Annotated in this window: 106 protein-coding genes, 3 tRNA genes and 4 pseudogenes (1 of these 113 only partly in view); 35 read left to right on the forward strand and 78 right to left on the reverse strand. The window is 73.0% G+C overall.

Annotation, left to right across the window (positions count from 1 at the left end; translation table 11 throughout):
- Positions 1 to 184 precede the first annotated feature (184 nt).
- Positions 185 to 1024, reverse strand: coding sequence for a GNAT family N-acetyltransferase (locus ACWD5O_RS12050; protein ID WP_450085298.1), 840 nt, complete (start codon positions 1022 to 1024; stop codon positions 185 to 187).
- Between the two features lie 56 nt (positions 1025 to 1080).
- The gene (locus ACWD5O_RS12055) at positions 1081 to 2304 is read right to left on the reverse strand and encodes an MFS transporter (RefSeq protein ID WP_354963270.1); all 1224 of its coding nucleotides are present in this window, start codon (positions 2302 to 2304) and stop codon (positions 1081 to 1083) included.
- A gap of 112 nt (positions 2305 to 2416) precedes the next feature.
- On the opposite strand from ACWD5O_RS12055, the gene ACWD5O_RS12060 reads away from it, so the two are divergent.
- Positions 2417 to 3004, forward strand: coding sequence for a PadR family transcriptional regulator (locus ACWD5O_RS12060; RefSeq protein ID WP_354963271.1), 588 nt, complete (start codon positions 2417 to 2419; stop codon positions 3002 to 3004).
- A gap of 160 nt (positions 3005 to 3164) precedes the next feature.
- On the opposite strand, the gene ispG is transcribed toward ACWD5O_RS12060, so the two are convergent.
- The 6 genes from ispG to ACWD5O_RS12090 all read right to left on the reverse strand — a co-directional run bounded on the left by ispG (position 3165) and on the right by ACWD5O_RS12090 (position 9355).
- The gene (ispG, locus tag ACWD5O_RS12065) at positions 3165 to 4337 is read right to left on the reverse strand and encodes a flavodoxin-dependent (E)-4-hydroxy-3-methylbut-2-enyl-diphosphate synthase (protein WP_450085299.1); all 1173 of its coding nucleotides are present in this window, start codon (positions 4335 to 4337) and stop codon (positions 3165 to 3167) included.
- A gap of 8 nt (positions 4338 to 4345) precedes the next feature.
- The gene (locus ACWD5O_RS12070; RefSeq protein ID WP_450085300.1) at positions 4346 to 5596 is read right to left on the reverse strand and encodes a M50 family metallopeptidase; all 1251 of its coding nucleotides are present in this window, start codon (positions 5594 to 5596) and stop codon (positions 4346 to 4348) included.
- Positions 5596 to 6807, reverse strand: coding sequence for a 1-deoxy-D-xylulose-5-phosphate reductoisomerase (gene dxr, locus ACWD5O_RS12075; RefSeq protein ID WP_450085301.1), 1212 nt, complete (start codon positions 6805 to 6807; stop codon positions 5596 to 5598). Before dxr ends, ACWD5O_RS12070 begins: the two co-directional genes overlap by 1 nt.
- 80 nt (positions 6808 to 6887) lie before the next feature.
- On the reverse strand, positions 6888 to 7340 hold the full coding sequence (locus tag ACWD5O_RS12080; RefSeq protein ID WP_450085302.1) for an LppU/SCO3897 family protein: 453 nt from the start codon (positions 7338 to 7340) through the stop codon (positions 6888 to 6890).
- A 376-nt stretch (positions 7341 to 7716) separates the two neighbouring features.
- On the reverse strand, positions 7717 to 8415 hold the full coding sequence (locus ACWD5O_RS12085) for a right-handed parallel beta-helix repeat-containing protein (RefSeq protein ID WP_450085303.1): 699 nt from the start codon (positions 8413 to 8415) through the stop codon (positions 7717 to 7719).
- A gap of 388 nt (positions 8416 to 8803) precedes the next feature.
- The gene (locus ACWD5O_RS12090) at positions 8804 to 9355 is read right to left on the reverse strand and encodes a GNAT family N-acetyltransferase (RefSeq protein WP_354963277.1); all 552 of its coding nucleotides are present in this window, start codon (positions 9353 to 9355) and stop codon (positions 8804 to 8806) included.
- Between the two features lie 51 nt (positions 9356 to 9406).
- Here ACWD5O_RS12090 and ACWD5O_RS12095 point away from each other — a divergent pair, with 51 nt between their 5' ends.
- A complete protein-coding gene (locus ACWD5O_RS12095) occupies positions 9407 to 10309 on the forward strand; it encodes a YhjD/YihY/BrkB family envelope integrity protein (RefSeq protein ID WP_450085304.1) in 903 nt (300 codons plus the stop codon).
- Between the two features lie 54 nt (positions 10310 to 10363).
- A complete protein-coding gene (locus ACWD5O_RS12100) occupies positions 10364 to 11959 on the forward strand; it encodes a phytoene desaturase family protein (protein ID WP_450085305.1) in 1596 nt (531 codons plus the stop codon).
- Here the strand turns inward: ACWD5O_RS12100 and ACWD5O_RS12105 are convergent.
- Positions 11940 to 12592 (reverse strand): annotated as a pseudogene (locus ACWD5O_RS12105) (TMEM175 family protein). The gene ACWD5O_RS12100 and the pseudogene ACWD5O_RS12105 sit on opposite strands and share 20 nt — an antisense overlap.
- 197 nt (positions 12593 to 12789) lie before the next feature.
- The gene (locus ACWD5O_RS12110; protein WP_354963280.1) at positions 12790 to 14370 is read right to left on the reverse strand and encodes a Rieske 2Fe-2S domain-containing protein; all 1581 of its coding nucleotides are present in this window, start codon (positions 14368 to 14370) and stop codon (positions 12790 to 12792) included.
- Between the two features lie 200 nt (positions 14371 to 14570).
- Here ACWD5O_RS12110 and ACWD5O_RS12115 point away from each other — a divergent pair, with 200 nt between their 5' ends.
- The gene (locus tag ACWD5O_RS12115; protein WP_354963281.1) at positions 14571 to 14792 is read left to right on the forward strand and encodes a DUF2631 domain-containing protein; all 222 of its coding nucleotides are present in this window, start codon (positions 14571 to 14573) and stop codon (positions 14790 to 14792) included.
- A gap of 83 nt (positions 14793 to 14875) precedes the next feature.
- Here ACWD5O_RS12115 and ACWD5O_RS12120 read toward each other — a convergent pair whose 3' ends face one another.
- From ACWD5O_RS12120 to ACWD5O_RS12130, 3 genes are all read right to left on the reverse strand, one after another.
- Positions 14876 to 16036 carry a DivIVA domain-containing protein gene (locus ACWD5O_RS12120; protein ID WP_354963282.1) on the reverse strand — a complete coding sequence of 387 codons (1161 nt, stop codon included), beginning with the start codon at positions 16034 to 16036 and terminating at the stop codon, positions 14876 to 14878.
- A 31-nt stretch (positions 16037 to 16067) separates the two neighbouring features.
- Positions 16068 to 17225, reverse strand: a complete 1158-nt coding sequence (rlmN, locus tag ACWD5O_RS12125; RefSeq protein ID WP_450085306.1) for a 23S rRNA (adenine(2503)-C(2))-methyltransferase RlmN — start codon at positions 17223 to 17225, stop codon at positions 16068 to 16070.
- 104 nt (positions 17226 to 17329) lie between these two features.
- Complete coding sequence (locus ACWD5O_RS12130; RefSeq protein WP_450085307.1) at positions 17330 to 18730, reverse strand: phosphatidate cytidylyltransferase; 1401 nt, start codon at positions 18728 to 18730, stop codon at positions 17330 to 17332.
- Between the two features lie 111 nt (positions 18731 to 18841).
- Between ACWD5O_RS12130 and ACWD5O_RS12135 the strand changes: the two genes are divergently transcribed.
- Positions 18842 to 19213, forward strand: coding sequence for a hypothetical protein (locus ACWD5O_RS12135; RefSeq protein ID WP_450085308.1), 372 nt, complete (start codon positions 18842 to 18844; stop codon positions 19211 to 19213).
- Positions 19214 to 19286: 73 nt separating this feature from the next.
- On the opposite strand, the gene frr is transcribed toward ACWD5O_RS12135, so the two are convergent.
- From frr to ACWD5O_RS12160, 5 genes and pseudogenes are all read right to left on the reverse strand, one after another.
- Positions 19287 to 19844, reverse strand: coding sequence for a ribosome recycling factor (gene frr / locus ACWD5O_RS12140; RefSeq protein ID WP_354963286.1), 558 nt, complete (start codon positions 19842 to 19844; stop codon positions 19287 to 19289).
- A gap of 88 nt (positions 19845 to 19932) precedes the next feature.
- Complete coding sequence (gene pyrH / locus ACWD5O_RS12145; RefSeq protein ID WP_354963287.1) at positions 19933 to 20700, reverse strand: UMP kinase; 768 nt, start codon at positions 20698 to 20700, stop codon at positions 19933 to 19935.
- Positions 20701 to 20861: 161 nt separating this feature from the next.
- The gene (tsf, locus tag ACWD5O_RS12150; RefSeq protein WP_354963288.1) at positions 20862 to 21689 is read right to left on the reverse strand and encodes a translation elongation factor Ts; all 828 of its coding nucleotides are present in this window, start codon (positions 21687 to 21689) and stop codon (positions 20862 to 20864) included.
- Positions 21690 to 21827: 138 nt separating this feature from the next.
- Complete coding sequence (rpsB, locus tag ACWD5O_RS12155; protein WP_354963289.1) at positions 21828 to 22742, reverse strand: 30S ribosomal protein S2; 915 nt, start codon at positions 22740 to 22742, stop codon at positions 21828 to 21830.
- 212 nt (positions 22743 to 22954) lie between these two features.
- Positions 22955 to 23975 (reverse strand): annotated as a pseudogene (locus ACWD5O_RS12160) (hypothetical protein).
- A 265-nt stretch (positions 23976 to 24240) separates the two neighbouring features.
- Between ACWD5O_RS12160 and ACWD5O_RS12165 the strand changes: the two are divergent.
- The 5 genes and pseudogenes from ACWD5O_RS12165 (at position 24241) to ACWD5O_RS12185 (ending at position 29740) form a co-directional block, all read left to right on the forward strand.
- A complete protein-coding gene (locus tag ACWD5O_RS12165) occupies positions 24241 to 24600 on the forward strand; it encodes a YraN family protein (protein WP_354963290.1) in 360 nt (119 codons plus the stop codon).
- A 30-nt stretch (positions 24601 to 24630) separates the two neighbouring features.
- Positions 24631 to 26140: pseudogene (locus ACWD5O_RS12170) on the forward strand (YifB family Mg chelatase-like AAA ATPase).
- On the forward strand, positions 26050 to 27402 hold the full coding sequence (locus ACWD5O_RS12175; RefSeq protein ID WP_450085309.1) for a DNA-processing protein DprA: 1353 nt from the start codon (positions 26050 to 26052) through the stop codon (positions 27400 to 27402). The pseudogene ACWD5O_RS12170 and the gene ACWD5O_RS12175 overlap by 91 nt, the downstream one beginning before the upstream one ends.
- A gap of 81 nt (positions 27403 to 27483) precedes the next feature.
- Positions 27484 to 28506 (forward strand): tyrosine recombinase XerC, encoded by a 1023-nt coding sequence (locus tag ACWD5O_RS12180; protein WP_450085310.1) that lies wholly within the window; start codon positions 27484 to 27486, stop codon positions 28504 to 28506.
- A 52-nt stretch (positions 28507 to 28558) separates the two neighbouring features.
- The gene (locus ACWD5O_RS12185) at positions 28559 to 29740 is read left to right on the forward strand and encodes an aminotransferase class V-fold PLP-dependent enzyme (RefSeq protein WP_450085311.1); all 1182 of its coding nucleotides are present in this window, start codon (positions 28559 to 28561) and stop codon (positions 29738 to 29740) included.
- On the opposite strand, the gene ACWD5O_RS12190 is transcribed toward ACWD5O_RS12185, so the two are convergent.
- Positions 29661 to 30341 (reverse strand): murein hydrolase activator EnvC family protein, encoded by a 681-nt coding sequence (locus tag ACWD5O_RS12190; protein WP_450085312.1) that lies wholly within the window; start codon positions 30339 to 30341, stop codon positions 29661 to 29663. The genes ACWD5O_RS12185 and ACWD5O_RS12190 overlap by 80 nt on opposite strands.
- A gap of 143 nt (positions 30342 to 30484) precedes the next feature.
- On the opposite strand from ACWD5O_RS12190, the gene ACWD5O_RS12195 reads away from it, so the two are divergent.
- The gene (locus ACWD5O_RS12195) at positions 30485 to 31117 is read left to right on the forward strand and encodes an SAM-dependent methyltransferase (protein WP_450085313.1); all 633 of its coding nucleotides are present in this window, start codon (positions 30485 to 30487) and stop codon (positions 31115 to 31117) included.
- 117 nt (positions 31118 to 31234) lie between these two features.
- The gene (locus ACWD5O_RS12200) at positions 31235 to 32413 is read left to right on the forward strand and encodes a sulfite oxidase (protein WP_450085314.1); all 1179 of its coding nucleotides are present in this window, start codon (positions 31235 to 31237) and stop codon (positions 32411 to 32413) included.
- A gap of 63 nt (positions 32414 to 32476) precedes the next feature.
- Here the strand turns inward: ACWD5O_RS12200 and ACWD5O_RS12205 are convergent, their stop codons facing one another.
- The 12 genes from ACWD5O_RS12205 to proS all read right to left on the reverse strand — a co-directional run bounded on the left by ACWD5O_RS12205 (position 32477) and on the right by proS (position 40857).
- Positions 32477 to 32800, reverse strand: coding sequence for a DUF2469 domain-containing protein (locus ACWD5O_RS12205; RefSeq protein ID WP_007075222.1), 324 nt, complete (start codon positions 32798 to 32800; stop codon positions 32477 to 32479).
- Entirely contained in the window at positions 32797 to 33609 is an 813-nt protein-coding gene (locus tag ACWD5O_RS12210; RefSeq protein WP_354966916.1) for a ribonuclease HII, read from the reverse strand. The genes ACWD5O_RS12205 and ACWD5O_RS12210 overlap by 4 nt, the downstream gene beginning before the upstream one ends.
- Positions 33603 to 34091, reverse strand: a complete 489-nt coding sequence (locus tag ACWD5O_RS12215) for an NUDIX hydrolase (protein ID WP_450085315.1) — start codon at positions 34089 to 34091, stop codon at positions 33603 to 33605. Before ACWD5O_RS12215 ends, ACWD5O_RS12210 begins: the two co-directional genes overlap by 7 nt.
- 49 nt (positions 34092 to 34140) lie before the next feature.
- Positions 34141 to 34776, reverse strand: coding sequence for a signal peptidase I (gene lepB / locus ACWD5O_RS12220; protein ID WP_354966918.1), 636 nt, complete (start codon positions 34774 to 34776; stop codon positions 34141 to 34143).
- Positions 34777 to 34786: 10 nt separating this feature from the next.
- A complete protein-coding gene (lepB, locus tag ACWD5O_RS12225) occupies positions 34787 to 35656 on the reverse strand; it encodes a signal peptidase I (RefSeq protein WP_450085316.1) in 870 nt (289 codons plus the stop codon).
- A gap of 181 nt (positions 35657 to 35837) precedes the next feature.
- Positions 35838 to 36194, reverse strand: a complete 357-nt coding sequence (gene rplS, locus ACWD5O_RS12230; RefSeq protein WP_354966920.1) for a 50S ribosomal protein L19 — start codon at positions 36192 to 36194, stop codon at positions 35838 to 35840.
- A 143-nt stretch (positions 36195 to 36337) separates the two neighbouring features.
- Positions 36338 to 37111: a tRNA (guanosine(37)-N1)-methyltransferase TrmD gene (gene trmD / locus ACWD5O_RS12235; RefSeq protein WP_074319223.1), complete on the reverse strand. Its 774-nt coding sequence runs from the start codon at positions 37109 to 37111 to the stop codon at positions 36338 to 36340.
- 10 nt (positions 37112 to 37121) lie between these two features.
- A complete protein-coding gene (gene rimM / locus ACWD5O_RS12240; RefSeq protein ID WP_354966921.1) occupies positions 37122 to 37736 on the reverse strand; it encodes a ribosome maturation factor RimM in 615 nt (204 codons plus the stop codon).
- On the reverse strand, positions 37736 to 37996 hold the full coding sequence (locus tag ACWD5O_RS12245; protein ID WP_172862164.1) for an RNA-binding protein: 261 nt from the start codon (positions 37994 to 37996) through the stop codon (positions 37736 to 37738). The genes rimM and ACWD5O_RS12245 overlap by 1 nt, the downstream gene beginning before the upstream one ends.
- Entirely contained in the window at positions 37971 to 38486 is a 516-nt protein-coding gene (gene rpsP, locus ACWD5O_RS12250) for a 30S ribosomal protein S16 (RefSeq protein ID WP_450085317.1), read from the reverse strand. Before rpsP ends, ACWD5O_RS12245 begins: the two co-directional genes overlap by 26 nt.
- 241 nt (positions 38487 to 38727) lie before the next feature.
- Positions 38728 to 39375: a DUF402 domain-containing protein gene (locus ACWD5O_RS12255; RefSeq protein ID WP_387327023.1), complete on the reverse strand. Its 648-nt coding sequence runs from the start codon at positions 39373 to 39375 to the stop codon at positions 38728 to 38730.
- Positions 39376 to 39450: 75 nt separating this feature from the next.
- Positions 39451 to 40857: a proline--tRNA ligase gene (gene proS / locus ACWD5O_RS12260; protein ID WP_450085318.1), complete on the reverse strand. Its 1407-nt coding sequence runs from the start codon at positions 40855 to 40857 to the stop codon at positions 39451 to 39453.
- A 152-nt stretch (positions 40858 to 41009) separates the two neighbouring features.
- Here proS and ACWD5O_RS12265 point away from each other — a divergent pair, with 152 nt between their 5' ends.
- Positions 41010 to 41612 carry a TetR family transcriptional regulator gene (locus ACWD5O_RS12265; protein WP_450085319.1) on the forward strand — a complete coding sequence of 201 codons (603 nt, stop codon included), beginning with the start codon at positions 41010 to 41012 and terminating at the stop codon, positions 41610 to 41612.
- A gap of 23 nt (positions 41613 to 41635) precedes the next feature.
- On the opposite strand, the gene ACWD5O_RS12270 is transcribed toward ACWD5O_RS12265, so the two are convergent.
- The 9 genes from ACWD5O_RS12270 to ftsY form a co-directional block, all read right to left on the reverse strand.
- On the reverse strand, positions 41636 to 42715 hold the full coding sequence (locus ACWD5O_RS12270; protein ID WP_450085320.1) for an amidohydrolase family protein: 1080 nt from the start codon (positions 42713 to 42715) through the stop codon (positions 41636 to 41638).
- Positions 42716 to 42753: 38 nt separating this feature from the next.
- A complete protein-coding gene (gene ffh, locus ACWD5O_RS12275; protein ID WP_354966927.1) occupies positions 42754 to 44313 on the reverse strand; it encodes a signal recognition particle protein in 1560 nt (519 codons plus the stop codon).
- Positions 44314 to 44454: 141 nt separating this feature from the next.
- Positions 44455 to 45111, reverse strand: a complete 657-nt coding sequence (locus ACWD5O_RS12280) for a response regulator transcription factor (protein WP_450085321.1) — start codon at positions 45109 to 45111, stop codon at positions 44455 to 44457.
- Entirely contained in the window at positions 45108 to 46268 is a 1161-nt protein-coding gene (locus tag ACWD5O_RS12285; protein WP_450085322.1) for a sensor histidine kinase, read from the reverse strand. The genes ACWD5O_RS12280 and ACWD5O_RS12285 overlap by 4 nt, the downstream gene beginning before the upstream one ends.
- An 807-nt stretch (positions 46269 to 47075) precedes the next feature.
- On the reverse strand, positions 47076 to 49406 hold the full coding sequence (locus ACWD5O_RS12290; protein WP_450085323.1) for a [protein-PII] uridylyltransferase: 2331 nt from the start codon (positions 49404 to 49406) through the stop codon (positions 47076 to 47078).
- Between the two features lie 16 nt (positions 49407 to 49422).
- Entirely contained in the window at positions 49423 to 49761 is a 339-nt protein-coding gene (locus ACWD5O_RS12295; RefSeq protein ID WP_007456507.1) for a P-II family nitrogen regulator, read from the reverse strand.
- Positions 49762 to 49786: 25 nt separating this feature from the next.
- Positions 49787 to 51199, reverse strand: a complete 1413-nt coding sequence (locus tag ACWD5O_RS12300; protein WP_450085324.1) for an ammonium transporter — start codon at positions 51197 to 51199, stop codon at positions 49787 to 49789.
- A 178-nt stretch (positions 51200 to 51377) separates the two neighbouring features.
- On the reverse strand, positions 51378 to 52241 hold the full coding sequence (locus ACWD5O_RS12305; protein ID WP_172898993.1) for an aminoglycoside phosphotransferase family protein: 864 nt from the start codon (positions 52239 to 52241) through the stop codon (positions 51378 to 51380).
- Positions 52242 to 52247: 6 nt separating this feature from the next.
- Positions 52248 to 53438 (reverse strand): signal recognition particle-docking protein FtsY, encoded by a 1191-nt coding sequence (ftsY, locus tag ACWD5O_RS12310; protein ID WP_449940714.1) that lies wholly within the window; start codon positions 53436 to 53438, stop codon positions 52248 to 52250.
- An 82-nt stretch (positions 53439 to 53520) separates the two neighbouring features.
- On the opposite strand from ftsY, the gene ACWD5O_RS12315 reads away from it, so the two are divergent.
- The 5 genes from ACWD5O_RS12315 (at position 53521) to ACWD5O_RS12335 (ending at position 58540) form a co-directional block, all read left to right on the forward strand.
- Entirely contained in the window at positions 53521 to 55233 is a 1713-nt protein-coding gene (locus tag ACWD5O_RS12315) for an alkaline phosphatase D family protein (protein ID WP_449940712.1), read from the forward strand.
- 26 nt (positions 55234 to 55259) lie between these two features.
- On the forward strand, positions 55260 to 55703 hold the full coding sequence (locus tag ACWD5O_RS12320) for a MarR family winged helix-turn-helix transcriptional regulator (RefSeq protein ID WP_449940710.1): 444 nt from the start codon (positions 55260 to 55262) through the stop codon (positions 55701 to 55703).
- A gap of 145 nt (positions 55704 to 55848) precedes the next feature.
- Positions 55849 to 57468, forward strand: coding sequence for an MDR family MFS transporter (locus tag ACWD5O_RS12325; RefSeq protein ID WP_449940707.1), 1620 nt, complete (start codon positions 55849 to 55851; stop codon positions 57466 to 57468).
- 11 nt (positions 57469 to 57479) lie between these two features.
- Positions 57480 to 57974: a universal stress protein gene (locus ACWD5O_RS12330; protein WP_449940704.1), complete on the forward strand. Its 495-nt coding sequence runs from the start codon at positions 57480 to 57482 to the stop codon at positions 57972 to 57974.
- 44 nt (positions 57975 to 58018) lie between these two features.
- On the forward strand, positions 58019 to 58540 hold the full coding sequence (locus tag ACWD5O_RS12335) for a DinB family protein (RefSeq protein WP_449940702.1): 522 nt from the start codon (positions 58019 to 58021) through the stop codon (positions 58538 to 58540).
- A gap of 7 nt (positions 58541 to 58547) precedes the next feature.
- Here the strand turns inward: ACWD5O_RS12335 and ACWD5O_RS12340 are convergent, their stop codons facing one another.
- The 3 genes from ACWD5O_RS12340 to ACWD5O_RS12350 all read right to left on the reverse strand — a co-directional run bounded on the left by ACWD5O_RS12340 (position 58548) and on the right by ACWD5O_RS12350 (position 63345).
- Positions 58548 to 59168: an HAD family hydrolase gene (locus ACWD5O_RS12340; RefSeq protein WP_449940699.1), complete on the reverse strand. Its 621-nt coding sequence runs from the start codon at positions 59166 to 59168 to the stop codon at positions 58548 to 58550.
- Entirely contained in the window at positions 59168 to 62782 is a 3615-nt protein-coding gene (gene smc, locus ACWD5O_RS12345) for a chromosome segregation protein SMC (protein ID WP_450085325.1), read from the reverse strand. The genes ACWD5O_RS12340 and smc overlap by 1 nt, the downstream gene beginning before the upstream one ends.
- Positions 62783 to 63150: 368 nt before the next feature.
- Positions 63151 to 63345 carry a hypothetical protein gene (locus ACWD5O_RS12350; RefSeq protein ID WP_007456482.1) on the reverse strand — a complete coding sequence of 65 codons (195 nt, stop codon included), beginning with the start codon at positions 63343 to 63345 and terminating at the stop codon, positions 63151 to 63153.
- 391 nt (positions 63346 to 63736) lie between these two features.
- On the opposite strand from ACWD5O_RS12350, the gene ACWD5O_RS12355 reads away from it, so the two are divergent.
- Positions 63737 to 64837: a CAP domain-containing protein gene (locus tag ACWD5O_RS12355; RefSeq protein WP_354967062.1), complete on the forward strand. Its 1101-nt coding sequence runs from the start codon at positions 63737 to 63739 to the stop codon at positions 64835 to 64837.
- A 117-nt stretch (positions 64838 to 64954) separates the two neighbouring features.
- Positions 64955 to 65797, forward strand: coding sequence for an endo alpha-1,4 polygalactosaminidase (locus ACWD5O_RS12360; protein ID WP_449940010.1), 843 nt, complete (start codon positions 64955 to 64957; stop codon positions 65795 to 65797).
- A 71-nt stretch (positions 65798 to 65868) separates the two neighbouring features.
- Here ACWD5O_RS12360 and ACWD5O_RS12365 read toward each other — a convergent pair whose 3' ends face one another.
- The 9 genes from ACWD5O_RS12365 to rsmD all read right to left on the reverse strand — a co-directional run bounded on the left by ACWD5O_RS12365 (position 65869) and on the right by rsmD (position 73817).
- Entirely contained in the window at positions 65869 to 68088 is a 2220-nt protein-coding gene (locus tag ACWD5O_RS12365) for an MMPL family transporter (RefSeq protein WP_354966941.1), read from the reverse strand.
- A 231-nt stretch (positions 68089 to 68319) separates the two neighbouring features.
- Positions 68320 to 69177 (reverse strand): bifunctional DNA-formamidopyrimidine glycosylase/DNA-(apurinic or apyrimidinic site) lyase, encoded by an 858-nt coding sequence (gene mutM / locus ACWD5O_RS12370; RefSeq protein ID WP_354966942.1) that lies wholly within the window; start codon positions 69175 to 69177, stop codon positions 68320 to 68322.
- On the reverse strand, positions 69170 to 70090 hold the full coding sequence (gene rnc / locus ACWD5O_RS12375; protein ID WP_354966943.1) for a ribonuclease III: 921 nt from the start codon (positions 70088 to 70090) through the stop codon (positions 69170 to 69172). The genes mutM and rnc overlap by 8 nt, the downstream gene beginning before the upstream one ends.
- Positions 70087 to 71073, reverse strand: coding sequence for a phosphate acyltransferase PlsX (locus ACWD5O_RS12380; protein ID WP_450085326.1), 987 nt, complete (start codon positions 71071 to 71073; stop codon positions 70087 to 70089). Before ACWD5O_RS12380 ends, rnc begins: the two co-directional genes overlap by 4 nt.
- Positions 71074 to 71187: 114 nt before the next feature.
- On the reverse strand, positions 71188 to 71361 hold the full coding sequence (gene rpmF / locus ACWD5O_RS12385) for a 50S ribosomal protein L32 (protein ID WP_074317731.1): 174 nt from the start codon (positions 71359 to 71361) through the stop codon (positions 71188 to 71190).
- 5 nt (positions 71362 to 71366) lie between these two features.
- On the reverse strand, positions 71367 to 71930 hold the full coding sequence (locus tag ACWD5O_RS12390) for a YceD family protein (RefSeq protein ID WP_354966945.1): 564 nt from the start codon (positions 71928 to 71930) through the stop codon (positions 71367 to 71369).
- A 110-nt stretch (positions 71931 to 72040) separates the two neighbouring features.
- The gene (locus ACWD5O_RS12395) at positions 72041 to 72538 is read right to left on the reverse strand and encodes a hypothetical protein (protein ID WP_449939999.1); all 498 of its coding nucleotides are present in this window, start codon (positions 72536 to 72538) and stop codon (positions 72041 to 72043) included.
- A gap of 236 nt (positions 72539 to 72774) precedes the next feature.
- The gene (gene coaD, locus ACWD5O_RS12400; protein WP_354966947.1) at positions 72775 to 73257 is read right to left on the reverse strand and encodes a pantetheine-phosphate adenylyltransferase; all 483 of its coding nucleotides are present in this window, start codon (positions 73255 to 73257) and stop codon (positions 72775 to 72777) included.
- The gene (gene rsmD, locus ACWD5O_RS12405; RefSeq protein ID WP_450085327.1) at positions 73254 to 73817 is read right to left on the reverse strand and encodes a 16S rRNA (guanine(966)-N(2))-methyltransferase RsmD; all 564 of its coding nucleotides are present in this window, start codon (positions 73815 to 73817) and stop codon (positions 73254 to 73256) included. Before rsmD ends, coaD begins: the two co-directional genes overlap by 4 nt.
- Before the next feature lie 305 nt (positions 73818 to 74122).
- On the opposite strand from rsmD, the gene ACWD5O_RS12410 reads away from it, so the two are divergent.
- Positions 74123 to 75070 carry an LPXTG cell wall anchor domain-containing protein gene (locus ACWD5O_RS12410; RefSeq protein ID WP_354966949.1) on the forward strand — a complete coding sequence of 316 codons (948 nt, stop codon included), beginning with the start codon at positions 74123 to 74125 and terminating at the stop codon, positions 75068 to 75070.
- 99 nt (positions 75071 to 75169) lie between these two features.
- On the opposite strand, the gene recG is transcribed toward ACWD5O_RS12410, so the two are convergent.
- Together recG and ACWD5O_RS12420 are read right to left on the reverse strand one after the other, a co-directional pair.
- Positions 75170 to 77368, reverse strand: a complete 2199-nt coding sequence (recG, locus tag ACWD5O_RS12415) for an ATP-dependent DNA helicase RecG (protein ID WP_354966950.1) — start codon at positions 77366 to 77368, stop codon at positions 75170 to 75172.
- Positions 77365 to 78978: a DAK2 domain-containing protein gene (locus tag ACWD5O_RS12420; RefSeq protein ID WP_354966951.1), complete on the reverse strand. Its 1614-nt coding sequence runs from the start codon at positions 78976 to 78978 to the stop codon at positions 77365 to 77367. Before ACWD5O_RS12420 ends, recG begins: the two co-directional genes overlap by 4 nt.
- Positions 78979 to 79274: 296 nt before the next feature.
- On the opposite strand from ACWD5O_RS12420, the gene rpmB reads away from it, so the two are divergent.
- Both rpmB and ACWD5O_RS12430 read left to right on the forward strand, forming a co-directional pair.
- Positions 79275 to 79466, forward strand: a complete 192-nt coding sequence (gene rpmB / locus ACWD5O_RS12425; RefSeq protein ID WP_007456456.1) for a 50S ribosomal protein L28 — start codon at positions 79275 to 79277, stop codon at positions 79464 to 79466.
- A 180-nt stretch (positions 79467 to 79646) separates the two neighbouring features.
- Complete coding sequence (locus ACWD5O_RS12430; RefSeq protein WP_354966952.1) at positions 79647 to 80903, forward strand: ATP-grasp domain-containing protein; 1257 nt, start codon at positions 79647 to 79649, stop codon at positions 80901 to 80903.
- 38 nt (positions 80904 to 80941) lie between these two features.
- On the opposite strand, the gene ACWD5O_RS12435 is transcribed toward ACWD5O_RS12430, so the two are convergent.
- Positions 80942 to 81403: a GNAT family N-acetyltransferase gene (locus ACWD5O_RS12435; protein ID WP_354966953.1), complete on the reverse strand. Its 462-nt coding sequence runs from the start codon at positions 81401 to 81403 to the stop codon at positions 80942 to 80944.
- 29 nt (positions 81404 to 81432) lie between these two features.
- The gene (locus ACWD5O_RS12440; RefSeq protein ID WP_354967063.1) at positions 81433 to 82365 is read right to left on the reverse strand and encodes a thiamine-phosphate kinase; all 933 of its coding nucleotides are present in this window, start codon (positions 82363 to 82365) and stop codon (positions 81433 to 81435) included.
- 153 nt (positions 82366 to 82518) lie between these two features.
- On the opposite strand from ACWD5O_RS12440, the gene ACWD5O_RS12445 reads away from it, so the two are divergent.
- Together ACWD5O_RS12445 and ACWD5O_RS12450 are read left to right on the forward strand one after the other, a co-directional pair.
- Complete coding sequence (locus ACWD5O_RS12445; RefSeq protein ID WP_013284547.1) at positions 82519 to 82752, forward strand: Lrp/AsnC ligand binding domain-containing protein; 234 nt, start codon at positions 82519 to 82521, stop codon at positions 82750 to 82752.
- Positions 82753 to 82761: 9 nt separating this feature from the next.
- Positions 82762 to 83439 (forward strand): DUF3515 family protein, encoded by a 678-nt coding sequence (locus tag ACWD5O_RS12450; protein ID WP_450085328.1) that lies wholly within the window; start codon positions 82762 to 82764, stop codon positions 83437 to 83439.
- 53 nt (positions 83440 to 83492) lie between these two features.
- Here ACWD5O_RS12450 and ACWD5O_RS12455 read toward each other — a convergent pair whose 3' ends face one another.
- Positions 83493 to 84593 (reverse strand): D-alanine--D-alanine ligase family protein, encoded by a 1101-nt coding sequence (locus ACWD5O_RS12455; protein ID WP_354966955.1) that lies wholly within the window; start codon positions 84591 to 84593, stop codon positions 83493 to 83495.
- A gap of 197 nt (positions 84594 to 84790) precedes the next feature.
- The gene (locus ACWD5O_RS12460) at positions 84791 to 85009 is read right to left on the reverse strand and encodes a hypothetical protein (RefSeq protein WP_354966956.1); all 219 of its coding nucleotides are present in this window, start codon (positions 85007 to 85009) and stop codon (positions 84791 to 84793) included.
- 211 nt (positions 85010 to 85220) lie between these two features.
- Between ACWD5O_RS12460 and ACWD5O_RS12465 the strand changes: the two are divergent.
- Positions 85221 to 86015: pseudogene (locus tag ACWD5O_RS12465) on the forward strand (helix-turn-helix domain-containing protein); the annotation flags it as partial.
- Between the two features lie 3 nt (positions 86016 to 86018).
- Positions 86019 to 86219 carry a DUF397 domain-containing protein gene (locus tag ACWD5O_RS12470; protein ID WP_354966957.1) on the forward strand — a complete coding sequence of 67 codons (201 nt, stop codon included), beginning with the start codon at positions 86019 to 86021 and terminating at the stop codon, positions 86217 to 86219.
- Positions 86220 to 86227: 8 nt separating this feature from the next.
- Here ACWD5O_RS12470 and ACWD5O_RS12475 read toward each other — a convergent pair whose 3' ends face one another.
- The 5 genes from ACWD5O_RS12475 to ACWD5O_RS12495 all read right to left on the reverse strand — a co-directional run bounded on the left by ACWD5O_RS12475 (position 86228) and on the right by ACWD5O_RS12495 (position 91562).
- Positions 86228 to 87277, reverse strand: coding sequence for an ROK family protein (locus ACWD5O_RS12475; protein ID WP_387326997.1), 1050 nt, complete (start codon positions 87275 to 87277; stop codon positions 86228 to 86230).
- A gap of 473 nt (positions 87278 to 87750) precedes the next feature.
- Entirely contained in the window at positions 87751 to 88539 is a 789-nt protein-coding gene (locus ACWD5O_RS12480) for a putative protein N(5)-glutamine methyltransferase (RefSeq protein WP_387326995.1), read from the reverse strand.
- Between the two features lie 146 nt (positions 88540 to 88685).
- Positions 88686 to 89804: a cystathionine gamma-lyase gene (locus tag ACWD5O_RS12485; RefSeq protein ID WP_354966960.1), complete on the reverse strand. Its 1119-nt coding sequence runs from the start codon at positions 89802 to 89804 to the stop codon at positions 88686 to 88688.
- A 7-nt stretch (positions 89805 to 89811) separates the two neighbouring features.
- The gene (locus tag ACWD5O_RS12490; RefSeq protein WP_354966961.1) at positions 89812 to 90831 is read right to left on the reverse strand and encodes an NAD(P)H-dependent glycerol-3-phosphate dehydrogenase; all 1020 of its coding nucleotides are present in this window, start codon (positions 90829 to 90831) and stop codon (positions 89812 to 89814) included.
- A complete protein-coding gene (locus ACWD5O_RS12495) occupies positions 90828 to 91562 on the reverse strand; it encodes a lysophospholipid acyltransferase family protein (RefSeq protein WP_354966962.1) in 735 nt (244 codons plus the stop codon). The genes ACWD5O_RS12490 and ACWD5O_RS12495 overlap by 4 nt, the downstream gene beginning before the upstream one ends.
- A gap of 126 nt (positions 91563 to 91688) precedes the next feature.
- Between ACWD5O_RS12495 and cofC the strand changes: the two genes are divergently transcribed.
- The 5 genes from cofC to ACWD5O_RS12520 are packed head-to-tail and all read left to right on the forward strand — an operon-like array spanning position 91689 to position 97387.
- Positions 91689 to 92336 (forward strand): 2-phospho-L-lactate guanylyltransferase, encoded by a 648-nt coding sequence (gene cofC / locus ACWD5O_RS12500; protein WP_449938742.1) that lies wholly within the window; start codon positions 91689 to 91691, stop codon positions 92334 to 92336.
- A gap of 23 nt (positions 92337 to 92359) precedes the next feature.
- Positions 92360 to 92557 (forward strand): cold-shock protein, encoded by a 198-nt coding sequence (locus ACWD5O_RS12505; protein WP_354966964.1) that lies wholly within the window; start codon positions 92360 to 92362, stop codon positions 92555 to 92557.
- 54 nt (positions 92558 to 92611) lie between these two features.
- Positions 92612 to 94978 (forward strand): RNA degradosome polyphosphate kinase, encoded by a 2367-nt coding sequence (locus ACWD5O_RS12510; protein ID WP_450085329.1) that lies wholly within the window; start codon positions 92612 to 92614, stop codon positions 94976 to 94978.
- Between the two features lie 25 nt (positions 94979 to 95003).
- Positions 95004 to 96524 (forward strand): CYTH and CHAD domain-containing protein, encoded by a 1521-nt coding sequence (locus tag ACWD5O_RS12515; protein WP_354966966.1) that lies wholly within the window; start codon positions 95004 to 95006, stop codon positions 96522 to 96524.
- The gene (locus ACWD5O_RS12520; protein ID WP_354966967.1) at positions 96512 to 97387 is read left to right on the forward strand and encodes an NUDIX hydrolase; all 876 of its coding nucleotides are present in this window, start codon (positions 96512 to 96514) and stop codon (positions 97385 to 97387) included. The genes ACWD5O_RS12515 and ACWD5O_RS12520 overlap by 13 nt, the downstream gene beginning before the upstream one ends.
- A gap of 19 nt (positions 97388 to 97406) precedes the next feature.
- Here ACWD5O_RS12520 and ACWD5O_RS12525 read toward each other — a convergent pair whose 3' ends face one another.
- The 4 genes from ACWD5O_RS12525 to leuC all read right to left on the reverse strand — a co-directional run bounded on the left by ACWD5O_RS12525 (position 97407) and on the right by leuC (position 102395).
- On the reverse strand, positions 97407 to 99323 hold the full coding sequence (locus ACWD5O_RS12525) for an endonuclease/exonuclease/phosphatase family protein (protein WP_450085330.1): 1917 nt from the start codon (positions 99321 to 99323) through the stop codon (positions 97407 to 97409).
- 141 nt (positions 99324 to 99464) lie between these two features.
- Positions 99465 to 100175 (reverse strand): HU family DNA-binding protein, encoded by a 711-nt coding sequence (locus ACWD5O_RS12530; protein ID WP_387326989.1) that lies wholly within the window; start codon positions 100173 to 100175, stop codon positions 99465 to 99467.
- A gap of 172 nt (positions 100176 to 100347) precedes the next feature.
- Positions 100348 to 100935, reverse strand: coding sequence for a 3-isopropylmalate dehydratase small subunit (gene leuD, locus ACWD5O_RS12535; protein ID WP_450085331.1), 588 nt, complete (start codon positions 100933 to 100935; stop codon positions 100348 to 100350).
- A 14-nt stretch (positions 100936 to 100949) separates the two neighbouring features.
- On the reverse strand, positions 100950 to 102395 hold the full coding sequence (gene leuC, locus ACWD5O_RS12540) for a 3-isopropylmalate dehydratase large subunit (protein ID WP_450085332.1): 1446 nt from the start codon (positions 102393 to 102395) through the stop codon (positions 100950 to 100952).
- A gap of 49 nt (positions 102396 to 102444) precedes the next feature.
- Between leuC and ACWD5O_RS12545 the strand changes: the two genes are divergently transcribed.
- On the forward strand, positions 102445 to 103131 hold the full coding sequence (locus ACWD5O_RS12545; protein ID WP_036374687.1) for an IclR family transcriptional regulator: 687 nt from the start codon (positions 102445 to 102447) through the stop codon (positions 103129 to 103131).
- A 210-nt stretch (positions 103132 to 103341) separates the two neighbouring features.
- Here ACWD5O_RS12545 and ACWD5O_RS12550 read toward each other — a convergent pair.
- From ACWD5O_RS12550 to ACWD5O_RS12565, 4 genes are all read right to left on the reverse strand, one after another.
- Positions 103342 to 103414: transfer RNA gene (locus tag ACWD5O_RS12550), tRNA-Glu, on the reverse strand.
- Positions 103415 to 103568: 154 nt separating this feature from the next.
- Positions 103569 to 103641 (reverse strand) — tRNA-Glu (locus ACWD5O_RS12555).
- Between the two features lie 134 nt (positions 103642 to 103775).
- Positions 103776 to 103847: transfer RNA gene (locus tag ACWD5O_RS12560), tRNA-Gln, on the reverse strand.
- Positions 103848 to 103955: 108 nt separating this feature from the next.
- Positions 103956 to 104759, reverse strand: a complete 804-nt coding sequence (locus ACWD5O_RS12565) for a fumarylacetoacetate hydrolase family protein (RefSeq protein ID WP_354966972.1) — start codon at positions 104757 to 104759, stop codon at positions 103956 to 103958.
- 174 nt (positions 104760 to 104933) lie between these two features.
- Between ACWD5O_RS12565 and ACWD5O_RS12570 the strand changes: the two genes are divergently transcribed.
- Positions 104934 to 106379: a hypothetical protein gene (locus tag ACWD5O_RS12570; protein ID WP_387326984.1), complete on the forward strand. Its 1446-nt coding sequence runs from the start codon at positions 104934 to 104936 to the stop codon at positions 106377 to 106379.
- 34 nt (positions 106380 to 106413) lie between these two features.
- The gene (locus ACWD5O_RS12575) at positions 106414 to 107280 is read left to right on the forward strand and encodes a 3-methyladenine DNA glycosylase (RefSeq protein ID WP_387326982.1); all 867 of its coding nucleotides are present in this window, start codon (positions 106414 to 106416) and stop codon (positions 107278 to 107280) included.
- A gap of 26 nt (positions 107281 to 107306) precedes the next feature.
- Here the strand turns inward: ACWD5O_RS12575 and ACWD5O_RS12580 are convergent, their stop codons facing one another.
- The 7 genes from ACWD5O_RS12580 to ACWD5O_RS12610 form a co-directional block, all read right to left on the reverse strand.
- Positions 107307 to 107903 carry a TetR family transcriptional regulator gene (locus tag ACWD5O_RS12580; protein WP_354966975.1) on the reverse strand — a complete coding sequence of 199 codons (597 nt, stop codon included), beginning with the start codon at positions 107901 to 107903 and terminating at the stop codon, positions 107307 to 107309.
- A gap of 73 nt (positions 107904 to 107976) precedes the next feature.
- A complete protein-coding gene (locus tag ACWD5O_RS12585) occupies positions 107977 to 108975 on the reverse strand; it encodes an aldo/keto reductase (RefSeq protein WP_387326979.1) in 999 nt (332 codons plus the stop codon).
- Between the two features lie 114 nt (positions 108976 to 109089).
- Entirely contained in the window at positions 109090 to 109515 is a 426-nt protein-coding gene (arfB, locus tag ACWD5O_RS12590; protein ID WP_121654221.1) for an alternative ribosome rescue aminoacyl-tRNA hydrolase ArfB, read from the reverse strand.
- Positions 109516 to 109549: 34 nt separating this feature from the next.
- Complete coding sequence (locus ACWD5O_RS12595; protein ID WP_387326975.1) at positions 109550 to 109846, reverse strand: hypothetical protein; 297 nt, start codon at positions 109844 to 109846, stop codon at positions 109550 to 109552.
- A 110-nt stretch (positions 109847 to 109956) separates the two neighbouring features.
- Positions 109957 to 110817 carry a S1C family serine protease gene (locus ACWD5O_RS12600; RefSeq protein WP_450085333.1) on the reverse strand — a complete coding sequence of 287 codons (861 nt, stop codon included), beginning with the start codon at positions 110815 to 110817 and terminating at the stop codon, positions 109957 to 109959.
- Between the two features lie 39 nt (positions 110818 to 110856).
- Positions 110857 to 111816, reverse strand: a complete 960-nt coding sequence (locus ACWD5O_RS12605) for a VWA domain-containing protein (protein WP_354966979.1) — start codon at positions 111814 to 111816, stop codon at positions 110857 to 110859.
- On the reverse strand, positions 111813 to 112476 hold the 3' portion of the coding sequence (locus ACWD5O_RS12610; RefSeq protein WP_450085334.1) for a DUF58 domain-containing protein. 356 nt of this gene lie beyond the right edge of the window; the window shows 664 of its 1020 coding nt (coding positions 357-1020); the start codon falls outside the window, past its right edge; its stop codon occupies positions 111813 to 111815. Before ACWD5O_RS12610 ends, ACWD5O_RS12605 begins: the two co-directional genes overlap by 4 nt.

Here is a 112476-nt window from a genome sequence, read left to right on the forward strand (position 1 = left end):
CGCAGACCGTGCAGGTCTCGGCCTACCCCGACGCCTACGCCCAGTGGGAGCAGCAGGCCACCGACCTGGTCGCCCAGCACTGGAACAGCTGACCCCACCGCACCACCGCACCACACTGACCGCTGGCCGGCACCCCACCCGGGGTGCCGGCCAGCGGCATATCCGAAGGACCGCCGGCGGGCGGTCAGAAGAGGACCGTGGCGAGGGTGCCGACCGGCTGGAAACCGCAGCGCTCGTAGACCCGGCGAGCCGGCAGGTTGAAGTCGTTGACGTACAGGCTGACCGTCGGGGCGACCCGCAGCAGCGCGTCGCGCACCACGGTCGCCATCGCGGCGGTGGCGATCCCGCGGCCCCGCCACTCCGGCGCCACCCAGACGCCCTGGACCTGCGCGGTCCGCTTGGTCACCACGGCCAACTCGGCCTTGAACACGACCTTGCCATCGACGAAGCGGGCGTACGCCCGGCCGGCGCGCACCAGGTCGTTGACCCGCCGGCGGTAACTGCGCCCGGCGTCCTCGGCCAGCGGGGAGACGCCGACCTCCTCGGTGTACATGGCAACCGCCGCTGGAAAGAGTCGGTCGACCTCACCGGAGCGGACCTGGCGTACCTCCGGGTCGACCGGTACGGCCGGTAGCGCGTCGGTGGCCAGCAGCGGCTGGTTGGGGCGGACGTCCCGGGCCGGACCCCAGGTGTCGGAGAGACGGTCCCACAGCCCGAGGACGGCGTCAGCGCGGCCGACGATGGAGGAGCAGAGCCGCTCCTCCCCCGCGAGCAGGTCGGCGAAGGCGGCCACCGCGGCGTCGTTGGCGAGCACCGGTGTGAGGTTGCCGCCGAGCCAGCAGAGCGATTCCAGGTTGCGCCGCGCGCCGTACCCCAGGATCCTGCCCTCGGCCCGCCACCAGGAGAGCCCGCGCGCGGCGATGCGTTCGGCGACCTGCGCGCCCGCGAACGGGTCGAGGTCGAGCAGTCGCTCGACCGCGCGGCGCTCCGATTCCCCCAGTTGCCGTACCGGCACCGTCAGCACGTGTCCAGCCTGCCAGATCCCACCCCCACCCCGCCGGCCGAGTGGCGAGGCCGGTCTCAGACGGTCACCGGCTCGTCCGCGGGGCTGGTCGACCTGGTCCGGCCGGCCCACCGGACGACCGGGGGCACCAGGGCACCGAGCAGGAGGAACAGCCCACCGAGCACCAGCCAGCCGGGCACACCCCAGCCGAGCGCGAGGGTGGTCACCACCACCGGTGCGAGCATCTTGCCCAGCTCGTAACCCATGCCGTACGCCCCCTGGTACTGCCCCTGCGCGTCGGGCGGCGCCAGCCCGAAGGAGATCCCCCACCCGGCGGCGGAGTGCCACAGTTCCCCGATCACGTGCACCAGCGCCCCGCAGCCGAGCAGGCCGACGGCGCCGGCGGTGGGGAGCGCGCCGCTCGCGGCGAAGAGTACGCAGGCCAGCGCGATGGCCACCCCCGCCCGGCGGGCGGCGCGGGCGGCTCCCGGCAGGGTGACGGCGCTGCGCGCGGCGCGTACCTGAAGGAGCACCACCAGCACGGTGTTGACCAGCGTCAACGCGGAGATCATCCAGGCGGGTGCGGCGGTGTGCCCGGCGATCCACAGCGGCAGGGCGATGGTGAGCAGGCTGAAATGCATGGACATCAGCCCGTCGAGCAGGGTGAAGGCGAGGAACGGGCGGTCCCGCAGGGCGATGAGCCGGGGGCCGTGCGTCGGGGCGGCGACCGGTGCGACGGTGGGCAGACGGACGAAGACGGCCGCGGCGGCCAGCGACGCCACCGCCGCGGTCAGGATCAGCGCCACATACCCGGCGCGGGTGTCGGCGGCGATGGCGAAGCCGCCGAGGACTGCGCCGACGGAGATCCCGACGTTGGTGGTGGCCCGCAGGTAGGCGCGGGTGTGCACCCGTTGGTCGGCCGGGATCGCGCCGGCGATCAGCGCGCCACGGGCACCGCGCTCGACCGCGTCGGCGAGCGCCGTGGCGGCGCCCACCACCAGGAAGGCGGGGAACGACCGGACCGCGATCAGGCCCGCGGTCAGGGTGCCGGCGGCGATCAGCCCGCCGACCTGTGCGCCGCGCGGGCCGAGGCGGTCGGCCAGGTATCCGCTCGGCGCGCTGGCCAGGACGCCGACCAGCGCCGAGATGGTCAGCCCGACGCCCACCTGGGTCGCCGACAGGCCGACCGATCGGGTGAGGAAGAGCGCGCTGGACACCAGCCAGAGGCCCCGACCGACGGTCTTGACCAGGGTGCCGAGGGTGAGGACCCGGGCGGGACCGGGCGGGGGAAGCAGGCGCATGCCGGACAGACTAGCAAGACGTATGTACGGTTTATTTAACTGGCCTTGTCGGCGATGCATTGCCGATATATCGTTGATGCATCAGCGACAGTACGCAGAGAGGAAGAACCCCATGAGGTTCCATCGACAGCAGCACCACCTGCACGAGGCGAGGATGCGGGGCTTCGGCTTCCCGCCGATCCCGCCCGGTCCGCACGGACACGGACACGAGCACGGCGGTCCCTGGGGCGGCCGTGGTCGCGGTCGGGGCCGGGGCCGACGCCCCAACGTCCGGGGCGCCGTGCTGGCCCTGCTCACCGAACGGCCGATGCACGGCTACGAGATGATCCAGGAGATCGACTCCCGCACCGGCGGTGCCTGGCGTCCGAGCCCGGGCTCGATCTACCCCACCCTCCAACTGCTGGAGGACGAGGGTGTGATCGTCGCCAGCACGGAGGAGTCCAGCGGCGGGCGGAAGCGTTTCACGGTCACCGAGGCCGGTCAGGCCGAGGCCACCCAGGCCGCGCAGACGCCACCGTGGGCGGACGTCGCCCAGGGCACGGTGAGCAGTTGGCACGACATCCGCGACTCCGGCGCCCAGGCGATGAACGCACTGCGCCAGGTGATGATGAACGGCACCGACGATCAGCGGGAGCGGGCCGCCCAGGTGCTCGACGAGACCCGGCGCAAGCTGTACGCCATCCTCGCCGAATCGGAGTGACACAAGAGCAGTGCCACCCGCCCCGCACGGGCGGATCCGGCACCCGCCACACACACACACACACACACACACACACACACACACACACACACACAGCGGCCGTTCCCCGGAGGGAACGGCCGCTCTGTGTGAACAGGTCGCCGGCGCGCCGACGAACGGATCAGTGCACGGTGACGGTCGGGCCGGTGACCAGCCCGCGCAGCTCCTCGGGAAGCTCGGCGCCCATCTCGTCGGCGATCCGCAGCGCCTCCTCGATCAGCGTCTCCACGATCTGCGCCTCGGGCACCGTCTTGACGACCTTGCCCTTGACGAAGATCTGGCCCTTGCCGTTGCCGGAGGCGACGCCGAGGTCGGCCTCGCGAGCCTCGCCCGGGCCGTTGACGACGCAGCCCATGACGGCCACCCGCAGCGGCACCGGCAGCCCTTCCAGACCGGCGGTGACCTCCTCGGCGAGCTTGTAGACGTCCACCTGGGCCCGGCCGCAGGACGGGCAGGAGACGATCTCCAGGCCGCGCTCACGCAGCCCCAGCGACTCCAGGATCTGGTTGCCGACCTTGATCTCCTCCACCGGCGGGGCGGACAGCGACACCCGGATGGTGTCACCGATCCCCTCGGCGAGCAGGGCGCCGAAGGCGACCGCCGACTTGATCGTGCCCTGGAAGGCCGGGCCGGCCTCGGTGACGCCCAGGTGCAGCGGGTAGTCGCACTGCTCGGCCAGCTGCCGGTACGCCCGGATCATCACCACCGGGTCGTTGTGCTTGACCGAGATCTTGATGTCCCGGAAGCCGTGCTCCTCGAACAGCGAGCACTCCCAGAGCGCCGACTCGACCAACGCCTCGGCGGTGGCCTTGCCGTACTTGGCGAGCAGCCGCTTGTCCAGCGAGCCGGCGTTGACGCCGATCCGGATCGGCGTGCCGGCGGCGGAGGCCGCCGCGGCGATCTCCTTGACCTTGTCGTCGAACTGGCGGATGTTGCCCGGGTTGACCCGGACCGCCGCGCAGCCCGCGTCGATCGCGGCGAAGACGTACTTGGGCTGGAAGTGGATGTCGGCGATCACCGGGATCTGCGACTTCTTGGCGATCGCTGGCAGCGCCTCGACGTCGTCCTGGGACGGCACGGCCACCCGGACGATCTGGCAACCCGACGCGGTCAGCTCGGCGATCTGCTGGAGGGTGGCGTTGACGTCGGAGGTGAGGGTGGTGGTCATCGACTGCACGGACACCGGCGCGCCGCCGCCGACCGGCACCGAGCCGACCATGATCTGGCGGCTGGCCCGGCGGGGAGCGAGCGACGGGGGCGGTACGGCGGGCATACCGAGACGGACAGCGGTCACTTCAGCACTCACCTTGGGAAGAGCGTGATCGGGTTGACGACGTCCGCGGTGATGGTCAGCAGCGTGAACACGCCACCGATCAGGATCACCACGTACGTGAAGGGCATCAGCTTGAGGTAGTCGACCCGTCCGGGGTCGGCACGGCCGATCTTCGCGTACAGCCAGGACCTGGCCCGTTCGAACCAGGCGATAGCGATGTGGCCGCCGTCCAGCGGGAGCAGCGGCAGCAGGTTGAACACGCCGATGAAGAAGTTCAACGAGATGAACAGCGTCACGAACAGCAGCCAGGCCTTGTTGGCGAACGCCTCGCCGCCGAGCCGGCTGGCGCCGACCACGCTGATCGGGGTGTCCACGTCACGTTCGCCGCCGGTGATGGCGGTCCACAGGGCGGGGACCTTCTGCGGCAGCCGCTGCAACGCCTGGACGGTGCCGACGGCCAACTCGCGGGTGAAGTCGCCGGTGGCGCCGAACGCCGCGACCGGCCCGTACGTCACCCGGGTCGGCGTGGTGGGTACGAGGCCGACGCCGAGTGCGGCGACCGGGGCGACGGTGCCCTTCGGGTCGTCGAGCGGCGGCCGCTGGGTCTGCGCGAGCACGGTGCTGGTCTTCGCCGGCTGCCCGTCGCGCACGTAGTCGATCTGGGCGGGGTCGCCGGGCTTCAGCCCACGCAGGGCGACCAGCAGCTCGCCGTAGTTGTTGATCGGCGTGCCGTTGATCGAGGTGATCCGGTCGCCGTCGCGCAGTTGGGCCTGGGCGGCGGGGCTGGCGACGTCGCCGGGGGCGCAGGCCCGGGGGGCGTTCTCCGGGACCACGCAGTCGGACAGCGCGATGACCGCCGGTTCCTGGCGGATCTGCGCCTCGGTGGTGGGGAAGTCGCGGTTGGGCAGGCCCAGCGAGACGGCGGCGATCCAGATCGCGATCAGTGCCAGCGCGAAGTGGGTGATCGAGCCCGCGGACATGACGATCGTCCGCTTCCAGACCGGGTAGCGCCACATCGCCCGCGGCTCGTCGGCCGGGTCGACGTCGTCGTCCTGCGCGGTCATCCCGACGATCTTGCAGAAGCCGCCGAGCGGAATGCCCTTGACGCCGTACTCCGTCTCACCCCGCTTGAACGACCAGAGGGTGGGGCCGAAACCGACGAAGTACTTGGTGACCTTCATCCCGAACGCCTTGGCGGTCAGCATGTGACCGGCCTCGTGCAGGCTGACCGAGACGAGGATGGCCAGGGCGAAGAGCGCCACCCCGAGCAGGTTTGCCATCAAGCTCCTTCCACCGAACCCGCGATGATCTCCTGCGCGTGAGCGCGCGCCCACGACTCCGCCGCGAGCACGTCCTCGACGGTACCTGGTTCGGTGAAGTCCGGAGCCTCGTCCAACACCCGTTCGAGCGTGTCGACGATGCCCAGGAACGGCAGCCGACCGGCCACGAATGCCTCCACGCACTCCTCGTTCGCCGCGTTGTAGATCGCCGGGCGGCACCGGCCGGCCTCCCCGGCGGCCTTGGCCAGCGCGACGGCCGGGAACGCGGCGTCGTCCAGCGGCGCGAACTCCCAGGTGTGCGAGGCGGTCCAGTCGACCGCCGTGGCGGCCCCCGGGACCCGGTCCGGCCAGCCGATGCCCAGCGCGATCGGCAGCCGCATGTCCGGTGGGCTGGCCTGCGCGATGGTCGAGCCGTCGGTGAACTCGACCATGGAGTGGATCACCGACTGCGGGTGCACCATCACTGTGATGTCGGCGTAGGGCACGTCGAACAGTTCGTGCGCCTCGATCACCTCGAGTGCCTTGTTGACCATCGTGGCCGAGTTGATCGTGACGACCGGCCCCATGTTCCAGGTCGGGTGGGCGAGCGCCTGATCGGGTGTGACCTCGGTCAACTCGTCGCGCCGCCGACCCCGGAACGGGCCGCCGCTGGCGGTGACGATCAGCCGGCGCACCTCACCGCGCGACCCGGAGCGCAGGCACTGGGCCAACGCCGAGTGCTCCGAGTCGACCGGCACGATCTGCCCCGGCCGCGTCACCGCGGCCTTGACGAGTGGTCCGCCGGCGACGAGCGACTCCTTGTTGGCCAACGCGAGAGTACGACCACCGCGCAGCGCGGCCAGCGTAGGCGCGAGCCCGAGCGAGCCGACCACCCCGTTGAGCACGATGTCGCACGGCCACTGGGCCAGCTCGGTCATCGCGTCCGGGCCGGCCACGATCTTGGGAAGCTTGAAGTCGCCGGTGGCCCAGCCGCGCCGGCTCGCCTCGGCGTAGAACGCCAGCTGGAGGTCCTGCGCGGCGGAGGCCTTGGCCACCCCGACCGCGTCGACGCCCAGTTCGAGAGCCTGTGCGGCGAGCAGTTGGACGTTGCCACCGCCCGCGCCCAGGGCGACCACCCGGAACCGGTCCGGGTTGCGCCGGACGATGTCGATGGCCTGTGTGCCGATCGAGCCGGTGGACCCGAGCAGGACGAGGTCGCGGGGGGAAGTCACCCGGCCATTCTTCCCCACCGCCGCTGTACGCCCGCTGGGAGCCTCAGCCTCGCCGCCCACCTACGGGGTTCCGGCGGCGATCAGGCAGGGCTGACGCAGAAGACGACGTCGAGGAAGCCGGAGCGCTTCGCCCAGTTCGAGTAGTGGTAGTCGGCGAAGCCGGGTGCCTGGGCCTCGCACAGCGCGTCGGCCTGCGCCTCGTTGGCGACGGCCTGCTCGATGCGGGCCAGGACCCGCCACGTCCCGGAACCGCACGGGGTGATCTCGTACACCACGCTGGCTGCGTCACCGACGTTGTGCACACACTGCCCAACCTGCACGAACTGCTCATCGCCATTGGCCCTGGCGGTGGGCGGAGCCGCCGAGGTCGGGCTGGCCTCGACGCTGGCCTCTGCCGACGGCGTGTCACGGGAACCGACCCACTCGATCACCTGGAACACCACGCCCACGATGCCTGCGAGTGCGGCGGCCGCCCCAAGCCAACGCAGCACGGCACGCAGCCGGCCTGAGGTGGAACCGGTTTCGTCATCCATGCTTACCTCCGACCTGTCGCTGCCCGTTCCAACCCGAGCCGGTCCGACGCCGATTCGATGTCCACGATGGCACGGGTTCGGTGGCGGTTCTGCACGCCGTTGAGGAGCGGGGCGCACGCACGGACCCCGACTCCCGCCCTGTTGACGCAGGTCAGTAACCACGCGGCGGTCGTGACCCGTCTAGCCTCACCGACGCCGACGGGCGGCCGCTGTCTGATGTCCGACCGCTTGCTGCAACACACGTGAGCGATGATCGACTCTGGATCACGGAAGTCGGGGTATCCCCGACACCCGGATACCCCGACATCGCCGGAACCGTGTTGATCAAGGAGTCGGCGGAACGACCGGGGGCCGCCGGAGCGGCCCCCGGTCGGGCCTAGCCTCCGTTGATCACGAACTGTGACCCCGGCTGGATGACGATGTTGCCGTCGGCCGAGTTGGTGATGGTCACGTTGGTCAGGTTGGCGTTGCCGCGGGCACCGCTCATCGCGAGGATGCCGGCCCCGTTGTTGGACTTGTCGATCCGCACGTTGGTGATCGCGACGTTCGGCATGTTGCCGCCGCCGTTCTTGAACTGGATGCCGTCGTACGTGGAGTCGTAGATGTCGGTGTCCCGGATCGTGACCCCCGTGATGTCTCGCGTGGCGGGGAAGAGGGTGATGGCGCCGAACTCCTGGTCCTCGTTCCAGAAGACGCCACCGGCCCGGTAGAGCCCGTTGCTGGCGATCAGCGTCGTCCCAGAGAAGGGCAGCGGGTCGTGGTCGGTCGCCAGCATGATGCCCGGGTAGTTCATGGTGTCGTAGATCAGGTTGTTCTCGATCGAGTTGTCGTAGCCGCCGTAGATGGCGATGCCGTTCGCCCGCCAGGGCAACTGGATGGTGTTGTTGACGAAGTGGTTGTCGTGGGCGATGTCCACGTTCCGGTCCTTGACGTACGGGTTGGCCCAGACCGCCAGTGCGTCGTCGCCGGTGGTGCGGAAGGACGACAGGTGCGCGACGGCCGCCGACCCGACGGTGGCGATCACCGTGGCCGCGGCTGTCGCCGCCACCATCCTGAACAGATTCGTTCGTCTCATCACTGTCCTGTCGTTGGGGGACGGCGCCGCGGCGGGCTGACCGCGGCGTGGGGCGTGACTCGGCGCGTCATCGGCCGGGCGCGCGGGGGCGCGTCGGCTGGTGTGGGGAGGTGGCGGCGGGTTCGGGGGAGAAATAGCCGCCTAGACGGCCCGCCAGATTTTTCGACCTCATGCAAAGAATCAGGCACGTCTTTGTCGAGATTTTGCATGACGTTGACCAGATGTTACTGACGTGCTACGAGGGCGTCAACACTTCGACCACGGTGACTATCGACGACCGTCGGTTCCCTCGCTCGGACGAAGCCGCGGCCCCCGTGCGCGTCGCGTCCGTGAAAGGAAGGGCCCCTTATTAACGCCAGGCGTTAATAAGGGGCCCTTCCTTTCACCCTCAGCCGGTCGGGGCGGTCAGGACGAACGTCTCCAGCTCCTCACCGCCGTACCAGTCGGTGCTCCGGCCCACGTGGGCCATCCCGAGTCGCCGGCAGACCGCCATCGACGGATCGTTGCCCGGCGAGACCACCGCGTGGATCTTCGGCGTCCCGGCCGCGAACTCCCGCGACATGACCGCACGGGCCGCCTCCGTGGCGTAGCCGTGGCCCACCGAGTCCGGGTGCAGATGCCAGCCCACCTCGATGTCCCCGGTAAGCATTTCCTCGTCCTGTCCTGGCAGGGGCTTTAGCACCACCGTCCCCGCCACCAGCCCGGTGTCCCGCACCTCGATCGCCCAGGTGCCGTACCGGCCGTGGTCGTCCGCGTGCCGATCCCGCCAGATCTGCAGCCGTTCAGCGGCCTGCCCCGGGTCGGTCATCGGCAACCCCGGAGACACCGCCAGCCAACGAGTGATCTCGGAGCGGGAGTAGATGTCGTAGATGCGGGCCAGGTCGGCCGGGTCCGCGGTCCAGTCACGCAGGATCAGGCGTTCGGTGGTGAGAACGGTCATGGCGGGCGATCTTAATGAGTGGCCGGGCCGACGACGGGGAAAGAGATCGCGGTGGGCAGCGGATGGCAGCGGACGAAGCGGATCGTCAACGCCGCGTTCCGCCCTGTGCGCGGACGGGACCTGTCACTGCACGCCGCCGCGATCACGTTCTACGGCGCGATCGCCGTGGTGCCGGTGGCGCTGCTGGCGATCTGGCTCACCACGCTCGTCGCCGGGGCCGACCGTGTACGCCGGCTCACCTCGTACGCCGTGGAGGCGCTTCCCACCGCGATCGGGGCGCCCCGGGCGGTGGCCGCGCTGGTCAATGCCGGGGCGGAGTTGACCCCGGTGCTCGCACTGGCCTCGCTGCTGCCCGCGTCGCTGTACGGCGAGGGCCTGCGCCGGGCGTTCGTGTCGGTGGCCGCGCCCCGCACCGACGAGCACCTGGTCGGCTGGCGCGGCCGGCTGCTGCTGCTGCCACTGCTCGCGCCGGCCCCCGCGCTGCTGCTGTCGATCCTGCTGGCGCTGCCGCCCACCACCGGGCTGGTCCGGCGGGGCGGCTGGATCGGGGCGCTGGGCGTGGTGCTGTCGTTCCTGGCGGTCTGGCTGGTGCTCACCCCGGTGCTGATGTGGGTGTTCCGGGTGGTCGGGCCGGCGTCGCCGGACTGGCTCTCCACGCTCGGAATGGGATCGTTCACCGCGGCGAACCTCTCCGGCTTCATGCACGGCTTCGTGCTTTTCGCCTCGCTGCCGCTGGACCTGGGCGTGCCGTTCGGCGGCTTCGACGAGATCGGCGCGGGCGTCGCCGTCCTCCTCTGGCTCTACCTGTTCCACGTGATCGTCCTGGCCGGCTACTCGGCCACCCTGGCCCTCTCCCACTGGCGTGCCCCAGCGCGCCCCCACCGACCCGACCACCCCGGGTTGATCAAGAGGTTTGCGTCACCAGACGCCGTCCCGATGACGCAAACCTCTTGATCAACCCTCGGAAGGGGTGGAGGGGGGTGGGGGTGAGGGCTAGGCTGCCGCGGCATGAGCAGCGAACTTCCCGGCCGCGCCGACGTCGTGATCGTCGGCGCGGGGCACAACGGTCTGGTCTCCGCCATCCTGCTGGCCCGCGCCGGCCTGGACGTCCTGGTGCTGGAGGCCGCCGACGTGATAGGCGGCGCGACCCGCACCGAGAACCCGTTCCCGAAGGTGCCGGGGCTGCGCCACTCCACCGGTTCGTACCTGCTCGGGCTGATGCCGCCGGAGCTGCTCGCCACGCTCGACGTGCGGATCCCGGTGCTGCGCCGCGACCCGCACTACTTCCTGCCCACGCCGGGCGGTCTCGGCTCGCCGTACCTGCTCTTCGGCAGTGACACCGCGGCCACCCGGGCACAGTTCGCCGAGTTCTTCTCCCCCGCCGACGTGGCCGCCGACGACGCCATGCAGGCCGAGCTGGCCGCGCTGCGCGAGGACCTCGCCCCGGCCTGGCTCGCCGAGCCGCTGACCGCCGAGGAGACCGCCGACCGGCACGTCCGCCCGGCGCTGCGACAGGCGTTCGTCGACCTGGTCCGGGGCTCGGTCGCGGACTACCTCGCCCGGTTCGAGTTCCGCTCCGAGCTGCTGGTCAGCATGTACGCGGTCACCGACGGGCTCTCCGGGCTCAACGCCGGCCCGGACGACCCGGGGACGGGCCACAACTTCCTGGTGCACAACATGTGCAGACTTCCCGGCTCGGGCGGCACCTGGATGATCGCGGAGGGCGGGATGGGCACCGTGTCGCGCACCTTCGCCGACGCCGCCCGCGCCGCCGGCGCGACCATCCTGTCGGGTACGCCGGTGACCGCGGTGACCCTGGACGGCGGCGCGGCGAGTGGTGTCGTGCTCGCCGACGGCCGGCAGGTCGCCGCCCGGGTGGTGCTCGGCGCGTGTGACCCGTACCGGCTGATGGACCTGTTGCCCGACGGCGCGCTGCCGGCGCCGCTCGGCGAGCGGATGGCGGCGGTCCGCCGCCCCGGCACCACCCTCAAGCTCAACCTGGCGCTCACCGGGCTGCCGCACTTCTCCTGCCTGCCGGCGGGCACGCCGAGCCCGTTCGGTTCGACCATCCACCTGCTGCCCGGCTCGGCGTCGCTGGTCGGTGGCGACGCCACCTCGCCGATGGCCGCGCTGCGCGCGATGTGGGCGGACGTGCAGGCCGGGCGGCTGCCGGCGGAGCCGACCATCGAGTGGTACCTGCACACCACCGTCGACCCGTCGCTCTCCGACGCCGCGGGGCACCACTCCTCGGCGCTCTTCGTCCAGTCGGTCCCCTACGAGCTGACCGGCACCACCTGGGACGCGGAGCTGCCCGGCTACGTCGACCGGCTGATCGGGATCGTCGAGCGGTACGCCCCCGGCACCGCCGACCTGATCGCCGACGCGGTGCCGCTACCCCCGCCGGGCATCGAGGCCCACTTCGGCATCACCGGCGGGCACATCCACCACGTCGACAACACCGTCTCGTTCGCCGACCGGATGCCCTACGCCACCGGGATCGACGGCGTGTACGCCGGCAGCGCCGGCTGCCACCCGGCCGGCAGCGTGATCGGCGCCGCAGGTCACAACGCCGCCCAGCGGATCCTCAGCGACCTCGGCCGCTGACCCCGTCGCCGACCTCGGCGGCGAAGCGGGGCAGGTCGCCGGGGCGGCGAATGAGGGAGAGGCCGACGAGCAGCAGGTAGAGGACCAGGCTGAGGATCGGGTCGACGAAGACGAAGGCGAAGGCGGTCAGGTAGAGCAGCGGACGCACCAGCAGTCGCCGGGAAACCGCCCGGGCCAGCTCGGGGTCCAGGCCGGGGTGCAGCAGTTCGCGCCGGCGGGCCCACCACCAGCTCAGGTTGAAGAAGAGCGACTCGCCGAGCACGGTGCCGAGGTAGAGAGCGCCGGTCAGTCGCTGCTCGGTCGCGCTCCCGCGCAGGTTGTCCGACAGCAGGTCGGCGGTGAACGGGATCGCGGCCACGAAGAGCAGCACGAGCAGGTTGAACACCACCAGCGGCTGGTCGACCCGGACCACGTACCGCCACATGTTGTGATGGCCGAGCCAGATCTGGCCGGCGATCCCGAAGGTGATCACGTAGGCCAGGTAGGACGGCCAGGCGTGGGCGAGCGCGTCCGGAAGCTCCCGCCCGCTCTCCCGGGCGGGGCCGTTCTGAAGCAGCTCGACGGCCATCACCGTCAGCACGACCCCGAAGACCCGTCGCTGAACGTCTCCACCCGCGCCGCGTCCCGGGCCATCTCCCGGCCGCGCCCGTACCGGTACGCACCCTTCTGCGCGTCCGCCCCCGCCACGCCCCGCCCCGCTCTCGATGGGTCCGGTTGGTTCCGGACCGCGGCTTTCGCCGCTCTCCACTGCATCGTGGCGCATCGAGAGGCCGCGCGGACGCGGATCGGGCGTGCGGCCGGGCACCCACCTCGGGTGCCCGGCCGGCTCGTCAGCTCAGCGCCTCGCCCGCCGGGGCCGGGGTCTCCGCGTCGACGCGGTGGGCGCGGACCTTGTGGCCGACGCTCGTCAGGCAACGGCCGCTGGGCAGGTCGAACCGCCAGCCGTGCAGCTGGCAGGTGAGCTGGTCGCCCTCGACGATGCCGAACCGGGTCAGGTCGGCCTTCAGGTGCGGGCAGCGCCGCTGCACCACCCAGTCGCCCAGGGTGATGTCCTCCGCGTCGGTGGTCCGCTCATGCTCGTCGTACCAGCCCTCGGCGTACTGGAGCCGCTCCTCGGAGAGGCACTTGAAGAACGCGTATACGAACTCGTTGTACTGGCCGATCCGGGCCGCCGAGAACCGGCAGGAGAGGAAGAGCGAGTTGACCCAGTCCACCTCGTCAATGAAGAGCAGGTGCTCGATCAGCGCCCGCTCGGTACGGAACCGGTAGCGGACCTTCTCGTCGGCGTACGGCCGGACCTCCTTGCCCGGGAAGTCCACGACGATCGACTCGACGCTCTCACCGTCGTAGCCCACCAGGTCGAAGCGGACCGGCCCGCCGACGCCCTTGGCCAGGTAGATCGACTCGTCGAGCAGCGGCTCGATGCGGCTCTTCATCCCCGCCAGCACGTCCACCTCGGGGTGCCGCCAGGACGCCTTCTCCGCCTCGATGACGGGCCGCTTGCGCTCCCGCATCTCCTCCAGGTGGGCGACCTTGTTCGCGAAGAACTCGTCGACCGGCACCGGGTGGGTGGTCGTGGCGCCCTCGGTGGTGACCTCGGCGACGCTGCCCGGCAGCAGCACGATCCCGTTGGTGCCGCCGACCTTGGCGTACTCCGCCATGAAGACGGACTGGTCGGGGAAGATGTTGCCCTCGTCGCCGTGGATGTCGTTGAACTGCCACAGCGCGTCGTCGAGGAAGCACGGCGGGCCGGCGATCGGGAAGACGTGCGACGCCTTCAGATCATCGATGTAGCGCCACGTACGGTCGAACTGCCGGTCGCGCTTCTGCTTGCCGAACGCGGTCTTCGCCGCCTGCGGCAACTCGTAGACCATCGGGTACCAGATCGCGCCGGAGAACTGGAGCAGGTGCGCGTGCACGTGCCCCAGCTCGGCGAAAATGCTCAGGTCGGTGGGGCGGGCGTCGTTCTGGTTGAGCAACCGCACCCCGTCGTACTCCACCCAGAGCGAGGAGTCGCCAATCGGGCCGTCGGTGGGGCTGGTCAACGCCTGAATCATGATCTTCAGCCCGCCGTCCAGCTCGACGACCTGCTCGTTCGGCGCCTTGAGGAACTTCGTGAAGCCCAGCGCCCGCAGCTCGTCCTCCATCTCGGAGGTGGGGAACTCGGGCAGCAGCACGGTCGCCTGCTTCGACACGTACCGCTTCAGGTGCGCCGCGTCGAAGTGGTCCCGGTGCAGGTGGGAGACGTACAGGTAGTCGACCTGGCCCAGGGTCTCCCAGTCGAGCAGGGAATTGTCCGGAAATGGAAACCAGGACGCGAAGTAGGCCGGGTTGACCCACGGGTCGCACAGGATGCTGCCCGCGGCCGTGTCGATCCGCATGCTGGCGTGCCCGGTTCCGGTCACTCGCACCGCACAGTCCCCCTCAAACAGACAATCAGGTGTACGCCAAACGCTACCGGAGGGAGTCTGACCGCCGCCTCGCGACGCCGGTAGTGCCGTCCGGCCCGGACGGGGAGGGGGCCCGATGACCGGGAAACCCCCACCGCGCCGCCCCGGGCAGGAGGCGTGCCAGACTAACCGGAGATCCGATCGCGAGGGAAGGACCGACAGTGGCAGGAAGCGAGCCGGTAACGTCGCCAGACCAGCACAAGCCCGGGCACCGGAAGGCCGGGCGGATCGGCGCGGTCCTCACCGCGCTGGCGCTGCTGGCGATGATCTGCGGCAACCACGAAGGCAAGGTCGAGGACATCTGGCTGGTCGGCCTGGCCGTGCTGCTGCTGGTCATCGTGATCGGCGACGCCGTGCTGCGGCGCAACGGTCTGCGCTCCTGACCGACCGCCTGCCGGACGACCGGCCGACGTACGTCGAGGGCCCGCCCCCACCCGGGGACGGGCCCTCGTCCGTACGCGTCGGGTCAGCGCCCGAAGAGGATGTCCTGCACGTCCTTGAGCGCGGCGTCGACCTCGGCCTCGAAGTAGCCGCCGGGCACCAGACCGAACCGGAGCGTGTCCAGGTCCTTCGGGTTGACCGGCATCGGGTTGCGGCCCTGCATGCCGCCGAGCAGGGTGTCGAAGAACCGGTCGACCTGGTCCGGGTCGTATCCGCTGCCGAACCGGCGCACCTGGAAGCGACGCCGGATCTGGTCGACGCGGTACAGGTCGCTGCCGGGCGGGCCGGCCATCGGCGGACCGCCCATCGGCGGGCCGGGCACGGCGGGCGGACCGGCCATCGGCGGGCCACCGATGCCCTGCTGCGGCATCGGGGGCGGGCCGGCCGGGCCACGGCGCATGTCGCGCAGGTCCCGCTCGGGCATCCGGATCTCGGCGGTCATGTCCGCACGGCCGTGCCGACCGGCCTCGAAGCCGTCGAAGCGCGGCTCCTCGGGCGGGTAGCCACCGGGCGCACGTTGGTCGTCGTACCCGCCGGGCGAACGCTGGTCGTCGGGGCCGTACCCGCCGGGCATCCGCTGGTCGTCGGGGCCGTAGCCACCGGGCATCCGCTGATCGTCCTGGCCGTAGCCACCCGGACCGGCGGGTAGGCCGCGCGGCGGGAGACCGTGCCCGCCCATCGGGCCACCCGGACCCATCGGGCCGGGACCGGCCGGGCCGCCCGGGCCACGCGGCGCGTCGTAACCGCCGCGGGGGGCGTCGTACCCACCAGCGAAGGCGCCGGTCGGCTCGTCGTACCGGCCGTAGCGGTCGGGCGGGCCGGCCTGCGCCGGCATCGGCCGAGGCGGCATCGGCTGCGGGACCATGCCCCGGTCGTCGCGCATCGGCGGGCCCAGCCGGTCCGGTGGACCCATCCGGGGGTCGCCGCCACGCCCGGCGGCACCGCGCTCCTCAAGCTCGGCCAGCTGCCGCTCGACCCGGTCCAGGTGCAGGTCGACCTGCCACTCGTCGTAGCCGTTGAACCGGACCCGGAAGACGACGTCGTGGACCTCCTGGGAGGCCACCGGCGCACCGACCTGCCGGCCGTCGAGCGTCGCCTCGACCCGGTCGAGGAAGGCATCCACCTCGTCGACCTTGTATCCCCGGCGGAGCGCCTTGCGCCGGAAACGCTGACCCTGACTCGCCACTATGTCTCCTGGTCTCGTTCGCCACGCCCGGTCACGCCGGTGCCTCTCCGGCGCGGTCGGTGTTGGTGTCGTTGTCCTCGGCGGCGGCGAGCTGGCCACACGCGCCGTCGATTTCGCGACCTCGGGTGTCCCGAACGGTGGTGGACACCCCGGCGTCGCGCAACCGCCGGACGAACTCCCGCTCAACCGGCTTCGGGCTCGCGTCCCAGCGGCTGCCCGGCGTCGGATTGAGCGGGATGAGGTTCACGTGGGCCAACTTGCCGGCCAGCAGCCGCCCGAGCAGGTCAGCTCGCCACGGCTGGTCGTTCACGTCCTTGATCATCGCGTACTCGATCGACACACGACGGCCCGTCCGGGCGGCGTAGTCCCACGCTGCGTCCAGCACCTCGGCTACCTTCCAGCGCTGGTTTACCGGCACGAGTTCGTCGCGCAGATCATCATCGGGGGCGTGCAACGACAACGCAAGGGTCACTGAGAGGTCTTCGCTGGCCAGTCGGCGGATGGCCGGAACCAGCCCGACCGTGGAAACGGTGATGTGCCGCTGCGACAGGCCGAGCCCCTCGGGAGCCGTGCTGACCAGGCGGCGGATCGCCGCGATCACCCGAGAGTAGTTGGCCAGTGGCTCGCCCATGCCCATGAAGACGACGTGCGACAGCCGCGGTGGAGACCCGGCGACCGCACCGGAGGCAGCCACCCCGGCCAGGTACACCGCCTGGTCGACGATCTCGGCGGTGGACAGGTTGCGGGTCAGCCCGGCCTGGCCGGTCGCGCAGAACGGGCAGGCCATGCCGCAGCCCGCCTGGCTGGAGATGCAGACGGTCACCCGGTCCGGGTAACCCATCAGCACGCTTTCCACCAGCGCGCCGTCGTGCAGCTTCCACAGCGCCTTGCGGGTCGCGCCGTCGTCGCAGGCCAACTCGCGGACCGGGGTGAGCAGCCGGGGCAGCAGTTGGTCGGCCAGCCGCTCCCGGGTCGCCGCGGGCAGGTCGGTCATCTCCTGCGGGTCGCGGACCAGCCGCCCGAAGTAGTGGTTGGAGACCTGCTTGGCGCGGAAGGCCGGCTCGCCCAACCCGGTGACCAGCGCCTGGCGGCCGGCCAGGTCGAGGTCAGCGAGGTGCTGCGGTGGCATGGAGGCCCGGCGTGCGGCGGGGGCGTCCGAGATGGCGGGGATCAGCGGCAGGCTCGTCATGGCTGGTCCAGTGTGTCACGCCGTCGGCGGCACGTACCTGTCCGGAGGTGTCGAACCGGCCCCGACCGCCGGGTCGGGATGACCGGGGCGCCGTGATCCATGCCTCAGCTCACCACCGGCACGAAGATCGCCAACAGTAGGTACGCCGTCGGCACCGCGAACAGGATCGAGTCCAGCCGGTCCATCAGGCCGCCGTGGCCCGGCAGCAGGTTGCTCATGTCCTTGACCCCGAGATCCCGCTTGATCATCGACTCGGCCAGGTCACCGAGGACCGCCGCGCACGAGATCGCCAGCCCGAACACCGCACCCCACCAGGGAGCAAGGTCGAACATCAGCCAGAGCAGCAGGGCGCTGCCCAGCGCCGCCGCGGTGACCGAGCCGGCGAAGCCCTCCCAGGACTTCTTCGGGCTCACCGACGGCGCCATCGGGTGGCGACCGAAGGAGACGCCGGCCGCGTACCCGCCGGTGTCGGAGAGGACCACCGCGACCAACGTCGCCAGAATGCGCAGCGGACCGTCGTCCGGGGCCGCCGCCAGCAGCGCCGCGAACCCGCCGAGGAACGGCACGTACACGGCGATCAGGGTGGCCGCGGTCAGGTCCCGCTGGAAACCGCCCGGGCCGTCGCCCAACCGCCAGATCATGGTGCCCAGGACGGTGACCAGCAGACCCAGGCTCAGCGCGTCCGGGCCGGCGAACCAGGCCAGGCCCACGGTCAGCACGCCACCGGCGATCAGCGGCACCAGCGGCGGATGAGCCCCGCTGCGCCGGACCGCCCTCGCCATCTCCCAGATGCCGACGGCGATGGCGGCGGCGATCACCGGCAGGAACGCCAACGGGTAGAAGACCAGCGGCACCACGATCAGCGCGCCGAGGCCGAGCCCGACCCCGATCGCCGCCGGCAGGTTCCGGCCGGCCCGCCCGTTGCCCACCTGCTGGGTGGCCGGTCGGTCGGCACTGGCCCGGCGTCGGCCCTTCGACCGCCGGCCGGACGGAGGCTCCGACCCGCTCACCGCGTCCTGGTCCGGAGCGAGGTCGGCCCGGATGGGCGCGAGCTGCGCGGTCGGATACCCGGAATCGTCGTCGTAGTTGACCGGACCACCGGCGTCGCCGAAGCGCTCCGGACCGTCGTGCCGGGTCGGGGCGTCGCCGCCGACGGGCGGACGGTCGGCGTACCGGCCGGCACGGCCCCGGTCGTCGTACCGGTGGGGCTGGTTCCGGTCGTCCTCGTACCGGTCCCGCTCGTCGAAGCGGTCGCGCCGGTCCCGGTCGTCGAAACGGTCCTGACCATCCGGGCGGACCGTCCGGCCATGCTCGTCGTACGCGTCCGGGGGGTACGGGTCGGCGTACGGGCGGGTGCGGGGCTCGGCGTACAGGTCAGGGCCGCCGGCCGGACGACCGCTCCACTGGCCCGGTTCGAGCTCCTGCTCGGGCCAGGGCAGGGCCACCGGCCGCTCCGGCCGGTCCCAGCCGCGGGGCTCGCCACTGTAGGGGTCGGGGTGGGTCATCACGCACCGCGACGCGGCACGAGAACCACCACATGACGCAAGACCACAAGCATCCCCTACCGGCGCGACTTTTTCCTCTGGTCGACCGCCCCGACGGTCGGTCGATTCCCGGTGTTCACCGCCCGGTGGCCGGGAATCCTGCCGAGCCTACTGCACCCGCCGGACCGGCACGGCGGACGAGGCACGGCGACGGGCATCGCCCTGGTCGCCGGAGTCGAGGCCATCGCCCGCAACTGCCCGGCCGGCCCTCACCTCATGTCGGCCTCGCTGGTGCAGGACGGCCTGCCGACCCTCTGGGCCACCTCGGGACGGGGTGCCGGCGAGATCCAGTGCGACGACGGCACAGTCGAGCTCGGGATGGCCTTCGCCCGGAGAGATCCGGTACTGCACCTGGGCAGGGCCACTGTTCGCTTCGCGCTGCGCGACTGGTACACCGGGGAGCAGCTGGCCGAGAGCACCAGGACCATCTGGATCCCCTGCTGACGTACGACGCGAGGCCCGTCCCCGGCGTCGGGGGCGGGCCTCGCGGCAGCTCAGCCGTCGAGCGGCCAGAGGATCACACCTCCAGCAGCTCGGTCTCCTTGTGCTTGACCAGGTCGTCGATGTTGGCCGCGTAGCGCTGGGTCAGGTCGTCCAGCTCCTTCTCGGCGCGGCGACCGTCGTCCTCGCCGGCCTCGCCGTCCTTGACGATCCGGTCCAGCTCCTCCTTGCCACGGCGGCGGACGTTCCGGATCGCCACCTTGGCCTCCTCGCCCTTGTGCCGGGCCACCTTGATCATGTCGCGGCGGCGCTCCTCGGTCATCTGCGGGAGCAGGATGCGCAGCTGGTTGCCCTCGTTGTTCGGGTTCACCCCGAGGTCCGAGTCGCGGATCGCCTTCTCCATCGCATTGATCTGCGAGTTGTCGTACGGCTTGATGATCGCCATCCGCGGCTCGGGGATCGCGACGGACGCCATCTGGGTCAGCGGCGTGGGGGTACCGTAGTAGTCGATGATGATCTTGGAGAACATGGCGGGGTTCGCGCGGCCGGTGCGGATGGCGCCGAACTCCTCCTTGGCGTGCTCGACCGCACGCTCCATCTTTTCCTCGGCCTCGAGGAGGGTGTCGTCGATCACCGGTCTCCTCGCCTCCTTCTGTGCTCGTCGTGGGCTCTGCTGAAAGTAGCCGGGACCGCTGCTGCCGTCGCCGCGGGCGGGGCGGGGCTCAGGCGGTGATCAGGGTGCCGATCTTGTCGCCACCCACCGCGCGGATGATGGTGTCGTCACCCTGCGCGCCGAAGACCAGCATCGGCAGGCCGTTCTCCATGCAGAGGCTGAACGCCGCCGCGTCGGCCACCCGCAGGTTGCGGCGCAGCGCCTCGGAGAAGGTGATCGAGTCGAGCTTGCTCGCGGTGGGGTCGACCCGGGGGTCGGCGGTGTAGACCCCGTCCACGCCGTTCTTGCTCATCAGCACCACGTCGGCCCGGATCTCCAGAGCCCGCTGGGCGGCCACCGTGTCGGTGGAGAAGTACGGCATCCCCGCGCCAGCGCCGAAGATGACCACGCGGCCCTTCTCCAGGTGCCGGATCGCCCGCAACGGGATGTACGGCTCGGCGACCTGCGCCATGGTGATGGCGCTCTGCACCCGGGTCTCGATGCCTTCCTTCTCCAGGAAGTCCTGCAGGGCGAGGCAGTTCATCACGGTGCCCAGCATGCCCATGTAGTCGGCGCGGGCCCGGTCCATCCCACGCTTCTGCAGCTCCGCGCCGCGGAAGAAGTTGCCGCCACCGACCACCACGGAGACCTGCACGCCGCGGCGGACCACGGTGGCGATCTGCCGGGCGATGGCCTGGACGACGTCCGGGTCGACGCCGATCGCGCCGCCACCGAACACCTCACCGGAGAGCTTCAGCACCACCCGACGGGCGCGTCCGGGCGGCGGCGCCGTCGGATCCTCCACCGCCAGCGTCCGGTCACTCACAACCTGCGTCATCCGCCCCGCCCTTCCCCACGCGCACGCCCCGTGCGGCGCGTACCGCGAACCTGCCGCTGCCGACCCTATGTGACGAGGAGGCCGCGGTGCCTGTCACGTACACCGGCGGCCTCCTCCTCGACGTCTCCTGCCCACGGGCGCCCACGGCGCCCGGCGGCGGCTCAGGCCTGGCCGACCTCGAACCGCACGAAGCTGGTGACCTCGATGCCGGCCTCGGCCAGCATCTGCTTCACCGACTTCTTGTTGTCGGCCACGGACGCCTGCTCGACCAGGACGTAGTCCTTGAAGAAGGCGTTCACGCGACCCTCGACGATCTTCGGCAGGGCCGCCGCGGGCTTGTTCTCCTCGCGGGCGGTCTGCTCGGCGATGCGCCGCTCGGACTCGACGACCTCGGCCGGAACCTCGTCCCGGGTGAGGTACTTCGGCCGCATCGCGGCGATCTGCATGGCGACACCACGGGCGTCAGCGTCGCCCGCTTCGTCGCTCTTGCCGCTGTACGACACCAGCACACCGACGGCCGGCGGCAGGTCCTGGGCCTTGCGGTGCAGGTAGACCGCGGTGGTGCCCTCGACCTTGGCGAACCGGTTGAGCACCAGCTTCTCGCCGATCTTGACGGACTGCTCCTGGATCAGGTCGGCAACGACCTTGCCGTTCAGCTCGCTGGCGAGCAGCTCCTCGGCGTTGTTCACGCCGGAGCGCTCGCCGTGCTCGACCAGCTGCTGGGCCAGGGCGATGAACGACTCGGTCTTGGCCACGAAGTCGGTCTCGCAGTTGAGCTCGAGCAGCGCCTTGCCGGAGTGGGCGACCAGGCCGTTGGCGGCCGTACGGCCGGCCCGCTTGCCGACGTCCTTGGCGCCCTTGACGCGCAGGATCTCAATGGCCTTGTCGAAGTCGCCCTCGGCCTCGGTCAGCGCCTTCTTGCTGTCCATCATGCCGGCGCCGGTGAGGTCGCGGAGCTTCTTGACGTCCGCGGCGGTGAATTGGGACATGGCTCTCTCTTCGGTGTTGAGACGGCGTGTGGATGGTCAGAGGTGCCGGTTACCCGGAACCGGGCCGATCGTGCCCGGCGTACCGTCGCCGCCCGCCGCCCGTCCGGAAAAACGGACGACGGGGCAGCGACGGTGCGGTCACTCCGCGGCGGCGGTCGCCGGCTGCTCGGTGGCGGCCGGTGCCGGCTGCTCGGTGGCGGCCTGCGCCGGCTGCTCAGCGGCGGCCTGCGCCGGCTGCTCGGCCGGGGCGGCCGACTCGTCGGCCTTCTTCGGCTGCTCAAGCAGCTCGCGCTCCCACTCGGCCAGCGGCTCGTCGGTGGCGACACCCGGCTCGGGCTTCTCGTCGGTGCCCCGGCGGCGGCCGGAACGCGCGATGAGACCGTCCGCGACGGCGGCGGCGACGACCCTGGTCAGCAGCTCGGCCGAGCGGATCGCGTCGTCGTTGCCCGGGATCGGGAAGTCGACCTCGTCCGGGTCGCAGTTGGTGTCCAGCACCGCGATCACCGGGATGCCCAGCTTGCGGGCCTCGTCGACGGCGATGTGCTCCTTCTTGGTGTCGACGATCCAGACCGCAGCCGGCAGCTTCTGCATGTCCCGCAGACCACCCAGCGTGCGGGTCAGCTTGATCTTCTCGCGGGAGAGCTGCAGGGTCTCCTTCTTGGTGTACCCGGCGGCGGTGCCGCTCAGGTCACCCAGGGCCTCCAGCTCCTTCATCCGCTGAAGGCGCTTGTACACCGTCTGGAAGTTGGTCAGCATGCCACCGAGCCAGCGGTGGTTGACGTACGGCTGGCCGACGCGGGTCGCCTGCTCGGAGATCGCCTCCTGAGCCTGCTTCTTGGTGCCGACGAAGAGGATGCTGCCACCCTCGGCGACGGTCCCACGCACGAACTCGTACGCCTTCTCGATGTACTCGAGGGTCTGGCGCAGGTCGATGATGTAGATGCCGTTGCGCTCGGTCATGATGAAGCGCTTCATCTTCGGGTTCCAGCGCCGGGTCTGGTGCCCGAAGTGGACACCGCTCTCCAGCAGCTGGCGCATGGTCACGACGGCCATGGTGGGTACTCCTCAAGATCCCTGGTTGTCACGCCCGGCCGGTGGCCGGGCGTCCTGGCGCCTGGTCGCCGGCCATGGTGTTCCCGACCAAGATCGGGACCAGGGAGGCCGTCGCCCCACGACGATTCGTGGAGAGGGCGCGCGAGGTCGACCGCACGAGGCGGTCGCCAGTTGGCCAGTGTACGCCCCTGCCCGCCCGCCGGGCTGCCGGGTCAGCCGGCGGCGAGCGCGGCGGCGACGAAGAGCACCAGGCCGACGGTCAGGTACGCCGTCGGTGGGCGCAGCCAGCCCCGACCGTTGTCGGAGAGCGCCAGACCGCCGGTTCGTAGCCCGTACAGCCCGGTTGCGAAGATCGGCAGCCCGGCGACCAGGAACATGCCCACCACCACGTTCCCGGCGGACAGCGGGTCGCTGGTCACCCCGTCGAGCAGCACCCGCAGCGCCGGGATCTCGAAGATCAGCACCAGCAGGGCGAAGAGCACCGCCAGCGCCGGGCGGCGGGTGCGGTAGACGCCGTCGGCGGCTGGCGGGTACACCGGCGGCTCCGCCGCGGGCAGTTCACCGCCCCGGGGACCGACCGGCGGCATCGGGCCGGTCGGCATCTCCAGCGGGTGCGGCTGGTCGCCACCGCGGGCCGGGTCGACGATCGGGTACCCGCTGAGCGGGGCGGGACGAGTCTGGTCAGCGAGCGCACCGGCAGTCGGATCGCCGGCGGACGTCGCCTCGCGGGCGCCGGTCAACGACATCGGCTCCCGCGCGGCCGTCGGCGGCGAGCCCGTCGAAGCCGCATCCCGGGCCCGGCGACCGGGCAGCTCACCGGAGACCTCCGAGGGGTCGCGGTCCGCCCGCCGCGAGCGGGCAGCACGGTAACCGTCGGCCTCCGGCCGGGCGTCACCCAGCGGGTCGACCGTCCCGAACCGCCCGGAGTCCGGTTCGGGCGCACCGGAGCGGCCCGGCTGGGCGCTGACAGCACCGAAACGCCCGGAGTCCGGTTCCGGAGCACCGAAGCGACCGGCGCCGGTGTCGTCGCCGTAGCGGCCCTCGTCGGCGCCGCGTTGATCGGGAACCCGGACCTCGTCGTCCCGGTACCGCGGTTCGCCCGCGCCACGCCACTCCGACTCGCCGTAGCCGCGACCCCGCTCGTCGGGATACCAGCGCGACTCCTGATCTTCCGGAAAGCCCCGTCGTTCGTCCACGTCCGGCACCGTATGCGACGGACTGCCGCCGCGCCATTTCAGCCCGGCGCCCGCCTCATCAGGACGCACGGTGCAGGATCGACGGCATCCACCACTGTGAGCGGTATACCTCAGAGTCATAACTATGCCTCTGCGGTATATCGGGTTCACGGCACATACCCTCCGCGAGGGCCTGCCAGGGCGGTATTCCCCCATAGCACAGGGCAGGGTTGATCGGTTGGTCGTCCACAGGACGGCCGTTGTCCACAGGTGGCCGGCGTCGGGGTCGCGGCGTTCGGGCCTCGGCGGGCACGGTGCCGTCCATGACGAAGCGGAACCAGGCGGTCGGCGCGTACGGCGAGCGCTGTGCGACCCGGCACCTGATCGGGGCGGGGCTGCGCCCGGTCGCCCGAAACTGGCGCTGCCCGGCCGGAGAGATCGACATCATCGCCTGGGACGGGCCCGTGCTCGCCTTCTGCGAGGTGAAGACCCGCCGGGGCGACAGCTTCGGCACCCCGGCCGAGGCGGTGGTTCCCGCCAAGGCACGGCGGCTGCGCGGGCTCGCCGCGCGCTGGCTGGCCGAGACCGGGACGACCGCCGAGGAGGTGCGGTTCGACGTGCTCTCGGTGCGGTTGCCCGATGCCGGTCCGGCCCGGGTCGACCACCTCAAGGGCGCGTTCTGAGATGCGCGCTCCGGGAGGTCGGGGGGCGACATGAGTTACGCGAAGGTGCTCTCGGTGGGGCTGGTCGGCGTCACCGGTCACCTGGTCGAGGTGGAGGCCGACCTCGCCGCCGGCCTGCCGGCGGTGGTGATCTCCGGGCTACCGGACACCGCTCTGCACGAGGCCCGCGACCGGGTCCGGGCCGCCATGGTCAACTCCGGCCAGCGCTGGCCCAACCGGCGGATCACCCTGAACCTGCTGCCGGCGACGCTGCCGAAATTCGGCTCCGCGTTCGATCTGGCCATCGCCGCCGCTCTGCTGGGCGGCTCGGGTGAGCTGCCGCTGCTCCCCCTGGAGGGGGTGGTCGTCCTCGGCGAGCTGGGGCTGGACGGGACCGTCCGGCCGGTGCGCGGGGTTCTGCCGATGGTCGCCGCCGCCGCCCGGGAGGGCGTCGGTCGGGTGATCGTCCCGGCCGGCAACGCCGCCGAGGCCGCCGTCATCCCGGGAATACGGGTACGGGCGGTGGACACGCTGCACCGGCTGGTCACCTTCGTCCGGGACGGCGACCCGCTGATCGAACCACCTGCCGAAACCCCGGCGCCGGTCACCGACGGCCCGGACCTGGCCGAGGTGGCCGGGCAGCAGTTGGGCAGGCGCGCGTTGGAGGTCGCCGCCGCCGGCGGGCACCACGTGGCGCTGCTGGGCCCACCGGGTGCCGGCAAGACGATGCTCGCCGAGCGGCTGCCGTCGATCCTGCCCGCGACGCGGCCCTCGAGGTGACCGCGCTGCACTCGATCGCCGGGCTGCTGCCACCCGGCGGCCGGTTGCTGCGCCGCCCGCCGCTCCAGGCGCCACACCACACGGCGACCGTGCCGTCGCTGGTCGGCGGGGTTCGGGGCTGGCCCGACCCGGCGCGGTGTCGCTGGCCCACCGCGGGGTCCTCTTCCTCGACGAGGCGCCGGAGTTCAGCAAGGGCGCACTGGAAGCGCTGCGTCAGCCGCTGGAGAACGGCCGCGTCAAGCTGGCCCGCAGCGGGGGCGGCACCGAATATCCGGCCCGGACCCAACTGGTGCTGGCCGCCAACCCCTGTCCGTGCGCCAAGCCCGCCGGGGACGCGCACTGCGAGTGCACCCCGCTCGTCCGCCGCCGTTACCTGGGCCGGCTCTCCGGGCCGCTGCTCGACCGGATCGACGTTCAGGTGCGGCTGTTGCCGGTACGGGCGGCGGAGTTGATGGCGGCGGAGAACGACGCGGAGTCCTCCGCCACGGTAGCCGCGCGGGTGGTGGTGGCCCGTCGAGCGGCGGCCACCCGCTGGGCCGGTCTCGGCCGGCGGCTCAACGCCGAGGTGGCCGGCCCGCATTTGCGCCGGCCGCCGTGGCGGCTGCCCGCCCGCGACACTGCCGAGCTGCGTGGACGGCTGGACTCCGGCTCCCTGTCGGCACGCGGCTTCGACCGGGTGATCCGGATGGCATGGACGATCGCGGATCTGGACGGCCGGGACCGGCCGGACCGGGAGGACGTCCGGGAGGTGATCCAACTACGGACGGGGGAGGCGACGTGAGCGCTGACGAGGAAGGCCGGCTGGCCCGGGTGGCGCTGACCTGGCTCGCCGAACCGGGCACCCGGGCGGTGCACCGGCTCGTCCAGCGGCTGGGCCCGGTGGCGGCGCTGGATCTGCTGCTCGACGGCGGGAGCCCGGACGGCTGGTTGCACACCACGGTCGCCGCCCGGTCGGCCGCCGCCGACGCCCGGGCGGTGGCGGCCGAGGCACTGGACCGGGCAGAGCGCCTCGGCGCCCGGCTGGTCACACCCGACGACGACGAGTGGCCGGCCCGGGTGGCCGGCCTGGCCACCCTCCAACTGCCGGACGTCACCCGGCGGGTGGACGTCGAGACCGCGCCGCCGCTCTGCTTCTGGGTGCGTGGGAGCTGGCCGCTGGGCGAAGCGCTGGACCGCTCGGTGGCCGTGGTCGGGGCGCGGGCGGCCACCGGCTACGGCCAGCACGTCGCCACCGAGTTGGGGTACGGGCTGGCCGAGCGGGACTGGACGGTGGTCTCCGGCGGCGCGTTCGGCATCGACGCGGCCGCCCACCGCGGCGCCCTCAACGCCGGCGGACTGACCGTCGCGGTGCTGGCCTGCGGGCTGGACCGGCCGTACCCGATGGGCAACACCGCGCTCTTCGACCGGATCGCCGACACCGGGCTGCTGGTCAGCGAGTGGCCGCCCGGCGCCGAGCCGCTGCGGCCCCGGTTCCTGATCCGCAACCGGGTCATCGCCGGTAGCACCCTCGGCACCGTCGTGGTGGAGGCGTCCGCGCGCAGCGGCGCGACGCAGACCGCGCGGCGGGCCATCTACACCGACCGGGCGGCCATGGTGGTGCCCGGCCCGGTGACCTCGGCGATGTCCGTCGGCGTGCACGAACTGCTCCGCGAGTTCCCGAAGGTTCGCCTCGTCACCGGGGTGGCGCACGTACTCGAGGAGGTGGGCCGGATCGGCGCGGACCTGGCGCCGCTGGCCCGGGGCCCGCAGCGACCGACCGACGAGCTCGACGACGACGCTCGGTCGCTGTTGGAGGCGCTACCTCGTCGGGGTGCGCTGGGCGTGGACGCGCTGGCCGCCCGGGCCGGCGTCGACGTGCGCACCGCACTGCGCAAACTGTCCCTTCTGGAGGAGCTGTCCCTGGTGGTCCGCCGCGACGACGGCTACGCCCTCGCCCCACCGGCCCGACCGAAGCGCGCGACGACCGCCAAGCCGAGACCGACGTCACCGGCACCGACGACACCGGCACTGTCGTGGCCGGCGGCACGCGACGCGCGGCCGTAGGCTGATTGTCGTGCCGACTGTCAGCGGGGGTGCGCCGGCCCATCGACCGGCCCGCACCACGGCGCCGCCCACCTGGCGGCGATGAGCGGGCCTGCCCGGGGCACCCGGGCCACCCACCAGGAGCTGCCGCCAGCGCTGCGCGACGCGGTGGACGATTTCGCCGACTACCTGTCCCGGGTCCGCAACCGGTCGACGCACACCGTCCGCGCGTACGTCACCGACCTGGTCTCGCTGCTCGACCACGCCGTTCGGATGGGCTGTGTCGAGCTGGCCGAGCTGGACCTGTCGGTGCTGCGCAGCTGGCTGGCCCGGCAACGGACGACCGGTGCCGCCCGCACGTCCCTGGCCCGGCGGGCCGCGTCGGCGCGGGCGTTCAGCGCCTGGGCACACCGTGCCGGGTTGCTCCCCGCCGACGTGGGCGCCGCGCTCGCCAGCCCTCGCGCGCACCGGGAACTTCCCACCGTCCTGCGCGCCGACCAGGCCGCCGCCCTGGTCGAGGCACCAACCCGGCTGCCCCCCGCCTCCACACCGACCGGGCCGACAACGGCTGAGCCGCCGGACGAGGCGAAGCCCGGCCCGGCGGAAGGGGCGGCGGTCGAGGCGGTACGGCTGCGCGACCGGGTGCTGCTGGAACTGCTCTACGCCACCGGCGTGCGGATCAGCGAGGCCTGCGGGTTGGACGTCGGGGACGTCGACCACGGCCGCCGGGTGATCCGGGTGTTCGGCAAGGGCGGTCGGGAGCGCTCGGTGCCGTACGGGGTGCCCGCGCAGCGAGCACTCGACGACTGGCTGCGGCGGGGCCGCCCGGCGCTGGTTGGCGCCCGCTCGGGCGACGCGCTGCTGCTCGGTGCCCGGGGCGGCCGACTCAACCCGACCACCGCACGCCAGATCGTCGGCGGGTACGCCGAGGCCACCGGCCTCCCCCGGACCAGCCCGCACGGGCTGCGCCACTCCGCCGCCACCCACCTCCTCGAGGGCGGCGCCGACCTGCGCGCGGTGCAGGAACTGCTGGGCCACTCGTCGCTGGCCAGCACACAGATCTACACGCACGTCTCGGTGGAGCGGCTGCGCGCCGCCTACCGCCAGGCCCACCCGCGCGCCTGACCCCGACGAGCGAACCGCTCGGCGGTGATCTACCGGCGGTTACGATCATCAGGTGAGCGTCCCGCAGCCCCCCGAGCCGATCCCGGGCGCCCGCCTGCTCTTCTCCCTCGACCCGGCGGTCAGCCACCTCAACCACGGTTCGTTCGGCGCGGTGCCGATCGGCGTGCAGCGAGCCCAACAGCGGCTGCGCGACGAGATGGAGGCCAACCCGCTGCGCTTCTTCACCCAGGGGCTCGTCGACCGGATCGGGCACACCCGCCGGCACCTCGCCAGTTTCCTGGGCGCCGACCCGGAGGGCAGCGCCCTGGTCGGCAACACCACCACCGGCGTCGCCGTGGTGCTCCAGTCGCTGGGGCTGCAGCCCGGTGACGAGGTGCTCAGCACCGACCACGGGTACGGGGCGGTGAGCCTGGCCATCCAGCGGGAGTGCCGCCGGACCGGAGCGGTTGGCCGGGTGCTGCCGATCCCGCTGGCGGCCACCGACGAGCAGATCGTGCAGACCGTCCGCGCCGGCCTACGCCCGGGGCGGACCCGGCTCCTCGTCGTCGATCAGCTCACCTCGGCCACCGCCCGGCTCTTCCCGACCGCCGCCATCGTCGGGGTGGCCCGCGAACACGGCGTTCCGGTCCTGGTGGACGCCGCGCACGCGCCGGGCATGCTGCCGACCCCGGTCACCAGCATCGGCGCCGACTTCTGGGTGGGCAACCTGCACAAGTGGGGGTACGCCCCACGCGGCACCGCCCTGCTCGCGGTGAGCGCGCCGTGGCGGGACCGGATCGAGCCGCTGGTGGTCTCGTGGGAGCAGGACACCGGTTTCCCGGCCCGGATCGAATGGCAGGCCACCCTGGACTACACCTCGTGGCTGGCCGCCCCGGCGGGCCTCTTCACGCTGCGCAGCCTGGGCGTCGACCGGGTCCGGGAGCACAACGCCGCGCTCGCCGCGTACGGCCAGCGGGTGGTGGGGGACGCGCTGGGGGTGCCTCCCGCCCACCTGCCCGACCCCGGCGGGCCCGCGGTGGCTCTGCGGATCATCCCGCTGCCGGCCGGCACGGCCACCACCATCGACGCGGCGCGGGCCCTGCAGACGCGCATCGGCGAGCGGCTCGCCGCCGAGGTGGCGGTGATGAGCTGGAACGGCCGGGGGTGGCTGCGGCTCACCGGTCAGGTCTACAACGCCGCCGACGAGTACGAACGGCTGGCCGTGCGGCTGCCGGCGCTGCTCGCCCAGCGCTGACCCCGCCGACCGGGAGCAGGCGTACCGGGCCGAGGCCGAGCAGGGCCAGCGGGTCCAGGTATTCCGCGCCCCGGCGCAGGCCCCAGTGCAGGCAGGCGACGGCGGGGCAGCCCGGATGCCCGGGCAGCAGTTCACCCAGCGGCGCACCGGCGGCGAGCGGCTGGCCGGGGCGTACCGACGGTCGCACCGGCTCGTGGGTGGTGCGCAGCCCGCCGGCGTGCCCCACGGTGACCACCGGTCGACCGGCCACCAGGCCCGCGAAGAGCACCGTGCCCCGCCCGGCGCTGCGGATCACCGCGCCGGCCGGGGCGGCCAGGTCCACTCCCCGGTGCCCGGCCAGCCACGGCCGGGGCGGCGGGTCGAATCGGCGCACCGGGCGGGGCTGCCCGTCGACCGGCCAGCGGAACCGCCCCGGGCCGGCGTCCGTCGGGTCGGGCGCCACGACCGCGACCGGCACGACCAGCGTCGGCGGGCGGCCGGGCAGTGCCGCGACCAGCAGCGCCAGGCAGCTGAGCTGGGCGGTCAGCGCGAGCGGGAACGCGGCGCAGAGCAGCACGGTGCGGCGGATCGGGACGGTGCGCGGGGCGGGTGGCGGTCGCATGACGGCAGCCTGCGACCGGGCGGGGCCGCCTGCCACCCCCGAGCAGCCGGGCTGTGGACAAATAGGGCTGCTGTGGACGACCACTCAAGGCCCTCGATGATCTGCTATGTCGCGGGCCGGCGGACGCTGCCTATGCTGGGCCGATGGCTCGGGACTGGCTTGCCTGGCATGACGACTACGACCAGCCGGGTTCGGCGCTGGCCGCCCGGCTCGCCGAGGTGCGGGAGCAGGTTCGGGCGGCACTGGACGGGGCGCCGGCAGGGCCGCTCCGGGTGATCAGCGCGTGCGCCGGTCAGGGCCGGGACCTGATCCCGGTGCTCGCCACCCACCCGCGCAGCCACGACGTGACCGCCCGCCTGGTCGAGCTGGACCCGCGCAACGCCGCCGTGGCCGAGGACGCCGCCCGGACGGCTGGTCTCAGCGGCGTACAGGTGGTGGTCGGCGACGCGGCGGTGATCGACGCGTACGCCGATCTGGTCCCGGCCGACCTCTTGCTGCTTTGCGGGGTGTTCGGCAACGTGTCGGACGCCGACGTTCGGGCCACCGTGGGGCACTCTGCCGCGCTCTGCGCGAGGGGCGGCACGGTGATCTGGACCCGGCATCGGCGCGAGCCGGATCTGGTGCCCGCCGTCTGCGACTGGTTCGCGCAGGAGGGATTCGCACCGGTCGCGGTAGGTCGCCCGGCGGACCGGGTCGGCGTCGGCGTGCACCGCCACCTCAACCGTCCCCGGCCTCTGCCGCCCGGGGTGACGATGTTCCGCTTCCTCCCCCGCTGACCCTGCCACCCCGCACCGGAGGCGTCGCGCGCACCGGGCCGCGCTCGGGCCGTCGCAGAGGGCCTAGGCTGGTCCGAGTGCGAGCGCAGTGCCGCCGTCCGAGCCGGGGAGGCCCCTATGACCACTGTCGATGACCGGACGTCGGGGTCTCAGCAGGACGTCCCGACTCCGCACCGCGGGGCGGCCGACGCGCCGACGGTCGCCGAGGTGAGCGGCCCGTCCCGGCTCGCTGAGCCGGGCGAGGCGATCAGCGCCGAGGAGTTGCAGCTCGCCGCCCGCAACCACGGCATCCCGCTGGAGGCGCTGCGCTACGACGTCACCCCGGCGGGGTTGCACTACCTGCTCATCCACTACGACATCCCGGAGCTGGACCCGGCCACGCACGCGCTGACCGTCGGCGGTGCGGTGGACCGGCCGCTGACCGTCAGCCTGGCGGAGCTTCGTGAACGGCCCCGGGTCACCCACCGGGTCACCCTGGAGTGCGCCGGCAACGGCCGGGTCCTGCTGGACCCCCGGCCGGTCAGCCAGCCCTGGCTGGTCGAGGCGGTCGGCAACGCCGAATGGACCGGCACCCCGCTGGCGCCGCTGCTGCGCGAGGCGGGTCTCGACCCGGCCGCGGTCGACGTGGTCTTCACCGGCGCCGATCACGGCGTCGAGCGCGGGGTCGAGCAGGACTACCAGCGCGGGCTGCCCGTCGCCGACGCGCTGCGCGAGGAGGTGCTGCTGGCGTACGAGATGAACGGTGCTCCCCTGCTGCCGCAGCACGGTGCGCCGCTGCGGCTGATCGTGCCGGGCTGGTACGGCATGGCGCACGTGAAGTGGCTCCACTCGATCGACGTCCGGACGGAACCGTTCGAGGGCTACCAGAACGCGGTCGCCTACCGGCTGCGCCGCGACGCCGACGACCCGGGCGTTCCGGTCACCCGGATCGAGCCACGCGCGCTGGTCCGCCCGCCCGGCTTCCCCGACTTCATGTCCCGCCGCCGCGTGCTCCGGCCGGGGCCGTGCACTCTGGACGGTCGGGCCTGGTCGGGGCACGCGTCGGTGGTCTCCGTGGAGGTGACCACCGACGGCGGGACGACCTGGGTGCCGGCGGAGCTGGACGCCGCGGAGGGCGGCGACTTCGCCTGGCGACGGTGGCGGCACGAGTGGACGGCGACGCCGGGCCGGTACGTGCTCGGCGCGCGGGCGACGGACGCCTCCGGGCGGACCCAGCCGGTTGAGCAGCCGTGGAACCGGGGCGGCTTCGCCAACAACCTGGTGCAGCGGGTTGAGGTCGTGGTGCCGGCCGAATGACCGGCGGCGTGGGCTACGCCACGGGTGGGGGGCCCGTGGTGGCGCCGGACGGTACGGGAGCGGTCAGCCGCCGAAGCCGGAGTCGGCGGGGAGCGAGATGTCCGGCTTCTCCAGCTCCTCGACGTTGACGTCCTTGAAAGTCATCACTCGGACGTTCTTCACGAAGCGGGCAGGACGGTACATGTCCCACACCCAGGCGTCGTGCATCTCAACCTCGAAGTAGACCTCGCCGTCGGAGTTGCGCACGTGCAGGTCGACCTGGTTGGCCAGGTAGAACCGGCGTTCCGTCTCCACCACGTAGGAGAACTGGCGGACAATGTCGCGGTACTCCCGGTAGAGCTGCAGCTCCATCTCGGTCTCGTACTTCTCGAGATCTTCCGCGCTCATCGCACTCCGCCTTCCATGACCACATCTTCCCCCACCGGCGCCGGAGGCCGAAGCTGCTCGCCCAACGCCACGCCGACGGTACTCCCTGACGCCCAGGAGCGCTCCATCGGCTCATCCGGGCCCGGTTGGACGGGCCGACGGGCGCGCGGCGGCCGACCGTCGCGACCGGAGACCGCGGCGACGTTGACGTACGAGAACCGGTGCTCCCGGCACGGCCCGTGCTCCCGCAGCGCCGCGGAGTGCTCCGGGGTGATGTAGCCCTTGTGCTCGGCGAAGCCGTACGCCGGGAACACCCCGTCCAACTCCACCATGATCCGATCCCGGGTGACCTTGGCGAGCACGCTGGCCGCCGCCACGCAGGCCGCCACGCGGTCGCCCTTCCACACCGCCAGCCCCGGCACCCCCAGGCCGTCCACGCCGAAGCCGTCGGTCAGCACGTACTCCGGCCGGGTGGTGAGCGAGGCGAGCGCCCGGCGCATCGCGGACAGGTTGCACACGTGCAGCCCCCTGGCGTCGACCTCCTCGGCCGGGATGACCACCACGGCGTACGCCAGCGCGCGGTCCACGACCTCCGCGTACACCCGTTCCCGGCTCGCCGGGGTGAGCAGCTTGGAGTCGGCCAGCCCGTCGATCTCGCCTCGTCGCCCCTCGGGCAGCACCGCCGCGGCGGCGACCAGGGGACCGGCGCACGCGCCCCGGCCGGCCTCGTCGGCACCAGCGACCTGCCGGAAGCCGCGCCGCTGCAACGCCCGCTCCAGCGCGTACAGCCCGGCCTCCCGGCGCACGACGGTGCGCGGCGGGGTCAGCACGAGCCCTCGTCCCGGCCGACGCCGACGGTCGGTCGCAGGAGCGTGGTCAGCAGGGCGGGCAGCTCGACCGGGTAGTACCGCTCATCGCTGGCCGCCAGCTCGTCCGGCGACCACCAGCGGTGACCGGCGATGCTGCGCTGCTCGACGTCGTCGAAGCCCGCGGTGTCCACCTGCCACGACGACACCTGGACCAGGAAGAACACCTGCTGCTGGCGATGCCACACACCGTCGAACGGGAACTCGGTCGTCTCGGACCAGACCGGCTCGCCCAGCTCGGCGGGGTCGAGTCGCAACCCGGTCTCCTCGGCCAGCTCCCGGGCCGCGCCCGCCGCCGGTGACTCCGTCGGATCCAGCCCACCGCCCGGGGTGAACCAGTAGCGGTGCCCGGGGCGGGCCGGGTCGAAGCCGTCGAAGAGCAGAACCCGGCCGGCCGCGTCGACGAGCAGCACGCGGGCGGCGCGTCGAGGGGTGTAGACGGTCACGCCCCCAGCCTGCCAGACCGGCGGCGGATCGCCCACGCCCCCGTCCGGCCTACGGCTTCGGAATGCCGTCGTACTGATCCGGCACGGTCAGCCAGGTGGCCCGGTTGACCGGCCAGAACACGGTGAACGCCCGCCCGACCACCTCGCCTTCCGGGATCGTGGCCTCGGTGATGTTCTGCCCGGACTGCTGCCAGTGCTCCAGCGAGTCGCCCGAGGCCGACCGGTGGTCGCCCATCACCCACAGCCGCCCCTTCGGCACGGTGATGTCGAATTCCTGGTCCGCCGGCTTGTCGCGGACCCCGTCCATCGAGAAGATGTACGGCTCGTCGAGCGACTTGCCGTTGATCACCAGCCGCTCCTGCGGGTCGCAGCAGACCACGTGGTCACCACCGACGCCGATCACCCGCTTGATGAAGTCCTCACCGTCGGGGTTGCCGCTCCACTCGATCGGCGCCTTGAACACGATCACCTCGCCGCGGTGCGGTGACCGGAAGTCGTAGACCAGCTTGTTGACCAGCACCCGGTCATCGATCTTGAGGGTGTTTTCCATGGACGGGGAGGGGATGAAGAAGGTCTGCAGCACGAAGGCGCGGACCAGCACCGCTACCAGGATCGCCACACCCAGCAGGATCGGCAGCTCCTTCCAGAAGGAACTACGGGGCTTGTCGGTCTGCTCGTCAATCACGCCAAGGAGCCTACGTTGCCGGGCCAGACGTCACCGTCCGGAACGCGCGGGAACCCCGCAGCGCGGCTACCAGGGGAAGAAGCAGCAGCACACCGCCCTGCGGGGTCGGACGGACCGGGGGCGCGCCCGAGGACGCCGCAGCCGGCCCGGACACGTCGTCGAACGTCGACGGCACCGACAGCGGATTCCACCGGGAGGACGGCCAGACCACCATGAAGGCACGGCCGACCACGTTGTCGATCGGCACCGGGCCCTGGCAGCGCGCGTCCTGGGACACCAGCCGGTGGTCGCCCATCACGAAGATCTGGCCGGGCGGCACGACGACCTCGTCGAAACGCCGGGAGCGGCACTCCCCCGGGTTGGGTGGCAGGTCCAGCGGGGAGTCGCGCACCACGTACGGCTCGTTGAGTGGAGTGCCGTTGACGGTGACCCGGCCCTGGCTGTCGCAGCACTTGACCCGGTCGCCGGGGAGACCGATCACCCGTTTGATGAAGTCCTTCTCGCCGGGGCGGCTCACCCCCACCAGGTCACCGACGGTCCGGGTGAGCTTGCCGGCGAAGCCCGGCGCCGGCTGCTCGTCGACCTGCGGTGCCCAGCGGTCGGTGCCCCGGAAGACCACCACCTCGCCGCGTACCGGGTCGCGGACGTCGTAGACGACCTTGTTGACCAGCACGCGGTCGCCGATCAGGAGCGTGTCCTCCATCGAACCGGACGGGATGAAGAACGCCTGGAGCAGGAAGGTGCGGATCAGCACCGCGAGGCAGAACGCGACGACCAGCAGCAGCGGGAGCTCCTGCCAGAGCGGCATCTGCCGGCGGGTGCGGCGGGCCCGCCGGCGCCACGGATCGACGGTGCCGTCCTCGTCAAGCGTCTGCACCACGCCACTCCCCGGTCCGCAGAAACACCACCGCCCGGGAGCCTCGTCGAGGCCCCACGGGCGGTTGTGGACGGCTGCCCGCCACATGGGCGGGGCCGCCGCCTCGCTGCGCCCGTACGACCAGGGTAGTGCGGTCCGGTCGGTACGGCATACGCGCAGCTCAGGCGGCGTGGCGAGCGGGAAGTCAGCTGGGCTGCTTCTCCCGCTTCTCCTTGATCTTGGCCTTCTTGCCGCGCAGCTCGCGCAGGTAGTACAGCTTGGCGCGGCGCACGGCACCGCGGGTCACGATCTCGATCCGGTCGATGCCCGGGCCGTTGATCGGATAGGTCCGCTCGACGCCGACACCGAAGCTGACCTTGCGGACCGAGAAGGTCTCGCGCAGACCGTCACCCTGGCGGCGGATCACGACGCCCTGGAAGATCTGGACACGGGACCGGGCGCCCTCAACGACGCGGGCGTGCACCTTGACGGTGTCACCGGCACGGAAGTCGGGAAGATCGGTCCGCTTCGACTGGGCGTCAAGGGCGTCCAGGATGTTCATCGCTGCGTCCTCGTGAGGCTCACGGCGCACCGTCACTCGGTGCGCGGGTGGGTGGTTCTGATCCCCGGGTGGTGGTCGGCGTGCCGACCCCGGTCGAGGATCCTCGCAGCCGCCCGCGGGCGCGGACGGATGCGGCAACCCCTCTACTTTGCCACATCCCCCGGCGGCGGCTGAAATCCGGCCCGGTCCAGCGCCGCGATGTCCCGTTTGTCGAGCTGATCGGCGGGCAGCGCGGCGAGCAGGTCCGGGCGCCGGGCGGCGGTGCGCAGCAGACCCTCCTCGCGCCGCCAGCGGGCGATCTTGCCGTGATCGCCGGAGCGGAGCACCTCCGGCACGTCGTGCCCGCGCCAGCTCGGCGGCTTGGTGTAGATCGGCGCTTCGAGCAGCCCGTGCGCGTGCGACTCCTCGTCCAGCGAGCCGGCGTTGCCCAGCACACCGGGCAGCAGCCGGGTGACCGCCTCCAGGACGACCAGCACCGCCACCTCGCCGCCGAAGAGCACGTAGTCGCCGAGCGACACCTCGGTGACCGGCATCCGGGTCGCGGCGTGCGCCAGTACCCGCTGGTCGATCCCCTCGTACCGACCGCAGGCGAAGAGCAGGTGCGGCTCGGCGGCCAGCTCGTGCGCCATGGCCTGGGTGAACGGGACACCGGCCGGCGAGGGCACCAGCAGCCGGGGCGGCGGGGCTTCGGCCGGCGCGAGCGCGTCCAGCGCGCCGCCCCACGGCTCCGGGCGCATCACCATGCCCGGACCGCCGCCGTAGGGGGTGTCGTCGACCGTGCGGTGCACGTCGTGGGTCCAGGTCCGCAGGTCGTGCACGGCCAACTGGAGTACGCCATTGGCCCGGGCCCGGCCGATCAGCGACAGGTCGAGAGGGGCGAAGTACTCCGGGAAGATCGACACGATGTCGACGCGCATGCGGGTGGTCCTAAAGGTCGAGCAGTCCGGCGGGTGGGTCGACGATCACGCGTCCCCCGGCCAGGTCGACCTCCGGAACGATCGCCCGGACGAACGGGATCAACGCGACACGCCCCTCGGGGCGTCGCAGCACCAGCAGGTCGGAGGAGGGGGCGTGGTCGATCCGGGCCACCTCGCCCAGCCGCTCGCCGCCCGGCGTGACCACGGCCAGCCCGACGAGCTGGTGGTCGTGGAACTCCTCCGGGTCCTCCGGGGGCTCCACGTCGGCGCTGTCCACCACGAGCAGGGTCCCGCGCAGCGCCTCGGCGCCGTCGCGATCCAGTATCCCGGCGAACGCGACCAGCATCCGGCCCTGATGGAAGCGGGATTCCTCGATGGTCAGCTCGGCCGGGACCCGGAACAGCACCCCGGGCCCGTCCGTGGCCGGGGGCGGCGGAACCGCCCCAGGCTCGGTGCGCAGCACGCCGCTGCTGCGCGGGGACACAGTCTGGGGCGTCGCCCCAGGCTCGGTGCGCAGCACCGTGCCTGGGGCGAACCGTGCTTCGGGCTCGTCGGTCCGCACCTCCACGGTGACCTCACCGCGGACACCGTGCGGCTTGCCGATCCTGCCGACGACGAGCTGCATCAGTACGAGTCGACGATGTCGACGCGTACCCCGCGCCCGCCGATGGAGCCGATCACCTGGCGCAGCGCCTTGGCGGTCCGGCCGGACCGCCCGATCACAGTGCCGAGGTCCTCGGGGTGCACGCGGACTTCCAGCCGCTTGCCCCGACGGGAATCGACCATCCGCACCCGGACATCGTCCGGGTGGTCGACGATGCCCTTGACCAGGTGCTCCAACGCCGGACGCAGAGGCATATCAGGCCTGCTCACCGGCGTCGGCAGCGGCAGCCGGGGCCTCGGCCGGAGCCTCGGTCTTCGGCGCCTCAGCCGGAGCCTCGGCCTTCGGAGCCTCAGCCGGAGCCTCGGCCTTCGGAGCCTCAGCGGCCTTGGCGGCCTTCTTGGCCGGCTTGGCCGGGGTCTCCGGGGCGAGCCCGGCGGCGGCCTTCGCCTCAGCCTCGTACGCCGCCTTGCGGTCGGCCCGCTCGGGGGCGACCTTCATCGGCGGCGGGGCCGGCAGGCCCTTGTACTTCTGCCAGTCACCGGTCAGCTCCAGCAGCCGCTGCACCGCCTCGCTCGGCTGAGCGCCGACGGACAGCCAGTACTGGACCCGCTCCGACTTGACCTCGATGATCGAAGGGTCTTCCTTCGGCTGGTACACCCCGACGAACTCGATCGCCCGGCCGTCACGCTTGGTGCGCGAGTCGGCGATGACAATGCGGTACTGCGGGTTGCGGATCTTACCCATCCGCAGGAGCCGGATCTTTACGGCCACAGTTGTTTCGCTCCTGTTGCGATCTCACCAGCCCGGTACGGGCGGTGTGTATGGGTGAGCGCCGACGGCACAGTGGGGTTGGGCCGGAGACTACTCGGTGGACTGGCGACGCGCCTGGGTTAGAGGGCGCCGGACGCGCGCCGGATACCAGCGACCCATTCTGCCAGATCCGCCGCCGATCTCTCGCACCGGACCCGGACACCGCGCCCGGCTCGCCCGGACCGGTGACCCGGAACACCCCTCAGCGCACCGGCGGACGGTCCCAGCCCGGCGGAAGTTCGTCCGGTACGTCCCAGTCGGCGGGAGGCGCGAAGTCGCACCAGGTGCCGTCGAACGGGAACTCTCCGGCCTCGGCGAGCGCGATCACCCGCTCCCCCTCGGCCCGAACCGCCTTCTCGTCGGCCACCCAGTAGTCGTCCGGGAAGGCGAGGCGCTCGACGAACTCCTCCTCGTCCTTCCACTGCCAGCTGCGGTCCGGGTGCACCACCACGTCGAGGTCCTGGTCCACCACGTCGACGCCGGCCACCGGGCCGTCGTCCCAGCGCACGCCGGGCTCCTCCAGGTTGACGTACCAGTGGGCGAACCGGCCCTGCGCGTCCCGGAACCACCAGACGGAGTGCGCCGCACCGGTGGGCAGGAACTTCAGCAGCGGCGGCCCGTTCCAGCGCCCGTGCTCCAGCCGGTACGCCGACGAGATCCACTGGGCGAACGGCATCGCCCGCATCCCCAGCCCCGCCTCGCTCACCTCGTGGGCGACCGGCGAGTCCCGGGCGATCCAGACCAGCAGGCCCCGCTCGTCGTCGCTGACCACCCGGCCCGGCCGGACCCATCCGATCCGGCCGCGTCGCACGCTGCGGTGCATGATCAGCCGACCCGACTCGAAGCGCACCGCACCACCTCCGGGGCTGTTAACAGGGGGCCCTTCCTCTACCGCAGGCGTTAAGAAGGTGCCCTTCCTTCCGCCTCAGTAGGCGCGGGCGAGGATGGCGATCAGGTCGGGTTCGTCCTCGGAGTCCGGCACCGAGCCGTCGGCGCGAAGCAGGCATCGCACCGTGACGCCCTGGCCGTTCGCCTCGGCCTCGCCGGCCACGCCGACCGCCGACCACGGCACCCGGGCCCAGCCGTTCGCGGCGGCCTCGATCGCCTCGGCGAGGGTGGCCACCTCCACCGTGCGCGACTCGCGGTTGGCCAGCGCCTGGTCGTGCAGCACCTGCTGGTCGGTCTCCAGCGCGGCCAGCACCACGCCGACCACGTCGGCCACCGGCGTCGGGGACTTCGACCCGTCGGTACGGCGCACCACCACGGCGTTGCCGGCGGCCAGGTCGCGGGGGCCGACCTCGACGCGTACCGGATAGCCGCGCAGCTCGGCGTCGACGGCCCGGCGGCCGAACGCGGTGTCCGTGCGGTCGTCGAGCGCGACCCGGACACCGGCGTCGCGCAGGCCGTCGCGCAGCTTGGCCGCCGCCTCGGCGACGCCCTCGCCGTCCTTGACGATCATGACGTACGCCTGGATCGGGGCCAGCCTCGGCGGCACCCGCAGGCCGTTGTCGTCGCCGTGCGCCATGATCAGCCCGCCGAGCATCCGGGTCGAGGTGCCCCAGGAGGTCGTCCAGGCGTGCTCCCGGCCGCCCTCGGCGGACGAGTAGCTGATGTCGAACGCCTTGGCGAAGTTCTGGCCCAGCTCGTGGCTGGTGCCCAGCTGGAGCGCCTTGCCGTCGCCCATCATGCCTTCACAGGTGTACGTGGCGGTCGCACCGGCGAACCGCTCGCGGGCCGTCTTCAGACCCACCACCACGGGGATGCCGATCACGTTGACCATCAGGTCCTCGTACGCCTCGTGCAGGATCTGCCGGGCGTAGGCCCGGGCGTCCTCGCGGGTGGCGTGCGCGGTGTGCCCCTCCTGCCAGAGGAACTCGCTGGTACGCAGGAAGATCCGCGGGCGCAGCTCCCACCGGACCACGTTGGCCCACTGGTTGAGCAGCAGCGGCAGGTCCCGGTACGAGTCGATCCACTTGGCCATGAACTCGCCGATGACCGTCTCGCTGGTGGGGCGCACCACCACCGGTTCGGCGAGCTGCTTTCCGCCACCGTGAGTGACCACCGCCAGCTCCGGGGAGAAGCCCTCGACGTGCTGGGCCTCGCGCTTGAGGTAGCTCTCCGGAATGAACAGCGGGAAGTACGCGTTCTCCGCGCCCGCCGCCTTGATCCGGGCGTCCATCTCGGCCTGCATCCGTTCCCAGATGGCATAGCCGGCCGGGCGGATGACCATGGTGCCGCGGACCGGGCCGTTGTCGGCCAGCTTCGCCTTGGCGATCAGGTCCTGGTACCAGCGGGGGAAGTCCTCCGCACGGGGAGTGAGCACGCGTGCCATGACCGCACATCCTATGCGCCACACGGGGGGACACCGCGTCCGGGAGTGGCCGTGCCGTGTCGCGCCCGCCCGTCGTGCGGTGTCACGCCCGGCTTGTCGTCGTCGTGGCAGCTCTGGGCGTGGCGACGGTGCCCCCGTAGAATTCGACCACCATGACTGCAGCGACCGGCTCGCCGCGCCAGCAACTGCGGGACACGATCGTGGACGCCGCCCGTACGCGGACCATCGCCGGCGGCTGGGACGCGGTCCGGATGGGTGGGGTGGCCACCACGGCCGGGGTGAGCCGGCAGACCGTTTACAACGAGTTCGGCAGCAAGGCGGGGCTGGCCGAGGCGCTGGCCCGGCGCGAGGTGGACCGGTTCGTCGGCGACGTCCGTGCCGCACTTGTCGCGAACGGCGACGACGTGCGGGCCGGGGCATACGCGGCGATCGCGCGCACCCTCGCCACGGCAGCGGACAACCCGCTGGTCAAGGCCATCCTGACCAGTGCCCGGGGTGGCTCGGACGAGCTGCTGCCATATCTGACCACCCGGGCCGAGGTGGTGCTCACCGAGGCTTCCGGCGCGCTGATCGAGTGGGCCGGAGATCACCTGCCGGGAGCCGACCCGGCCGCGCTGGCCTTCGCCGCCGACAGCATCGTCCGCCTGGTGGTGAGCCACATCGTGCTTCCCCGCTCCCCGATCGACCAGACCGCCTCAGCCCTGACCGACCTGGCGATACGCCTCTTCGCGGCGGCGGCCCGCCCAACCCACTAACCCCACGGGCCGCGCGCGGGGCGTCAGCGGATGACGCGGCCCCGGAGGATGGTGCGGGACGGGGCGCGGACGACACGCAGGTCGTGGCGTGGGTCCTCGGGGTAGACCGTCAGGTCGGCGAGGCCGCCCTCGACCAGGCCGGGAAAGCCGAGCCACTCCCGGGCGCCCCAGGAGGCGGCGGCCAGCACGTCGATCGGCGCCATCCCGGCACGCTCGTGCAGCAGCAGCATCTCCTCGGCGGCCAGCCCGTGGTCGATGCCGCCGCCCGCGTCGGTGCCCACGTAGATCGGCACGCCCGCCTCGTGTGCGGCCCGCACCACCTCCGGGAATCCGTCCCGCAGTGCCAGCATGTGCTCGGCATACCCGGGGAACTTGGCCCGCGCCTGCTCTGCGATGCCGTCGAAGGTGGCAATGTTGATCATCGTGGGGACCAGCGCGGTGCCCTGGCGGGCCATCTCGTCGATCAGGTCGAGGCTCAGCCCGGTGCCGTGCTCGACCGAGTCCACCCCGGCCCGCACCATGATCTCCACCGCCGACTCGGAGAAGGTGTGCACCGCGGCGCGTACCCCGGCGTCGTGCGCGGCCCGCACGGCGGCGGTGAGGGTGTCCGCGTCCCAGGCCGGCGCCAGGTCACCCACGCCGCGGTCGATCCAGTCGCCGACCAGCTTGACCCAGCCGTTGCCGGCCCGCGCCTGAGCCGCCACCGTGGCGGCCACCTCGGCCGGGCCGACCTCCACGCCGATGTCGCGCAGGTAGCGCTTCGGCGGCGCGACATGCCGGCCCGCCCGGGCCAGTCGCGGCAGGTCCGGTTCGTCGTCGAGTTCGGGGTACGGGTACGGCGAGCCGGCGTCGCGGATCGCCAGCACGCCAGCGTCCCGGTCGACGTGGGCCAGCTCGCGGGCCTGATCGAGGGAGGTGATCGGGGCACCGCCACGGGCGATGCCGATGTGGCAGTGCGCGTCGACCAGCCCCGGAAGGACGAAACCGCCGTCGACCACCGTCTCCGCGTCGGGCACCGGGGTGAAGGTCACCCGGTCGCCGACCAGCCAGAGATCCCGGACCTCGTCGTCGGGGAGCAGCACACCGCGCACATGAAGAGCCATGCGCACAGTCCTACCCGATCAGCCCGGCGTCTGCGGAATCAGCGGGGGCCCTTGTCGCCGCCCTTGCCCAGCTTGTTGAAGTCGATCTTCGGGAGCTTGAAGCCGGGCGGCAGCCCCTGGCCCCCGGCGAGGTCGTTCGGGTCCATCCCCGGCGGGAGCTGCGGCATGCCGCCCGGGAAGCCGCCCGGCATCCCGGCACCGGCGCCGGTACGCGGCCGACCGCCACCCTTGGTGCCCTTCCGCTTGTTCTTCGGCGACTTGGTCGCCTTGCGCCGGCCACCGCCGGGCAGGCCCATCATGCCGCCCATCTGCTTCATCATCTTCTGCGCGTCGGCGAAGCGGTTGAGCAGCTGGTTGACGTCCATCACGGTGACTCCGGAGCCGTTGGCGATGCGCGCCCGCCGGGAGCCGTTGATGATCTTCGGGTTGGTCCGCTCGCCCGGCGTCATCGACCGGATGATCGCGGTGACCCGGTCGAAGTGGGTGTCGTCCAGATCGGCCAGCTGGTCCTTCATCTGCCCCATGCCGGGCATCATGGCCAGCACGTTGGCGATCGGACCCATCCGCCGCACGGCGATGAGCTGGTCGAGGAAGTCCTCCAGGGTGAACTGCTCGCCGCCCATCAGCTTGGCGGTCATCTTCTCCTTCTGATCGGAGTCGAAGGCCTGCTCGGCCTGCTCGATCAGAGTGAGGACGTCGCCCATGCCGAGGATCCGGCTGGCCATCCGGTCGGGGTGGAAGACGTCGAAGTCCTCCAGCTTCTCGCCGGTGGAGGCGAACAGGATCGGCTGCCCGGTCACCTCGCGCACCGACAGCGCGGCGCCACCACGGGCGTCGCCGTCGAGCTTGGAGAGCACCACACCGGTGATGCCGACACCGTCGCGGAACGCCTCGGCGGTGCGGACGGCGTCCTGACCCACCATCGCGTCGATGACGAAGATGACCTCGTCCGGCTGGACCGCGTCGCGGATGTCGGCGGCCTGCTGCATCATCTCGGCGTCGATGCCGAGCCGGCCGGCGGTGTCGACGATGACGATGTCCCGGGCCGCCCGCTTCGCGTGCTCGATCGACGCGCGGGCCACCTGGACCGGGTCGCCGACGCCGTTGCCGGGCTCCGGGGCGTACACCTCGACGCCGGCCCGGCCACCGAGCACCTGGAGCTGCCCGACGGCGTTGGGACGCTGGAGGTCCGCGGCGACCAGCAGCGGCTGGTGCCCCTGGCCCTTGAGCCAACGGGCCAGCTTGCCGGCGAGGGTGGTCTTACCGGAGCCCTGGAGACCGGCCAGCATGATCACTGTCGGGGACTGCTTGGCGAACTGGAGCCGCCGGCCCTCGCCGCCGAGCACATTGATCAGCTCGTCGTTGACGATCTTGATGATCTGCTGGGCCGGGTTCAGCGCCTGGGAGACCTCGGAGCTGCGGGCCCGCTCCTTGACGGCCGCGATGAAGCCCTTGACGACCGGCAGCGCGACGTCCGCCTCCAGCAGCGCGAGGCGGATCTCGCGCGCGGTGGCGTCGATGTCGGCGTCGGTGAGCCGCCCCTTGCCGCGGAGCTTGGTGAAGATCCCGGACAGGCGGTCACTCAAGGTGTCAAACACGCGAACATCCCGTTTGTCAGTGTTCCGGCGGGCACAACGTGGCCGGCAGTGCGGAGTCCGACCACCGCAAGGGTAGCGGGCCGGCTGCAAGGCCGCTGTCGCCCGGCCCGGGCCGCGTCCCGGCCGCCCCGCCGCCGCCGTTTATCCGGACACCAACCCCGACTGGTACGCGAAGACGACGAGCTGCGCCCGGTCCCGAGCGCCCAGCTTGCCCATCGCCCTGCTGACGTGGGTACGCGCGGTCGCCGGGCTGACCACCAGCCGGGCGGCGATCTCCTCGTTGTTCAGCCCCTCACCGACCAGGCCGACCACCTGGCGCTCCCGGTCGGTGAGCGCGTCGAGCCGCGGGTGCGGGCGGGGCGCCCGGGACGGCCGGGTGGCGAACTCCCGCACCACCCGCCGGGTCACCGACGGCGACAGCAGCGCCTCCCCCTCGGCGACCAGCCGGACAGCCCGCAGCAGCTCGGCCGGCCGGGTGTCCTTGGTGAGGAACCCGCTCGCCCCGTACCGCAGCGCGTCGAAGACGTACTCGTCCAGCTCGAAGGTGGTGAGCACCACGACCCGTGTGCCGGCCAGGTCGGGGTCGGCGACAATCCGACGGGTGGCCTCGATCCCGTCGATGCCCGGCATCCGGATGTCCATCAGCACCACGTCCGGCCGTTCCCGGCGGGCCAGCTCCACCGCCCGCAGTCCGTCGGCCGCCTCACCGGCGAGCGCCAGGTCGTCCTCGCTCTCCACCAGCGCGCGCAGCCCGAGCCGGACCAGGTCCTGGTCGTCGGCGATCAGCACCCGGATCACGCCGCCGGCTCCACCGGCAGCCGGGCGTACACCCGGAAACCGCCGTCGGGGCGCGGCCCGACGAGCAGCCGCCCACCGAGCGCGTCGACCCGCTCCCGCATCCCGGCCAGACCGTGCCCGCCGTCGCCGGCGGGATCCAACACGTCGCCGGCCGCGCCCGCGCCCCGGTCGGTGACCTCGACGGTCAACTCGTCGACGCGGTAGCCGACCGTCACGTCCGCGTTGGCCACCCCGGCGTGGCGCAGGACGTTGGTCAACGCCTCCTGCACTACCCGGTACGCGGCCAGGTCCACCGGGTTCGGCAGCTCCCGGGGATCACCGACCACCCGCAGCTCGACGGCGAGACCAGCCCCGGCGAGCCGGTCGCGCAGCGCCGGGAGTCGGGCCAGGCCGGGCACCGGCCCACGCTCCGCGCCCCGCCGCACGGCCCCCAGAGTGACCCGCAGCTCGTCCAGTGCCTCCCGGCTGGTCCGGCTGATCGCGGTCAGCGCGGTCTCCGCCTGCTCCGGCCGTTTCGGCAGCAGGTGCAGGGCGATCTCCGCCTGCATGCTGATCGCGGCCAGCCCGTGCCCCACCACGTCATGCACCTCCTGAGCGATGCGCAGCCGCTCCTCGTCGGCCTGTCGCCGGGCCTGCTCGGCGCGGCTGCGAGCCTGCTCGGCACGACTGCGGGCCGTCGCCTCGCGGTTGACCCGCACCACCGTCCCCGCCGCGAACGGTACGACCGCCCACGCCGACGCGGGCAGCACCGCGGCCCAGCCCGGAGCCGGACCCCGGGACCAGAAGACGTGTGTCAGCAGCAGCACGAACGCTCCGCCGGTGGCGAGCGCCGCAAGCCGCACCGGCAGTCGCGCCGCCACGGTGTACACCGCGATCAGGAAGGTGAGCAGAATCGGACCGTACGGGTAGCCGAGAACGAGGTACGCCGTGGTTGCCACGGTGACCACGGCCAGGGTGGCGACCGGGGCGCGGCGTCGGGCCAGCAGGGCCAGCGCGGCGACCGCGATCAGCACCCGGCAGGCGGCGTCCACCGGCCTCGACCCCGGTTGGTTGTCCCCGGCCAGGCCGGTCGCGAGCAGCGCGAATCCGAGCAGCACCAGGGCGAGCGCCGCGTCAACGGCCGTCTCCTGCCACCCTCGCTGCCCGCTCCCTCGCATGGCCGTCATTCTGCCCGCGCCGAAGCCGCCCGGCGTGCGTCCACGAGCGGCACCACAGCTACGCCCCCGGACGTACCCGCCGCCCCAGGGCCCCCGCCCCTGTCCGCCTCGCCGCACGCCGCCCTGCCACACGCCGCCCTGCCCCAAAGCCCTGCCACACGCCGCTCTGCCCCAAGGGCCCTGCCACACGTCGCTCCGCCGCACGCCGCTCTGCCGCTCCCGCCCGCTTCCGGTGGCCGCACCACCCGCCGGCCCGCGCCTCTCACCGGCCGTCGTTCCCCCGGACGGCACACCCCCAAAAAGCACACCCCCGGACGGCGCCCTTCCGGACGGGGCCCTTCCGGACAGGGCCCCCTCCGGACGGCGCCCTTCCGGACGGGGCCCTTCCGGACAGGGCCCCCTCCGGACGACGCCACAGCGCTCCCGCTGGGCGGTGAGACCCGCCGGAAGGCTCGAGCGCGCCCGGGCCGGCGGCGGACACCTCCGCGAGCGTTATACCTCTGAGGCATAAATATGACTCTGAGGTATAACGCTTGTGAGCGAGATGGGCTGGCACGAGGGTTGGGCCGACGAAGACGCAGGGGCGCGTGGCAGCCGGACAGCGGCGGCGGCCGCGGTACCGACAGCAGGGACCACGTCCGGCGGGCGGCGTCCCCCCGCCCGGGGTGTGCTGGGCCTAGCAGAGCAATGAGGTGCCGCGGCGGCTAGGCGGACGCCGCAGCGCCGGGCGTCGGACGGCGCAGCGCCGCGCGTCGGACGGCGCAGCGCGGGCACCGGCCGGGGCTTCGGGGCGGATCCGATCGCGGGTCAGACGGCGGCGAGGACTGCGGTCTCCAGGCGGCCTCGGGTGGCGTCGTCCGGCCAGCCGCCGACCAGGTAGAAGGCGTCGACCACGTCGGCGCCGAGGGTGGAGATGCGGGCCGCGCGGACCAGGGCACCCGCCTCGTCGAGCGCACAGGTGACGCGGTAGAGCAGCCCGGCGGCGTCGGCGGCGCGCAGTTCCAGCAGCACCGCGTCGGTGGCCGCCTCGCGGTGCCAGACCACCCGGGGGGCCGCGCCGCCGCCCCGGGCGGCGAGCGAACGGCCGCGCAGCCGCTGGGTGACCGACACGTCGCCGGCTACCGCTCGCCGCAGGTCGGCGCGGAGCGGGACCGGGTCCGGCGGCAGGCCGTAGCGCGGCTGCACCCGGCACTCGACCAGGGCCCGGCCGTCGACCACGGAGGCGTCCGCGGAGATCACTTCCAACCGGTGCAGCGCCAGGCAGCCGGCCACCGTGGCGAGCAGGCCGCGCCGGTCCGCCGCCGCCACCGCCACCCGGTCCCCGGTCAGGTGGACGACCGGCAGGGGCCCGGCCAGCAGCGCCGGGTCGGGGGCCGGCGGCTCGGGCAGCACGCCGGTGTCCAGCGCGGTGCGGACCCGGGCGACCAGCTCGGCGACCAGCCGGCCCTTCCAGTCCGACCAGGCCGCCGGTCCGGTGGCCACCGCGTCCGCCCGGACCAGCGCGTGCAGCAGGTCGAGCGTGCCGGTGTCGCCGACCGCCTCGGCCACCGATGCGATGGTCACCGGGTCGGCCAGGTCCCGGCGGGTGGCCACGTCGGGCAGCAGCAGGTGCAGCCGGACCAGCGTGCCGATCAGCTCGACCTCGCCGGTGGGCAGGCCGATCCGGGTCGCCACCGCCTCGGCCAGCGGCACACCGACCGTGCTGTGATCTCCGGGCAACCCCTTGCCGATGTCGTGCAGCAGGGCGCCGAGGAGCAGCAGGTCCGGACGGTCCACCTCGCGGGAATGCCGGCTGGCCTCGTGCGCGGTCTGCACCAGGTGCCGGTCGAGGGTGTACCGGTGCACGGGGTTGTGCTGGGGCAGGCTGCGCAGCCTGGCCCACTCGGGAAGCCAGCCGTCGACCAGCCCGTACCGGTCACAGGTCTCCCAGGCCGGCACCAGGCCGGGACCGGCGCCGAGCAGGGTGGTCAGCGCGGCCCGGGCCTCGGCCGGCCAGGGCGCGGGCAGCGGCGGACAGTACGCCGCCAGCCACTCGCATGTGGCGCGGGCTATCGGCAGCCGGGTGGCGGCCGCGGCGGCGGCCACCCGCAGTGACAGGCTCGGGTCGGGGCGTGCTCCGATCGCCGTGCGGGCGAGCACCAGTTCGCCGTCGTGCTTCACCACGTCCCGCGCCACCGGTCGGCGCACCGGGCGTCCGTTCCCGCCCCGGGAGCGGCCGGAGCGCAGCCGGTCGGCGGCCCGGAAGGCGTCGTCCAGGGCGTGGCTGACCGTGCGCGCGTCCCCGGCGACCCGGCGCAGGAGGGCATCGCCGTCCTCTACGACGGCTCCAGGGCGCCGCGCGGCGTCAGACGCGCCGAGCTGGAGTTGTCGGAGGCCGAGGAGCGTGGCCACCCCGTCACGCTCCTGGGCGACCAGCCGGTCGACCCGGCGGCCGACCTGCTGGTGCAGGGCGTCCCGGGTGTCCAGCAGGCGCAGGTGTGCGGCGCGCACGGCGGGACGTAGTGCGTCGGTGATGCCCGCGGCGGAGATCGCCCGCAGCAGCCCCACGTCGCGCAGCCCGCCGGCGGCCTCCTTGAGGTCGCCCTCCAACAGGAAGGCCAGCTCGCCGTGGGCCTGCCAGCGGGCGGCGGTGACCTCCCGCAGGCCGGGCAGCTGGCGGACGGCGGTCCGCCGCCAGTGGTCGGCGGCGGTACGGACCAGCGCGTCGGCCAGGGCGCGGTCGCCGGCCACCAGCCGGGCGTCGAGCAACCCGAGGGCGACCTTGACGTCGTCCCGGGCCACCGAGAGCGCCTCGGCGACGGTCCGCACCGAGTGGTCCAGCCGCAGGCCTGCGTCCCAGATCGGGTACCAGACCGCGGCGGCCAGCTCGTCCGTGCCGGGCACACCGGCGTGCAGCAGCACCAGGTCGAGGTCACCGTACGGGGCGCACTGCCGCCGGCCCAGCCCACCGACAGCGAGCAGCGCCACGCCCGCACGGTCGGGCAGCAAACCCCGCAGGAAGTCGTCGTACGCTGCCGCCCGGGCCAGCCGGGCCGTCTCGCCGATCCCCCCGGGTAGGCCGACGACCTCGTTGATCAAGCGGCCCGCGTCGCCGTCGCCGGCGTGCCCTGACGCGTTCCCCTTGATCAACGAGGTCATGTCGGTCGTGGCCCGGTCAGAGCGCGTCGAGGCCGCGTTCGCCGGTACGAACCCGGACGACCTCCTCGACACCGGTGACCCAGACCTTGCCGTCGCCGATCTTGCCCGTACGGGCGGCACCGACGATGGCGTCCACGATCTTTTCCACGTCGATCTCGTCGGTGAGCACCTCGACCCGGATCTTGGGCAGGAACTCGACCGTGTACTCGGCACCCCGGTAGACCTCGGTGTGCCCCTTCTGCCGCCCGTACCCCTGAACCTCGCTGACGGTCAGCCCGGCCACCCCGAGGGCGTGCAGAGCCTCCTTCACCGCGTCCAGCTGGTACGGCTTGATGACCGCGGTTACCAGCTTCATGTCCAACCCCTCCATCCCAGGAACGTTAACCGGCGACCTTCTCGCTGACCGGCTCGGCGGGATCCGCCTCCGGCTTGGCACCGCTCGTCACGCCGCCACCGGGGGTGCCGATGCCGGCCATCGCGAACGCGCTGCCCGTGCCGCCGCCCGCCGGGGACAGGTCATAGCTGCTCTCGGCGTGCTCGGCGATGTCGATCCCCTCGACCTCGGCCTCGGCCCGCACCCGGAAGCCGATCGTCTTCTCGATGACGAAGGCGAGCACCCAGGCGATGCCGAACGACCAGACCGAGACGATCAGGCCGGCGAGCGCCTGCCGTCCGAGCTGGGTGACGCCGCCGCCGTAGAAGAGGCCGTCGGAGGCGCCCACCACGTCACTGATCGCGGCGTTGACCGAGTTGGTGGCGAAAAGGCCGAGCCAGAGCGAGCCGATCCAGCCGCCGACGAAGTGCACGCCGACCACGTCGAGGGAGTCGTCGTAGCCGAACCGGTACTTGAGGCTGACGGCGAGCGCGCACACCACCCCGGCGACGATGCCGAGCAGAACGGCCGCCCAGGGGGCGATGAACCCGCAGGCCGGGGTGATGGCGACCAGGCCGGCGACGGCGCCGGACGAGGCGCCGACCATGGTCGGCTTCCGGTCCTTGATCCATTCGACCGCGATCCAGCCGAGCAGGGCGGCCGCCGTGGCGAGCTGGGTGTTGATGAAGGCGAGGCCGGCGACCGAGTCGACGGTCAGCTCCGAGCCGGCGTTGAACCCGAACCACCCGAACCACAGCAGGCCGGCACCGAGCGCGACCAGGGGAATGTTGTGCGGCTTCATGCCCTCGCGCGGCCAGCCGAGCCGCTTGCCGAGCACCAGAGCCACGGCCAGGGCCGCCGCGCCGGCGTTGATGTGCACCGCGGTGCCGCCGGCGAAGTCCAGCGCGTGGATGTCGCCGCCGATGATCCCGCCGCCCCAGACCCAGTGTGCGACCGGGAAGTAGACCAGGGTGGCCCAGCCGAAGGCGAACAGCAGCCAGCCGGCGAACTTGGCCCGGTCGGCGATGGCACCGCTGATCAGCGCGACGGTGATCACCGCGAAGACCATCTGGAAGGCCATGAACACGTAGAGCGGAACCCCGATGCCGCTCGGGTTCTCCGCCGTGGCGCCCCACAGGTCGGTCTCGGCGAGGAAGGTCTTGGTGCCGAGGTACGCGCCCGGGTCGCCCCAGAAACCGTTCACGTCGGTCCCGAAGGCGACGCTGAAGCCGTAGAACCACCACAGAACAGAGATGAGCCCGATGGCGGAGAAGCTCATCATCATCATGTTGAGCACGCCCTTGGCCCGGTTCAGCCCGCCGTAGAACAGCGCCAGTCCCGGGGTCATGAGCAGCACGAGCGCGGTCGAAACCAGCAGCCAAACGGTACTGCCGCCGTCGATCGTGGGTGCTTCAGGCACGCTGGCCTCCTAAAGGTGAAGTTCCCTCCTTCGCGGCTTTCCGGGGCAGCGTCGCCCGTCGGCCGGTTGGGCGGAAGCTTCGCGGCCGGCTGTTTCACCCATGGTCCCGTGCCGGTTTCCGTTTCGTGACGGGTTGTTTCGTACGTGTCACGAACTTCGCACGGTCAGTGGAATGCGCTCAGCGGAGGGCGTTCTCCAGGGCGTGCCGCTCGTAGTCGAGCAGCCGCAGATCGCGCATCGGCCGGCGCAGGTGCCCCTTGTGCACGATCCGGACGAACGCCGGCTCCCCGGCGGCGGCCATCCGACGGATTCCCTCGACGTGATCCACGATCCGCTTGCGGATGGTCCGGATCAGCCGGTGCCGGTCCCGGGGGATCAGCCCGTACGCGTCGGCGAAGAGCCGCAGCCGGCGCGGCCGGTCCGGGCGCTTCCAGCCGAGGGTGATCGAATCCCGGTCCGCGAAGATCGGCACCCAGGTCCAGGCCGCGTACGCCACGTCGTAGATCCGGGAGCCTGGCGACGCCAGATCGAAGTCGATCAGCCCGAGTGTGCCGTCCGGCCGCCAGATCACGTTGTGCGGCGCCGCGTCGTGGTGGCAGATCACCTCCGTGTCCGGTGGCGGCGGCCCGAACGAGCGCCAGACCGCCCCGGGCGGCGGGGTGAAGCCGTACTGCGCGTCGTGGAACATCCGCAGCATGGTGGCCACGGTGACCAGCGCCTCGTCGGTCACCCAGTGCGGGGCGAGCGGGTACTCCCCGCACTCCCCCTCCAGGTACGACAGCACCTCGCGGTTGCGCTCGTCCATGCCCAGGGCCCGGGGTGCGCCGGTGAACCCGACGTACTCCAGGTGCCTCAGCAGGGCGTGCACGGACGGGGTCCAGGGCCCGGCGTTGCGGCGGACCGTGTCACCGACCCGGACCACGGTGCTCACGTTGCCGCCGTGCAGCGGGATCTCCTGCGAAGTCACGTACGGTCTCCCGAGGCGCTGCGAGGGGTGGCCGGGGTCGCGCCAGCCCGCGTACGCGCGATCGTCAGTGGTCACCCGAGACTACGCGTCCCGTCCGGCGGCCTCGGTGCCCAACAGCGCGTCGACGAACTGCGCCGGGTCGAACGGGGCCAGATCGTCCTTGCCCTCACCGAGGCCGACGAGCTTCACCGGGATGCCCAGCTTGCGCTGCACGGCGATCACGATGCCGCCCTTCGCGGTGCCGTCGAGCTTGGTCAGGACCACGCCCGTCACGTTGACCACCTCGGTGAAGACCCGGGCCTGCTCCAGACCGTTCTGCCCTGTTGTGGCGTCCAGGATGAGCAGTGTCTCATCGATCGGGCCCTGTTTCTCCACCACCCGCTTGACCTTGCCCAGCTCGTCCATCAGGCCGACCTTGTTCTGCAACCGGCCGGCGGTGTCGATGAGCACGGTGTCCACGCCGGTGTCGATGCCGCGCTTGACCGCGTCGAAGGCGACGCTGGCAGGGTCCGCGGCCTCCGGGCCGCGGACGGTCTCCGCCCCGACCCGTGACCCCCAGGTCTCCAGCTGGTCGGCGGCGGCGGCCCGGAAGGTGTCCGCCGCGCCGAGCAGGACGCTGCGGCCGTCGGCCACCAGCACCCGGGCGATCTTGCCGCAGGTGGTGGTCTTGCCGGCGCCGTTGACGCCGACGACCAGCAGCACCGCCGGGACGCCGTCCTTCGGGGCGGTGCGCAGCGACCGGTCCAGGCTCGGGTCGAGCGCGTTGACCAACTCGGCGGCGAGCAGTGCGCGCAGCTCGGAGGCCGAGCGGGTGCCCAGCACCCGGGTGCGCTCGCGCAGCCGGTCGACGATGTCGCGGGTGGCGTCGACGCCGACGTCGGCGGTGATCAGGCTGTCCTCGATCTCCTCCCAGACGTCCTCGTCGAGGTGGTCGCGGGCGAGCAGGCCGAGCAGCCCCTTGCCGAAGACGTTCTGCGAGCGGGACAGCCGCGAGCGGAGCCGGACCAGCCGCCCGGCGGTCGGCTCGGGCACCTCGACGGTCGGCGCGGGCGCCTCGAGCACCGGTGGCGGCTCGACCAGGACACCGGTGGACAGATCGGACTCCGGTGCCTCGACCGGCGGGCCGGCGAGATCCTCCTCGGCCCGGGTGTCGACCTCGGTGCGCGGCAGTGGGGGCTCGGGCCGCCGCCGCAATCGCGGCACGACCAGCCCGACTGTGCCGGCGATCAGCACACCGAGCAGGACCAGAGCGAGGACGAGATATTCGGCCATGCCGGAATCCTGTCAGATGCCGGGCGCGGCGTCCCAGCCACCGCACCCCGGCCGGCGCGGGAACCGGCGGTAGGCTCGCCGCATGCCCGCCGCCCACCTCCTCATCGGCCCACTTCTGCGGCGAGTGGTGGACACCCGGGCGACCATCTGGGTGGAGACGGCGGCGCCCGCCGTGGTCACCGTCCGCACCGCGGACGGCGCCACCGGCACCGCAGCCACCTTCTCGGCGTACGACCATCACTACGCGCTCGTGGTGGTGCAGGGGCTCACCCCGGACAGCGCGACCACGTACGAGGTGCTGGTCGACGACGAGGTGGTCTGGCCGGTGCCGAGCAGCGGCTTCCCGCCGAGTGTGATCCGCACCCGGGCGGCCGACGACCGGGACCAGCCGGTGAGTCTGCTCTTCGGCTCATGCCGGGAAACCACCCAGCACGCCACCACCCGCAAGCTCCCGCCGGACGCGCTGGACGCGTACGCCCGGCGGTTGATGGCCGACCCCGAGGCGAACGCGCTGCCGGACCTGCTGGTGCTGCTCGGCGACCAGGTCTACGCCGACGTCACGTCGCCAACGGTGCGCCGGTTGCTGCGTCGGCGCCGGCGGCGACCGAAGGGCGCCCCGGCCGACCAGGTGGTGAGCTTCGACGAGTACACCAAGCTCTACCTGGAGTCCTGGCGGGATCCGGAGATCCGCTGGCTGCTCTCCACCGTGCCGAGCGTGATGATCTTCGACGACCACGAGATCATCGACGACTGGAACACCTCGGCGTCCTGGCGGGCCGAGGTCCGCGAGCAGCCGTGGTGGTCCGAGCGGATCGGCAGCGGTCTCGCCTCCTACTGGGTCTACCAGCACCTGGGCAACCTCTCCCCGGACGACATCGCCGCCGACCCGGTGTTCGCGAAGGTCACCGCCGCGGAGGACGCCACCGGCGTGCTGCGCGAGTTCGGCCACCGGGTCGACCAGGAGTCCGACCTGGCGCACGACACCGAGCGTTGGCGCGCGGTGCAGTACCAGTGGAGTTACGCGCTTGACCTGGGCCGGACCCGGCTGGTGATGCTGGACAACCGGTGCAGTCGGGTGCTCGAGCGGGGCAACCGGGCGATGCTGCCGCCGGGTGAGTGGGCCTGGTTCCTCGACCAGGCGCACGGGGTCTACGACCACCTGGTGGTCGGCGCCTCGCTGCCCTGGCTGCTGCCGCAGGGCATCCACCATGTCGAGGCGTGGAACGAGAAGCTCGCCGACTCGCGCCGGCCCTGGGTGGCGCGCGGGGCGGAGAAGCTGCGCCGGGCACTGGACCTGGAGCACTGGGCTGCCTTCCGGCGCTCCTTCGAGGCGCTCGCGGAAACCTTCGCCCGGATCGGCACCGGCACCCCGAGCCGGTCCGGCGCGCGGGTCGGCGCAGGCCCGGCGTACGCCCCGCCAGCGTCGATCAGCGTGCTGTCCGGGGACGTGCACCACTCGTACGTGGCCCAGGCCCGGTTCGCCGACCCGGCGGTGGTGACCCCGGTGCACCAGCTCACCTGTTCGCCGATCCACAACCAGGTGCCGGCCGGTATCCGTCCGCTGATGCGGCTCGCCTGGTCGGCCGGCCCGGCGGGGGCGACCCGGGCGTTGGCCCGCTCGGCGGGTGTCCGCCGCCCGGGGGTGCGCTGGCGCAAGCTGGCCGGCCCCTACTTCGGCAACGCGGTGTCCACCCTGACCCACCGGGGGCGCGCGGCTGAGGTGACCGTCGAGGGCACCACGAAGGATGGGCGGCTACGCCCGGTGATGCGCCACCGGCTCTCCGGCAACGGCTGAGCTGACCCCGCCGTAGTCTCTACGCCGTGGACGACGAGCACCTGCCGGAGCCGATCCGGGCGGTCGAGCACGAACTGACGGCCCTGCTGCGTCGTGGCCGGGCGGTCTCCTGGGAGATCGCCCGGGAGGTGCACCCGAACCTCGAACCGAACACCTACGGCCTGCTGCTCTGGCTGCGCCGCAGTGGCTCGATCCGGTTGACCGAGTTGGCGGGGCGGCTGGGGGTGGGCAAGGGGACGTTGAGCCGGCAGATCAACGGGCTGGAAGCGCTCGGCCTGGTCAACCGCGACCCCGATCCCAGCGACCGGCGGGCCGCACAGATCAGCCTCACCGAGGAGGGTCAGCGGCGGTTCGACGTCGCCCGGGCCGCCCGGCTGGGCGAATTCCTGCGCGCCCTGGACGGCTGGCCGGCCCGGGACGTCGAGGAGTTCGCCCGGCTGCTCGGCCGGTTCAACGACTCCTGGGTCTGACCGGCGGCGGCGGGGAATGTCGGCGAGGTCCGCCAAGTTGTTGCTTTAGGCAACCAAGCCCTACGGTTGCTCCAAACAACTTCTGGACGGCCGCCACTTCACCGGCCCGACCGCTCCACCTCGACTCCACGCGGAGGCAGCAACGATGAGCCAGGCGACAGCGCCCACCCGGGCGACCGGCGTCGACATGACCCACCGGCAGATCCTGGAGGCCCTCTCCGGTCTGCTGCTGGGCATGTTCGTCGCGATCCTCTCCTCCACGGTCGTCTCGAACGCGCTGCCGCGGATCATCACCGAGCTGCACGGCGGCCAGTCCGCGTACACCTGGGTGGTCACCTCGGCCCTGCTCGCGACCACCGCGACCACCCCCATCTGGGGCAAGCTCGCCGACCTGACCAGCAAGAAGCTCCTGGTCCAGCTCTCCCTGGGGATCTACGTGCTGGGCTCGGTGCTGGCCGGCGCCGCGCAGGGCACCAGTGAGCTGATCGCCTGCCGGGTGCTCCAGGGCATCGGCGCCGGCGGCCTCACCGCGCTGGCCCAGGTGATCATGGCGACCATGATCGCGCCGCGCGAGCGGGGCCGCTACAGCGGCTACCTCGGCGCCGTGTTGGCCGTCGGCACCATCGGCGGCCCGCTGATCGGCGGCGTGATCGTCGACACCTCGTGGCTGGGCTGGCGCTGGTGCTTCTACGTTGGGGTGCCCTTCGCCATCGCCGCGCTGGTCGTGCTCCAGAAGACCCTGCACCTGCCGGTGGTGAAGCGGAAGGCGCAGATCGACTGGTGGGGCGCCACGCTGATCACCGCGGCCGTCTCGTTGCTGCTGATCTGGGTCTCGCTCGCCGGTAACCAGTTCGACTGGACCTCCTGGCAGTCCGCCGCCATGGTGATCGGCGCGCTGGTGCTCGGCGCGTTGGCGATCCGGGTGGAGACCCGGGCCGCCGAGCCGATGATCCCGCCGCGCCTGTTCCGCAACCGCACCATCACCCTGGCCGTCGTCGCGAGCATCGCGGTCGGCGTGGGCATGTTCGGCGCCTCGGTCTTCCTCGGCCAGTACTTCCAGATCAGCCGCGGCCAGAGCCCGACGATGTCCGGCCTCATGACCCTGCCGATGATCCTCGGCCTACTGGTCGCGTCGACGCTGAGCGGTCGGATCATCACCAAGACCGGCCGCTGGAAGCGGTTCCTGGTGATCGGTACGGCGCTGCTCACAGTCGGCTTCGCGCTGATGGGCACGCTCCGGGCCGACACGAGCTTCACCCTGCTCAGCATCTACATGGCGCTGGTCGGCATCGGCCTCGGCATGACCATGCAGAACCTGGTCCTCGCCGTGCAGAACACCGTCGGCACGCACGAGCTCGGCGCGGCCAGCTCGATGGTGGCGTTCTTCCGCAGCCTGGGCGGCGCGATCGGCGTCTCCGCGCTCGGCGCGGTGCTCGGCCACAAGGTCACCGGCTACACGTCCGAGGGCCTGGCCCGGCTCGGCATCTCCGCGTCCAGCTCGGGCGGCGGTGGCGTCCTTCCCGACGTGCACACCCTGCCCGGCCCGATCCGGGCGGTGGTGGAGAGCGCGTACGGCCACGGCGCTGGCGACATCTTCCTGGCCGCTGCCCCCTTCGCGCTGATCGCCCTGATCGCTGTGACCTTCATCAAGGAGGTGCCGCTGCGGCAGCACACCGGCTCCCCGGCCGGCGCCGAAGTCGAGCAAGAATCAACTATCGGGGCGGGCGCTGGTGCCGCCGTCGTCCGTACCGACGAGCAGAGGTGAGGTAGGCAGCCATGAGCGTGGGAGCACCTGACCGCGAGGAGTACGGGCCCCGGACCCGCCCGTTGCCCTTCGAGCGAGGCACGGACGGACCCCGGGTGATCATGGTGGGTGTGGACGGCACCCGCACTTCCGAGCGGGCCGGCTCCTACGCCGCCGGCCTGGCCCGCCGGCAGGGCGCCGCGCTGGTGGTGCTCTTCGTCAGCTCGGCGAGCGGACTGACCGCCCTGGTGCCGGGGATGGACGCGGGCGCGGTGCAGCGCACCCACGACGAGCTGGCCGACGAACTGCGCCGGGAGTGCCGACGCGGCGCCGAGGAGCTCGGCCTGCCGGTGACCTTCCTGTGCCGGCGGGGCGACGCGTACGGCGAACTGTGCGCGGCGGCCGACGAGTTCCAGGCCGACATGGTGGTGGTCGGCGCTTCCGAGCAGGCGGGTCACCGGCTGGTCGGCTCGGTCGCCACCCGCCTGGTCCGCACCGGCCGCTGGCCCGTCGTCGTGGTGCCCTGATAACCCGTCGCGTTGTGTCAGGTCCGCCGGGCAGGATGCGCGGCATGACGTGGATCGCACCGGAGATCACCCGGACCCCTGAACCGTACGTCGGCGACGAGCGCACCATGCTCGACGGCTGGCTCGACTACCACCGACAGACGCTGCTGCTCAAATGCGCCGGGCTGACCGAGGCCCAGCTGCGCACGCCGAGCGTGGAGCCGTCCGGGCTGACCCTGCTCGGCCTGGTCCGGCACCTGGCCGAGGTGGAGGCCTGGTGGTTCCGGGAGAACTTCGCCGGCGAGCCGGTCGACTACCCGTACTTCACCCCGGAGACGCCGGACGCCGACCACGACGTCAGCGCCGCCGACGCCGAGGCCGACTTCGCCACATTCCACCGGGAGGTGGCGCTGGCCCGGGAGGCTGCCGCCGGCCACTCGCTCGACGAGACGTTCACGGAGGTCGGCGCGAAGAAGCGCACCTTCAACCTGCGCTGGGTCTACGTGCACATGATCGAGGAGTACGCCCGGCACAACGGTCACGCCGACCTGATTCGCGAGCGTATCGACGGCGTCACCGGCGAGTGAGGGCCGCTCAGTAGTTCAGCGCCGCCCGCAGGTAGCGCAGGTCGGCGTGGCCGCCCCAGCGGTGCGCCGACAGGCCGGCGGCCCTGGCGCCCCGGATTGCCCAGTCCTCGTCGTCGACGAAGAGCACCCGGGCCGGCGGGGTGGCCAGTGCCACGCAGGCGGCCTGGAAGTACTCCGGGGCCGGCTTGTGCACCCCGAGCGTCGAGGAGTTCACCACCACGTCCATCTCGCCGGTCAGGCCGAGCGTGGCCAGGTCGGCGTCGAGCAGATCGGTGGCGTTGGTGGCCAGGCCGACCTTGATCCCTGCTGCGCGCACCTCCCGGACGAAGTCGAGCACGTCGGTGTCCACCTCGCCCCGGTAGCGCTGCCACTGCTCCACCGCCGCCCGGGCCCGGTCCGCGCCGCCGGCCGGCTCGGTCAGCGCGTCCGCCACGCTTCCCACCCAGTCGGCGTGGCTGACCTGGCCGGTGAGCACAGGCTGGAGCCGGCCCCACTGCATGGCGATCTCGGTGAGCACCCCGTCGGCGAGGCCGTACTCCCGCTCCAACCCGGCGGCCACCGCCGGGTCGAACCGGCGCAGTACGCCGTCCAGATCCAGCAGGAGCGCCGTCGCGCGTTCCCGAGCCACTACCCGTTCTCCTCGCCGCGGCTGTGCCGCTGGTCGTCCTCGTCGGCCCGGTTGAGCCGTTGGCTGATCACCTGGGTGACACCGCTGCGCATGGTCACTCCGTAGAGCGCGTCGGCGATCTCCATTGTCCGCTTCTGGTGCGTGATGACGATCAGCTGGCTCTTCTCCCGCAACTGTGCCAGCAGCGTGATCAGCCGGCCCAGGTTCACGTCGTCCAGGGCGGCTTCCACCTCGTCCATGATGTAGAACGGGCTGGGCCGGGCGCGGAAGATCGCCACCAGCATGGCCACCGCGGTCAGCGACCGCTCGCCACCGGAGAGCAGCGACAGCCGCTTGATCTTCTTGCCCGGCGGGCGGGCCTCCACCTCGACGCCGGTGGTGAGCAGGTCCTCGGGGTCGGTGAGAATCAGCCGGCCCTCACCGCCGGGGAAGAGCACGGTGAACACCTGCTCGAACTCCCGCGCGGTGTCCTCGAACGCGCTGGCGAAGACCTCCAGGATCCGCTCGTCCACGTCCTTGACCACGGTGAGCAGGTCCCGCCGGGTGGCCTTGAGGTCCTCCAGCTGTTCGGAGAGGAACTTGAAACGCTCCTCCAGCGCGGCGAACTCCTCCAGCGCGAGCGGGTTGACCTTGCCGAGCAGGGCCAGTTCACGTTCGGCCTTGGCGGCCCGCTTCTCCTGCACCGGCCGCTCGTAGCGGACCGGCTCGGGCACCGGGAGCCCGTCGCGTTCGGCCGCCGCGACGTCGACCTGGGTGGGCGGTACGGGTTGGGTGGGCCCGTACTCGGCGACCAGGGTCTCCACGTCCAACCCGAAGTCCTCGGCCGCCTTCGCCTCCAGCTGCTCGATGCGCAGCCGCTGCTCGGCGCGGGCCACCTCGTCCCGGTGCACCTGGCTGGTGAGCCGCTCCAGTTCCGCGCCGAACCGCTTGGCGGCTCCGCGTACCTCCTGGAGCTCCGCCTCGCGGGCGGCGCGTTCCCGGGCCACCGCGTCGCGGTGCTCCTCCGCGGCCGCGATCGAGGTGGTGAGCCGGGTGAGCGCCTCCCGGGCGCCGGCGGCGACGGCCCGGGCGATGCCCGCGCCCCGGGTGCGGGCGGCCCGCCGGGCCGCGGCGCGTTCCCGGGCGGCCCGCTCCGCGGTGGCCTGCCGGGCCAGCGAGTCGGCCCGGCCGGCGATCGAGGAGACCCGCTCCTCGGCGGTACGCACCGCGAGCCGGACCTCCATCTCGTTCTGCCGGGCCTGCGGCACCATCGCGGCGAGCTGGTCCCGCTCCTCGGCGGAGGGCTCGGCGTCGACCGGGGTCTCCTCGGCCAGCCGAAGCCGCTCCTCCAGCTCGGCGAGCGCGGCGAGGTCCCGCTGCCGGGCGGCCTCGGCACGGGCCCGGGACTCGCCGAGGCGGTCGGTCTCCGCCTTCGCCGAGCGGGCCGCCGCACCCAGCTCGGCCAGTCTGCGGGCGGCGGCGTTCCGGTGGCTCTCCGCCTCGCGCTTCTCGGCGGCGGCGTGCTGCACGGCCTCCTTGGCGACGGCCACCTCGGCCCGTGCCTCGCCGAGCTGGTCGCGCAGCTCCGCGCCGGTCTGCTCGGCGGCGAGCCGGTTGCTGCGAGCCTCCTCGACGGCCGCCTGCACCTCGATGTAGCTGGGCGCCTTGGCCGACCCGCCGGCCGCCGCGTACGCGCCGACGACGTCCCCGTCCGGGGTGACCGCGCGCAGCTCGGGATTGCCGGCGACCAGGTCGGCCGCGGCGGCCAGATCATCGACGAGCACCACGTCGCGCAGTGCCCGGTGCACCGCGGGGCGCAGCTCGGCGACGCATTCCACCAGGTCCGGCGCCCATCGGGCGCCGTCGGGCACCTTTGGACGCAGCGCGTCGGCGGAACCGGTCATGCCCGGCCCGGCCGGGCTGCCCACCAGCAGGCCGGCCCGGCCGGCGTCGGAGATCTTGAGCAGGCGCATCGCCTCGACGGCCTCGTCCACCCCGCTGACCGCGACCGCGTCGGCGAGGCCGCCGAGCGCGGCGGCCAGCGCGGCCTCGTTTCCCGGGGCGACGGTGAGCAGCCCGGCGAGGCTGCCGAGCAGGCCGGGGACGTCGCCGGCCCGGGCGAGCAGCGCGCCCGCCCCGTCCTTGCGTCGCAGGCCAAGGGAGAGCGCCTCCTCCCGGGCCTTCCAGGTGGCCGCGTCCTTCTCCGCCGCCCGCTCGGCGTCGGCCAGCGACCGGACGGTGGCCTGCGCCCGCTCCTGCCCGGCGACCGCCTCGGCGTGCCGGGCGTCCAGGTCGGCGTTGTCCCGGTCCGCCTCGGTGGACTGCGCGGAGACCGCGTCCAGGTCGGCCTGCGCCGCCTCGGCACGGCTCATCGCGTCGGCGTGCGCGACGGCGAGCCGTTCGATCTCCTCGCCGGCGCTGGTGGTCCGGGCCTGGGCCGAGTTGACCTGGCCGGTGAGCCGGGCCATCCCTTCGCGCCGGTCGGCGATTGCCTTGGCGGCGGCGACCAGCTCCCGTTCGGCGGCGGCGAGCTGACGCTCCAGCTCCTGGCGGTGCTCCACCGCCTCGGCCAGCCGGATCTGGTCGTCGGTGAGCGCCGCGCGCAGCTCCTCCTCCTGCTCGCGGACCCGCTCGGCCTCGGCCTCCAGCTGGTCCGGGTCGCGGCCGGGCCGCTCGTCGTCGCCGGTGGCGCTCAGGTGCCGCAGCCGTTCGCGGGCGAGCTGTTCGATCGACCGGAAGCGTTCCTGGAGGGCGGACAGCTTGTACCAGGTGTCCTGGGCGGCGGCGAGCAGCGGCGCGTCCTCGGCCAGCGCGGCCTCCAGCTCACCGAGCCGGCCCTGCACCTCGGCGTGCTCGGCCTCGACCTGCTCGCGCCGCTCCCGCAGCGCGGTCTCGTCGGCGATCTCCCGGTCGAGGGTGGTCCGCAGGGTGGCCAGGTCGTCGGCGAGCAGCCGCAATCGGGCGTCGCGCAGGTTCGCCTGGATGGCGGCGGCCCGCCGGGCCACCTCCGCCTGCCGGCCCAGCGGCTTGAGCTGGCGGCGCAGCTCGGCCGTGAGGTCGGTGAGCCGGTTGAGATTCACCTGCATCGCGTCGAGCTTGCGCAGCGCCTTTTCCTTGCGCTTGCGGTGCTTGAGGACGCCGGCCGCCTCCTCGATGAACGCCCGGCGGTCCTCCGGCTTGGCGTGCAGCATGCCGTCGAGCCGGCCCTGGCCGACGATGATGTGCATCTCCCGGCCGATGCCGGAGTCGGAGAGCAACTCCTGGATGTCCAGCAACCGGCACGAGTTGCCGTTGATCTCGTACTCGCTCTCGCCGGAGCGGAACATCCGGCGGGTGATGGAGACCTCGGTGTACTCGATCGGCAGCGCGCCGTCGGTGTTGTCGATGGTGAGGGTGACCTCGGCGCGACCCAGCGGCGCCCGGCCGGCGGTGCCGGCGAAGATGACGTCCTCCATCTTGCCGCCGCGTAGCGCCTTGGCGCCCTGCTCGCCGAGCACCCAGGCGATGGCGTCGACGACGTTGGACTTGCCGGAGCCGTTCGGGCCCACCACGCAGGTGATCCCGGGCTCCAGCTTCAACGTCGTGGCGGAGGCGAAGGACTTGAAGCCCTTCACCGTCAGGCTCTTGAGATACACCTTCTCGATCCTTGTCCGGTGGCCGCCGTACCGTCGCCGGCTGCGCGGACCTGGTGAACCCGCAGACTAACCCGGTGGCGGGAGCGGTCGGGCACGCGACCCGCCCCGAAGCGCGCCGGTCGGAAGCGCGGGACGCGAGTGCGAGCCGCCGGCGCTGTTGTTCGAGAGGCGGCGAGAAAGACAAACACCGTTCATGATCGGTACGCCGTCCGACGCGTTTCCGGAAACAACTGGCGCGGCTCCAGCGCCGCCCGAGACAAGATCATAAATAGCCGACCGGGAAAGGGGCCGGACAGCGTTGCGCGCCGGCACAGAGGTGTCGGCGCGCATTTTTGCGATGGTGCGATTCAGTTTTCCGACCCCGGAGATCAGGTCAGCGCCGGCTCGGCCAGACGAAGCAGGTCGTCCGCTTCCGCCGCAGCCGCCGCGAGCCGATCGTTGTCGGCGCGCAGACGCGTGATCTCGAACTCCAGTGCCTGAACCCTGGCACGCAGTCGGGTGACCTCGTCGAGCAGACGCCGGTCGGGCGCTGCACCTACGTGGCCGTAGAGGGCCTTCGCCATGCTGACTCCTTGATATGCGCTGCCGGAAAGGCCGGCCAACGCGCGCCCATTCATACGCGACTGTCATTCCAGCTGTATCTGGGCATGACCGGGCGCGACTGGCGACACCTATATATTGAGCCGCAAACCCCCCTTCGTCAAGTTCTCGCAGGCCGTAGATCATCTCTACGTCGACCTGTCCACTTGTCGGGGGGGCTGCCTCAAGGCACGGACACTCTCTGTCCGGACACCTTTACTGTACGCCCGAATTCCGGGAAGTCCGCACCTTGGCGTCCGACTTCCCCTTAACTCTTCCTTAGCCACGTTGCCGCAGGTAGTGGGCGGGTCGTAGCGTCACTCCGGCCCACAACCGACCCCGTGGAGGCAGTGCGTGTACGGCTGGACCGACCCGATGGACCCGAACGGCGCCCCCCGGCGCGCCGAGCGGCCGACCGACGAGCCGGACTGGCTGAGGGACCGCCCGGAACCCCGCTCGGCCTACCTGTTCGGTGACGACGACCCTGACCAGCCCGGCGACGAGTGGCACCGCCCGCAGCCCACCGCCCGTTGGCAGCAGGAACCGGCGGCCCCCGCCGAGCCCGCCGACGGCCCGACCGCCGCCTGGCCCGCGTACGAGCCCGCCTACCGGCAGGACGACGAGGCGACCGGCGACTGGCGCGGCAACACCCCCGCCGAGGAGACCACCGGCGGCTGGCCGACCGACACGACCGGTGCGGGCCGTTCCAGCGAGGGCCGGCACCGCTCCCAGCGGCGCTGGCGCCGCCCCCTGGTGATCGGCGGCGCCGCCGCGGCGGCCACCCTCGTGGTGAGCCTCGGCGTCGGCGCGCTCGCCCTGCCCGGCGGAGGCGGCACGGCCAGCGAGCCGACCGCCGTCGACGACACCCTCGCCGCCGCCCCGGCGGTGCCGACCGAGGAGCCGGTGGGCGACAACCTGGTCGCGCCCTCCCCGACCACCGCGCCCAGTTCCGCCCGGCCGAGCCCGACACCTAGCAAGGTCGTCAAGCCCAGCCCGGCGTCGTCGCGCGCCACCGCCGCCTCGCGGCGCAGCACCCCGCGCACCAGCGCGCCGAGCAGCACCACCGGCACGGGCTCCGGCGGCAGCGGCACCGTCAGCGCCCAGGCCCGCGAGGTGGTCGACCTGGTCAACGCCGAACGGGCCAAGGCCGGCTGCAAGGCGCTGAGCATCGACGACAAGCTGATGACCGCCGCCCAGCGGCACAGCCAGGACCAGGCCGATCACAAGAACATGTCGCACACCGGCAGCGACGGCAGCAACGCCGGAGTCCGGCTCGACCGGGTGGGCTACGCCTGGCGCACCTACGGCGAGAACGTGGCGTGGAACCAGAAGACCCCGGCCGCCGTGATGGACGCCTGGATGAACAGCTCCGGCCACCGGGCGAACATCCTGAACTGCGCGTTCACCGAAATCGGCGTCGGCATCGCCAACAGCAACGGACCGTACTGGACGCAGGTCTTCGCGGCGCCGCGCTGACCGCGCGTCGTCCCCGCCCCCGCGCTCGTTTGACCCGGTGAGGTACGCCGGGCCGGAGCGTGGGGGCGGCGTACCGGTGAGGGCGGCGACGGGCCGCCCGGGACCCGGGAGCTGCCAATGCGGATCCGGCCGCGGCGACGCGCCGTCTTATGCCCGCTGCGCCGAATCGCGGCGGCCTGCGTCGCCCTCGTCCTGCTGGTCCCGGCGTACGGCTGCCGGGCCGAGTTCACCCCGCCCGGGGCGCCCACCCCCTGGCCGACCGACCAGGCCCGGCACTGGCAGTGGCAGTGGCAGCTCCACGGCCCGCTCGACCCGGCGGTGGACGCCGACGTCTTCCTGCTCGACCCGGTGGCCACCACCGCCGCCCAGACCGCCGAGCTGCGCTCCCGGAACCGCCGGCTGATCTGCCAGGTGCACATCGGCTCGGTCCGCTCGGACGACCCGGACGCCAGCCGGCTCCCGGCCGCCGTACAGGGCTCCACCGGCCGCCAACCCGGCAGCCGGTGGCTGGACGTCCGGCGGTGGGACGCGCTTGAGCCGGTGCTGGCCGACCGGTTCCGGCTCTGCCGGGGCAAGGGCTTCGGCGCGGTGGCGCTGGCCGACGCCGACGGGTACGCCCAGCGCAGCGGCTTCCCGCTCGACTTCGACGACCAACTGCTGTTCAACCGCCGGCTGGCCCGGCTGGCCCGGTCGCTGGACCTCTCCCCCGGGCTGGTCAACGACGTGCCACAGCTCGCCGCACTGGCCCCGGACTTCGACTTCGCCGTCAACGAGGAATGCGTCCGGCTGAACCAGTGCGCCAAGCTGCTGCCCTTCGCCGACGCCGACAAACCGGTCTTCCATGTCGAGTACACCGGCTCGACCGACGACTTCTGCGTCACCACCGTCGGCTACGGCTTCGCGTCCATCCGCAAGGACCGGACCCTGAACGCCTGGCGAGAAGCCTGCCCCCTGCCCTGACGCAGCCCCGTCCGCGTCGATCCAGGGAGAATCGTCTGGATCGACGCGGACGGGGTGGGGTGCGGCAGGAGTCAGGACACCGGCACCAGCTCCGGGGCGGGGGCCGGTGGTTCGGTGGGGGTGGGCGCCGAGCGCGGGCGCAGGAAGCGTGGGGCCCACCAGTTGGCGTCGCCGAGCATGGTCATCAGCGCCGGCAGCACCACGCCCCGGATGATCGTGGCGTCCAGCAGGATCGCCGCCGCCAGGCCGATGCCGAGCTGCTTCATGTCGATCGTGCTCAGCGTGGCGAAGATGGAGAACACCCCGACCATCACGATCGCCGCACTGGTCACCACGCCGGCCGAGGACGTGATCCCGTACGCCACCGCGTCCCGGTTGGACATGCCCGCCCGAATGCCCTCGCGGATCCGGCTGACCACGAAGACGTGGTAGTCCATGGAGAGGCCGAAGAGCACCACGAAGAGGAACAGCGGCAGCCAGGACACGATCGCGCCCATCGAGGTGAAGCCGAGCGGCCCCGCCGCCCAGTCGCCCTGGAAGACCAGCACCAGCAGCCCGTACGCGGCGCCGGCGGAGAGCAGGTTCAACGCGATCGCGCTGGCCGCCACCACCACCGACCGGAAGGTGAGCACCATGACCAGGAAGGTGAGCACCAGGACGAAGCCCATCACCAGCGGCAGCTTGTCCCGGACGTGCTGCGCGTAGTCCTCGCTGTCGGCCACGCTGCCGCCGACCGCGTACTCGATGCCGGGGATGCCCCGCAGCTCGGCCGGGACCAGGTCCTCGCGCAGCTTCTCCAGCGACCGCACCGACCGGTCGTCACGGCTGGCATACGGGGTGGCCACGTCGAGCACCGAGACCCGCCGGTCGGCCGACACCTCGATCTTCGGGCCGTCGGCCTCGGTGGGGGCGAACAGCGGATCGCTGGCAGCCCGGGTGGCCAGGTCGGTGAGCGCCGCGCGGACCCGGTCGGCCTGCTCGGCCGGCGCCCGGACGGCCACAACGTGGTTGGTGCCGGTGCTCGGGAAGGCGGCGGTGAGGCGGTCGTACGCCTGCATTGCCGGGGTGGTGCGCGGCAGGTCCTCCATGCCGGGGAACTTCAGCTTCATGCCGAGTGCCGGCGCGGCGAGCGCGAGCAGCAACCCGACCGAGATGACCAGGGTCGGCACCGGGGCACGCAGCGCGGGCCGGAGCACCGCCGGCCAGAGCCGGGGCGAGCGGGGCTGGCCGTGCCGGCCGGCGCGTGGGGCGGTCAGTCGCCAGAGCAGCGGCACCCGGGGGCGGTCGACCCAACGACCGAGCTTGGCGAGCAGTGCGGGCAGCACGGTCAGCGAGCCGACCACCGCGACCGCGACGACCAGGATCGAGCCGACGGCCAGCGACGAGAAGACCACGTCGCCAGCGAGCAGCAGGCCGGCCATCGAGATGATCACTGCGAAGCCGGAGACCACCACGGCGTGCCCGGAGGTCTCCGCAGCGATCTCCACCGCGTCCAGCCCGGAGCGGCCCTTGGCGCGTTCCTCCCGCTCCCGCCGGACGTAGAACAGCGAGTAGTCGACCCCGACCGCCATGCCGATCAGCAGGATCACCGGGGCCGTGGTGTCGGTGGCCGGCACGAGGTGCGAGGCGAGAGTGGACAGACCCATCGCGGCGGCGACCGAGGAGAGCGCCAGCAGCACCGGCACGCTGGCCGCGATCAGTGCGCCGAACGCGACGATCAGGATCGCCAGCGTGACCGGCAGACTGAGCAGCTCGGCGCGCTTGAAGTCCTTGCCCAGGGTGTCGTCGAGGGCCTGCCCGATGGACGGGCCGCCGACCTGCTCGACGCGCAGCTGCGGGTGCGCCTCCTGGACGGTGGCGGTGGCGTCACGGAGCGGCTGCACCCGGTCGGACGCGGTACCCGGGTCGCCGGACATGGTGATCGGCAGCAGCAGCGCCGAGCCGTCCCGGGCGGTCACCGGCGGGCCGATCTCGGCGACGCCGGTGACCGTGCGCAGCCGGGCCGCCGCGTCGTCCGCCGCCACCTTCGCCGCCGCCGGGTCCAGCGCGCCGGCCCGCGACGTGATCAGGACGTTCTCCACGGCCGCGTCGTCGAAGGCGCCGGCATCCACGATCAGGCCGGCGCGCCCCGCCTCGCCGATCGCCTGGTCGCCGCTGGTGGCCTCGTTGAGGCCGGCGGCGTTGCCACCGAGGAAGCACACCGCCACGAAAACGGCCCACAGCGCTATCGCCCGCCACGGGTGCTCGGCGCTCCACCGCGCCATCCGCACCGTCACCGGTCTTGTCCCCATCTCGGGTCCCCCTGTCACGTCAACCCCCTGTCAACGGTGCTGACGTTAGGAGCGTGACGAGGCGGTCACATCGGGGATCGTCCCCCGCCGTCCCCGGAGCCGGTCCACACGGGTCGGCGGGACCGTTCGGGCGGTACGGCGGGCATCAACCCGCGATTCGGACCGCCGCCCGGGTCCAGCCCGGAAAGGTCGGCCGCGACCCGCCGGACCCGACCCCGAGCGACCTCCGGGTCATCCCCGAAGGGAACCCCGGGGCCGGGGCTGGCAGTGTGGGCAGCTGTACGAGGAGCGGTTCATGAACGCCTCCCGGCGGACCGGGGCGCCGCACCGCCGGCACGGCTCACCCTCGCGGCCGTAGACGTTCAACGCCCGGTCGAAGTAGCCGCTCTCACCGTTGACGTTGACGTAGAGGGCGTCGAAGCTGGTGCCACCCTCCTTGATCGCCTCAGCGAGCACGTCGCGGACGTGGCCGAGCAGGCGCTGCGCGGCCGGACCGGTCAGCGCGTCGGTGGGCCGGGTGCCGTGCAGCCCGGCGCGCCAGAGCGCCTCGTCGGCGTAGATGTTGCCCACCCCCGAGATCAGGGTCTGATCGAGCAGAGCCCGTTTCACCTCGGTCCGTCGGCGGCGCAGCGCGGCGACGAACGCCGCGTCGGCGAACTCCGGGTCCATCGGGTCGCGGGCGATGTGCGCGATCTCCGCGGGCAGGTCCGCGCCGCCCTCGCTGACCGAGAGCCCACCGAACGTGCGCTGGTCGACGAAGCGCAGCTCCGGCCCGCCGTCGGCGAACCGGAACCGCACCCGCAGGTGGGTCTCGTCGGGCGTGCCGGGCGGCTGGAACAGCAGCTGACCGGACATGCCGAGGTGCCCGATCACGGCGTCGCCGCTGTCCAGCGGCAACCACAGGTACTTGCCGCGGCGGCGGACGTCCAGCACGGTCCGGTCGGCGAGCACGTCGGCGAAGTGCGCTCCGCCGGGGACGTGCCGGCGGACCGCACGGGGGTGGCGGACCTCCACCGAGGCGATCCGGCGGCCGATGACCCACTGGGCCAGCCCCTGCCGGACGGTCTCCACCTCGGGCAGCTCAGGCACGTCGTAGCCCCGTCCCGCGGTCCGCGACGTCGGCCGGCATGGCCTGCGCGAGGTGGTCAGCCTGCTCGGTCTGGGCCGCCCGCTCGGCGCGTTCCATCGGCCCGGCCGGCTCATCGCGGTCGGCCGATCCGTCCCGGCCGGTGCGCCCGTTCGCTCCAGCCTGGCCGTCCCGACCAGACTGGCCGACCTGATCGTCCTGGTCGTCCTCGTCGGCGAGCGTGCGCCAGGCCGCCTCGGCGGCGCGCTGCTCGGCCTCCTTCTTGCTGCGCCCCTCGGCGCCGCCGTACCGGTTGCCGGCCACCACCACCCAGGCGGTGAACGTCTTGAGGTGGTCCGGGCCGGTGCCCTCGATCCGGTATTCCGGCACGCCGAGCCCGAGCGCCGCGGTCAGCTCCTGGAGGCTGGTCTTCCAGTCCAGGGCCGCGCCCCGGCCTGCCGACTCCGCCATCAGCGGGTCGAAGAGCCGGTGGATGACGATCCCGGCGGTGTCCAGCCCGTACTGGAGGTAGATCGCGCCGAGCAGCGCCTCCAGGGTGTCGGCCAGGATGCTCGCCTTGTCCCGACCTCCGGTGGTCTCCTCGCCCTTGCCGAGCAGCAGGTACGCGCCGAGGCCGTCCGGTCCCAGGCCACGGGCCACGTCGGCGAGCGCGCGCATGTTGACCACGCTGGCCCGCAGCTTGGCCAGCTGCCCCTCGGGCAGGTCCGGGTGGTTGTGGAAGAGCGCCGTGGTGATCACCACGCCGAGCACCGAGTCGCCGAGGAACTCCAGCCGCTCGTTGGTGGGCAGGCCGCCGTTCTCGTACGCGTACGAGCGGTGGGTCAGCGCGCGTTGCAGCAGGTCAGGGTCCAGGCTCACGCCGAACGCGGCTTCCAGGTGACCGACGGACGCCCGCCGCCGCTTGTCGTTGCTCATGATGTGCGTACCTCGGTGTCGGTGGAGCGGTCGGTGCGGTGCGTCGCGGCGTCGCCGTCGAGCAACGCGGAGACCAGGTCGGTGGCGTGCCGCCGCCACAGGTGGGCGGCGAGGGCGATGCCGGAGGCGACGTCGGCGGCGCGAGCGGAGCCGTGGCAGACGACCACCGTCCCGGCTACGCCGAGCAGGGCGGCGGCGCGGGGAGCGCCACCAACGACGGGCGGGCCGCCGGCCATGGCGTACGCGCCCTCGATCGCCTTGAGCAGCACGTTACCGGTGAAGCCGTCAGTGACCACCACATCGGCGCGCGCGCCGAGGGCGACGTCGTACCCCTCGACCAGCCCGACGTAGCGCGCCGCTGCGGGCAGCGGCTCGACGGCGAGCAGCGGATCGGTGGCCCGACGGACCCGGTCGCCCTTGCCGGCCTCGGTGCCGACCGAGAGCAGGCCGACACGGGGCTCGGCGATCGAATGCGCCACCGTCGCGTACGCGGCGCCGAGCACGGCGTGCCGGGCGAGGGTGGCCGGGCGGGGCTCCAGCGAGCCGCCGACGTCGAGCAGCACGACCGGCCCGGCGACCCCGGGCAGGGTGGCGACGAGGGCGGGTTGACGGATCTCGGGCCAGCGACCGAGGCCGAGCACGGCAGCGGTGACGGTGGCACCGGTGGCGCCTGCGGAGACCAGGGCGTCGGCGGTGCCGTCGCGGACGGCGGTGACGGCGGCCCGGACGGTGCTCTCCGCGCGGGCGGCGCTGGGATGGTCGGCCATGCCGACGGCGTCGCGGACCGGCCGCACCGTGATCCGGGCACGTTGGGCCGGATCGAGGGCAGCGATCAGCTCGTCGGCGACCTCAGCCGGGCCGACGAGAAGGAGATGCAGGTCAGGGTCGGTGCGCACGGCTCGCAGAGCGCCGTCAACCACGACGGCGGGAGAGTCGTCCCCGCCGAGGAGGTCAACGGCGATCCGCGCGGTGCCCGGCTCCACTGGAACGCCGACCGGAGTGGGCCGGCCGGCGTCGGAGGGAGCCGGGGCACCGGGCGAATGCCAGGGTGCGCGCGCCGCCCGACCTGGGATCGGGGGCGTCACTCGGCGTCCAGGTCAGACCTCGATGACCTGGCGGCCGTTGTAGGTGCCGCAGACGGAGCAGGCGGCGTGCGGCAGCTTCGGGGACTTGCACTGCGGGCACGCGACGGTCGCGACCACGGTCGCCTTCCAGTTCGCCCGGCGGGACCGGGTGTTGCTGCGCGACATCTTGCGCTTCGGGACGGCCACGGTTCTTACTCCTCTGTACGGGTCAGTTGCGACAGGCCCACCCAACGCGGGTCGATCTGCTGGTGACTGTGGTCGGCCGGCAGATCGTCCCAGTGCGTCCCGCATTCGGGGCACAGTCCTGGGCAGTCCTCCCGGCAGAGCGGGTTGGTCGGCAGCGTGAGCACCAACGCGTCCCGCAGCGCCGGCTCCAGGTCGATCAGATCGCCCTGCATCCGGCCCACCTCGTCCTCTTCGGTCGTGGCGTCCGTGGTGCTGTTCTCGTACGCGTACAGCTCCTGGATCGTCACGGCCATCGAGTCGTTGATCTCGCGCAGGCAGCGCCCGCACTCGCCCCGGACGGGACCGGTGATGGTCCCGGAGACGAGCACGCCCTCGGACACCGACTGCAACCTCAGGTCGAGGTCGAGGTCCGCGCCCTCCGGAACGCCGATCAACTCCACACCGAGGTCCGCCGGTGCCGGCACGACCCGCTGGACCGTACGCAACGCGCCAGGCCGGCGCGGCAGGTCCCTCGTGTCGAGGACCAGCGGCGACCTGGGGTCGAGTGTCGATGGCGAGTGTTTGGGCATAGTCAGACTCCGGCCGGTGTGAGGCCGACAAAAAAGGTTACCTGGACGACCGCCGGACCGTCGAACCGGGGGCGACGCCCGCCCAAGAATGTCGGCTGGTGAGGTGCCGCTCAGAAGGGTAGCGGGCGTTCCGCCTCATCCCCACCGAAGGTGCCGATCTCCCGCAGCGCGTGCATCTTGTCGCGGCCACGCTCTATCGAGGCGAGCGCCCTGGTGAGGAACTGCTCGAAGTTGGCCAGCGCGGTGTCGACGTAGTCGTCGACCTCCTCACGCAGGCGCTGCGCCTCGGCCCGGGCCTCGGCGATGATCCGGGCCCCCTCGTGCTCGGCGGAGACGGTGATCTCGTTCACCGAGACGAGGCGGGCGTGTTCCGCCTCACCCTCGCTGATGATCCGGTCCGCCTCGCGCTTGCCGGCTTCCATGATCTTGTCGCGCTCGTCGAGCAGCGCGCCCGCGCGACGCAGGTCGGCGGGGAGGTCGGCGCGCATCTCGTCGAGGGCCGCGATCATCTCGCCCCGGTCGACCATGCAGTTGTTGCGCGACATCGGGACGGAGCGGGCCTGCTCCACCATGGCGATCAGTTCGTCGATGCGATCGAGCGGGTCCACCGGTACCTCACTCCTGTCGTTCGTCGGCCGACCTCCATGATGCGGGCTACGGCCGGTTCCCCGCTCTACCAATCATGTCGTGCCCGCCCCACACCTGCCCGATCCACCCCGACCCGGCGCGTCGCGGCATCGTCACACGACGCGACCGCGCGGGAAGGGGCCCCGGCGATCCTGCACGCACCGGCCGACAACTGTCACAAAAGGCCATGATTCAGGATCGCAACCGCGCCGAATGGTCAGGAGCGGGGGCCGAGGCGGGACTGAAGGGCTTCGCGGACCAGGTCGGGGACGTGGGCGGAGATGTCGCCGCCCCACTTGGCCACGTCCTTGACCAGACTGGAGGAGAGGAAGGAGTAGAGCGGGTTGGTCGGCATGAACAGCGTCTCGACGCCGGCCAGCCCGATGTTCATCTGGGCCATCTGCAGCTCGTAGTCGAAGTCGCTGACCGCCCGCAGGCCCTTGATCAGCACGCTCGCCTGCTGGGCCCGGCAGAAGTCGACCAGCAGCCCACGGAACGACTCGACCCGCACGTTTCCGTACGAGGCGGTCACCTCGCGGAGCATGTCGATCCGCTCATCGACGGTGAAGAGGCCACTCTTCGACTGGTTTATCAGCACGCCGACGATCACCTCGTCGAAGAGCCGGCTGGCCCGTCCGATGATGTCGAGGTGTCCGTTGGTGACCGGGTCGAACGAGCCGGGGCAAACCGCGCGTCTCATGATCGGCGACCGTACCAAAGGGTGGTCTCGCCGTAACGGCGACTGCGCTCGGCCGTGATCCCGTCCACCCACTCGACCGGCCCGGTGCGGCCGGACCGCTCCACCACCACCAGCGCGTCGCTCGCCAGCCAGCCACCGTCGACCAGGGTGGTCAGCAGCGCGGTGATCTCGGCGTCCGGCACCGCGTACGGCGGGTCGGCGAAGACCACGTCGTACGGCCCGCCGTCCGGGCCGGCGGCCAGCACGGTCGCCACCCTGCCGGTCACCAGGCGGACGGCGGGGCCGGCCCGCAGGACCGCCACGTTCTCGCGGATCACCCGGGCCGCCCGAGGGTCGGACTCGACCAGCAGCACGTGCCGGGCGCCACGGGAGAGCGCCTCCAGCCCGACCGCGCCGGAGCCGGCGTACAGGTCGGCGAAGCGGGCGCCGTCGAGATCGGCCTCGGCCTGGACGGCGCTGAACAGCGCCTCCCGGACCCGGTCGGAGGTGGGTCGGGTGCCGGCGCCGGGGGGCGCGGCGATCCGCCGGCCGCCGAGCGTCCCGGCCACGATCCGGGTCACCGTCTCCTCCTGCTCATGACCCCGACGCTACGCGAGCCGACGGAGACCGCGATCGACACCGCCCGTATCGCCCCAGCAACCACATGATCACGGTTCGTGTATCGATGATCTCATATTCATAACATCAGTCTTAGCTAATCCTGAGCGCTGTATCACGCACGGCGATCTCGCTAGGGTCTGCCGGGTGCCGGCGGGAATCCACCGGCCCACGGCTCGGGAACGCATCCCTCGATCCGGACGTGCAGTGACCGTCCACTGTCGTTCCCGTGCCACGCCCCTAACGCTTCAGCACTCCGGGAGTACCAGTGATCCGTCCGAAGTCTCCGTTCCGGCGTACCGCGGCCGTCGCCGCCGGCGCGCTGATCGGCATCGGCGCCATGACGACGTTCGCCGCGCCGGCCAGCGCCCACCACCCCGAGCCGTCCGGCACCTACTGCCTGGCCGCCGACGGCAAGGCCACGGTCACGTGGAAGGTCGGCAACAGCGAGAACATCGATGCCGAGATCACCTCGGTCAAGTCGACCATCGGCGACGAGTTCACTGATGGCGACCTGAAGGTCGGCGCCACCCTCCCGGCGAAGGGTGGGGACCTCCTCACCGGAACCCAGACCCACACCTTCACCGAGAAGAACCCGAAGATCGAGCTGACCGTCGAGGCGCGCTGGGAGCGTCCGGACCGGATCGTGACCGAGCACCGGACGGTGGCAGCCACCGAGGCCGGTACCTGCGCCGCGGAGCCCACCCCGACGCCGACCGCCACCCCGACGGAGTCCCCCAGCCCGACCCCGTCCCCCACCACCGCGTCTCCGTCGCCGAGCCAGCCGCCGGCCGAGAGCCCGAGCCCGACGCCGACCGTCACGCCGGCGCCGGCCGAGCCGGTGGGCACCGTCGAGTCGACCTGCGACAGCCTCACCTTCACGATCGAGAACCCGGCCGACGGTGAGACCGTCGTCCTGACGCTGACCCCGAACAAGGGCGATGCCAAGACGCTGACCGTCGAGCCCGGCAAGACCGGCTCCGTCTCCTTCGACGCGACCGAGGGCCTCACCGTCACGCCGGCCGCCGACGGCCTTGACGACACCGAGCCGATCGCGTGGGAGCAGCCGGCCGAGTGCGACGAGGGTGAGGGTGGCGGCCTGCCGCTCACCGGCACGAACACCACCCTGATCGCGGGCGGCGCCGTCGTCCTGCTGGCTGCCGGTGCGGGCCTGTTCCTGGTTGCTCGCCGTCGCCGGCTCCGGTTCACCGTCTGAACCGAACCGCGCTGAACCCCGAGGGCGCGTCGACCACCCGGTCGGCGCGCCCTCGGGCGTTTCATCCGCGTGCCAAGCGCCTCGTGGCGGGTCGAGACGTCAGCCCTTCTCCAGGTACTCCGCGCGGTCCTCGTCGACCAGGGCGGTGACCGACGCGGCCAGCGCCGGATGCCGGGTCAGGTCCGGGTCGTCCTCGACCAGGGCGATCGCCTCGGCGCGGGCGTCGCGGATCAGGTCGGCGTCGCGCAGCAGGGACAGCAGCCGCAGGTGTGAGCGGCGCCCGGACTGGGTGGCGCCCAGCACGTCGCCCTCACGACGCTGCTCCAGATCCAGCTCGGCGAGCTTGAAACCGTCGCTGGTGGAGGCGACGGCGTCCAGCCGTTCCCGGGCCGGCGACCCCTCAGCCGCCTCGCTGACCAGCAGGCAGAGCCCCGCCGCGGCGCCCCGGCCGACCCGACCGCGCAGCTGGTGCAGTTGGGAGACACCGAAGCGGTCGGCGTCCAGCACGATCATCACGGTCGCGTTGGGTACGTCCACACCCACCTCGACCACGGTGGTGGCCACCAGCACGTCCAGGTCGCCGGCGGCGAAGGAGCGCATCACCGCGTCCTTCTCGTCGGCCGGCAGCCGGCCGTGCAGCACCCCGATCCGCAGCCCGTGCAGCGGCCCCTCAGCCAGCAGCGGGGCCACCTCGGTCACCGCCAGCGGTGGCCGGCGGCCGTTGTCGTCCACCGGCGGCGGCTCCTCGTCGCTGACCGGCCCCTCTCCGATTCGCGGGCAGACCACGTACGCCTGATGGCTGGCGGCCACCTCCTCGCGCAGCCGGCGCCAGGCCCGGTCCAAAAAGGCCGGTTTCTCGGCGGCCGGCACCACGTGCGAGGCGATCGGCGAGCGCCCCCGGGGCAGCTGGGAGAGGGTGGAGACCTCCAGGTCGCCGTAGACCGTCATCGCCACCGTGCGCGGGATCGGGGTGGCCGTCATCACCAGCACGTGCGGCGGCTGCTCGGCCTTGGCCCGCAGCGCGTCGCGCTGCTCCACCCCGAAGCGGTGCTGCTCGTCGACCACCACCAGGCCGAGGTCGGCGAAGTCCACACCCTCGTAGAGCAGCGCGTGGGTGCCGAGCACGATGCCGGCGGCGCCGGTGGCCACCTCGCCGAGCGCCCGGCGGCGAGCGGCCGCGCCCAGCGAACCGGTGACCAGCTCCACCCGGGTGGCGTGCTCGGCGGAATCCAGTTCGCCGGCCCGCCCGAGCGGCCCGAGGAGGTCGAGCATGCCGCGGTGGTGCTGTGCGGCCAGCACCTCGGTGGGCGCCAGCAGCGCCGCCTGGCCGCCCGCGTCCACCACCTGGAGCATCGCCCGCAACGCCACCACCGTCTTGCCCGAGCCCACCTCGCCCTGCAACAACCGGTGCATCGGGTGCGGGGCGGCCAGGTCGGCGGCGATCTCCACGCCGACGTCGCGCTGGCCGGCGGTCAGCTCGTACGGCAGCCGGGCGTCGAAGGCGTCCAGCAGCCCACCCGGGTGCGCCGGGCGGGGTCGGGCCGGCCAGTCGGCGGCCCGGTGCTTGCGCTGCACCAGCGTCAGCTGGACGGCGAACGCCTCGTCCCACTTGAGCCGGTGCCGCGCCCGGTAGAGATCCTCCTTGCTGCTCGGCCGGTGGATCTCCCGCAGCGCGCTGCCCAACCCGACCAGGTTGCGGCTGGCCCGCACCGTGGCCGGCACCGGATCCTCCGGCGGGGTGAAGGTGTCCAGCACGACCCGCACACAGCGGGCGATCACCCAGGTCGGCACCGCCGCCGCGGCCGGGTAGACGGGGATCAGCGCGCCGGCGAACTCCTCGATCTCGTCGCTGACCGCCGCCTCGCCGTCGCCGCCCTCGCCGAGCAGGACGTACTCCGGGCCGTTGAGCTGGCGCTTGCCCCGGAATTCGGTGACCTTGCCGGCGAACAACCCCCACCGGCCCGGACGCAGCTCCCGCTCGCGCCACGCCTGGTTGCCGAAGAAGGTCAGCGTCAGCAACCCGCCGGAGCCGTCGCCGACGGTCACCTCCAGCAGGTTGCCCCGGCGTTGGCGCATCGGGCGCACCGCGGTGCGCTGCACCTGGGCCAGCACGGTGACCTGCTCGCCGACGTCCAGCGAACGGATGTCGGTGTGCTCGCCACGCTCGTCGTAGCGGCGCGGGAAGTGGTAGACGAGGTCACCCGCGGTGTGCAGGTCGAGGTGAGCGGCCAGCGCCTTGGCCGTCTTGTCCCCGACCAGCTTCTTCAGCGGGGTGTCCACCGTGGCCGGTTCGCTCATTCGACCCCCACCAGGAGCGGATAGTGCGGTTGCCCGCCCGGGAACGCCTGCACCTCGACGAACGGCCAGCGCCGCGCGACGTGCGCGCGGACGGCATCGGTGAGCCCGGCCGGCGCGTCCACCCCGGCCAGCAGGGTGACCAGCTCCCCGCCGCCGCCGAGCATCCGGTCGACCACCGCCGCGCAGATGTCGGTCAGGTCGGCGCCGATGAGGTGCACCTCCCCCTCCACCAGCGCCAGCACGTCCCCCGGGCGGCACGGGCCGGCGACGGTCAGCGCCTCCCGGCTGGCGTGGCAGACCTCGGCGTAGCGGCAGGCGCCCGCCGCCTCGGCCATCGCGATCACGTCGTCCTCGAAGCGGCGGGCGCCGTCACGGACCGCGAGGGCGGCCAGCGCCTGCACCGGCGAGCGCGTCGGCACCACGCTCACCTTGATGCCGTAGCGGTGTGCCTCGCGGGCCGCCGCGCTCGCCACCGCCTCGGTGTTCGGGTCGTTGGGCAGCACCACGACCCGCGCCGCGCCGGTGCTGCGCACCGCGTCCAGCAGTTCCCCCGTGGACGGGTTGCCCGGCACCACGGTGGCTCCCTCCGCGGCGAACAGCCCGGCGATCCCGACGCCGGTGGCCACCACCACGGCGGCCCGACCGTCCGTGGCCGGGCCGGGCGACGGCTCGGGCTGGTCGGCGAAACGGGTCACCGAGATCCGGTACGGGCGGCCGGCGGCGACCCCCGCCTCGACCGCCGCGCCCACGTCGTTGACGTGGACGTGGACGTTCCAGGTGCCCTCCGGCTCGCGCCCGTCGCCGACGACGACAAGCGAATCCCCTAGCGCCGCCAGCGCCCGGCGCATCCCGGCGACCGCCTCGGCCGGGGCGTCGAGCAGGAACTGCACCTCGTAGGCGTACTCCTCGGAGCCGGTCTCCCGGGCGACCGTGGCGGCGGGCCGGGCGGCGCGCGGCGCCGGCGCGGCGCGCACGGCGATCTCCCCGGTGAGCACCTCGACCAGGGTGTCGAGCAGCACGCAGAGGCCCCGGCCGCCCGCGTCGACCACACCGGCGCGGGCCAGCGCCGGCAGTTGCTCCGGCGTGCGGGCCAGCGCCTCGGCCGCCGCCCGCGCGGCGGCCCGGGCCACCACCGGCAGGTCGTCGCTGTCCGCCCGCTCGGCCGCGGCGGCGGCCGCGCCGACCACGGTGAGCAGAGTGCCCTCCACCGGCCGGGCGACCGCGGTGTACGCGGCCACGGTGGCGGCGCGCAGCGCGGCGGCCAGCTCCCGGCCGCGTACGGACGGCACGGCGGCGGCCGCGTCGGCGAAGCCGCGCAGGATCTGCGAGAGGATCACCCCGGAGTTGCCGCGCGCGCCGAGCAGCGCGCCCTGGGCCATCAGCCGCAACGCGTGCCCGTGCGCGGTCGGACCGCTGTCGGGGAGCGTGTCCAGGTCCATGGCAAGGGCCTGCTGGGCCGAGGTGAGGGTGAGCACCAGGTTGGTGCCGGTGTCGCCGTCGGGCACCGGATAGACGTTGAGCTCGTCGATCTCGCCCTGGTGGCGCTTCAGCGCGGTCAGCCCGGTCGCACACCACCGGCGGACCGCGGCGGCGTCGAGGGTGTCCAGCACGGCCAGAAGCCTACTGGCGCACGCCGACAGCCGTCGGACTCGTCCGGCGTGTCCGTTCGCCCCGGCTCCGGCGCCGATCCCGGCTCGGGCGGCCGGGACGGTGGCCTCGGGTATTGTTGCCGCCGGACCGGCCCACCACCCGGCGGACGGGCGCACCAGCACCTGCCGGCCGAGCCGCGGGCGATCGCCCGACCGGGCCGGTTGGCCGGGTCGGCGGGTCATCGGGTAACCTGACCAGGTTGCCCGGGCAGCGCCTGCCGGCGACCTCATGAACGTTTCAATCCCAGGAGTATCCCGTGGCTAGCGTGTGCGACGTCTGTGGCAAGGGACCGGGCTTCGGCCACAACGTGTCCCACTCGCACCGGCGGACCAACCGCCGCTGGAACCCGAACATCCAGTCGGTGCGTACCCCGGCCGGTGGCGGCAACACCAAGAAGTTGCAGGTCTGCACCTCGTGCATCAAGGCCGGCAAGGTCACCCGCGCCTGACGCGGTAGCACCCACCTTCTCGTACGGCTCAGCCGGCGGACCCCTACGGGTTCGCCGGCTCTGTCGTGTCCGCGCCAGGGTCGCTGACGACTACGCGACGCGGCGGCCGCCCCGGCCGCCCGCCCGGTTAGGGTCGCGCTGCGCCGGCCGTCCGGTCCGGCCCGGGTGAAGGGGTGACGGGTGCAGCTGGACCTGAGCCGGGACGAGATGGTCATGGTGGGTTTCGCGCTGGATCTGCTGCGCGGGCTCGGCGACCTGCTGCCCGCCGGCAGCGTGGTCGTGGTCGAGGAACCCGACCTCATCCGCCGCCGTGACGTTGAGCGGCGCTGCGCCGCGCTGCCGTTCGTCTCCCGGGTGGTGGCGGCCGAGTACCAGACCGGCCTTGACGCGGCGGCGCTGCTGGCCCGGGAACCGGGGCTGACCGCCGCGCGGCTGGTGGTGCCCGGTCAGGAGTACGGCGTGCTCGCCGCGGCCCGGCTGGCCGACGCCCTCGGCCTGCCCGGCGCCGGTGTGCAGGCCGCCGAGATCTTCACCGACAAGCACCGGATGCGGCTGCTCGCCGCGGCGGCCGGCCTGACCAACCCGGCGTTCGCGGTGGTCGACACGGCCGCCGAGGCGACCGGGTTCGCCCACCGGCAGGGCGGGCGCTGCGTGCTGAAGCCCACCCGCCGCGCGGGCAGCCTCGGCGTGCAGATCGTCACCGACTCGGCGCTGGTCGCCGCCGCCTGGGCCGCCAGCGCCGATCCGGAGACGCCGCCCGACGCCATCGCCGAAGGCCTGCCCACCGCGGTCCTCGCCGAGCAGGTGCTGACCGGCACCGAGCACAGCGTGGAGTTGCTCATCTCCGAGGGCGAGGTGCGCTTCTGCAACGTCACCGACAAGCGGGTGCTGGCCGGTGGGCGGCCGGTGGAGACCGGGCACACCGTGCCGTCCGCGCTGCCCGAGGACGCCCGACGGGAGCTGCTCGACGTGGCCACCCGGCTTGCCGGCGCCGCCGGCTTCCGCACCGGCGTGCTGCACAGCGAGTGGATCCGCACCGACGCCGGCCCGGCGCTGGTGGAGTGCGCCGCCCGGCTCCCCGGCGACCTGATCGCCGTACTGATCTCGGTTGCCTACGAGTGCGGTTTCGTCGCCGCGTACCTGCGCACGCTCCGGGGGGAACGCCCGGCGCTGCCGGCCGGCCCGCGCGGCGCGGCGGCCGTAGAGTTCCTGCTCGCTCCGCCCGGCGCCGTCACCGCCGTGGACGGGGTACGCGCGGCCAGCCGGGTGCCCGGCGTGCTGGACGTCGGGGTGGGCGTGACGGTGGGTGACCGGGTGGCCGAGGTCACCTCGTCGGCGCGGCGCAGCGGCCAGGTGCTGGCCTGGGGCGCCGACCCGGCCGAGGCGACCGCGGCGGCCGCCCGGGCCGCCGCCCAGATCCGGATCACCACCGGCTGAACGTCGGCCACCGGGCGCTCGGTCGGCGACCGTCCGGGTCAGAGGGTGCGGCCGAAGGAGACGCAGCCCTCCGCGTCCTTGTAGAAGCCGAAGTTCGGGATCTGCTCGTAGCCGGCGGAGTTGTACATGGCGATCGCCTCGGGCTGCCTGTCCCCGCACTCCAGGACCATCCGCTTGCGGCCCTGCTCACGGGCCGAGCGCTCGACGGCCGCCAGCACCCTCCGGGCAACGCCCCGCCCACGGGCCGCCGGGGCGGTGTACATCCGCTTCAGCTCTGCGGTGTCCGCGCCGTGGCTGCGCCAACCGCCACAGCCGACCGGCTCGCCGGCCAGGTAGGCGACGAGGAACGCGCCGTCCGGCGGCACGAACTCGGCCGCGTCCACCGGGGTGTCGTCGCCGGTACCGCCGTAGCGGGCGCCGAGGTCGGCCAGCGCGTCGCGGATCAACTGCTGCGCCACCGGCGCGTCGAACCGCACCACCCGGATCTCGATCTCACTCACGGTATCCAGGGTACGGCGGGCGCGGGACCTCACCGGAAGTGGTCCCAGCCCCTCGGCCCCTCGTAGGGGCCGCCATCGACGGTGACCCCGGCACCGGCCGTGACCAGGCCGATCGCCCGCCAGTCCGCCGGCAACGCCACCGCCGGGGGGAAGGTCGCGGCCAACGCGTGATCCTCGCCGCCGGCCAGGATCCAGGTGTACGGGTCGACGCCGAGCGCCTGCGCGGCGTCGGCCATCTGCCGGGGCACCTCGAACGCGTCCCGGCGCACGTCGATCGCCACCCCGCTGGCCGCCGCCACGTGCCCGAGGTCGGCGAGCAGCCCGTCCGACACGTCGATCATCGAGGTGGCGCCGAGCCTGGCGGCCTGCGGTCCGGCCGAGTACGGCACCTGCGGCCTCCGGTACGCCTCCACCAGCAGCCGGGGGGTGCGGAAGCCGCGGGTGAGCACGGTCAGGCCGGCCGCCGCGTACCCGGTGCGGCCGGCCAGGGCCAGCACGTCACCGGGGCGGGCGCCGGAGCGCACCACGGGCGGACGGCCGCCGAGGTCGCCCAGCGCGGTGACCGCGACGGTCAGGGTCGGGCTGGACGACATGTCCCCGCCGACCACGCTCGCGCCGACCGTGGCCGCCTCCGCGGCCAGCCCGTCGGCCAACTCCTCGGCCCAACTGGTCTCCAGGTCCGCCGGCATGCAGAGGGCGACCAGCAGGGCGGTCGGTGTGGCGCCCATCGCGGCGATGTCAGCCAGGTTGGCCGCCGCGGCCCGGTGTCCGACGTCCCGGGCGGAGCACCAGTCCCGCCGGAAGTGCCGGCCGTCGACCAGCACGTCGGTGGAGGCGGCGACCCGGGCGTCCGGGGCGGCCACCACCGCCGCGTCGTCCCCTGGGCCGAGCAGGGTCGTCGGTCCGACCGACAGGCGGGCGGTGATCCGCCCGATCAATCCGAACTCGCCGATCCCGCCCACGCTGGCGACACCGCCGGCGTTCCGTACGTTCTGCCCGGCACCGCCGTGCTCGCTCACTGCTGCTCCTTGACCACCGATAGGGATCAGACCTGGTCCGTAAGGTAGTTTCACCCTTCGGGCCGCCCCTGGGCGGCGACGGACGGAGGTCGAGTCGTGGTACAGGCGTACATCCTCATCCAGACCGAGGTCGGCCGCGCACGTGACGTGGCCGGTCTCATCGCGGACCTTGCCGGCGTGGTACGCGTCGACGCCGTCACCGGGCCGTACGACGTGGTCGTCCTCACCGAGGCGAACACCGTCGACGAGCTCGGGAAACTCATTGTCAGCAAGGTGCAGATGGTGCCCGGCATCACTCGCACCCTCACGTGTTCGGTGGTGCGGCTGTAAGTGGACGAGATGGCTACCTCCTCCGCCGCTGAGAACGACGACCGGCTCGACGGGACGCGCGACGGTACGCCCGAGCCGGCTGACGGTATCCGCGAGCCGGCCGAGCCGGCCGGCGACGCGCCGGCTGGCCGGGACCGGACCATCCGAGGCGCGGCCCTGCTCGCCACGTTGATCGCGTTGCCGGTCACGCTGCTGGTGGCCGTGCTGGCCTTCACCAGGCTCTCCCCGGCCGAGCCGGCCGCCGCGCCGAGCCCCACCGCCGCCCGGGTGCAGTCCACCGCTCCGGTGGAGATGGCCGCCCCGGCGCTGGCCGCCCGCCCGGCCACGGTGTGCCGTGCCCTGCTCTCCCAACTGCCGCCGACCATCCGCGACCGGGCGCAGCGCCCGGTCACCGCAGGTCCGGAGCAGAACGCCGCGTACGGCGATCCCGCGATCACCGTGGCCTGCGGCGGCACCGAGCCGGCCATCCCGCCCACCGACGAGGTCTGGACGGTCAACCGGGTCTGCTGGCACTCCGTCGAGCAGGGCGACGCAACCGTGCTCACCGCGGTCGACCGGGAGACGCCGGTGACGGTGCGCGTCCCACGCTCCTTCGAGCAGCCGTTGCAGTGGGTGGCGCCGGTCTCCAGCGCGATCGTCGCCTCGGTGCCCTCCGGCGGCGACGTTCCCGCCGGCTGCCGGGCCTGACCCGACGACGTTCCGCCTGAGCGGGGCGTCGCGGGCCGGCCGGCGGCCACGGCTCAGTGCAGGCCGACGCCGCGCCGCTGGGCGGTGCGGATCAGGCGGTTGACCAGCTTCGGATACTCCAGGCCGGACGCCGCCCACATGCGCGGGAACATCGACGTCGGCGTGAACCCGGGCATGGTGTTGATCTCGTTGAGGTAGACGTCCAGCTCGGGGGTGACGAAGAAGTCGGCCCGGGCCAGGCCGGCGCAGTCCAGCGCGGTGAACGCGCGGACGGCGTACTCCTGCACCTGGCGGGTCACCCTCTCCGGGAGCCCGGCCGGAATGTCGTACTCGCAGGAGTCGTCGAGGTACTTCGCCTCGAAGTCGTAGAAGTCGTGGTCGGCGACGACGCGCACCTCGGCCAGCACGGACGCCTCCGGCGAACCGCCGGCCTCCCCCTCCAGCACGCCGCACTCGATCTCGCGGCCGACGATCGCGGCCTCGATGATGACCTTCGGGTCGAACTGCCGGGCGGTGGCGACCGCCTCGTCCAGCTGCGCCCAGTCGGTGACCCGGGTGATGCCGAACGACGAGCCGGCCCGGGAGGGCTTGACGAAGACCGGCAGGCCGAGCCGCTCCCGGTCCTGGTCGCTGAGCGTCATCCCGTTGCGCAGCACCGCGTACGGGCCGACCGGGATGCCCTCGACCGCGCAGAGCTTCTTGGTGAACTCCTTGTCCATCGCGGCGGCGGAGGCGAACACGTTCGCCCCGACGTAGGGGATGCCGGCCATCTCCAGCATTCCCTGGATGGTGCCGTCCTCGCCGTACGTGCCGTGCAGCACCGGGAAGACCACGTCCACGTCGGCCAGCGCGCGAGGGCCCTCGGTCGGGTCGAGCACCATCAGCCCGTTGCCGGTCGGGTCGGCACGCAGCACGATGTCCGCTCCGGACTCGGCGGTGATCTCGGGCAGTTGGCGGGAGTTGATCGCGAGCTGCGCGGGGTCGCCGTTGGTCAGCACCCACTGGCCGGCCCGGGTGATGCCCACGGGCACCACCTCGTACTCGTCGGGGTCGAGCGCGCCGAACACGCTGCCGGCGCTGACGCAGGAGATGCCGTGCTCCGGGCTGCGGCCGCCGAAGACGATCGCCACGCGGGTCTTGCCTGGGGTGGTCACTCCGGTCACCTCTTCGTACGCGACTGCGGCTGGTCGTGCTCGCCGATGGCGCTCACCCGGTTGACCTTACTGTGCGTGGCGGTAGGGCGAGGCGATACCCGGCGAGCCGCGGCTCGACACGGCAATCGGTCAACAGAGGATATACGGTGCGTGATGGGATGTTGACCGGCGGCGCGACGCCGGCCGGTGCTGGCGCGTCAGTCCCGGGCGTGCCGGCGACCGACGGCGATCACCTTCACGCGCTGGCGGCCGGCCCGCACCATGCCCAGGGCCATGAACGCGCCGGCGATCCGGTCGGCGGCCTCCCGACTGCTGGCACCGACCACCTGCCGGCGCCGCTCGGGTGCCGTCCGCTCGTTGCGCTCGATGCCCTCGACGGCACGCACGTCGGTGAGCACCACCAGGAAGCGGGTCATTGTCGGCCGTCCGGGTGTACGGCGGGGGGCTCCGGACCGGTACGCACGTCGTCTCCTTCCGGCGGGCCGGGATGGCGGTGGCACGCGACGATCGGGTACGGGGGAGAAACCCGATCGCCGCGCGCCCCATCCCCTCCGGTCGCTCACCGCCACCGTCGCCACGACAACCGGCAGTGAGGACGCGATGACAGATTGACACGTGTAGAGCCACCACCGGGAAGCCGCCGGGCTGACGCTCGAGACCGCCGCGGATGAGATCAACAGCACCCGCAGCACCCTCTCGCGGTACGAGAACGCGCAGACACTGATCAGCCCGGCCACCGTGCGCGCCCTGCTCACCTCGTACGGGGTGGGCGCCGACGAGGTGGCCGCCGCGGTGCAGCTCGCCAAGGACGCCCGCAAGCCGGGCTGGTGGGTGTCGTACTCCTACCTGCTGGACCCGCGCACCATCGACTTCATCGCTCTGGAGGCCGAGGCCACCGCCATCGCCAACTTCGAGCCCTCGGTGGTGCCCGGCCTGCTGCAGACCGCCGACTACATCCGTGGGGTGATGCGCGGCGGCCCGCACACCCTCGGCGACGACCTGGTGGAGCAGCGGGTCAAGGTCCGCCTCGATCGGCAACAGCGGCTCACCGGCGACGACCCGCCCATCCTCGACGCGATCATCGACGAGGGCGCGCTACTCCGCCCGGTCGGCGACCAGTCCGTGATGGACGGGCAGTTGCGCCATCTGGTGAAGATGGCCGAGCTGCCGAACATCTCCGTCCAGGTGATCCCGCTCTCGGCCGGCTACCACCGGGGCACCCGGGGCTCGCTGCACATCCTGGAGTTCGCCGACCCGGAGGACCCGATCATCGCCTCGGTGGAGACCGTCGCCGGCCAGATGATCCTCGACCGTGCCGGCGAAACGCGTACCTGCACCAAGATCATGGAGCACCTGCGGAGCGTGGCGCTCAGCCCGGCGGACAGCCGCAAGCAGCTCCTGACACTCCTGAAGGGACGGTAGGACATGACACCGACGATCACAGCGGCGCTGGCCGCGGCGGCGTGGCGCAAGAGCAGCCGCAGCGGCGACCAGGGCGCCTGCGTGGAGGTGGCCGCGATCCCGCGGCTGGTGGCCGTCCGCGACTCCAAGGACCCGACCGGCCCGGCCCTGCTCTTCCCGCCGGCCGCCTGGACCGCCTTCGCCCAGGCCCCGCCCCGGCGCTGACCGGCGGCTCACGCGACCAGCGGGCTGGACTCCGGTACGGCGCGCAGTGCCTCCAGGGCGGCGATGGCCACGCCCCGGGCGCCGGCCATGTCCCGCTCCGGCACCAGGGCGAAGGTGGCCACGGCGGCCTGCTCCTCGCGGAGCACGGTGTGCTCGCGGACGGTCGCCAGGAACCAGTCGCGGAACTCCGGCGCCGCCTCCACCACCCCACCGCCGACGAAGTACGCGTGCGGGTCGGTGAAGTTGGCCGCCACGGTGAACAGCCGACCCAGCGCCATCGCCTGCTGGGTGAAGAGGTCCCGGGCCAGCGGGTCCCCCTGCTCGCCGTAGCCGCGGACCAGCTTCGCCGCGCGGGCGACCGGCTCGGCGGCGAGCGGGTGGTCGGGGTACCGGGTCAGCCAGTACGGCAGCAGGTTGCGTTCGATGCCGGTCAGCGAGGCGACGCTCTCGACGTCCCCGGTGAAGCCGCAGGCGCAGGTGGGCTCCGGCTGCTCCGGGCCGAGCAGCCCGGTCAGCGGGATGTGCACGTGACCCAGCTCGCCGGCCATCCCGGCCGCGCCGGCGATCACGCGCCCGCCCTCGACAACGCCGCCGCCCAGGCCGGTGCCGACGATCGCGGAGACCGACGACCGGTTCATCGCCTCGGCGCCGAAGTACACGTGGTGGGCGTAGAGCGCGGCCGCGTTGCCGTCGTTGTGGTAGACCACCGGCAGGCCCAGCCGCCGCTCCAGCGCGCCCCGCACGTCAAAGCCACGCCAGGCCGGCTGGGAGAAGTTGGTCGAGCCACGCGACGAGATGACGCCGGTGGCACTGGCCGGGCCCGGAGTGTCCAGCCCCACCGCCCGGACCAGCTCGCGGGGCACGCCGGTCTGCGCCAGAGCGCCGTCCAGCGCCCGGGCCAGCGCCTCGATCGCGGCGTCCGGGCCGGCCCGCACCTCGCTGGGGATCTCCAGCAGACCGTCCACCAGGAACCGGCCGTCCACCGTCAGCACGGTGGCGTTGTTGCTGGTCCCGCCGTTGTCCAGCCCGACGACCACCGGCACCCCTGCGCTGCCCACCGAAACCGCCCTCCGCCGTCATGAGTGTGAGCCGAGGCTAGTGCCAACACCGCTCCCCCGCCACGCCCGGCCTCCCCGGCCGGGTGGGGACACCCGCTGGCATCGCTGATCGCGGCGAGGTCGCATGTCGCGGGACTTCGCCTCGGTGCCGTTCGTTGGCGGCTCCGCTGCCGGACTGCTCTGCTGCCCGCGCTGCTGTCCCGGTGCCCCCGAGGTGCTTCCGCGCATCCTTTGCTCTGCTTCAACCGGCGCGACACTGTGGGTGTCTTTCTGTTGCGCCCGTTGAAGCGGAGCAAAGGACGAACAAGGGGTACGGCCAGCCCGCGCCCTCCGACGAGGGCCGGCCGCTGCGATGGGCTGAGCGACGCCACGTGCCCGGGCCGCGGAGGCGGTCAGCGGGCCGTGGTCAGCGGGCTACGGCGGGCGGGTTCAGGCGGGGCGGCGGGCGGGTTCAGGCCGGGCGGCGGGCGGGTTCAGGCCGGGCGGCGGGCGGTCACGGCGGTGGCATCCAGGTCCTCGTCGTGCCGCACGCTCGGCTCGAGACCGAGGGCGTCGAACGCCGCGCAGAGCGTGTCCGCCTGCCCGGCGCTGACCTCCACCGCGAGGTGTCCACCGGGCGCCAGCCACCGGACCGCGCCGGCGGCCACCCGGCGCAGCACGGCGAGCCCGTCCGGCCCGCCGTCGAGGGCCACCGGGGCCTCGTGCAGCCGCGCCTCGGCGGGCATCAGCGCCACCGCGGCGGTCGGCACGTACGGGGCGTTGGCCACCACCAGGTCCAAACGGCCCCTCCAGTGCGGGGGCAACGGCGCGAACAGGTCACCCTCGAACACCTCGGCGGCCAGTCCGGCGAGGTTGCGGCGGGCGCACGCCACGGCCGCCGGGTCGATGTCGGCGGCGGCCAGCCAGCGCGGCGCGAGCCGGTGCGCCAACGCGACCGTGGTGGCCCCGGAGCCGCAGCAGAGGTCGACCACGGCCGGCGCCGGACCGGTCACCGCGGCGGCCGCCTCGACGAGCAGCGCGGTGCGCCCCCGAGGCACGAAGACGCCCGCGGCGACGGCGATCCGCAGACCGCAGAACTCCGCCCAGCCGAGCAGATGCTCCAGCGGTTCGCCGGCCACCCGACGCTCGGTCAGGTCGGCCAACGCCGCCGGGGTGTCGGCCGCAGCCAGCAGCAGGTCGGCCTCGTCCTCGGCGTAGACGCAGCCGGCGGTGCGCAGCCGGTGCACGAGGGCCGGCCGGTCGGTGGAAAACGGTGCTGCCATGGGATACCTCCGGGAAACGCTCACCGGCGCTCCCGTGGCCGCTACCGCGGCGGGGACACGGGAGGAAGCGCCGGTCCTGTCGACTGACGGATCGGACTCACCTCCTCCGGTCGCGGCCCGCCGGTGCGGGCCGCCGACACGATATCTCAGGCCCGTCCGGCGGTGTCCAGCGCGGCGGCGATGTCGGCCACCAGATCGACCGTGTCCTCCACCCCGCAGGAGAGTCGAACGAAGCCGGGGGCGGTGTCGTCGCCCCACTGCGCCCGCCGGTCCGCGGTGGTGTGCAGGCCACCGAAGCTGGTGGCCGCCACCACCAGTCGGGCAGCCTCGACGAAGCGGCTCACCCGGTCGGCGTCGCCCAGGTCGAACGAGAGCACCCCCGGCATCCGGCGCATCTGCGCCGAGGCCACCGGGTACGCCGGGTCGTCGGTACGCCCCGGCCACCGCAGGCCGGTCACGTCCGGCCGGCCGGCGAGCAGATCGGCGACCGCGGCGGCGTTCGCGCTCTGCCGGGCCAGCCGCAGGTCGAGCGTGCCCAGCGAGCGGTGGGCCAACCAGGCATCGAACGCGCCCGGCACCGAACCTGTGGTGGTACGCCAGCGCGTCACTGCCTCGATCAGTTCGGCGGACCGGCTGGCCACGTAGCCCAGCAGCAGGTCGGAGTGGCCGGTGAGCGCCTTCGTACCCGAGGCGACCACCAGGTCGGCCCCGAAGTCCAGCGGACGCTGGCCGAGCGGGGTCGCCGTGGTGTTGTCCACCGCGAGCAGTGCGCCGGCGGCGTGCGCCCGTTCGGCCAGGGCGGCCACGTCGACCACGTCCAGGCCCGGGTTGGCCGGGGTCTCCACCAGCACCAGCCGGACGCCCTCCAGCGACGGGTACGGCCCGACGGTCGGGACGAACAGCACCCGGACGCCGATCGCCTCCAGCACATCGGTGGCGAACGCCCGGACCGGGAAGTATCCGTCGGTGGGCAGCACCACGGTGTCCCCCGGGCGCAGCAGGGTCAACAGCACCCCGGTGATGGCCGCCTGACCGGTGGCGAAGACCCGGCAGTCGCCGCCTTCCAACTCACCCACGGCCGACTCCAGCAGCCGCCGGGTGGGGTTGTCGGGGCGGCCGTAGCCGTTCGGTGAGCCGGCCGGGCCCTGCCACGGGTCGAGGTGGTACGGCGCGGCGAAGACCGGCCCGGGCAGGAAGGGGTCACCTGGTGCCGGCTCGGGCAGCCCGGCGTGCACACAGCGGGTGCCGTCTCCCAGATCGCTCATCGGGTCCTCACTCGTACGACTCGGGTTTGGCTGTCCGGCTCATCAGGGTGTCCACGGCGAGGCGGGGATCCATCCCCTCGTGGCAGATCCGCTCGACCTGCTCGGTGATCGGCATCTCGACACCGTGCGCCCGCGCCAGGTCGCGGATCGCCAGGCAGCTCTTCACGCCCTCGGCGGTCTGCCGGGTGGCGGCCTGGGCCTGCTCCAGCGTCTCGCCCCGGCCCAGATGCTCCCCGAAGGTGCGGTTCCGGGCCAGCGGGGACGAGCAGGAGGCGACCAGGTCGCCCATGCCCGCCAGGCCGGCGAAGGTGATCGGGTCCGCGCCGAGCGCCACACCCAGGCGGGCCGTCTCGGCCAGCCCGCGGGTCATCAACATGGCCCGAGTGTTGTCACCGAAGCCCATCGCGGTGGCGATGCCGTACGACAGGGCGATCACGTTCTTGACCGCCCCGCCCAGCTCGCAGCCGATCACGTCGTCATTGGTGTACGGGCGCAGGTAGGGAGTCCGGATCGACGCCTGCACGAGCGTGGTGCGGTGGCTGTTCGTTCCGGCGACCACGGTGGCGGCCGGCTGCTCGGCGGCGATCTCCGGGGCCAGGTTCGGACCGGAGACCACGACCACGCGGTCCGCAGCCACACCGGCGGTCTCCACGATGACCTCGCTCATCCGGCTGGTGGTGCCCAGCTCGATGCCCTTCATCAGCGACACGAGGGTGGCGTCCGGGTGCAGGTGCCCGGCCCACTCGGCGAGGTTGCCGCGCAGGGTCTGCGACGGCACGGCCAGCACCACCAGCTCGGCGCCGGTGATCGCCTCGACCGCGTCGTGGGTGGCGGTGACCCGGGCCGGCAGCAGCAGGTCCGGCAGGTACTCCGGGTTCCGGCGCTCGGTGCGGATGCTCTGGGCCACCGGCGCGCGCCGCGCCCACACCGTCACGTCCCGCCCCGCGTCGGCGAGGATCTTGGCGAACGCGGTGCCCCAGGAGCCGGCGCCGAGCACCGCGACGTGGCCCGTGCTGTGCCCGTTCACGCGACACCACCCTGCTGGCGCTCGGCGGACGGTCGGGCCGGCCGTTCCCAGAGCGGCGGCGGGGTGCCGCCACGGATCTCGGCGAGCATGTCCCGCAGCCGCAGCATGATGGCGTCCGACATCCCCTCGAGAGTGGCTCGCGTCGGCGGGGCGTCCGCCCACCGGCTCAGGTCGACCGGTTCGCCGGCGACCACGGTCACCGGGATCCGCGGACGCAGGCTGAGCCGGGTGGTCCGCGGGTCGAAGATCCGCTCCGGCCCCCACATCACCAGTGGCACCACGGGCGCACCGGTGGCCAGCGCCAACCGGGCCGCGCCGGTCTTGGCCTTCATCGGCCACAGCTCCGGCTGCCGGGTGGTGGTGCCCTCCGGGTAGATCACCACCGCGCCGCCCTCGTCGAGCGCGGCGACCAGCGCGTCCAGCGAGCGGACCGCGTCCACGGTGCCCCGCTCGACCGGAATCTGCCGGCACCGGCGCAGGATCCAGCCGACCACCGGCACCCGGAACACGCTGGCCTTGCCCAGGTACTGCGGCCACCGCCCGGAGTCGAAGATGAAGTGCGCGGAGACCAGCGGGTCGGCGTGCGAGATGTGGTTCGCGACGATGATGACGCCGCCGTCCCGGCCGAGGTGCTCCATGCCGCGCCACGTGCGCCGGGTCCAGACGGTCATCACCGGCTTCACCAGCGCCACGGCGAACCATTGCCAGAACCCCAGCCTCCGCCGTGCCACTGTGCCTCCTCGTCCCGCCCGACCCCGCCGCGAACCCCGTTCACGACGCCCGCAGCGGAAATCATGCCTGCTCGCCCCCGGTACGGCCAGCGAGGGTCCCGCCGTCCGGCTGGCAGGATTGCCGACGTGAGTCAACCGGGGTGGGCCGTGGTCGTGCCGGTGAAGCGTCTGACCGCAGCCAAGAGCCGGCTGCGGGGCGCCCTTTCCGGCGTACCGCACGAGGAGCTGGCGCTGGCGCTGGCGGCCGACACGCTCCGCGCGGTGCTGGCCTGCCCGGCGGTCGCCGAGGTTCTGGTGGTGACCGACGACGCCCGGGTGGCGGTGGCGGCGCGGACCGCCGGCGCGCGGGTGCGACCCGACGAGCCGGACGCCGGTCTGAACGCCGCGTTCCGGCACGGCGCGGCGGGCGTGCCCGCCGGGTGGGTGGCGGGGCTCACCGCCGACCTGCCGGCGCTGCGCCCGGCCGAGCTGGCCGGCGCGCTGCTCGCGGCGCGGGCCGGCCGAGCGGGGGTACGCCGGTTCGTGCCGGACGCACCGGGCGAGGGCACGGTGCTGCTCACGGCGCCGCCGGGCATCGCCCTGGACCCGCGGTTCGGAATGGGCTCGGCGGCGGCGCACACGGCCAGCGGGGCGCTGCCCCTGAACGGCGACTGGCCCAGCCTGCGCCGGGACGTGGACACCGCCGCCGACCTGGCCGCCGCCGCCCGGCTCGGGCTGGGACCGCGTACCGCCGCGCTGCTCGCCGCCGGCTGCCCGGCCCGCTCCGCGGGCTGACCCGCCGGTGTACGGTGCCAAGCATGCAAGGCACGGTGGCCAGCTACGACGCGGCGACGCGCAGCGGAGTTCTGCTGCTCGACGACGGCACCGAGCTGCGCTTTCCCGCCCGGGCCTTCGACGCCTCCGGGCTGCGGCTGCTCCGGCTCGGCCAGCGGGTTCGCGTCGACACGGATTCAGACGGCGAGGTCGTCCGGGTGACATTGCCGACGATGAGCTGAACCGGCGAGGCCAAGTTCATTTTGCGTTAACCCGGATCGGGTGATTATGAGCGGGTGAGCACCCCTCGCGAGCACCCGGCCGGCACGCCCGCCACCGACCCAGCCGTCCCCCGCAACGGCGCCCGCACACGCGGCGGCGACGGCCGATTCCGGCAGGTCCGCGCCGAGCGGGCCGGCGCCGCCCGCGCCGACGCGCACGACACCGACCCGGCCGCGGCCTCCTCCGGGCTGGACGAGGTCCTCGACTCCGCCGTCTCGTCCACCGAGACGGACGGCCCGGCGGCCGGTGGGCTGCGGCCGACCAGGCCCGAGGGACGGCCGGCCGGCGGCGAGCCGGACGAACCGCCGGTTCCCGCGCCACTGCCGGAGGACCGGTTCCTCAACCGGGAGCTGTCGTGGCTCGACTTCAACGCCCGGGTGCTCACGCTCGCCGAGGACCAGCGCACCCCGCTGCTGGAGCGGGCCAAGTTCCTCGCCATCTTCGCCAGCAACCTCGACGAGTTCTACATGGTGCGGATCGCGGGGCTGAAGCGACGGCTCTCCGCCGGCCTTCCGGTACGCGGCGGCGACCGGCTGCCCCTGCGGACCCAGCTGGAGCTGATCGCCGAGCGGACCGCCGAGCTGGTCGCCCGGCACGCCGCGTGCTTCGTCGACGACGTGCTGCCCAAGCTGGCCGACGAAAGCATCCGCATCCTGCGTTGGGGCGACCTGGGCGACGCCGAGCGGGAGCGGCTGCGCACCTACTTCCGGGAGCACATCTTCCCGGTGCTGACCCCGCTCGCGGTGGACCCGGCGCACCCGTTCCCGTACATCTCCGGGCGGTCGCTGAACCTGGCGGTGGCGGTCCGCGACCCGGACGGCGGTTCGGAGCTGTTCGCCCGGGTGAAGGTGCCCAACAACGTCCCCCGCTTCGTACGCGTGGACCGGGACCAGCCGGGCGTGCGGATGGTGCCGGTGGAGGACCTGATCTCGGTGCACCTGGGGCAGCTGTTCAGCGGCATGCAGGTGGTCGAGTGTCACCTCTTCCGGGTCACCCGCAACGCCGAGGTGGAGGTCGACGAGGACCGCGACGAGGACCTGCTCCAGGCCCTGGAACGGGAGCTGGCGCGGCGTCGGTTCGGCCCGCCGGTCCGGCTGGAGGTGGCCGCGTCGATCTCCGATCACATGCTGGACCTGCTCGTGCGGGAACTGGACATGGACGACCAGGACGTGCTGCGGGTCCCCGGGCTGCTGGACCTCTCCGCGCTCTGGCAGGTCTACGGCGAGGCGGACCGGCCGGACCTCAAGGAACCGCCGTTCGTGCCGGCCACCCATCCCCGGCTCGCCGAGGGTGAGGTGCCGCGCAGCGTCTTCGCCACCCTGCGCGACGGGGACATCCTGGTGCACCACCCGTACCACTCGTTCGCCACCAGCGTGCAGCGCTTCATCGAGCAGGCCGCCGCCGACCCGAACGTGCTGGCCATCAAGCAGACCCTGTACCGCACCAGCGGCGACTCGCCGATCGTCGACGCCCTGGTCGACGCGGCCGCCGCCGGCAAACAGGTGGTGGTGCTGGTGGAGGTGAAGGCCCGCTTCGACGAGGTGGCCAACATCGGCTGGGCGCGCACCCTGGAACGCGCCGGGTGTCACGTCGTGTACGGCCTGGTCGGCCTGAAGACGCACTGCAAGACCGCGCTGGTGGTCCGGCAGGAGGGCAACCAGATCCGCCGCTACTGCCACATCGGCACCGGCAACTACCACCCGAAGACCGCGCGGCTGTACGAGGACTTCGGCATGCTCACCGCCGACCCGGAGGTCGGCGCCGACCTCACCGACCTGTTCAACGTGCTCACCGGCTACAGCCGGCAGACCGCGTACCGGCGGCTGCTGGTCGCCCCGCAGGGCATCCGCAGCGGCCTGATCGAGCGGATCGAGCGGGAGATCTCGCACGTCCGGCTGGGCATGCCCGGTCTCGTCCAGTTCAAGGTCAACTCGCTGGTCGACGAGGGCGTGACCGACGCGCTGTACCGGGCCTCCCAGGCCGGCGTGCACGTCGACCTGCTCATCCGGGGAATGTGCACGCTGCGTCCGGGGGTGCCGGGGCTGTCGGAGAACATCCGCGTCCGCTCGATCCTCGGCCGGTTCCTGGAGCACTCCCGCATCTTCCGGTTCGGCAACAACGGCAACGCCGAGTTCTGGATGGGCTCGGCGGATCTGATGCACCGCAACCTGGACCGGCGGGTGGAGGCGCTGGTGCAGGTGAGCGACCCGGTGGCCCGAGCCGAGCTGGACCGGGTGCTGACCATGGCGATGAGCCCCGACGTGGACGCGTTCGAGCTGGCCGGTGACGGCTGTTGGAGCCGGCGTGCCGGCGGGGACGAGGAGACCCGGGAGCATCTCCAGGAACTGCTGCTGCACCGGGTCGGTGGCACCGCCGGCTGACCGGGTCGCGGCATAGGCTGAGCTGATGGTGGAGGAGGAGCAGAAGCACGAGGTGGACGACGCCTACGTGCTGCCGGACCTGTCCGCCACCTCCCCGGCCGGTGGCGAGGTCCGCGCGCTGCCGCCGGTGACGCTGGTCGCCCGCTACCTCGACACCGTCGACCTGCGGCTTGCCCGGGCCGGCGCCTCGCTGCGCCACCGCCGGGGCGACGATCTGCCCTGGACGGTGAAGCTGCCCACGTCGACGCCCGGTGTCCGGCACGAGATCTCCCGTCCCGGGCCGGTCGGACAACCGCCGCCGGAGCTGGTGGAGCTGGTCACCGCCCTGCACCGGGGCGCGCCGCTGGCGCCGGTGACGGTGGTGCGTACGGTCCGGCACGCCCACGAGGTGCGCGACGGCGCCGGCACGGTGCTCGCCGAGGTGGTGGACGACCGGGTGACCGTGCTCGACGACGCCGGCGCCACCACCGACACCTTCCGCGAGCTGGAGGCGGAGCTCAAGGCCGGCGACCGCGAACTGCTGGACCGGATCGGCGTGGTTCTGCGGGAGGCCGGCGCGCGGCACGGGGCGTTCATTCCGAAGCACGTGCGGGCGCTGGGCGCGGCGGCACAGGCCGAGCCGGACCTGGTCGCGCCGTCCGGGCTGCCGGCCGACCCGAGCGCCGGGGACGTGGTGACCGAGGCGGTCCGAAAGGAGGTACGCCGCCTGCTCGCGCACGACCCGCTGGTGCGGCTGCACGCCCCGGGCGGCGGCGGTGACAGCGCCGTCCACCAGATGCGGGTCGCCTGCCGGCGGCTCCGCACCGACCTGCGCACCTTCGCGCCGCTGGTCCGCAGGAGCTGGTCCCGCCCGCTGCGGGCTGAGCTGCGCTGGCTGGCCGGCGTGCTCGGCGCGGCCCGCGACGCCGAGGTGCTGCGCGACCGGCTGCGGCGCACCGCGACCACCGATCCGCTCAGCCCACTCGACCCGCGCGCGGTGGACCGGCTCGACGAGGCGCTCGCCGAACGGCAGCGGCAGGCCCTGGCCGCGGTCCACGAGGCGCTGCGCTCGGCGCGCTACCTGGCCCTGGTGGACGCCCTGGTGCTGGCCGCCCGCGCCCCCCGGCTCACCCGCCGGGCGGCCGCCCCGGCCGCGCGGGCGCTGCCCGGGCTGGTGGCACGCGCCTGGCGACAACTGACCGGGCCGGACGGCGTCGACGGCCTCGACCCGCTGGCGCCGGACGACCGCTGGCACGCCGTGCGCAAGGAGGGCAAACAGGCCCGGTACGCGGTCAACGCGGTCGCCCCGGCGCTCGGCAAGGATGCGCGCCGGCTGTCTCGCGCCCTTGCCGGGGTCCAGGATGTGCTGGGCGAGCACCAGGACGCCGCCGTCGCCGCGGACACCTGGCTGGCCCTCGCCGCCGACCGGCCGGACGACCACGAGCTGGCGGTCACCGCCGGTCGGCTGGCCGAACGGGAACGCGAGACGGTACGCCGGATGCGTGCCCGCTTCCCCGCCGCCTGGCACCGGGCAACCCGGCGACGGCGGACCCGATGGCTGCCGTGACCGGCATCCGGGCGGCCGGTGGGGTGGCCTGGCGACCGTCCGCCGACGGTGTGCAGGTCTGCGTCGTGCACCGCCCGCGCTACGGGGACTGGACGCTGCCGAAGGGCAAGCTGGAGCCGGGCGAGCACCCGCTGGTCGCGGCGGTACGCGAGTTGGCCGAGGAGTCCGACGTGCGGGGCGTGCCGCAGGTGCGGCTGCCGTCGGTGCGCTACCGCAGCGAGGGCCAGCCGAAGCTGGTCGACTACTGGTCGATGCTCGCGATGGGCTCCGGCGGCTTCCAGCCCGGCACCGAGGTGGACGACGTGCGCTGGCTCGCCGTGGACGACGCGATCCGGTTGGTCAGCTACCCGCACGACGCTGAGGTGCTGGGCGCGTTCGCCGCGCTGCCACCGGTGACCGGGACGATCGCGCTGATCCGGCACGGGCACGCCGGCAAGCGGGCCACCTGGACCGGCCCCGACACCGGACGGCCGCTGGACGCCGAGGGATGGGCTCAGGCGCAGGCGCTGGCCGGGCTGGTCGCCCTGGTCCGGCCGGCCCGTCTGGTGTCGGCGTCGCCGCGCCGCTGTGTGCAGACCCTGGACCCGGCCGCCGCGCTGCTCGACCTGCCGATCGAGATCTGCGGCGACCTGGACGAGCCGCAGCCGGGCCAGCAGCTCGACGAGCAGGTCCTCGCCACCGCCGCCCGGCTGCTGGAGCTGGCCGGCGGCGGGCGGGTGGCGGTGTGCGGGCAGGGCAAGGTGCTGCCGGGCGCCCTGGAGCAGCTGTCCGGCCGCGCCGACGAGGACTTCACCACGCCGAAGGGCGGCGGCTGGCTGCTCGCCTTCACCGCCGACCGGATGCTCGCTGCGGACCGCCTGTAGGCCGCCCTGAGCCGGCGGGTCAGCGGGCGGGCAGGGTGAGGGTGACGGCGACCGGCAGGTGGTCGCTGGACGTGCCACGCGGCGCGACCGGGCCGGTGGGGGTCAGGCCGGGTGAGACGAAGACGTGGTCGATCTGCTGGCGCGGATCGTCGGCCGGACTGGTCGCCAGCGGCCGGGCGGCCGCCAACGCGTCGACTAGACCGGCCGCGCTGAGCTGCCCGAACGCCTCGTCACCCGGTTCGGTGTTCAGGTCGCCGGCCACCACCAGCGGCCGGCCCGCCGCGTACCGGGTGGCGAAGTCGGTGACCGCGCGAGCCTGGACCACCGGGCCCAGGTCGGGCGGCGGTTGCAGGTGGGTGCTGACGACCGCGGTGCGAACGCCGGCACCGAGATCCAGGGTGACGGCGAGGGCCTGCGCACCGGTGGGCGCCCCGACGGCGGGCAGCGGCAGGGTCCGCGGATCGGTCCCCGGCCAACGGCTGAGCACCGCGTCGCCCCAGACGGGGTCGGCGGCCGGCCCGAAGACGTACGGCATGCCGAGCCGGTCGGCCAGCAGGTCCAGGGTGTCGTGGCCGCCGTTGAGCAGCCAGCCCCGGTCCACCTCGCTGAGCAGCACCACGTCGGGCCGCTGCCGGTCGACGGCGGCGGTCAGCCCGGCCAGGTCGAACCGCCCGTCGAGCCCGAAACCCATCCGGACGTTGTACGCCACCACGGTCAGCCGCTCCGGCGGGCCGTCCCGGTTGTCGGCCGCCGGCACCTCGTCGGCGAGCAGCGGCGCCAGCAGTGCCAGCGCGGTGACCGCGGCCGTGGTCCGCAACGGCGGCAACGGTGCCGGGGCCGGGCGGCCGACGGGACGGGCGGCGAGGGCCACGACGGCGACCAGCGCGGCGACCACCACCGGCACCGCGCCGTTGGGGTAGCCGAGGTCGTAGGCGGAGTAGTACCCGACCGCCCCCAGCGCGAAGACGAGCATGCCGACGGCGACCGCGTATCCCCGACGGCCCGCCCATCGCGCGCTGTCCTCCGCGCCGCCGGCCCGCCCGGCGTCGTCGGCGCCCTCGACACTGCCGGCGTCGTCGGTGTGGGCCAGGCAAGCGCCGAGACCGACGGCGGTGAGCAGGACGGCCGCGACGAGCAGGTCGCCCCGGTCCAGCGCGAAGAGCAGCGCACCGGCCAGCAGTGCCGCCGGTCCGAGTGCCCGACCCCACCGCCGGGGCGCACCGACCAGTGCGGCCAGCAGGAATCCGGCGACCGCCACCGGCAGCGGGGCCAGCCCGAACAGCGGCGAGCGGGCCACGCCGTCCCCCGCGACCAGGTACGAGGTTCCGGTCCGGGCCAGCGCCGGACTGAGCGCCACCATCCCGGCCAGCAGCAGTGCCGGCCCGGCCAGCAGCCAGGCCCTGGCGCCACCGGGGCCGGCGGGCACGGACGGCAGCGCCGTGCCGAGCAGGAACACCGTCACCGCGACGGCGCTGAGCAGCCAGGCCACCCAGTCACCCCGCCAGACCAGGTCGTACGTGTCCAGCACCGCGTGCGCGGCCGCGTTGGCCGCCAACCCTAGCGCCAGCCCGGGCACCGGTCGGTCGGTGGCGGCGGCGACGCCGACCAGCCAGACCAGCCCGGCCAACAGCCCGGCGGTGGCCAGCCAGAGCTGCGTACGCCCGCCCGGAGCGGCGGTGAGCGCGAGCCGGGCGGCGGCCAGCACAACGGCAGCGGCGACGGTGACCGGGCGGGCGCCCACCCGGCGGACCAGCGCCGGTGCGGCCAGCGCGAGCACGAACCAGCCGAGGGCGAACGCGCCCATCAGCTCGGCCGGGGTGGACGCTGCCTGGCCGAAGATGGTGATGATGATGCCGGGCAGCCACACCCGCAGCACGTCGATGAGCAGGAGGACGCCCAGCGCGAGCCATCCGGTGGTGAGCTGGCGGTAGCGCACCGGCGCCCTCTTCCCGTCGGCGGGCCGGCAAAGGGGGGCCGGCACGGCGATTCTGCGCGTGCCGGCGCGTCCGGTCAACGGTCCGGGCTACGCCGAAAAGGGCGCCCACCCCACGGGTAGACGCCCTTTCCTGCGGGTCGGTCAGCGCTTGCTGGCCGCCTTCTTGGCCGGGGCCTTCTTGGCCGGGGCCTTCTTCGCCGCCGTGCTCTTGCTCGCCGCCGTGGTGGTCTTCTTCGCCGCAGCGGACCTGGTCGCCGCGGCGCTCTTCTTCGCCGGGGCGGTCTTCTTGCTGGCGGCCGCCTTGGTCGCCGTGGCGGTCTTGCTCGCCTTGGCCGGGGCGGTCTTCTTGCTGGCCGCCTTGGTGGCCGTGGCGGTCTTGCTCGCCTTGGCCGGGGCGGTCTTCTTGCTGGCCGCGGTGGTCTTCTTGCTGGCCGCCTTGGCCGCGGTGGCCTTGGTGCCCGCGGCCTTGGTGCCCGCGGCCTTGGTGCCCGCCGCCTTGGTGCCCGCCGCCTTGGTGCCGGCGGTCTTGGCCGTGGTGGTGGCGGTCTTCTTCGCCGCCGCCGTGGCCCTCGGCACCTTGCCGCTGGCCACCATCTCCTTGAATCCGGCGCCGGCGCGGAAGGTGGGGACAGATGTCTTCTTGACCTTCACCGCCTCGCCGGTACGCGGGTTGCGCGCTGTTCGCGCGCCACGCACACGCTTTTCGAATGCTCCGAATCCGGTGATCGCCACCTTCTCGCCCTTGGTGACCGCCGCCTGGACCTCAGTGAGGACCGCGTCGAGCGCGGCCGTCGCCGTTTTCCGGTCCCCCAGGCGAACAGCGAGCGCCTCGATGAGCTCGGCCTTGTTCACGACTTCCTCCCGATTGTGCAACTGACTCGACGCGAGCCATTCTGCGCGCACGGTATGCCCTGTGCTGCCGGGACACAAACATTCGGTGGAAAAAAGCCCTTGTGTCGCAACGGATTCACCCCCACCGGTTGGACCGATGGGGGCGGAATCCGGTGTGCGGTCGGGCGTGCGGCTATGCCACCGAGGGCAGGAACGGCAGTCGGCCCGCCTCGTAGGAGTCGATGTCGGCGGCGTGCCGAAGGGTGAGTCCAATGTCGTCCAGGCCCTCCAGCAACCGCCACCGGCTGAAGTCGTCCAGCGGAAACGACCAGCTGGCGTCCCCGGCCCGGAGCTGGCGAGCGGTCAGGTCGACGGTCACCGGAGTGCTCGGATCCGCCTCGACGAGGCCCCAGAGTTCTTCGACGGCTTTCAATTCCAACTCGACCGGCAGCAGACCCTCCTTGAGTGCGTTGCCGCGGAAGATGTCGCCGAAGCCCGGGGCCACGACTGCGCGAAAACCCCAGTCCCGCAGAGCCCAGACGGCGTGCTCGCGGGAGGATCCGGTGCCGAACTCCGGACCGGCGATGAGGATCGACGCCCCGGAATACGAATGATCGTTGAGCACGAATGCCGGATCTTCGCGCCAGGCACTGAACAGTCCGTCGGCGAAGCCGGTCCGAGTCACCCGCTTGAGGTACACGGCCGGGATGATCTGATCGGTGTCCACGTTGGAACGCCGCAGCGGCACGGCGGTGCCGGTGTGGGTGGTGAACTTGTCCATCTCCTCGGTCCCTTCTACAGGTCAGCGGGGGCGGCCAGCCGGCCGACCACGGCGGTGGCGGCGGCGACCGGCGGGGAGACCAGGTGGGTACGCCCGCCCCGACCCTGACGGCCCTCGAAGTTGCGGTTGGAGGTGGAGGCGGAGCGCTCGCCCGGCTTCAGCGTGTCGGGGTTCATCCCCAGGCACATCGAGCAGCCGGCGAACCGCCACTCGGCGCCGGCGTCGGCGAAGACCTTGTCCAGCCCTTCGGCCTCGGCGGCCTCCCGCACCGCGGCGGAGCCGGGCACCACGAGCATCCGTACCCCGTCGGCGACCGTGTGGCCGCGCAGCACGTCGGCGGCGGCCCGCAGGTCCTCCAGGCGGCCGTTGGTGCAGGAACCCACGAAGACCACGTCGATGGGCAGCTCACGCAGCGGCGTGCCGGCGCACAGGTCCATGTACTCCAGCGCCCGGCGGGCCGCGGCACGTTCGGAGTCGGTGGCGAACTCCTCCGGGTCCGGCACCGGCGCGCTCAGTGGCGCGCCCTGACCGGGGTTGGTGCCCCAGGTGACGAACGGGGTGACCCGGCTGGCGTCCAGGGTCACCTCGGCGTCGAAGCGCGCGCCCTCGTCGGTGGGCAGCGACCGCCACCACGTGACCGCCGCGTCCCAGTCCGCGCCCTGCGGCGCGTTCGGCCGACCCTTGAGGTACGCGAAGGTGGTCTCGTCCGGCGCGATCATGCCGGCCTTGGCGCCCCACTCGATGGACATGTTGGCGATCGTCATCCGCCCCTCCATCGAGAGGGCGCGGATGGCCTCGCCGCGGTACTCGACGATGTGCCCGCGACCGCCGCCGGTGCCGACCTGGGCGATCAGCGCGAGCACCAGGTCCTTGGCGGTGACCCCCGGGGCGAGCCGGCCGGTGACGTTCACGGCCATGGTCTTCGGCCGGCTCTGCGGCAGCGTCTGGGTGGCCAGCACGTGCTCCACCTCGCTGGTGCCGATGCCGAAGGCGAGCGCGCCGAACGCGCCGTGGGTGGCGGTGTGCGAGTCGCCGCAGACGATGGTCAGGCCCGGTTGGGTGAGCCCGAGCTGCGGGCCGATGACGTGCACGATGCCCTGGTTGTCGTCGCCGAGCGGGTGCAGCCGCACGCCGAACTCGGCGCAGTTGCGGCGCAGCGTCTCGATCTGCGTCCGGGACGTGGGGTCCGCGATGGTGAGCAGGTCACCACGGCGGGACCGGAACGCCGGATCGGCGTACCCGGTCGGGGTGTTGTGGTCCTCGGTCGCGAGCGTCAGGTCGGTACGGCGCACCCGGCGACCGGCGAGCCGCAGCCCGTCGAACGCCTGCGGGCTGGTCACCTCGTGCAGCAGGTGCAGGTCGATGAAGAGCAGGTCCGGCTCACCAGCGGCGGACCGTACGACGTGCGCGTCCCAGACCTTCTCGGCCAGGGTCCTCGGCTGAGGAGTGACTCCCACCATCTGGACATCCTAAATTCTGGGAGGTAAGTTTCGGCTTGTGGGACACAGTATGAGCGGTGTCGGCGTTCTCGACAAGGCGGTGGTCATCCTGGCCGCCTGTGTCGACGGCGCCAGCCTGGCCGAACTCGTTGAGCGCACGAAGCTGCCCCGGGCCACCGCGCACCGGCTGGCACAGGCACTGGAGATTCACCGGATGCTGGTCCGGGACACCCAGGGTCGCTGGCGTCCCGGCCCGCGGCTGGGCGAGCTGGCCAACGCCGCGCCGGACGTCCTGCTGACCGCCGCCGAACCGCTGCTGGCCGCGCTGCGCGACGCCACCGGCGAGAGCGCACAGCTCTACCTGCGCCGCGCCGACGAACGGATCTGCGTGGCGGCGGCGGAGCGCGCCAGCGGCCTGCGGGACACCGTTCCGGTCGGGTCGGTGCTGCCGATGACCGCCGGGTCCGCGGCCCAGATCCTGCTCGCCTGGGAGCCGCCGGAGGCGGTGATGCCGCTGCTGCCACGCAGCAAGTTCACCGGCCGCACCCTGGCCGAGGTACGGCGCCGCGGCTGGGCGCAGAGCGTGGCCGAGCGGGAGGCCGGTGTGGCGAGCGTCTCCGCCCCGATCCGCGACCGCACCGGCAGAGTGATCGCCGCCGTCAGCATCTCCGGCCCGATCGAGCGCCTCGGCCGCCGCCCCGGCGAACGCCACGCCATGGCCGTGGTGAGAGCCGGCCAACGCCTCTCCGGCCTCTAACCCCCACCCCACCCCACCCCGACCCGGGCCCCGCCTGGGCCCCACCCCCCGCCGGCGTGATCAAGAGGTTTGCGTCAGTCCACCCGGCGTGGCATGACGCAAAGCTCTTGATCACGCGGACGGGAGGGGGCGGGAGGGGGACGCGGGCGGGGGGTGGGACTGGGTATGCAGGAAGGCTCGCCTCGCGGAGCGAGACGAGCCTTCGGTTTGTAGCCCCGACCGGATTCGAACCGGCGCTACCGCCTTGAGAGGGCGGCGTCCTGGGCCACTAGACGACGGGGCCAGAACTTTCCTGCTTCACCGCCCTCGCGAGCGGTGCGGCTGTAGTCTAGCGGCACCGTATCCCGGGGGGCAGCACGGGGTGCGGGCCCGGCGGGGCGCGCGAGGTGGACACGAAACAGCCCGCCTCACCAGGTGAGACGGGCTGTGCGCTGATGTAGCCCCGACCGGATTCGAACCGGCGCTACCGCCTTGAGAGGGCGGCGTCCTGGGCCACTAGACGACGGGGCCAGAACCACTTCTGCTCCTCCACCGTCGCGGGCGGGGGAGCTGCACTCTACCAGAGACCACCCTCCGCCCCCGCGGGGGCGGAGTCGCACTCCGTCAGAATCCAGCGTCCGGGATTCTCGCGAATCCCAGCTGCGCTGGGGTACCAGGACTCGAACCTAGACTAACTGAACCAGAATCAGTCGGGCTGCCAATTACCCCATACCCCATTGGCCCCTTGCGGCGCCGGGAGTGAACATTACCCTCCCGGTGCCGGCAGGCCAAATCCGATCCCCCCGAACCGCCCGTGAGCTGCGGAAACAGGGGCATCGGACGGATCAGGCGACCGGGACCACCGGGTTGGTGAGCTCCCCGATGCCCTCGATCCGCACGGTGACCGCATCCCCCTCGACGAGCGGGCTAACCCCTGCCGGCGTGCCGGTGAGCACCACGTCGCCGGGCAGCAGCGTCATCACGTGCGAGATGTACGACACCAGGCCGGGCACGTCGAAGACCATGTCCTTCGTCCGGCCGAGCTGGCGTACCTCCATCTCCTCCGGGTTGCGGCCCACCTCGCACCGGATCTCCAGGTCGGAGACATCCAGACCGGTGGTGATCCACGGCCCGATCGGGCAGAACGAGTCGAAGCCCTTGGCCCGGGTCCACTGCCCGTCGGAGCGCTGGAGATCACGGGCGGTGACGTCGTTGGCGCAGGTGTAGCCGAAGATGGCGCGTTCGGCGGCGGCCCGGTCGGCTCGGCGCGCCCCCGGCGCCCCGATCACCACCGCCAGCTCCGCCTCGTGCTCCACCTGCTTGGAGAAGATCGGCAGCCGGATCGCGTCCCGGGGACCGATCACCGAGGTGGACGGCTTGAGGAAGAGCAACGGCTCCTTGGGCACCTCGCTGCCGTGCTCGGCGGCGTGGTCGGCGTAGTTGCGACCCACGCAGACCACCTTGCTGGGCAGGATCGGCGAGAGCAGTCGGACGTCGGAGAGGGCCCAGCGGGCCCCACTGAAGGAGAGCTTGCCGAACGGGTGGCCTTCGATCTCGGCGATGGTCAGGCCCTGCGGCCCGGCCTCCGGCTCGCCCTCGACGACCCCGAACGACATTCCCTTGGCATGAGCGAAACGAGCGATACGCACCCGGCCAATCTATCCCCGCCGCCAGGTTTACCGACCAGGACCGGCTGCCGGGTGTGCTCAAGCCGTCAGGTGGGGGCACCCTAGCCGAGGCGGCGACGGCCCGGGCCGGCTTCCCGACTTCGTACCCGCACGGAGGCAGCGCGCCCCTAGCGTCGGCTCCGGAGGTTCGTTCGTATGCCTGCATCGACACGACACCACAGAGCCCTCGCAGTGCTCGTGCACTGCCTCGGCATCCTCGCCGCCGTGCCGGCCCTGCCCACGGCGGCACCGGAGGCGGCGGCCACGCCACGACCACCGGCCGTCACGCCACAACCAACGGCGGCCCCGCCACGACCAGCGGGGGCCCTGCCGCCACCGGTCGCCAGCACGCCGCCGCCGGTGGCGGTGGCCGCGCGGGCACCCGCCGCGGCGACCGCGGAGCCCACGCCACCGTCGGCGCCGCCAGCGATGGCGCCACCCTCGCGGAAACCGGCGAAGGCGCTCCCGCCCCCGGTCACGGTGGCGGTCGCGCCGGAGAGCAGCCCCGCCCCGCGGTACCGGATACACGTCCGCAACGTGGGCAACTCGCCGGTCGACACGACGGTGCGCCAGGAGCTGCCGCCCGGCGCCTCGGCCACCTCGATCAGTTCCGGCGGACGAGCCACCCGCGCCGGCGGGTCCGCCACCGAGGTGACCTGGCGGTTGAGGCTGCCCGCGCACAGCAGCACCACGCTCGGCACGGCGCTCGCCGCGACCGCGCCGGGCCAACCGATGACCGCGCCGGCCTGCGCGTTCACCAGCGACGGCAGCCGGCCGTACGACTGCGCCACAGCCACCTGGCAGGCGGCGGCGACGCCGGCGGCGGCCGAGGTCACCGAGGCGCCGGCCTGGCGGCGGATCCCGGTGCTGCTGGCCGGGCTGGCCGTCCTGCTGCTGCTCTGCGCCGGTGCGTTCTGGGTGTGGCGTCGCCGCCGGCGTGGGCGGCGGATGACGGCCGCCGCCCTGGCCGCCGGCGGGGCGCCCGACGACGGACGCGGGACGGTCTATCCGCGTCCGTCGTCCCCGAGCCCGGCGCGGCGTCGGCGTACCCCGCCGGTCTGGTTGCTGGTCGGCGCGGCGGTGGTCGTGCTGGCCGGCGTACTCGGTGCTGCCGGCTGGACAGCGACCCGGCGGGTGGCGGCGATCGACACCCAGAAGCAGCCGACCAGCGGCGCGTGGATGGGCACCGCGGTGTCCGGCCCGGTCGGCATGCCGCTGCGCGAGTCGGCGTTCGAGTTCACCGTGTACCGGATGTCGTGCGGTGCGGCCGGCTCCGCCGGGCCGGCCGACGGCGGCGGTACGGCGCCGGCCGCGGGTCGGCGGTGCCAGGCCACGGTCGGTGTGCGCAACGTCACCGGCGATCAGCAGCCCTGGCACGGCCAGCTGCAACGGGCCTACCTGCCGGGCGGGCGCTGGGTGAGCACCGACGAGCCGGCCACCCAGGCGGCCAACCTGGGTCGGGACGTCTTCGCCGATCCGGTGGCCGCGGGCACCCGGGTGGTGCTCCCGCTGGTGTTCACCGTCGACGGGCGGGACCCGCCCCGGCAGCTGGAGCTGCGCAGCGGGGTGTTCTCCGCCGGCGTGCGGGTGGACATGCCCTGACCGGCGGGCGGGCGGCGGTCGTACCCTGGGGTCCGTGACCGCCGCCCTCGCCCCCGCCGTGCTCGACGTGGCGGCCTGGCAGGCCCGCCGCCGGGCCCACGAGGAGCGGGTGGACGGCTGGCTGACCCCGCACCTGGCCCGCCGGCGCCGCGGCGAGCGGCACCCGGTGGCCGATTTCCTCTTCACCTACTACTCGCACCGTCCGGCCCAGCTGCGTCGCTGGCACCCGGGCGCGGGGGTCGAGCTGCGTGGCGCGGATCCGGCCGATTTCGGCCGGGACTACCGCGCCACCACCGTCGGGGTCACCCTCGACACCGAGGCGGTACGGGCGCGACGCAGCGACTCGATCGGCTGGATCCGCTCGCTGCTGGCGGCCACCGCCGGGCGGACGCCGCACTTCGGCTGCTTCGGGATGCATGAGTGGGCGATGGTCTACCGGCAGACCCGTGAGGAGCTGCGGCACAACGCCTGGCCGTTGCGGCTGGACCCGGAGCGGACCGCCGCGATCGTCGAGGAGCGGGGCGTGCGGTGCAGCCACTTCGACGCGTTCCGGTTCTTCACGCCGCCAGCCCGGCCGTTGAACGTGCTCACCCCGACCCGGGAGACCCAGCACGCGCACGAGCAGCCGGGCTGCCTGCACGCGAACATGGACCTCTACAAGTGGGCGTACAAGCTGTCGCCGCTGCTGCCCTCGGAGCTCGTCGCGGACTGCTTCGAGCTGGCCCGGGAGATCCGCACCCTGGACATGCGGGCCTCCCCGTACGACCTGGCGGCGTTGGGTCATCCGCCGGTGCGGGTGGAGACGCCGGAGGGCCGGGCGGAGTACGCCGCCGCGCAGCGCGGCTTCACCGACCGGGCCGCCGTGCTGCGCGACCGGTTGCTCGCCGCCGTGCCAGCCTGACCTGCTCGCCGCCGAGCCAGCCCGACTCAGCTCTCCGGGCGGGTACGCAGGCCGTCGATGAGCAGCGCGACCACCGCTGCCATGTCATCGTCGAGGCCCGGTTCGCTCCACTCGGTGCGGTGGGACGGGTGGTGGAAGCGGGCGGTGGCCTGCAACAGCGCCCGGCCGGCCACCGCCGGGTCGGGCACGCTGAACTCGCCGGCCGCCAGCCCGTCCGCGACGATCAGGGTGAGCTGGCCGGCGAGGACCTCAAGGTGCTTGGCGACCGCGCCCTCGGAGAGGGTGGCGAGCTGGTGGAAGTTGTCGAACAGCTCCGGGTCCTCGCGGGCGATCCGGCGCTTGGTGCCGCTCAGCTCGGCGAGCCACCGGCGCAGCCGCTGCGGGGCCGGACCGGGGCCGGTGGCCACCTCGATCAGCGGGGTGGAGACCCGCGCCAGCCAGCGGTCGGCGACCGCATCGCGCAGCGCGGCCTTGCTGGCGAAGTGCCGGTAGACGCTGCCGTGGCTGACGCCCAGCGCCCGGGCGACGTCCAGCACGGTGGCCTTGGCGGGCCCGTACCGGCGCAGCACCTCCTCGGCGGTGTCGAGGATGCGGTCGGCCGTCAGGGCGGTGGCGTCGCTCATCCCTCCAGCCTTCCTGACCGCGCGGACGGCCGTGGCGCGGCCCCCGGCCGGCGGTCGCGCCACGGCCCGGCGGTCATGCCCGCTCGCTGTCCAGGAGCGCCATCTGCGCCTCGTCGTAGCGGCTGCCGGAGGCCGCGCCGGCCGGGACGGCGGCCTCGATCGCGGCCAGGTCCGCCGCGGTCAGGGTGATCGCGGTCGCACCCAGCGCCTCGGTCAGCCGGTCCCGACGCCGGGCGCCGATCAGGGGCACGATGCTCTCGCCCCGGGCGAGCACCCAGGCGATGGCGATCTGCGCCACGGTGACGCCGCGAGCCTCGGCGATCGCGCGCAGGGCGTCCACCAGGGCGAGGTTGCGGTCCAGGTTGGCGCCTGCGAACCGGGGCAGGTGGCCTCGGAAGTCGGCGCCGACGGTCTCCCGCTGCGCCGTCCAGTGGCCGCTGATCAGGCCCCGGGACAGCACCCCGTACGCGGTGATCCCGACGCCCAGCTCGCGCGCTGTCGGCAGGATCTCGGCCTCGGGGTCGCGGGAGATCAGCGAGTATTCGATCTGGAGGTCGGTGATCGGGTGCACGGCGTGCGCCCGGCGCAGCGTCTCTGCGCTCACCTCGGACAGGCCGATGTGCCGGACGTGACCGGCCTTGACCAGCTCGGCCAGGGTGCCCACCACCTCCTCCACGGGCACGTCCGGCGTGAGCCGGGCGGGGCGGTAGATGTCGACGTGGTCGGTGCCGAGACGGCGCAGGGTGTACGCCAGGAAGTTCTTGATCGCGGCGGGTCGGACGTCGACGCCGTTCCAGCCGCCCTCGGCGTCGCGCAGCGCGCCGAACTTGACGCTGATGACGGCGTCGTCCCGGTTGCGACCGCGCAGCGCGTCGCGCAGCAGCATCTCGTTGTGCCCCATGCCGTAGAAGTCACCGGTGTCCAGCAGGGTGACGCCGGCGTCGAGCGCGGCGTGGATGGTGGCGATGCTCTCGGCCTCGTCGGCGGCGCCGTAGAGGTCGGACATGCCCATCAGGCCGAGCCCGAGTGCGGAGACGGTGGGGCCGGTGGTGCCGAGGATGCGGGTGTTCATGGGTCTTCCTCTCCTGGGTGACCCGTTGAGCGTACATCCTTTGGCTGACAGATTCCAGATTCTGTCATCCAGTAGCTGGAAGGACCCGAAGCCTGCCCAGGGAATTGGGACGAACTACTCGCCGTCGACGCGGCGGTCGCGCTTGCGCTGGGACTGACGCTTCTTCTCGGCCAGCCGGCGCTCCTTGGCTCCCCGGGACGGGCGCGTCGCCCGGCGCGGCGGAGGTGGGGGCGCCGCGGCCTCGCGCAGCAGCGCGGCCATCCGCTCACGGGCCGCCTCCCGGTTGGCCAGCTGCGCCCGGTGCTCACTGGCGGCGATCGTCAGCACCCCGTCCACCAGGCGGTTGGCCAGCCGGGCCAGCGCCCGGGACCGGACCGACTCGGGCACGGCCGGCGAGTTCGCCAGGTCATAGCTCAGCTCGACCCGGGAGTCGGCGGTGTTCACGCCCTGCCCACCGGGCCCGGACGAGCGGGAGAAGCGCTCCCGCAGCTCCCCGGCGGGGACGACCCACCGGTCGGTCACCCGCAGTCCGTCGTCCACGCCCCGAGGCTAACCCGCACCGCCGCTCCCGAGGTCACCGGTGCGGTGGTTCACTCTGCGTCGTCGACGGGCTGGGCGCCGGGCCCGCGGTCTCGTCGTCGGAGCCGACCGCGGCGTAGGCCGCCGCGCCGACCAGCAGCAGCGCGATCACCCCGGCCTTGGTGGCGACGGCCCGGATCAACAGCCACGCGCTGCGCCGGACACCCGGCACCGACTTCTTGACGGTCTGATAGTCACTCCACCCACGCCGCGCCCGGGTGTACGCCGACCCCACTGCAATTCCGATGACCAGGCCCACCAGCAGGAGGACCACGAGAAGAGGACGCTCCACCTCAGCCAGTATCCATACCGAGCGTCATATTTCCATGGCCCGATGCTCTCCGGCCGGATATCCGACAGTGGCGGCGATCCCACGGGCCCCCGAAGGGCTGTCCGGGCAGCTCAGCCGCCCTTGCCGATGATCGTGTCGGCGGTCTGCTGCACCTGCTCGATCGGAATGGCGAAGCCGATGCCGATCGAGCCATTGCCGTCGATGGTGGCTATCGCGGTGTTCACCCCGACCACCTCCCCACGGGCGTTCACCAACGGTCCACCCGAGTTGCCGGGATTGATCGACGCGTCGGTCTGCACCGCGCTGTGCCGGTTGTTGCCCAACCGCACCTTACGGTCCAACGCGCTGACGATTCCCGCGGTTACCGTCCCGGACAGACCGAGCGGCGAGCCCACCGCGAGCACCGGCTCACCGACCCGCGTGGCACCCGGCTTGGCCAGCGGCAACGGGGCGAGCCCGGCCGACGCGGGCACCTTCAGCACCGCCAGGTCGCTGCGCGGCTCCCGGCCGACCACCTCGGCGGCGTACCGGCGGCCGTCGGGCAGCTCCACCGTCACCGGTCCGCCGCCACCCTTGGCCAGGATGTGGTCGTTGGTGATGAGGTGCTGCTCGTCGTCGACGGCGAAGCCCGAACCGGTCGCGGACGAGCCGTTCGCGCCGCCGGCGAGCACCGACACCACTCCGGGTACGGTCCGCTCGGCGGCGGTGACCAGCTCCGCCGGCACCGGGGCGGCGGACGCCGCCGCCTCGCCGGGAGCGCCGTCCCGACCGGCCACCACGCCACCGGCCACGGCGCCCGAGACGGCGGAGAGCGCCACCACCGCCAGCGCGGCGAGCAGTCGGCCCGGCCGCCGTCCGCCGGGGTCCCGCCCGGTGCCGGGGGCGTCCCAGAACCCGCGGCCGTCCGGGTCGAGTTCCGGCGAGATGAACCAGGGACCGCGCGGTTCGCCCAGTCCGGTCTGCACTGCCATGCGTACTCCTCACGGTCGAAGTCCGTTGCGCGCGGCGGATCAGGGAAGTCGGGAGAACCAGCGCATCGAGCCGGCGGCGGCACCCATGGCGAAGACCAGCCCGAGGCCGATGAACCGGGCCGAGACGTCCTGCCGTTCGGTGCGGTAGCCGACCGAACTGCCGATGTCGTCGTAGACGGCGCGCAGTTCCTCGCTGGTGCTGGCCTCGTGGAACATCCCGCCGGTCTCGTCGGCGACCGCCTTGAGGGTCTGCCCGTCGACCGGCACCTGGATCGGCCGCCCGCCCCGGTCCACGAACCCGGACGGGGTGCCGAAGGAGATCGCGTGCACCGGCACCTCCGCCGCCACCGCTTCCGCCGCCGCCTCCATCGGGTCCATCCCGGAGGTGTTCGCCCCGTCGGAGAGCAAGATGATCCGGGCCGGCGGGGTCTCCGTGGCAGCCTGGCTGTCCAGGCTCTTGACCGCGCCGAGCGAGGTGTTGATGGCCTCGCCGATCGCGGTGCCCTGCACCCCGGTCACCCCCTCGGCGAGCCGGCCGATCCCCTCCTCCAGAGCCTCCCGGTCGGTGCCGGGCGGCACCAGCACGGCCGCGCTGCCGGCGAACGCGACCAGACCGACGTTGAACTCGTCGGGCAGGCCGTCGACGAAGCGCCGCGCCGCCTGCTTCGCCGCGGTCAGCCGGTCCGGGTCGACGTCGGTGGCGAGCATGGAGGTGGACACGTCCACCGCCACCATCACCGTGGCGCGTTCCCGGGGCACCTGGACCTCTGCGGTGGGCCGGGCGAAGCCGACCACGAGCAGGGCCAGCATGGCCAGGAACAGCCCGGCGGGGACGTGCCGACGCCACGCCGGCCGATCCGGAGCCACCCGGTCCAGCAGCCGCAGGTTGGTGAAGCGGACCGCGTACCGGCTGCGTCGGCGCTGCATCACCAGGTACGCGACGACCAGGGCGAGCACGCCGAGCAGCAGCCAGAGTCGCAGCGGCGACTGCCAGATCACGCGGCACCTCCCCGGACGACTCCCGCCGGCGCGGCGGCCAACCGACGCTGGGCGTGCACGTGCCGGACGATGTCCGCGCTCCAGTCCCGGTCGGTGCGCAACGCCAGGTGGGTGGCCCCACTGCGCCGCAGCGCCTGGTGGACCTGGTCACGCTGGGCGGCGGCCGCCGCGGCGTACCGCTCCCGCAGCCGACGGTCCGATGTGCACACCTCGCGTCGGCGGCCGGTCTCCGGGTCGACCAGCGTGATCAGGCCGACGTCCGGCAGCTCCAGCTCACGCGGGTCGGTCACCTCGATCCCCAGCACCTGGTGCCGGACGGCCAGCCGGCGCAGGGTCCGCTCCCAGGGCGGTGGCTCGTCGGGGTCGTCGGGCAGGCCGTCGAGGAAGTCGGAGACCACCACGACCAGACCGCGTCGGTTGGCGACCCGGTGCAGGGCGTCGAGCCCGTCCGCCAGCTCGGGCGACCCGACCGGCACCCCGACCGACGGCCTGGGCCGGTCGCCGGGTGCGGTGCCGCGGGGTACGGCCAGCAGCGCGCGGAGCAGGCCGAGCAGGTGGGTACGCCCACTGCGGGCCGGGAAACGCCGGACCCCGTCGGCGCGCAGCACCTGGGCCCCGAGCCGGTTGCCGACCCCGGCGGTCAGGAAGCCGATCGCGGCG

Source organism: Micromonospora sp. NPDC005161, assembly GCF_053599855.1.

Coding starts and splice junctions, on each gene's coding strand:
- rlmN (WP_450085306.1), bottom strand. CDS start 17,225: ATGACGAGCCTGCCGCTGATCCCCGCCATCTCGGACGCCCCCGCCGCA.
- ACWD5O_RS12460 (WP_354966956.1), bottom strand. CDS start 85,009: ATGACCCGCTTCCTGGTGGTGCTCACCGACGTGCGTGCCGTCGAGGGC.
- rnc (WP_354966943.1), bottom strand. CDS start 70,090: ATGAGCAACGACAAGCGGCGGCGGGCGTCCGTCGGTCACCTGGAAGCC.
- ACWD5O_RS12165 (WP_354963290.1), top strand. CDS start 24,241: ATGACGAAGCGGAACCAGGCGGTCGGCGCGTACGGCGAGCGCTGTGCG.
- ACWD5O_RS12270 (WP_450085320.1), bottom strand. CDS start 42,715: ATGGCTCTTCATGTGCGCGGTGTGCTGCTCCCCGACGACGAGGTCCGG.
- ACWD5O_RS12505 (WP_354966964.1), top strand. CDS start 92,360: ATGCAAGGCACGGTGGCCAGCTACGACGCGGCGACGCGCAGCGGAGTT.
- tsf (WP_354963288.1), bottom strand. CDS start 21,689: ATGTCCCAATTCACCGCCGCGGACGTCAAGAAGCTCCGCGACCTCACC.
- ACWD5O_RS12360 (WP_449940010.1), top strand. CDS start 64,955: ATGCGGATCCGGCCGCGGCGACGCGCCGTCTTATGCCCGCTGCGCCGA.
- ACWD5O_RS12365 (WP_354966941.1), bottom strand. CDS start 68,088: ATGGGGACAAGACCGGTGACGGTGCGGATGGCGCGGTGGAGCGCCGAG.
- ACWD5O_RS12195 (WP_450085313.1), top strand. CDS start 30,485: ATGGCTCGGGACTGGCTTGCCTGGCATGACGACTACGACCAGCCGGGT.
- ACWD5O_RS12355 (WP_354967062.1), top strand. CDS start 63,737: ATGGACCCGAACGGCGCCCCCCGGCGCGCCGAGCGGCCGACCGACGAG.
- ACWD5O_RS12200 (WP_450085314.1), top strand. CDS start 31,235: ATGACCACTGTCGATGACCGGACGTCGGGGTCTCAGCAGGACGTCCCG.
- ACWD5O_RS12090 (WP_354963277.1), bottom strand. CDS start 9,355: ATGACCGTTCTCACCACCGAACGCCTGATCCTGCGTGACTGGACCGCG.
- ACWD5O_RS12205 (WP_007075222.1), bottom strand. CDS start 32,800: ATGAGCGCGGAAGATCTCGAGAAGTACGAGACCGAGATGGAGCTGCAG.
- rplS (WP_354966920.1), bottom strand. CDS start 36,194: ATGAACATCCTGGACGCCCTTGACGCCCAGTCGAAGCGGACCGATCTT.
- ACWD5O_RS12070 (WP_450085300.1), bottom strand. CDS start 5,596: ATGGCAAACCTGCTCGGGGTGGCGCTCTTCGCCCTGGCCATCCTCGTC.
- ACWD5O_RS12175 (WP_450085309.1), top strand. CDS start 26,050: ATGGACGATCGCGGATCTGGACGGCCGGGACCGGCCGGACCGGGAGGA.
- ACWD5O_RS12350 (WP_007456482.1), bottom strand. CDS start 63,345: ATGGCGAAGGCCCTCTACGGCCACGTAGGTGCAGCGCCCGACCGGCGT.
- ACWD5O_RS12600 (WP_450085333.1), bottom strand. CDS start 110,817: ATGGCAGTGCAGACCGGACTGGGCGAACCGCGCGGTCCCTGGTTCATC.
- ACWD5O_RS12190 (WP_450085312.1), bottom strand. CDS start 30,341: ATGCGACCGCCACCCGCCCCGCGCACCGTCCCGATCCGCCGCACCGTG.
- ACWD5O_RS12545 (WP_036374687.1), top strand. CDS start 102,445: ATGAGCGGTGTCGGCGTTCTCGACAAGGCGGTGGTCATCCTGGCCGCC.
- ftsY (WP_449940714.1), bottom strand. CDS start 53,438: ATGGCCGAATATCTCGTCCTCGCTCTGGTCCTGCTCGGTGTGCTGATC.
- ACWD5O_RS12265 (WP_450085319.1), top strand. CDS start 41,010: ATGACTGCAGCGACCGGCTCGCCGCGCCAGCAACTGCGGGACACGATC.
- proS (WP_450085318.1), bottom strand. CDS start 40,857: ATGGCACGCGTGCTCACTCCCCGTGCGGAGGACTTCCCCCGCTGGTAC.
- ACWD5O_RS12060 (WP_354963271.1), top strand. CDS start 2,417: ATGAGGTTCCATCGACAGCAGCACCACCTGCACGAGGCGAGGATGCGG.
- ACWD5O_RS12180 (WP_450085310.1), top strand. CDS start 27,484: ATGAGCGGGCCTGCCCGGGGCACCCGGGCCACCCACCAGGAGCTGCCG.
- rimM (WP_354966921.1), bottom strand. CDS start 37,736: ATGCAGCTCGTCGTCGGCAGGATCGGCAAGCCGCACGGTGTCCGCGGT.
- trmD (WP_074319223.1), bottom strand. CDS start 37,111: ATGCGCGTCGACATCGTGTCGATCTTCCCGGAGTACTTCGCCCCTCTC.
- ACWD5O_RS12485 (WP_354966960.1), bottom strand. CDS start 89,804: ATGAGCGATCTGGGAGACGGCACCCGCTGTGTGCACGCCGGGCTGCCC.
- ACWD5O_RS12515 (WP_354966966.1), top strand. CDS start 95,004: ATGGTGGAGGAGGAGCAGAAGCACGAGGTGGACGACGCCTACGTGCTG.
- ACWD5O_RS12470 (WP_354966957.1), top strand. CDS start 86,019: ATGACACCGACGATCACAGCGGCGCTGGCCGCGGCGGCGTGGCGCAAG.
- ACWD5O_RS12390 (WP_354966945.1), bottom strand. CDS start 71,930: ATGCCCAAACACTCGCCATCGACACTCGACCCCAGGTCGCCGCTGGTC.
- ACWD5O_RS12290 (WP_450085323.1), bottom strand. CDS start 49,406: ATGACCTCGTTGATCAAGGGGAACGCGTCAGGGCACGCCGGCGACGGC.
- pyrH (WP_354963287.1), bottom strand. CDS start 20,700: ATGACGCAGGTTGTGAGTGACCGGACGCTGGCGGTGGAGGATCCGACG.
- ACWD5O_RS12295 (WP_007456507.1), bottom strand. CDS start 49,761: ATGAAGCTGGTAACCGCGGTCATCAAGCCGTACCAGCTGGACGCGGTG.
- ACWD5O_RS12080 (WP_450085302.1), bottom strand. CDS start 7,340: ATGGATGACGAAACCGGTTCCACCTCAGGCCGGCTGCGTGCCGTGCTG.
- ACWD5O_RS12570 (WP_387326984.1), top strand. CDS start 104,934: ATGCCTGCATCGACACGACACCACAGAGCCCTCGCAGTGCTCGTGCAC.
- recG (WP_354966950.1), bottom strand. CDS start 77,368: ATGAGCGAACCGGCCACGGTGGACACCCCGCTGAAGAAGCTGGTCGGG.
- coaD (WP_354966947.1), bottom strand. CDS start 73,257: ATGAGACGCGCGGTTTGCCCCGGCTCGTTCGACCCGGTCACCAACGGA.
- leuD (WP_450085331.1), bottom strand. CDS start 100,935: ATGGACAAGTTCACCACCCACACCGGCACCGCCGTGCCGCTGCGGCGT.
- ACWD5O_RS12130 (WP_450085307.1), bottom strand. CDS start 18,730: ATGACCCACCCCGACCCCTACAGTGGCGAGCCCCGCGGCTGGGACCGG.
- ACWD5O_RS12315 (WP_449940712.1), top strand. CDS start 53,521: ATGCCCGCCGCCCACCTCCTCATCGGCCCACTTCTGCGGCGAGTGGTG.
- ACWD5O_RS12335 (WP_449940702.1), top strand. CDS start 58,019: ATGACGTGGATCGCACCGGAGATCACCCGGACCCCTGAACCGTACGTC.
- rpsB (WP_354963289.1), bottom strand. CDS start 22,742: ATGGCCGTCGTGACCATGCGCCAGCTGCTGGAGAGCGGTGTCCACTTC.
- ACWD5O_RS12520 (WP_354966967.1), top strand. CDS start 96,512: ATGGCTGCCGTGACCGGCATCCGGGCGGCCGGTGGGGTGGCCTGGCGA.
- ACWD5O_RS12100 (WP_450085305.1), top strand. CDS start 10,364: ATGAGCAGCGAACTTCCCGGCCGCGCCGACGTCGTGATCGTCGGCGCG.
- ACWD5O_RS12325 (WP_449940707.1), top strand. CDS start 55,849: ATGAGCCAGGCGACAGCGCCCACCCGGGCGACCGGCGTCGACATGACC.
- ACWD5O_RS12330 (WP_449940704.1), top strand. CDS start 57,480: ATGAGCGTGGGAGCACCTGACCGCGAGGAGTACGGGCCCCGGACCCGC.
- ACWD5O_RS12055 (WP_354963270.1), bottom strand. CDS start 2,304: ATGCGCCTGCTTCCCCCGCCCGGTCCCGCCCGGGTCCTCACCCTCGGC.
- ACWD5O_RS12085 (WP_450085303.1), bottom strand. CDS start 8,415: ATGAGACGAACGAATCTGTTCAGGATGGTGGCGGCGACAGCCGCGGCC.
- ACWD5O_RS12480 (WP_387326995.1), bottom strand. CDS start 88,539: ATGGCAGCACCGTTTTCCACCGACCGGCCGGCCCTCGTGCACCGGCTG.
- leuC (WP_450085332.1), bottom strand. CDS start 102,395: ATGGTGGGAGTCACTCCTCAGCCGAGGACCCTGGCCGAGAAGGTCTGG.
- ACWD5O_RS12580 (WP_354966975.1), bottom strand. CDS start 107,903: ATGAGCGACGCCACCGCCCTGACGGCCGACCGCATCCTCGACACCGCC.
- ACWD5O_RS12285 (WP_450085322.1), bottom strand. CDS start 46,268: ATGCGAGGGAGCGGGCAGCGAGGGTGGCAGGAGACGGCCGTTGACGCG.
- ACWD5O_RS12585 (WP_387326979.1), bottom strand. CDS start 108,975: ATGAACACCCGCATCCTCGGCACCACCGGCCCCACCGTCTCCGCACTC.
- ACWD5O_RS12450 (WP_450085328.1), top strand. CDS start 82,762: ATGGCTACCTCCTCCGCCGCTGAGAACGACGACCGGCTCGACGGGACG.